General features: G+C 44.8%; 129 protein-coding genes, 1 tRNA gene and 1 pseudogene (2 of these 131 only partly in view). 96 read left to right on the top strand and 35 right to left on the bottom strand.

What is annotated here, in order from left to right:
• The 5 genes from J4N23_RS04805 to J4N23_RS04825 form a co-directional block, all read left to right on the top strand.
• Positions 1–453, top strand: the end of a protein-coding gene (locus tag J4N23_RS04805) for a hypothetical protein (protein WP_207425890.1). The gene continues 519 nt to the left of window position 1, outside the view; the window shows 453 of its 972 coding nt (coding positions 520–972); its start codon lies off the left edge, out of view; its stop codon occupies positions 451–453.
• Entirely contained in the window at positions 453–971 is a 519-nt protein-coding gene (locus J4N23_RS04810) for a GNAT family N-acetyltransferase (RefSeq protein WP_207425891.1), read from the top strand. The genes J4N23_RS04805 and J4N23_RS04810 overlap by 1 nt, the downstream gene beginning before the upstream one ends.
• A gap of 51 nt (positions 972–1022) precedes the next feature.
• Positions 1023–2060, top strand: a complete 1038-nt coding sequence (locus J4N23_RS04815) for a GNAT family N-acetyltransferase (protein ID WP_207425892.1) — start codon at positions 1023–1025, stop codon at positions 2058–2060.
• Between the two features lie 98 nt (positions 2061–2158).
• Entirely contained in the window at positions 2159–4126 is a 1968-nt protein-coding gene (locus tag J4N23_RS04820) for a nucleoside-diphosphate sugar epimerase/dehydratase (protein ID WP_242689123.1), read from the top strand.
• Positions 4127–4200: 74 nt separating this feature from the next.
• The gene (locus tag J4N23_RS04825) at positions 4201–4602 is read left to right on the top strand and encodes a helix-turn-helix domain-containing protein (protein ID WP_207425893.1); all 402 of its coding nucleotides are present in this window, start codon (positions 4201–4203) and stop codon (positions 4600–4602) included.
• Positions 4603–4691: 89 nt separating this feature from the next.
• Here the strand turns inward: J4N23_RS04825 and J4N23_RS04830 are convergent, their stop codons facing one another.
• Positions 4692–5105 (bottom strand): response regulator transcription factor, encoded by a 414-nt coding sequence (locus J4N23_RS04830; RefSeq protein ID WP_207425894.1) that lies wholly within the window; start codon positions 5103–5105, stop codon positions 4692–4694.
• Positions 5106–5789: 684 nt separating this feature from the next.
• On the opposite strand from J4N23_RS04830, the gene J4N23_RS04835 reads away from it, so the two are divergent.
• Together J4N23_RS04835 and J4N23_RS04840 are read left to right on the top strand one after the other, a co-directional pair.
• Positions 5790–6245 carry a DUF1801 domain-containing protein gene (locus tag J4N23_RS04835; RefSeq protein ID WP_207425895.1) on the top strand — a complete coding sequence of 152 codons (456 nt, stop codon included), beginning with the start codon at positions 5790–5792 and terminating at the stop codon, positions 6243–6245.
• A gap of 92 nt (positions 6246–6337) precedes the next feature.
• Entirely contained in the window at positions 6338–6844 is a 507-nt protein-coding gene (locus J4N23_RS04840; protein ID WP_207425896.1) for a DinB family protein, read from the top strand.
• 42 nt (positions 6845–6886) lie between these two features.
• Here J4N23_RS04840 and J4N23_RS04845 read toward each other — a convergent pair whose 3' ends face one another.
• Positions 6887–7882 (bottom strand): Gfo/Idh/MocA family protein, encoded by a 996-nt coding sequence (locus J4N23_RS04845; protein WP_207425897.1) that lies wholly within the window; start codon positions 7880–7882, stop codon positions 6887–6889.
• A 132-nt stretch (positions 7883–8014) separates the two neighbouring features.
• Positions 8015–8440 (bottom strand): nuclear transport factor 2 family protein, encoded by a 426-nt coding sequence (locus tag J4N23_RS04850; protein ID WP_242689125.1) that lies wholly within the window; start codon positions 8438–8440, stop codon positions 8015–8017.
• A 348-nt stretch (positions 8441–8788) separates the two neighbouring features.
• On the opposite strand from J4N23_RS04850, the pseudogene msrB reads away from it, so the two are divergent.
• Positions 8789–9161 (top strand): annotated as a pseudogene (msrB, locus tag J4N23_RS20930) (peptide-methionine (R)-S-oxide reductase MsrB); the annotation flags it as partial.
• Between the two features lie 63 nt (positions 9162–9224).
• Positions 9225–9749: a peptide-methionine (S)-S-oxide reductase MsrA gene (gene msrA, locus J4N23_RS20935; RefSeq protein WP_242689152.1), complete on the top strand. Its 525-nt coding sequence runs from the start codon at positions 9225–9227 to the stop codon at positions 9747–9749.
• On the opposite strand, the gene J4N23_RS21205 is transcribed toward msrA, so the two are convergent.
• Positions 9746–10123, bottom strand: coding sequence for a peptide-methionine (R)-S-oxide reductase (locus J4N23_RS21205; RefSeq protein WP_370527234.1), 378 nt, complete (start codon positions 10121–10123; stop codon positions 9746–9748). The genes msrA and J4N23_RS21205 overlap by 4 nt on opposite strands.
• Before the next feature lie 32 nt (positions 10124–10155).
• On the opposite strand from J4N23_RS21205, the gene J4N23_RS04865 reads away from it, so the two are divergent.
• The 8 genes from J4N23_RS04865 to J4N23_RS04900 all read left to right on the top strand — a co-directional run bounded on the left by J4N23_RS04865 (position 10156) and on the right by J4N23_RS04900 (position 15100).
• A complete protein-coding gene (locus J4N23_RS04865) occupies positions 10156–10572 on the top strand; it encodes an OsmC family protein (protein ID WP_207425899.1) in 417 nt (138 codons plus the stop codon).
• Positions 10573–10818: 246 nt separating this feature from the next.
• On the top strand, positions 10819–11154 hold the full coding sequence (locus tag J4N23_RS04870) for a hypothetical protein (RefSeq protein WP_207425900.1): 336 nt from the start codon (positions 10819–10821) through the stop codon (positions 11152–11154).
• 114 nt (positions 11155–11268) lie between these two features.
• Positions 11269–11430, top strand: coding sequence for a hypothetical protein (locus J4N23_RS04875; protein WP_207425901.1), 162 nt, complete (start codon positions 11269–11271; stop codon positions 11428–11430).
• 543 nt (positions 11431–11973) lie between these two features.
• Positions 11974–12504 carry a GNAT family N-acetyltransferase gene (locus J4N23_RS04880; RefSeq protein ID WP_207425902.1) on the top strand — a complete coding sequence of 177 codons (531 nt, stop codon included), beginning with the start codon at positions 11974–11976 and terminating at the stop codon, positions 12502–12504.
• A gap of 220 nt (positions 12505–12724) precedes the next feature.
• Positions 12725–13246: a DUF4943 family protein gene (locus J4N23_RS04885; RefSeq protein ID WP_207425903.1), complete on the top strand. Its 522-nt coding sequence runs from the start codon at positions 12725–12727 to the stop codon at positions 13244–13246.
• A 63-nt stretch (positions 13247–13309) separates the two neighbouring features.
• The gene (locus J4N23_RS04890; RefSeq protein WP_207425904.1) at positions 13310–13744 is read left to right on the top strand and encodes a YdeI/OmpD-associated family protein; all 435 of its coding nucleotides are present in this window, start codon (positions 13310–13312) and stop codon (positions 13742–13744) included.
• Positions 13745–13748: 4 nt separating this feature from the next.
• On the top strand, positions 13749–14219 hold the full coding sequence (locus J4N23_RS04895) for a GNAT family N-acetyltransferase (protein WP_207425905.1): 471 nt from the start codon (positions 13749–13751) through the stop codon (positions 14217–14219).
• A gap of 59 nt (positions 14220–14278) precedes the next feature.
• The gene (locus J4N23_RS04900; RefSeq protein WP_207425906.1) at positions 14279–15100 is read left to right on the top strand and encodes a metallophosphoesterase; all 822 of its coding nucleotides are present in this window, start codon (positions 14279–14281) and stop codon (positions 15098–15100) included.
• A 94-nt stretch (positions 15101–15194) separates the two neighbouring features.
• Here J4N23_RS04900 and J4N23_RS04905 read toward each other — a convergent pair whose 3' ends face one another.
• From J4N23_RS04905 to J4N23_RS04920, 4 genes are all read right to left on the bottom strand, one after another.
• Entirely contained in the window at positions 15195–15590 is a 396-nt protein-coding gene (locus J4N23_RS04905; RefSeq protein WP_207425907.1) for a group III truncated hemoglobin, read from the bottom strand.
• Positions 15591–15871: 281 nt separating this feature from the next.
• On the bottom strand, positions 15872–17731 hold the full coding sequence (locus J4N23_RS04910) for a glycosyltransferase family 2 protein (protein ID WP_207425908.1): 1860 nt from the start codon (positions 17729–17731) through the stop codon (positions 15872–15874).
• Positions 17732–17846: 115 nt separating this feature from the next.
• The gene (locus J4N23_RS04915; protein WP_207425909.1) at positions 17847–18545 is read right to left on the bottom strand and encodes an MCP four helix bundle domain-containing protein; all 699 of its coding nucleotides are present in this window, start codon (positions 18543–18545) and stop codon (positions 17847–17849) included.
• A 175-nt stretch (positions 18546–18720) separates the two neighbouring features.
• The gene (locus J4N23_RS04920; RefSeq protein WP_207425910.1) at positions 18721–18930 is read right to left on the bottom strand and encodes a hypothetical protein; all 210 of its coding nucleotides are present in this window, start codon (positions 18928–18930) and stop codon (positions 18721–18723) included.
• Positions 18931–19025: 95 nt separating this feature from the next.
• Here J4N23_RS04920 and J4N23_RS04925 point away from each other — a divergent pair, with 95 nt between their 5' ends.
• Positions 19026–19460 carry a nucleoside deaminase gene (locus tag J4N23_RS04925; protein WP_207425911.1) on the top strand — a complete coding sequence of 145 codons (435 nt, stop codon included), beginning with the start codon at positions 19026–19028 and terminating at the stop codon, positions 19458–19460.
• Here the strand turns inward: J4N23_RS04925 and J4N23_RS04930 are convergent.
• From J4N23_RS04930 to J4N23_RS04945, 4 genes are all read right to left on the bottom strand, one after another.
• On the bottom strand, positions 19457–19789 hold the full coding sequence (locus J4N23_RS04930) for a phage holin family protein (RefSeq protein WP_207425912.1): 333 nt from the start codon (positions 19787–19789) through the stop codon (positions 19457–19459). The genes J4N23_RS04925 and J4N23_RS04930 overlap by 4 nt on opposite strands.
• A 16-nt stretch (positions 19790–19805) precedes the next feature.
• Positions 19806–20033 (bottom strand): hypothetical protein, encoded by a 228-nt coding sequence (locus J4N23_RS04935; protein WP_207425913.1) that lies wholly within the window; start codon positions 20031–20033, stop codon positions 19806–19808.
• Between the two features lie 59 nt (positions 20034–20092).
• The gene (locus tag J4N23_RS04940; protein ID WP_207425914.1) at positions 20093–20470 is read right to left on the bottom strand and encodes a hypothetical protein; all 378 of its coding nucleotides are present in this window, start codon (positions 20468–20470) and stop codon (positions 20093–20095) included.
• 189 nt (positions 20471–20659) lie between these two features.
• Complete coding sequence (locus J4N23_RS04945) at positions 20660–22369, bottom strand: glycosyltransferase family 39 protein (protein ID WP_207425915.1); 1710 nt, start codon at positions 22367–22369, stop codon at positions 20660–20662.
• Positions 22370–22645: 276 nt separating this feature from the next.
• Between J4N23_RS04945 and J4N23_RS04950 the strand changes: the two genes are divergently transcribed.
• The 3 genes from J4N23_RS04950 to J4N23_RS04960 all read left to right on the top strand — a co-directional run bounded on the left by J4N23_RS04950 (position 22646) and on the right by J4N23_RS04960 (position 25215).
• The gene (locus tag J4N23_RS04950) at positions 22646–23359 is read left to right on the top strand and encodes an HAD family hydrolase (RefSeq protein ID WP_207425916.1); all 714 of its coding nucleotides are present in this window, start codon (positions 22646–22648) and stop codon (positions 23357–23359) included.
• A gap of 342 nt (positions 23360–23701) precedes the next feature.
• On the top strand, positions 23702–24736 hold the full coding sequence (locus J4N23_RS04955; protein WP_207425917.1) for a UbiA prenyltransferase family protein: 1035 nt from the start codon (positions 23702–23704) through the stop codon (positions 24734–24736).
• 74 nt (positions 24737–24810) lie between these two features.
• Positions 24811–25215, top strand: coding sequence for a GtrA family protein (locus tag J4N23_RS04960; RefSeq protein ID WP_207425918.1), 405 nt, complete (start codon positions 24811–24813; stop codon positions 25213–25215).
• A gap of 33 nt (positions 25216–25248) precedes the next feature.
• On the opposite strand, the gene J4N23_RS04965 is transcribed toward J4N23_RS04960, so the two are convergent.
• Entirely contained in the window at positions 25249–25587 is a 339-nt protein-coding gene (locus J4N23_RS04965; RefSeq protein WP_207425919.1) for a hypothetical protein, read from the bottom strand.
• Between the two features lie 367 nt (positions 25588–25954).
• On the opposite strand from J4N23_RS04965, the gene J4N23_RS04970 reads away from it, so the two are divergent.
• A complete protein-coding gene (locus J4N23_RS04970) occupies positions 25955–26581 on the top strand; it encodes a hypothetical protein (RefSeq protein ID WP_207425920.1) in 627 nt (208 codons plus the stop codon).
• 424 nt (positions 26582–27005) lie between these two features.
• Here J4N23_RS04970 and J4N23_RS04975 read toward each other — a convergent pair whose 3' ends face one another.
• The 5 genes from J4N23_RS04975 to J4N23_RS04995 all read right to left on the bottom strand — a co-directional run bounded on the left by J4N23_RS04975 (position 27006) and on the right by J4N23_RS04995 (position 30396).
• Positions 27006–27803, bottom strand: coding sequence for a glycosyltransferase family 2 protein (locus J4N23_RS04975; protein WP_207425921.1), 798 nt, complete (start codon positions 27801–27803; stop codon positions 27006–27008).
• A gap of 11 nt (positions 27804–27814) precedes the next feature.
• Complete coding sequence (locus J4N23_RS04980; RefSeq protein WP_207425922.1) at positions 27815–28918, bottom strand: glycosyltransferase family 9 protein; 1104 nt, start codon at positions 28916–28918, stop codon at positions 27815–27817.
• A 15-nt stretch (positions 28919–28933) separates the two neighbouring features.
• Positions 28934–29389: a YbhB/YbcL family Raf kinase inhibitor-like protein gene (locus J4N23_RS04985; RefSeq protein ID WP_207425923.1), complete on the bottom strand. Its 456-nt coding sequence runs from the start codon at positions 29387–29389 to the stop codon at positions 28934–28936.
• A gap of 72 nt (positions 29390–29461) precedes the next feature.
• Positions 29462–29899 carry a GNAT family N-acetyltransferase gene (locus J4N23_RS04990; RefSeq protein WP_207425924.1) on the bottom strand — a complete coding sequence of 146 codons (438 nt, stop codon included), beginning with the start codon at positions 29897–29899 and terminating at the stop codon, positions 29462–29464.
• Positions 29900–29904: 5 nt separating this feature from the next.
• Complete coding sequence (locus J4N23_RS04995) at positions 29905–30396, bottom strand: YajQ family cyclic di-GMP-binding protein (RefSeq protein WP_207425925.1); 492 nt, start codon at positions 30394–30396, stop codon at positions 29905–29907.
• Between the two features lie 88 nt (positions 30397–30484).
• On the opposite strand from J4N23_RS04995, the gene J4N23_RS05000 reads away from it, so the two are divergent.
• The 9 genes from J4N23_RS05000 to J4N23_RS05040 all read left to right on the top strand — a co-directional run bounded on the left by J4N23_RS05000 (position 30485) and on the right by J4N23_RS05040 (position 40741).
• Positions 30485–31099 carry a hypothetical protein gene (locus J4N23_RS05000; protein WP_207425926.1) on the top strand — a complete coding sequence of 205 codons (615 nt, stop codon included), beginning with the start codon at positions 30485–30487 and terminating at the stop codon, positions 31097–31099.
• A gap of 118 nt (positions 31100–31217) precedes the next feature.
• The gene (gene ppk1 / locus J4N23_RS05005) at positions 31218–33275 is read left to right on the top strand and encodes a polyphosphate kinase 1 (protein ID WP_207425927.1); all 2058 of its coding nucleotides are present in this window, start codon (positions 31218–31220) and stop codon (positions 33273–33275) included.
• Between the two features lie 2 nt (positions 33276–33277).
• Positions 33278–34159 (top strand): exopolyphosphatase, encoded by an 882-nt coding sequence (locus J4N23_RS05010; protein ID WP_207425928.1) that lies wholly within the window; start codon positions 33278–33280, stop codon positions 34157–34159.
• Between the two features lie 156 nt (positions 34160–34315).
• Entirely contained in the window at positions 34316–35329 is a 1014-nt protein-coding gene (locus tag J4N23_RS05015) for a glycosyltransferase family 4 protein (protein WP_207425929.1), read from the top strand.
• A 33-nt stretch (positions 35330–35362) separates the two neighbouring features.
• Positions 35363–36658 (top strand): glycosyltransferase family 1 protein, encoded by a 1296-nt coding sequence (locus tag J4N23_RS05020; protein WP_207425930.1) that lies wholly within the window; start codon positions 35363–35365, stop codon positions 36656–36658.
• 161 nt (positions 36659–36819) lie between these two features.
• Positions 36820–37545, top strand: a complete 726-nt coding sequence (locus J4N23_RS05025; protein WP_242689127.1) for an SDR family oxidoreductase — start codon at positions 36820–36822, stop codon at positions 37543–37545.
• A 6-nt stretch (positions 37546–37551) separates the two neighbouring features.
• Positions 37552–38130 carry an HAD-IIIA family hydrolase gene (locus tag J4N23_RS05030; protein ID WP_207425931.1) on the top strand — a complete coding sequence of 193 codons (579 nt, stop codon included), beginning with the start codon at positions 37552–37554 and terminating at the stop codon, positions 38128–38130.
• On the top strand, positions 38123–39610 hold the full coding sequence (gene rfaE2 / locus J4N23_RS05035; protein ID WP_207425932.1) for a D-glycero-beta-D-manno-heptose 1-phosphate adenylyltransferase: 1488 nt from the start codon (positions 38123–38125) through the stop codon (positions 39608–39610). The genes J4N23_RS05030 and rfaE2 overlap by 8 nt, the downstream gene beginning before the upstream one ends.
• Before the next feature lie 3 nt (positions 39611–39613).
• Complete coding sequence (locus tag J4N23_RS05040) at positions 39614–40741, top strand: glycosyltransferase family 9 protein (RefSeq protein WP_207425933.1); 1128 nt, start codon at positions 39614–39616, stop codon at positions 40739–40741.
• Between the two features lie 8 nt (positions 40742–40749).
• Here J4N23_RS05040 and rsmD read toward each other — a convergent pair whose 3' ends face one another.
• The gene (gene rsmD / locus J4N23_RS05045; protein WP_207425934.1) at positions 40750–41301 is read right to left on the bottom strand and encodes a 16S rRNA (guanine(966)-N(2))-methyltransferase RsmD; all 552 of its coding nucleotides are present in this window, start codon (positions 41299–41301) and stop codon (positions 40750–40752) included.
• Complete coding sequence (locus J4N23_RS05050) at positions 41292–42122, bottom strand: DUF3822 family protein (RefSeq protein ID WP_207425935.1); 831 nt, start codon at positions 42120–42122, stop codon at positions 41292–41294. Before J4N23_RS05050 ends, rsmD begins: the two co-directional genes overlap by 10 nt.
• 48 nt (positions 42123–42170) lie before the next feature.
• Here J4N23_RS05050 and J4N23_RS05055 point away from each other — a divergent pair, with 48 nt between their 5' ends.
• The gene (locus J4N23_RS05055; protein ID WP_207425936.1) at positions 42171–43577 is read left to right on the top strand and encodes an ATP-dependent RecD-like DNA helicase; all 1407 of its coding nucleotides are present in this window, start codon (positions 42171–42173) and stop codon (positions 43575–43577) included.
• Here the strand turns inward: J4N23_RS05055 and J4N23_RS05060 are convergent.
• Complete coding sequence (locus J4N23_RS05060; RefSeq protein ID WP_207425937.1) at positions 43570–44952, bottom strand: CHASE3 domain-containing protein; 1383 nt, start codon at positions 44950–44952, stop codon at positions 43570–43572. The genes J4N23_RS05055 and J4N23_RS05060 overlap by 8 nt on opposite strands.
• Before the next feature lie 527 nt (positions 44953–45479).
• Here J4N23_RS05060 and J4N23_RS05065 point away from each other — a divergent pair.
• The gene (locus J4N23_RS05065; RefSeq protein WP_207425938.1) at positions 45480–47408 is read left to right on the top strand and encodes a PAS domain-containing sensor histidine kinase; all 1929 of its coding nucleotides are present in this window, start codon (positions 45480–45482) and stop codon (positions 47406–47408) included.
• A 1-nt stretch (position 47409) separates the two neighbouring features.
• Here the strand turns inward: J4N23_RS05065 and J4N23_RS05070 are convergent, their stop codons facing one another.
• Positions 47410–48867 (bottom strand): ATP-binding protein, encoded by a 1458-nt coding sequence (locus J4N23_RS05070; protein ID WP_207425939.1) that lies wholly within the window; start codon positions 48865–48867, stop codon positions 47410–47412.
• A 266-nt stretch (positions 48868–49133) separates the two neighbouring features.
• Between J4N23_RS05070 and J4N23_RS05075 the strand changes: the two genes are divergently transcribed.
• On the top strand, positions 49134–49652 hold the full coding sequence (locus J4N23_RS05075) for a DinB family protein (RefSeq protein WP_207425940.1): 519 nt from the start codon (positions 49134–49136) through the stop codon (positions 49650–49652).
• A 53-nt stretch (positions 49653–49705) separates the two neighbouring features.
• On the opposite strand, the gene J4N23_RS05080 is transcribed toward J4N23_RS05075, so the two are convergent.
• From J4N23_RS05080 to J4N23_RS05090, 3 genes are all read right to left on the bottom strand, one after another.
• Positions 49706–50473, bottom strand: coding sequence for an SGNH/GDSL hydrolase family protein (locus tag J4N23_RS05080; RefSeq protein WP_207425941.1), 768 nt, complete (start codon positions 50471–50473; stop codon positions 49706–49708).
• Between the two features lie 548 nt (positions 50474–51021).
• On the bottom strand, positions 51022–51666 hold the full coding sequence (locus J4N23_RS05085; RefSeq protein WP_207425942.1) for a response regulator transcription factor: 645 nt from the start codon (positions 51664–51666) through the stop codon (positions 51022–51024).
• 17 nt (positions 51667–51683) lie between these two features.
• Positions 51684–51980, bottom strand: coding sequence for a hypothetical protein (locus J4N23_RS05090; RefSeq protein WP_207425943.1), 297 nt, complete (start codon positions 51978–51980; stop codon positions 51684–51686).
• Between the two features lie 244 nt (positions 51981–52224).
• On the opposite strand from J4N23_RS05090, the gene J4N23_RS05095 reads away from it, so the two are divergent.
• From J4N23_RS05095 to J4N23_RS05105, 3 genes are all read left to right on the top strand, one after another.
• Complete coding sequence (locus tag J4N23_RS05095; RefSeq protein WP_207425944.1) at positions 52225–52371, top strand: hypothetical protein; 147 nt, start codon at positions 52225–52227, stop codon at positions 52369–52371.
• Positions 52372–52452: 81 nt separating this feature from the next.
• Positions 52453–54057, top strand: a complete 1605-nt coding sequence (locus J4N23_RS05100) for a PAS domain S-box protein (RefSeq protein ID WP_207425945.1) — start codon at positions 52453–52455, stop codon at positions 54055–54057.
• A complete protein-coding gene (locus tag J4N23_RS05105; RefSeq protein ID WP_207425946.1) occupies positions 54044–54349 on the top strand; it encodes a chemotaxis protein CheB in 306 nt (101 codons plus the stop codon). Before J4N23_RS05100 ends, J4N23_RS05105 begins: the two co-directional genes overlap by 14 nt.
• 91 nt (positions 54350–54440) lie before the next feature.
• Here the strand turns inward: J4N23_RS05105 and J4N23_RS05110 are convergent, their stop codons facing one another.
• A complete protein-coding gene (locus J4N23_RS05110; protein WP_207425947.1) occupies positions 54441–54857 on the bottom strand; it encodes a DoxX family protein in 417 nt (138 codons plus the stop codon).
• 291 nt (positions 54858–55148) lie between these two features.
• Here J4N23_RS05110 and J4N23_RS05115 point away from each other — a divergent pair, with 291 nt between their 5' ends.
• Entirely contained in the window at positions 55149–61766 is a 6618-nt protein-coding gene (locus tag J4N23_RS05115; RefSeq protein ID WP_207425948.1) for an alpha-2-macroglobulin family protein, read from the top strand.
• A gap of 63 nt (positions 61767–61829) precedes the next feature.
• Here the strand turns inward: J4N23_RS05115 and J4N23_RS05120 are convergent, their stop codons facing one another.
• The gene (locus J4N23_RS05120; protein ID WP_207425949.1) at positions 61830–63041 is read right to left on the bottom strand and encodes an MFS transporter; all 1212 of its coding nucleotides are present in this window, start codon (positions 63039–63041) and stop codon (positions 61830–61832) included.
• Between the two features lie 42 nt (positions 63042–63083).
• Between J4N23_RS05120 and J4N23_RS05125 the strand changes: the two genes are divergently transcribed.
• The 4 genes from J4N23_RS05125 (at position 63084) to J4N23_RS05140 (ending at position 66015) form a co-directional block, all read left to right on the top strand.
• Complete coding sequence (locus tag J4N23_RS05125) at positions 63084–63620, top strand: hypothetical protein (RefSeq protein ID WP_207425950.1); 537 nt, start codon at positions 63084–63086, stop codon at positions 63618–63620.
• Positions 63621–63697: 77 nt separating this feature from the next.
• Positions 63698–64510 (top strand): HAEPLYID family protein, encoded by an 813-nt coding sequence (locus J4N23_RS05130; RefSeq protein WP_207425951.1) that lies wholly within the window; start codon positions 63698–63700, stop codon positions 64508–64510.
• A 166-nt stretch (positions 64511–64676) separates the two neighbouring features.
• Positions 64677–65549 carry an AraC family transcriptional regulator gene (locus J4N23_RS05135; protein WP_207425952.1) on the top strand — a complete coding sequence of 291 codons (873 nt, stop codon included), beginning with the start codon at positions 64677–64679 and terminating at the stop codon, positions 65547–65549.
• 4 nt (positions 65550–65553) lie between these two features.
• Positions 65554–66015: a DUF983 domain-containing protein gene (locus tag J4N23_RS05140; RefSeq protein WP_207425953.1), complete on the top strand. Its 462-nt coding sequence runs from the start codon at positions 65554–65556 to the stop codon at positions 66013–66015.
• Between the two features lie 17 nt (positions 66016–66032).
• Here J4N23_RS05140 and J4N23_RS05145 read toward each other — a convergent pair whose 3' ends face one another.
• The gene (locus J4N23_RS05145; protein WP_207425954.1) at positions 66033–66899 is read right to left on the bottom strand and encodes a DUF808 domain-containing protein; all 867 of its coding nucleotides are present in this window, start codon (positions 66897–66899) and stop codon (positions 66033–66035) included.
• Between the two features lie 372 nt (positions 66900–67271).
• A complete protein-coding gene (locus J4N23_RS05150; RefSeq protein ID WP_207425955.1) occupies positions 67272–67748 on the bottom strand; it encodes a PRC-barrel domain-containing protein in 477 nt (158 codons plus the stop codon).
• Positions 67749–68349: 601 nt separating this feature from the next.
• Between J4N23_RS05150 and J4N23_RS05155 the strand changes: the two genes are divergently transcribed.
• From J4N23_RS05155 to kbl, 4 genes are all read left to right on the top strand, one after another.
• Positions 68350–68718 (top strand): response regulator, encoded by a 369-nt coding sequence (locus J4N23_RS05155; RefSeq protein ID WP_207425956.1) that lies wholly within the window; start codon positions 68350–68352, stop codon positions 68716–68718.
• Between the two features lie 381 nt (positions 68719–69099).
• The gene (locus J4N23_RS05160; RefSeq protein ID WP_207425957.1) at positions 69100–69777 is read left to right on the top strand and encodes a TonB family protein; all 678 of its coding nucleotides are present in this window, start codon (positions 69100–69102) and stop codon (positions 69775–69777) included.
• Positions 69774–70325 carry a lysozyme inhibitor LprI family protein gene (locus J4N23_RS05165; RefSeq protein WP_207425958.1) on the top strand — a complete coding sequence of 184 codons (552 nt, stop codon included), beginning with the start codon at positions 69774–69776 and terminating at the stop codon, positions 70323–70325. Before J4N23_RS05160 ends, J4N23_RS05165 begins: the two co-directional genes overlap by 4 nt.
• A 269-nt stretch (positions 70326–70594) precedes the next feature.
• Positions 70595–71785: a glycine C-acetyltransferase gene (gene kbl, locus J4N23_RS05170; RefSeq protein ID WP_207425959.1), complete on the top strand. Its 1191-nt coding sequence runs from the start codon at positions 70595–70597 to the stop codon at positions 71783–71785.
• 459 nt (positions 71786–72244) lie between these two features.
• Here kbl and J4N23_RS05175 read toward each other — a convergent pair whose 3' ends face one another.
• Entirely contained in the window at positions 72245–72592 is a 348-nt protein-coding gene (locus J4N23_RS05175) for a helix-turn-helix domain-containing protein (RefSeq protein ID WP_207425960.1), read from the bottom strand.
• A 10-nt stretch (positions 72593–72602) separates the two neighbouring features.
• On the bottom strand, positions 72603–73370 hold the full coding sequence (locus tag J4N23_RS05180) for a helix-turn-helix transcriptional regulator (protein ID WP_207425961.1): 768 nt from the start codon (positions 73368–73370) through the stop codon (positions 72603–72605).
• A gap of 148 nt (positions 73371–73518) precedes the next feature.
• On the opposite strand from J4N23_RS05180, the gene J4N23_RS05185 reads away from it, so the two are divergent.
• The 50 genes from J4N23_RS05185 to J4N23_RS05430 all read left to right on the top strand — a co-directional run bounded on the left by J4N23_RS05185 (position 73519) and on the right by J4N23_RS05430 (position 109259).
• Complete coding sequence (locus tag J4N23_RS05185; protein WP_207425962.1) at positions 73519–74085, top strand: response regulator transcription factor; 567 nt, start codon at positions 73519–73521, stop codon at positions 74083–74085.
• A complete protein-coding gene (locus tag J4N23_RS05190) occupies positions 74086–74319 on the top strand; it encodes a hypothetical protein (RefSeq protein ID WP_207425963.1) in 234 nt (77 codons plus the stop codon).
• Between the two features lies 1 nt (position 74320).
• Positions 74321–74527 carry a hypothetical protein gene (locus J4N23_RS05195; protein ID WP_207425964.1) on the top strand — a complete coding sequence of 69 codons (207 nt, stop codon included), beginning with the start codon at positions 74321–74323 and terminating at the stop codon, positions 74525–74527.
• A 21-nt stretch (positions 74528–74548) separates the two neighbouring features.
• Complete coding sequence (locus J4N23_RS05200) at positions 74549–74902, top strand: hypothetical protein (protein ID WP_207425965.1); 354 nt, start codon at positions 74549–74551, stop codon at positions 74900–74902.
• 421 nt (positions 74903–75323) lie between these two features.
• Positions 75324–75656: a hypothetical protein gene (locus J4N23_RS05205; protein WP_207425966.1), complete on the top strand. Its 333-nt coding sequence runs from the start codon at positions 75324–75326 to the stop codon at positions 75654–75656.
• Positions 75644–75826: a hypothetical protein gene (locus tag J4N23_RS05210; protein ID WP_207425967.1), complete on the top strand. Its 183-nt coding sequence runs from the start codon at positions 75644–75646 to the stop codon at positions 75824–75826. The genes J4N23_RS05205 and J4N23_RS05210 overlap by 13 nt, the downstream gene beginning before the upstream one ends.
• Position 75827: 1 nt before the next feature.
• Positions 75828–76034, top strand: a complete 207-nt coding sequence (locus J4N23_RS05215) for a hypothetical protein (protein ID WP_207425968.1) — start codon at positions 75828–75830, stop codon at positions 76032–76034.
• A complete protein-coding gene (locus J4N23_RS05220; protein WP_207425969.1) occupies positions 75991–76905 on the top strand; it encodes a recombinase RecT in 915 nt (304 codons plus the stop codon). The genes J4N23_RS05215 and J4N23_RS05220 overlap by 44 nt, the downstream gene beginning before the upstream one ends.
• A 50-nt stretch (positions 76906–76955) precedes the next feature.
• A complete protein-coding gene (locus J4N23_RS05225; RefSeq protein WP_207425970.1) occupies positions 76956–77672 on the top strand; it encodes a hypothetical protein in 717 nt (238 codons plus the stop codon).
• Positions 77673–77679: 7 nt separating this feature from the next.
• Positions 77680–77772: transfer RNA gene (locus tag J4N23_RS05230), tRNA-OTHER, on the top strand.
• Between the two features lie 26 nt (positions 77773–77798).
• A complete protein-coding gene (locus J4N23_RS05235) occupies positions 77799–78038 on the top strand; it encodes a hypothetical protein (RefSeq protein ID WP_207425971.1) in 240 nt (79 codons plus the stop codon).
• Entirely contained in the window at positions 78031–78297 is a 267-nt protein-coding gene (locus tag J4N23_RS05240) for a helix-turn-helix domain-containing protein (protein ID WP_207425972.1), read from the top strand. The genes J4N23_RS05235 and J4N23_RS05240 overlap by 8 nt, the downstream gene beginning before the upstream one ends.
• A 1-nt stretch (position 78298) precedes the next feature.
• Complete coding sequence (locus J4N23_RS05245) at positions 78299–78520, top strand: hypothetical protein (protein ID WP_207425973.1); 222 nt, start codon at positions 78299–78301, stop codon at positions 78518–78520.
• A complete protein-coding gene (locus J4N23_RS05250) occupies positions 78517–79716 on the top strand; it encodes a phosphoadenosine phosphosulfate reductase family protein (protein ID WP_207425974.1) in 1200 nt (399 codons plus the stop codon). The genes J4N23_RS05245 and J4N23_RS05250 overlap by 4 nt, the downstream gene beginning before the upstream one ends.
• 3 nt (positions 79717–79719) lie before the next feature.
• The gene (locus tag J4N23_RS05255; protein WP_207425975.1) at positions 79720–79968 is read left to right on the top strand and encodes a hypothetical protein; all 249 of its coding nucleotides are present in this window, start codon (positions 79720–79722) and stop codon (positions 79966–79968) included.
• On the top strand, positions 79941–80948 hold the full coding sequence (locus J4N23_RS05260) for a DUF4373 domain-containing protein (protein ID WP_207425976.1): 1008 nt from the start codon (positions 79941–79943) through the stop codon (positions 80946–80948). The genes J4N23_RS05255 and J4N23_RS05260 overlap by 28 nt, the downstream gene beginning before the upstream one ends.
• Complete coding sequence (locus J4N23_RS05265) at positions 80938–81606, top strand: hypothetical protein (RefSeq protein ID WP_207425977.1); 669 nt, start codon at positions 80938–80940, stop codon at positions 81604–81606. The genes J4N23_RS05260 and J4N23_RS05265 overlap by 11 nt, the downstream gene beginning before the upstream one ends.
• Positions 81607–81615: 9 nt before the next feature.
• Positions 81616–82197 (top strand): hypothetical protein, encoded by a 582-nt coding sequence (locus J4N23_RS05270; RefSeq protein ID WP_207425978.1) that lies wholly within the window; start codon positions 81616–81618, stop codon positions 82195–82197.
• Positions 82198–82364: 167 nt separating this feature from the next.
• Positions 82365–82541, top strand: coding sequence for a hypothetical protein (locus tag J4N23_RS05275; protein WP_207425979.1), 177 nt, complete (start codon positions 82365–82367; stop codon positions 82539–82541).
• Positions 82542–82553: 12 nt separating this feature from the next.
• Positions 82554–82718 carry a hypothetical protein gene (locus tag J4N23_RS05280; RefSeq protein ID WP_207425980.1) on the top strand — a complete coding sequence of 55 codons (165 nt, stop codon included), beginning with the start codon at positions 82554–82556 and terminating at the stop codon, positions 82716–82718.
• Between the two features lie 21 nt (positions 82719–82739).
• Entirely contained in the window at positions 82740–83009 is a 270-nt protein-coding gene (locus tag J4N23_RS05285) for a hypothetical protein (protein WP_207425981.1), read from the top strand.
• A 6-nt stretch (positions 83010–83015) separates the two neighbouring features.
• Positions 83016–83792 carry a hypothetical protein gene (locus tag J4N23_RS05290; protein ID WP_207425982.1) on the top strand — a complete coding sequence of 259 codons (777 nt, stop codon included), beginning with the start codon at positions 83016–83018 and terminating at the stop codon, positions 83790–83792.
• A gap of 2 nt (positions 83793–83794) precedes the next feature.
• Positions 83795–84166 carry a hypothetical protein gene (locus J4N23_RS05295; RefSeq protein WP_207425983.1) on the top strand — a complete coding sequence of 124 codons (372 nt, stop codon included), beginning with the start codon at positions 83795–83797 and terminating at the stop codon, positions 84164–84166.
• Entirely contained in the window at positions 84156–84503 is a 348-nt protein-coding gene (locus J4N23_RS05300; protein WP_207425984.1) for a DUF551 domain-containing protein, read from the top strand. Before J4N23_RS05295 ends, J4N23_RS05300 begins: the two co-directional genes overlap by 11 nt.
• 55 nt (positions 84504–84558) lie before the next feature.
• The gene (locus J4N23_RS05305) at positions 84559–84726 is read left to right on the top strand and encodes a hypothetical protein (RefSeq protein ID WP_207425985.1); all 168 of its coding nucleotides are present in this window, start codon (positions 84559–84561) and stop codon (positions 84724–84726) included.
• Entirely contained in the window at positions 84723–85187 is a 465-nt protein-coding gene (locus J4N23_RS05310) for a hypothetical protein (RefSeq protein WP_207425986.1), read from the top strand. The genes J4N23_RS05305 and J4N23_RS05310 overlap by 4 nt, the downstream gene beginning before the upstream one ends.
• Positions 85188–85431: 244 nt before the next feature.
• Positions 85432–86622 carry a terminase large subunit gene (locus tag J4N23_RS05315; protein WP_207425987.1) on the top strand — a complete coding sequence of 397 codons (1191 nt, stop codon included), beginning with the start codon at positions 85432–85434 and terminating at the stop codon, positions 86620–86622.
• Positions 86623–86640: 18 nt separating this feature from the next.
• Entirely contained in the window at positions 86641–87303 is a 663-nt protein-coding gene (locus tag J4N23_RS05320) for a hypothetical protein (RefSeq protein WP_207425988.1), read from the top strand.
• A gap of 150 nt (positions 87304–87453) precedes the next feature.
• Positions 87454–87894, top strand: a complete 441-nt coding sequence (locus J4N23_RS05325; protein WP_207425989.1) for a hypothetical protein — start codon at positions 87454–87456, stop codon at positions 87892–87894.
• A gap of 35 nt (positions 87895–87929) precedes the next feature.
• Complete coding sequence (locus J4N23_RS05330) at positions 87930–88391, top strand: hypothetical protein (RefSeq protein ID WP_207425990.1); 462 nt, start codon at positions 87930–87932, stop codon at positions 88389–88391.
• A gap of 2 nt (positions 88392–88393) precedes the next feature.
• Positions 88394–89683: a hypothetical protein gene (locus J4N23_RS05335; RefSeq protein WP_207425991.1), complete on the top strand. Its 1290-nt coding sequence runs from the start codon at positions 88394–88396 to the stop codon at positions 89681–89683.
• 190 nt (positions 89684–89873) lie between these two features.
• Positions 89874–91808, top strand: a complete 1935-nt coding sequence (locus J4N23_RS05340; RefSeq protein WP_207425992.1) for a hypothetical protein — start codon at positions 89874–89876, stop codon at positions 91806–91808.
• 2 nt (positions 91809–91810) lie between these two features.
• Positions 91811–94573 carry a hypothetical protein gene (locus J4N23_RS05345; protein ID WP_207425993.1) on the top strand — a complete coding sequence of 921 codons (2763 nt, stop codon included), beginning with the start codon at positions 91811–91813 and terminating at the stop codon, positions 94571–94573.
• The gene (locus tag J4N23_RS05350; RefSeq protein WP_207425994.1) at positions 94573–94842 is read left to right on the top strand and encodes a hypothetical protein; all 270 of its coding nucleotides are present in this window, start codon (positions 94573–94575) and stop codon (positions 94840–94842) included. Before J4N23_RS05345 ends, J4N23_RS05350 begins: the two co-directional genes overlap by 1 nt.
• A gap of 146 nt (positions 94843–94988) precedes the next feature.
• Positions 94989–96215, top strand: a complete 1227-nt coding sequence (locus J4N23_RS05355; RefSeq protein ID WP_207425995.1) for a head maturation protease, ClpP-related — start codon at positions 94989–94991, stop codon at positions 96213–96215.
• Between the two features lie 48 nt (positions 96216–96263).
• Positions 96264–97343: a hypothetical protein gene (locus J4N23_RS05360; protein WP_207425996.1), complete on the top strand. Its 1080-nt coding sequence runs from the start codon at positions 96264–96266 to the stop codon at positions 97341–97343.
• Between the two features lie 46 nt (positions 97344–97389).
• Complete coding sequence (locus J4N23_RS05365) at positions 97390–97992, top strand: hypothetical protein (protein ID WP_207425997.1); 603 nt, start codon at positions 97390–97392, stop codon at positions 97990–97992.
• Positions 97993–98199: 207 nt separating this feature from the next.
• Positions 98200–98550 carry a hypothetical protein gene (locus tag J4N23_RS05370; RefSeq protein WP_207425998.1) on the top strand — a complete coding sequence of 117 codons (351 nt, stop codon included), beginning with the start codon at positions 98200–98202 and terminating at the stop codon, positions 98548–98550.
• A gap of 6 nt (positions 98551–98556) precedes the next feature.
• Entirely contained in the window at positions 98557–99900 is a 1344-nt protein-coding gene (locus J4N23_RS05375; RefSeq protein ID WP_207425999.1) for a hypothetical protein, read from the top strand.
• A gap of 2 nt (positions 99901–99902) precedes the next feature.
• On the top strand, positions 99903–100451 hold the full coding sequence (locus tag J4N23_RS05380) for a hypothetical protein (RefSeq protein ID WP_207426000.1): 549 nt from the start codon (positions 99903–99905) through the stop codon (positions 100449–100451).
• On the top strand, positions 100438–101310 hold the full coding sequence (locus tag J4N23_RS05385; RefSeq protein ID WP_207426001.1) for a hypothetical protein: 873 nt from the start codon (positions 100438–100440) through the stop codon (positions 101308–101310). The genes J4N23_RS05380 and J4N23_RS05385 overlap by 14 nt, the downstream gene beginning before the upstream one ends.
• Positions 101311–101317: 7 nt before the next feature.
• Complete coding sequence (locus tag J4N23_RS05390; protein WP_207426002.1) at positions 101318–102280, top strand: hypothetical protein; 963 nt, start codon at positions 101318–101320, stop codon at positions 102278–102280.
• A gap of 1 nt (position 102281) precedes the next feature.
• On the top strand, positions 102282–103514 hold the full coding sequence (locus J4N23_RS05395; RefSeq protein WP_207426003.1) for a hypothetical protein: 1233 nt from the start codon (positions 102282–102284) through the stop codon (positions 103512–103514).
• Positions 103515–103527: 13 nt separating this feature from the next.
• On the top strand, positions 103528–105627 hold the full coding sequence (locus J4N23_RS05400; protein WP_207426004.1) for an SGNH/GDSL hydrolase family protein: 2100 nt from the start codon (positions 103528–103530) through the stop codon (positions 105625–105627).
• A gap of 4 nt (positions 105628–105631) precedes the next feature.
• Positions 105632–105856 carry a hypothetical protein gene (locus tag J4N23_RS05405; protein WP_207426005.1) on the top strand — a complete coding sequence of 75 codons (225 nt, stop codon included), beginning with the start codon at positions 105632–105634 and terminating at the stop codon, positions 105854–105856.
• Positions 105857–105908: 52 nt separating this feature from the next.
• Positions 105909–106595, top strand: coding sequence for a peptidoglycan-binding domain-containing protein (locus J4N23_RS05410; protein ID WP_207426006.1), 687 nt, complete (start codon positions 105909–105911; stop codon positions 106593–106595).
• 2 nt (positions 106596–106597) lie between these two features.
• Entirely contained in the window at positions 106598–106909 is a 312-nt protein-coding gene (locus J4N23_RS05415; RefSeq protein WP_207426007.1) for a hypothetical protein, read from the top strand.
• Positions 106906–107715, top strand: coding sequence for a hypothetical protein (locus tag J4N23_RS05420; protein ID WP_207426008.1), 810 nt, complete (start codon positions 106906–106908; stop codon positions 107713–107715). Before J4N23_RS05415 ends, J4N23_RS05420 begins: the two co-directional genes overlap by 4 nt.
• A gap of 34 nt (positions 107716–107749) precedes the next feature.
• Positions 107750–108715, top strand: a complete 966-nt coding sequence (locus tag J4N23_RS05425) for an acyltransferase (RefSeq protein WP_207426009.1) — start codon at positions 107750–107752, stop codon at positions 108713–108715.
• A 343-nt stretch (positions 108716–109058) separates the two neighbouring features.
• Positions 109059–109259: a hypothetical protein gene (locus tag J4N23_RS05430; RefSeq protein WP_207426010.1), complete on the top strand. Its 201-nt coding sequence runs from the start codon at positions 109059–109061 to the stop codon at positions 109257–109259.
• Positions 109260–109390: 131 nt separating this feature from the next.
• On the opposite strand, the gene J4N23_RS05435 is transcribed toward J4N23_RS05430, so the two are convergent.
• The 4 genes from J4N23_RS05435 to J4N23_RS21210 all read right to left on the bottom strand — a co-directional run.
• Complete coding sequence (locus J4N23_RS05435; protein ID WP_207426011.1) at positions 109391–110056, bottom strand: SOS response-associated peptidase; 666 nt, start codon at positions 110054–110056, stop codon at positions 109391–109393.
• Between the two features lie 3 nt (positions 110057–110059).
• Complete coding sequence (locus J4N23_RS05440) at positions 110060–110311, bottom strand: hypothetical protein (RefSeq protein ID WP_207426012.1); 252 nt, start codon at positions 110309–110311, stop codon at positions 110060–110062.
• A gap of 10 nt (positions 110312–110321) precedes the next feature.
• Complete coding sequence (locus J4N23_RS05445) at positions 110322–110588, bottom strand: hypothetical protein (protein WP_207426013.1); 267 nt, start codon at positions 110586–110588, stop codon at positions 110322–110324.
• Positions 110589–110665: 77 nt separating this feature from the next.
• Positions 110666–111558, bottom strand: partial view of a HEPN domain-containing protein gene (locus J4N23_RS21210; RefSeq protein WP_207426014.1) — the 3' portion only. 196 nt of this gene lie beyond the right edge of the window; 893 of the gene's 1089 nt are visible here — the last part of the coding sequence; the start codon falls outside the window, past its right edge; its stop codon occupies positions 110666–110668.

A 111558-nucleotide genomic window follows, 5' to 3' on the forward strand; every position in this document is an offset into this window, starting at 1 on the left:
CTGATTAAAAGTATTGACGTAGGAATTGAAGAAGGATATACCGATTTCGTGAATAACAATCGTGTCCTTTTCAATAACAATATCCGGGAGATGTCTTCACTGACAAAACGAATCCTCTCTGGGATTGACTACCAGTATTGTAGGAAAAGAAGAGAAGATAATTTCAGATATCTGCACGAGTTTCTGAAGGATCGGAATCAGCTACGCATAGAAGCCGACGAAATCAACGGACCTATGGCCTATCCTTTTCTGTATTATAAGTCCGATTTGAAACAGCAGTTAATCAGCAGGAAAGTTTTCGTTCCAACGTACTGGCCTAATGTATTCGAGTGGACGACGAAGGATATGTTCGAATACGGGCTGGCCGACAACCTTGTCGCACTGCCAATTGACCATCGCTACACAGAAGCAGATATGAAAAGGATTTTAACCTGTATAAACCAACTATTGTGATGAATGCTATTTATTTAAGACCGCTTTCAGTCGAAGACGCCAAAACTTCCTACCGCTGGCGAAATAATCCGGAGGTATGGTCGTATACCAAATTCAAAGCGGAGGAGCAGATAAGTGTCGAGGTGGAAACGGAGTGGTTGCAGAACGTGCTCAAGCGGAAAAATGAAAAGCGCTTTGCTATTTGCCTGAAGAATACCAATCAGTATGTGGGGAATATTCAGCTTTTGAACATTGCAGACAGAAGCGCAGAGTTTCATATCTTCATCGGTGAGCCTTCTTTATGGGGAAAGGGGATAGGCAAGGCGGCAACCAGCTTGCTAATGAATTATGCCTTTAATAAGATTAAACTTTCCAGAATCAGCCTTGAAGTAAAACCCGACAATTTACCAGGAGTAGCCGTCTACACCCGGATGGGTTTTGAACCTACCGGAGAGCATGATGGTTTCATTGTTATGGAACTTACCCGGGTTAGATTTAGGGACGCCTATAAGCGCTACAAACTGGTAGAGCAATATTGATTAGTCCGGATTTCCTTTCCTCCAATTCCTTGCAACAGCAACTTTAAATTTATGATACAGATCGTTACGATTCTCGAGCCGGAGAAATGGCAGAAGTATGTGACAAGTTGCAGCCAGTATGATTTTTATCATACCTGGACTTACCACTCGCTAAATAAGTGCGGAGAACCCTTTCTCTTTGTTTTTGAAGAGAAAGAACTCCTCGTCGTGTTTCCGCTTATTAAAAGGAAAATTTATAATACCGGACTATTTGATCTTACCTCCGTTTACGGCTATTCTGGGCCCATTTCTGATCGAGCACTGGAAAAATTGAGCGCCGCCGAACTCAAAAGGTTCCGCGATGCTTTTCTGGACTTCCTACATGAGGGCAACTATGTCTCGGTGTTCTCCAGGTTGAACCCTTTCTTCAACCAAATCCCGTTACTCGAAAGGCTGGGTGGAATTCACAGCAACGGCGAAATAGTCGCAATCGACCTGAGCAGCAGCTATAAAGACCAGGCAGGCAAATACAGGAAAAATGTTTCTGTTGCTGTCAAGCAACTGCGGCAAAAAGGATATCAGGTGAAAGAGGCCTCCTCCATTGGAGAGGTCGCTACTTTTATCAGGATTTACACCGAAAATATGGAAAGGCTGCAGGCTGCAGACCAATACTATTTTGATGAAAATTATTTTTTAAGATTCCTGAGTGCCGAGGATTATAAAAGCAAACTGTACCTCGTGTACGCCGGGCAGGAGGCAATATCCGGCACACTTGTAACCTTCACCAACGGGATTATTCAGGGGCATCTCATCGGCACCAAAGCGGCTTATCTCAGCGAGTCTCCGGCTAAGCTTCTTGTAGATGAGGTGTCGATCATCGGGAGGGAACTGAAAATGGATTTCTACCATTTAGGCGGTGGACTGGGTTTTAAAAAAGACTCATTGTTCCACTGGAAGATAGGTTTCTCTGATTACTGTCTGCCCTATTACAGCTGGAGGTATATTGCCGACCGTACTGCTTACAAGAATTTAGTGAGCGCCCACAGTCTTCTTGACGAGAGCACTGTGGATTACTTCCCTTTATATCGCTACGAGAAAGTGACAAAATAACTATCGGATACCCCCTGTGGTTCCGGTTTCCTGAAATGGGAGTTCCCTACATCTAACCTTAGAATTTTTATTATTTCCGCATCTATAATCTCTTACCTATGATACCTTCCATACTATTCAAAAGAGCACAAAGCCGCTGGCTTATCTTGTTGGTTGACCTTGCTATTATAGCTTGGGCCTTTTCAACGGCTTTTTTAGTGACCAGGCAGTTTGATTTTCCTCAATTGCTTAGCTACAGTTTTCAACTCCATCTAGCGGGGTACTGTACCACGGCTATGCTGGTTTTTGTATTGATGAGGATCCATACCGGTATCATCAGGTTTTCCAATACTGAAGATATCATCCGTATTTTTTCATCTACGCTGCTTGCTAATATCTCGTATTCACTTATTCTCCAGTGGAGTTTGAGAGATATCAGATCAGAGACGCCTTCTTTCAAGGAAGTAATTATCTTGAACTTCTTTATTTCCTCAACCTTGCTGATAATGCTTCGTCTGTTTGTGAAAAGTGCCTACAATTTCTATAAAGGCTATAAAAAGGTGGATGTAAAACCTATATTGATCTATGGATCCGGAAAGCCAGCAGTGTTAATTAAACAAGCTTTTGAGTCTCACCCCGAAATTAAGTACGAGGTGCTGGGATTTTTAGATCACGACGCTGACAAGTTGGGCAAATACATCGAACGGAAGCGGGTTTACAACGATTCTGCCGTTCGTTACCTGAAAGAGAAATATGGGTTGGCTGAATTAATAATAAGCAGTAACAGTCTCAATACTGAGGAAAAGAAGCGGACGGTGGAAACTTGCATCAACTTATCCATAAAGGTGCTCACAGTTCCGCCAGCTAACGAATGGCTTCACGGTCATCTTAACCTAAACCAAGTGTCAAACTTAAAAATTGAAGATCTGTTGGAGCGGGAGCCCATTCTCCTTGATAAGAAGAAAATAATGGGAAAGCTGGCAGGGAAGCGGATTTTGATAACTGGTGCAGCCGGCTCTATCGGATCGGAGATTGTGCGGCAGGTGATGGGCTATAACCCCGAAAAGGTGATTTTGGTGGACCAGGCGGAATCGCCCATGCATGAACTGCAGCTCGAGTTGGAAGATAAGAATATGGGAGCGAAAGTGAAACTTTGTATCGCCAATATTCAAAATTATAGGTCCATGCATGCTATTTTTCATACCTATCGACCCCAGGTGGTATTTCATGCAGCGGCTTACAAACATGTGCCGATGATGGAAAATAATCCTCGAGAAGCTATTCTTGACAATGTTTTGGGTACAAAAAACCTAGCCGAAATAGCAGTAGAATTTTACGTGGAAAGATTTATCATGATTTCTACTGATAAAGCAGTCAACCCAACAAACGTTATGGGTGCCTCAAAACGACTCGCGGAGATGTATATTCAATCTTTAAACTGCCATTTAGATGCAATGAACAGCAGTTTGATGTTAGGCGGACAATCGCTTTTTGTTAAAGGCGGCATTCGTCGGGGGCATACCAAATTTATCACCACCCGTTTTGGTAATGTACTGGGCTCTAACGGTTCCGTGCTGCATCGGTTTAAAGCACAAATTGAGCGGGGCGGTCCTGTCACTGTTACGCACCCGGAGATAACCAGATATTTCATGACCATCCCCGAATCGGTTCAACTAGTGCTGGAGGCAAGTGCGATGGGTAGAGGTGGAGAAATTCTTATTTTTGATATGGGAAAACCAGTCAAGATTGTCGACCTGGCGGCGAATATGATCAGGCTATCGGGATACGTTCCATACAAAGATATCCAGATTGCTTTTTCTGGCTTACGACCGGGGGAGAAATTATATGAGGAGCTCTTGAATAAAGAAGAGCTGAGCGTACCTACCCATCATCATAAAATTAAGATATCCAAGGTGATCGTATACCCTTACGACTATGTTCAGGGAAAAGTAAACGAGCTGCTGAAGTTGAATGAGAGCGGGGATGAATTCAAAATCGTTGCGAAAATCAAAGAGATTATCCCAGAGTACAAAAGCAATAATTCAAGATTTAAAGAGCTCGATCAGCAACTACAGGCAGTTTCTTAAAGCGAAAATTGCATGAATCTTAGCTTGAGTCAAACCCGGCTACTGCCACAATTACCAAAAAATATGGGATGGAAATGGATCAGATTCCAAAAACAATGAATATGGATATTCATGTTGGTGAAATGATTGAAGAATTAGTTCGTGTCAATCAAGTAAGCATTACAGAGATAGCCAGAAAAACCCACGTTAACCGGCGATCGGTGTACAACTGGTTTAAACAGAAAACACTGCGACCTTACACACTGCACCGGATTTGCGAAGTGCTAGCGTCCGATTTTTCTATTGAGTTGCCGGGGATTTTCCAGGAGAAGCAGCAGAGTTTTAAAAAACAGGCAGAGCAAGAGCACGAGTCCGCAGGAAAGGAATCTGGAGACGTTTTTTATTGGATGAATAAGTATATTTTCTTGTTGGAAAAATACAATGAGCTGCTGGACCGGATCAGCCGGAAAGAAGAGGAGCCTGTTGGCAGGCACTAGCATAACCGGCCACTGGGCAAAGGGATCTGTTTGGACGACTAATTAATTTACTATGATACTGCCCTGCCCGTTTTTTCGAAGCCTGAAAGCTAGTAATTTACTGAGACCTTATGCGGTTTATCTGTTACAGCACTAAGAAAACCAGTCATAGAAAGATGCCTGTCCAATGTTGCAAGTAGTTTCGATACCTGGAGGGGCTTTCGAACGCACTCTCTTACTGACAGTCCAACGTGCCGTAAGTCCACGTCCTCGTCACTAAGTAGAATTATCGGAACATCTGCTCCTGCCGCATTCGCCGGATAGAAAATAATTTCTGATTTTTCGCCAAGCTGCAGGGTCGGCTGATCCAGAATGAGTAAATCTGGACTGAAATTGTGTACAAAATTTGGAACATCGGCCATTTTTGAACACAGGTACGTCTCATAGCCTTCAAAAGTCAAAAGTTCATCCAAGCTTTCAGAAAGCTGCGTATCATGTCCTACAATCAGTATCTTTTCCCTCATCAATCAAAACTTTCCAGATATGCTGCAAAAGTTGTGCCTGTAAAGGAGGACTAGAAGTTGGGGGTAGGGAGGTTTGTGCAGGAGAATACCTGTCTTTTTCTTCAATAAAAGCGGAAGCTATTTCCGTTTCCAACGTTTTAAATTAGCCTCTTTTTTAAGTGCAGATACAAGACGGATTATGTCCCTTATTATTCTACTATTCAAACTAATTTGCGAGAACATCTAGGTGCCATTTAATCGTATTTGTTTAGATACTCCATACCATATTCTACTTGCTTCGCTTCGTCATGATAAACGAGGATTAGAAAGAGGCTGTCTAAAGATTGAAAAAAAAATTCGTAACTATCTCTTTTCTAGTTCGTAAAACCTTTAACATTACCAAGTTGAAAGACCATGAATTCAGAAAGAGCATTCATCCTTTTCGAAGGATTTTTACACCAAATCTTCAGACGCAATAAAGAAGTCGTTGTAATATTAAACAATGGAAGTCAAATAACAATCCCGGCAGACAGGGTTCGGTTTTGTTCACTTTCAGATTTCCTACCAAAGTAGTTTTCATAGTTAGTTTGAGTATAGGTTGATTGAGAAAAAGGAGCTTTTAGCTCCTTTTTTGCTGTTATATAGCTATTCCCATTTTGCAAAACCGACGCTTCTCTGGTATCTTAGCTCCAAAATCGTCGGACTATGCGATCTTCCGCTCTTACCCCCCAGCAATATCTTGCAGAACTACCAGAAGAGAGACTTTCATCCATAACCGAACTGCGAAAGGTCTTGCTTGAAAATCTTCCCCAAGGCTTTGAAGAAGTTATCAGTTACGGCATGCTCGCCTATGTTGTTCCTCATTCCATCTATCCTAATGGCTATCATTGCGACCCTAGTCAGCCCCTTCCCTTTATCAGTATTGCTGCTCAGAAAAACTTTGTTGCCCTTTATCATATGGGCTTGTACGCCAATCCGGATCTATTGAAGTGGTTTGAGGAGGAATATCCTAAGCACAGCAAAACTAAGCTGGATATGGGGAAAAGCTGTATCCGGTTCAAAAAACGGGAAGATATTCCCTATGACTTGATTGCTCACCTGGCCGCAAAGATTAGTCCGGCGCAGTGGATCGAGACCTATGAGAAGGTCCTGAAAAAATAATTAGATATTTTGCTCGTCCTGTAAAAGCTGTTGACATACTGCTGTCATTGGCCCATGCTTTCTTTGTATAGAAAATCAACAACTAACAAGTTATGGAAAGCAATCCAATCACAGAAACCGCAGTAGTAATCAGCGAAGCACAGTTATTAGAGCACTGGCAGGGGCACCGGGCACTTACCCGCAAAATGATAGAAGCATTTCCTGAAGACAAGTTTTACAACTATTCGGTAGGAGGCATGCGACCTTTTGTTGAATTGATCATGGAGATGATTGACATGGCAGACGGGGGCATTGACGGAATTGCAAGCCGCGAGTGGAAGTCAATCGACGATTCGTCGCACATCACCCGGAACTACCCCGGCTCTAAGCAGGAGGTGTTGGCTATCTGGGATCGGGTGACCGCTAAGATCAATGCAACATGGCCCTCCATCCCCGAGGGACGCTTTCAGGAAGTAGACAAGGCTTTCGGCGTTTACGAAAATCCTGTCTATGCCACTCTTTTTTATTTTATTGATAACGAAATTCATCACCGGGGACAAGCGTATGTCTACCTTCGTTCGCTGGGTATCACGCCACCTCCATTTTGGGAAAGAGCTTAGTGCTAAAAAGGCTGTCCGGATTATTCGGACAGCCTTTTTTCTTTAGATGATGTTCACCCATTTACTGTCCCTGTTACTTTCGAGAACTGCTTCAATAACTTTCATGTTGTTAATAGCATCCAGAAATGGTGTAGGAACTTCAGTGTTCTCGATAATTGCTTTTGAAAATAGATCTCCCTGCAGGGTATACTGATTGACCGGTTCAAAACTGATTTCTTTTGTAGGATTCCCGGCTTTATGAAGCAAAATCCGGGCGGCCTGATCAGGAGCGGCATTTACAGGAATTTCAATTTCCAGGCTGCCTTCTGTGCCGAAAATATGGAAACGTTGAAAAGGATTTAGCTGGGTAGAGCAGGTGAAAGTAGCCGTTCCGTTGCCAAAATCAAGTGTTCCGGAAGTTAGACGATCTGTTTGTGTGGACGGGTCATAATCCACAATTCCATGAACCCGGAAGGGCTCCACGCCGAAAATAAATCTTGACTGCGAGATGCAGTAACAGCCGATATCCATTAACGCTCCGCCGCCTGCAGCCTTGATGTTGCGGATATTCTCCTTGTTAACATTGTAGTAGGAAAAGAAAGCCTGAATAGTTCTCAGCGTGCCGATCGCTCCGCTGTCTACCAGTTGTTTTGCTTCCTGCCATTGGGGATGAAAACGATACATGAATGCTTCCATCAGTTTAAGCTGAGGGTTACGCAGAGAAGTTTCCTGAAGTCGCTCCGCTTCAGCTACGTTCATGGCAACTGGCTTTTCACAAAGTACATGCTTGCCGCTTTCCAATGCTTTTTCAGCCCATTCAACGTGTAAATGGTTGGGCAGCGGAATATAAACTGCTTCGATCTCCGGGTTCTGAAGTAACTCTTCATAAGAGCCGTAAGCGTTCCTTATTCCTGTTTTCGATGCGGCTTCCTGGGCTTTTGCCAAATTTCTTGACGCAATCGCCGTAATTTCACAAAATGCTCCTGCCTGCATCGCCGGAATTACTTTCTGAACTGCAATGTTAGCGGCCCCAAGCACACCCCATCTTATTTTTTTCATACAAGCGAATATAAAACTTGCCGGGCAGGATTCCGATTATGTTTTGGAAAAGGACTTGCCGCTGGCCATGTGGCTAAAAGCAAAAAGGCGTTGATGTAACACCAACGCCGGATAAAAGCCTGTTTTTTGTTGTTACTCGAAAGAGCTTGTTACGTTTGTTATCTTCCAACCTTTAGTGGTATTTGCCATACTTACTATACTTACTTTGTTGAAAGAATCGTATTGCTGGCTGATTTTAACTACTGCCTGCGTTGCATTTACATCTACCAGCTGGTAATTAGTTTTGCAGTTTTGCTGGATATTTTTCAGACCTTTAATAAAGTTCAGCATTTCTTGCCGATCATAATTCAGGATTTTTTGCCCCTGCACAAGGGTGAATTTTACTTCTGTATCCAGGACCTCTGCCACACCTTGAACTTTTCCATGAGAAATAGCATCAATGTAAGTAGTAAGGGCGTAGTCCATTTTGAACTTCCTGTTGTTGGTGTCGTCATTAGCGAAAGCAGTGATCGATAGAACGATTAGAAATGTTGCGGTGAGGGTTTTTAGAGTTTTCATATCTTTTATTTTTAAGCCGTTGTTCTTGTTTGTTGATTCAAAAGTAGGGCGCGTTACCGCGCGGGGAAAGGCTTAATAGGCTGGCGATAGGAACTTCTCGGTGAATGGCCGCATTTTTCAGGCGAAAATTTTTGAAGGATGATTTACCGATATTAAAATGCCGAGTTGAAATACTGCCGGCGTTATTTAAACCCGGCAAAAGCGGATACCGGCCAGTGGCTAAAGCCGTGGCAAGGGATGGTGGTTGGAGAAGGAGTATGAGCGGATGACGGGACTGCAGGTGAGTAAAGAGTGCCTGCTCGTTTCAAAAAAATAATAATTGGCATATTCTTGGGTTTTTGTACTAGCATGTTAAGGTGGATCGACATCATTAAATTTTCCCGCGATGGGAATCCCGAGCCTGAGCGTCGGGTGGACAAGAGCGAAGAAGAGTGGCGGCAGGAACTGAGCGAAGAGGAGTTCCGTGTGACGCGGCTCAAAGGGACAGAAAAGCCCTATTCGGGATCGTATTGCCGTTCGTATGAAGCTGGGCAGTATGTTTGCGTGTGCTGTGGAAGTCTGCTGTTTGACTGGACTGAGAAGTATAACTCTTTGTCCGGGTGGCCTAGCTTCACACAGCCATTCAATAAAGCGGCGATCAAGTATGTGGTGGATAATAGTTTCGGCATGAAGCGGGTTGAAACGTTTATGCAATGTCTGCGATGCCCATTTGGGACACGTGTTTCCGGACGGGCCAGAACCGTCGGGCCTCAGATACTGCATTAATTCCGTAAGTATCCGACGATTGGATGACCCCAATGAGTTGGCTGTTTTTGGAGGCGGTTGCTTCTGGTGCGTAGAGGCGCTGATTCAACAGCTGGACGGCGTTTTAACGGTAGAATCGGGCTATAGTGGAGGCAAAGGTTTTAACCCAACTTACAGGGAAGTGGCCAGTGGCTTAACGGGACACGCGGAAATGGTGCGAGTGAAGTTTAATCCTCGGTCGATCAGTTACGAGCAGCTTTTGAAGCTTTTCTTTTCCATTCATGATGGCAGTTCTATCGATCCCGAAGGAGGAAATTATACGCAGTACCGGTCTATCATACTGTACTATAATGAAGGACAAAAGGAGGTTGCAGAAGCCGTGAAGGCAAAGATGGAAGCAGCGCAGGGAAAGGTGTTGCACACCGAAATTGCGCCTTTCAAGGCTTTCTACAAGGCTGAAGAAAAGCATCAGAACTACTTTCAAAAGAATCCGGAGGCGCCCTACTGTACACAGGTAATTGTCCCAAAACTGGAAAAGCTAAAAGCGAGACTGAAAGGAGTCTAGCCCTTAACGTACTTCAATGCCTCTTGGTTGATGCAATATCTAAGCTGAGTAGGTGTGTCAGGATGTTCAAAAAGGTGTCCGAGGTGTTTACTGCAACCGCTGCAAACGACTTGCGTGCGAATCCTTCCGTAACTTGTTAAGGGTTTTAATTCTACACCTTCAGCAACATGCAACCAGAAGCTTGGGAACCCGCAATGAGCTTCGAAACGCTTATCCCCTTCAAATAAAGGCTGCGCGCAGGATGAGCAGAGGTATGTCCCCTCGTCTGAAGCGAATTTCTGCATGTCCGTTTTGTGGCCGAATGGCATCTTGTACAAACGATTTCGAGCTTTTTTTATTCTGCTATTCTTCAAACAAACTATCCGAGTGGACATTGAATAGGGAAGTAGGTTTTAAGGAAAAAGTAATGTCGGGAACAAAAGTTATTGCAATTGCCGAAGCCGAAAACAAGGGCGGCGTGTACCAAACAGATATTCGGGTTCATCAGCACGAGTTTTTAGTGGATGAGCCAGTGGATTTGGGCGGACAAGATAGAGCCCCATCACCCGGAGACTATGTTTGTGCAGCTCTAGCTTCCTGTAAAGCGATTACCCTGCGGATGTACGCGCAGCGTAAAGGCTGGCAGGTGGATTTGATCAGGGTAAACGTAAAACTGGTGAAGGCAGACGATATTAACACCAACACTTTTTTTTGCACCCTCGAGTTGGAGGGTGACCTGACCGAAGAGCAGAAGGAGCGAATGCTTGCTATCTCAAAAGCTTGTCCGATACAAAAGCTCCTGGAAAGGCCGGCAGAGGTGGTTACGGTAGAAAATTTGAAATAGCCAGACCTGGTTGTCAACGAGCTTCCCTTCATTGAAAAAGCGGGCTCAGATCGACATCTTGGCGTACGGGCTTTTAAATAAAACTTATCTCCCCGTAGGCAGTTGTTTAACTGATGCAACTGATCAGATCCCATCGCACTCTTCCTACCAGCAACCCCATGACACCACCTTGATGGCTCCCTTTCTCTGTTTAAAATTATCTGACTATTATTATGCTGCCTTTACAGGAATATTTCACTCCCTATCATGGAATTTGGTATCTGGACTCTAAATAACGACACAATCATTACGAATATAAATCCTTTTGAACGGATAGTTTTTGCTAAGGACAAGCTAGGTGCCGTTAGTGAGGGGGGCGAGCAGGTTTACAAAGTCTTACTGGACGTGACGAAGTATGCTGCCCTTTCTGCTGATGATATAGAACACTTCAACTTCCTGTTCATCTACACACTCGGTAAATTGGAATTGCCACTTGATAAAATGGTTCTTGCGCTATCTTTGAAAAAGCAGGGGGAATTGCTGGCTTTCAAGCGAGTAGAAGAGTTATACAAGAAAAAGCTCAAAGGTCCGCGTTTTTTTTAAATGCCTTGCAGAAGAATCTTAATACTTCAGGTCTTCGATGTTTTTTGGTCCGATTTTCGTGCACCGTAGTATTAAAATTTCGTACACGTTTTGGTTGAACTGATTCAAATTATTATGCTAACGAAAGAAGAAACAAAGGCAATTCAGGAAAATGTTAGAGAGCAGATCATCAGGATCAATGAGAATATTGTGAATTCAGAAGCTGAGGTACGGGAAAAAAGCATCCACGCCCACGATAATTTAAATAACGACGAGCCGAAAGCTGAGAAGGATTGAGGCCAGAAAATTAGTGCTATGTCGCTACTTCTAGGACTACTTTGGGTAACCGGGGATTTTGGCAAAACTATTCCTGCTGCAACTCCCTGCAGCACCATTGACGACTCAGCGAGGCCTTTAAAATAACGTTGCTGATGCGCAAGGTTGAGGTAAATTTCATATCGGGAAGTAAGAAATCCCGGCGTAACCCCCGCCCAAATTCAATCTCTCTTAATAGGAACGGTCCTGCGGAAAGCTGAACCGCTCCTGGAATTCACTCAATCCAGGGCTGTATAAAGGGATTCCCGTATAACAATGAATTCCTACTATCATCTTACCGATACTATACCTCTACTGTACTTATACTGTACACTAACTGTAGCTTAATCGAAGCTAGAAATTTTAAAAGCGGGCAAATGGGAAGTCGAGCGGCCGGCGAGTGTTAGGCAGGCCTGAGTTCGAATTAACAGTTTCAGCCTTTTAATTTTTAGTTTTGGACAGCGCTTTGGCCCTCTATTTAAGCGCCGAAAGCTACCAACCATGCGGAACATAATCGCGGTATAGATGAATATAGAAATAAAACAGGTCACGCTGGATAATCTCCTTCAGCTGCAAGAAATCAGCCGGCAGACTTTTTCAGAAGCATTTGCAGCCACAAACTCTGAGGAAAATATGGTTAAGTACTTGCAGGAAAGTTTTTCTGCCGAGAAACTAATGACTGAACTTACAAACGAAAACTCAGCGTTTTATTTTGGGATAATCGGGGAAAAGGTGGTTGGCTACTTAAAGCTGAATTCGGGGGCGGCACAAACTGATCTAAAAGACAAGGACGCACTAGAGATAGAGCGGATTTATGTGTTACAGGAATTTCACGGTAAAAAGGTAGCACAATCATTATACAAAAAGGCAATCGAAGTTGCGACTAGACGGAATGCCCGCTTTATTTGGTTAGGTGTTTGGGAAAAGAATCCGCGGGCGATACGCTTTTATAGAAAGAACGGTTTTGTCGAGTTCGATCAGCATATTTTTAAATTGGGAGAAGACGAGCAGACAGATATTCTGATGAAGTTGGAATTAACGCCGCCTGCTGGCTGAAGCTATCTTGCAGTTAAAACCAAATAATATGTCTGGGGAATAAGAACGGGAAAGCAACAGTAAGCCTCTGTTTATTTGTATAAAATACGAGGGCAGACCTACGTGATTTATACTATATTAGTGTTAGCGAAAACTAAGAAAGTTACTGGAAAATGACCTGAAACCCAAAATCAATTGCCTTTATTGAATAATAAGATCCTGAACTTAAAATAAGATAACCATGAAAACCCTAAAGTACCCCCTTTTACTAGTCGCTTTAATAGCTTTATTCAGTTGTGATAAAAAGGATAATGACGACACTAAAAATGTTGACGTCCAAACATTTGTCGAGTTATTGAAATCCGGTAAATACGATTCATCTAATCTTCCATCTTTTACCTACCAGGACATTCCTGCACTGCTACAGTATAGGAACGAAACCCAACTTATTACAAACTTCCCTCGTAATCCGATATCCTCCTTATATGGACCCGAGTGCAAGTTAGGGATGTATGTGTTGTGGACAGTCGAATCAATCAGAGCGGTATCAGCAAATAGTAAGTCGGTTATTATGGGATTTCCTTCTCAAAACCCTACGCTCGCCCTTAAAAATGAAACTGAACTTCGCTTAGTCTCCGACGACCTTTCTCATTCTACAGCGGCTGAAGCCTACTACAATTGGTGGACGAGCAATAAGAATAGAAGCTTTGACCAATTTAAAGACCTCGATCCTTTGAAGGATACGCCGTATAGATGGCATTAAAAAAGCACCTGAAAAATTGGAAATTCTTAGCGTGTAGACTGGTGCCATAAAATCCAAATCGCAATGATAAAATTCACTTCAACCATCTTACAATTTGGTAATAATACAGGTATTGAAGTGCCTGAGCAGATGCTGGAAGAGCTTGGCGGTGGCAAGAAGCCTCTGGTTGTTGTCACCCTAAATAACTATACTTATTGCAGTGCTGTGGCAAAAATGAACGACAAGTTTCTGATAAGCTTGAGCTCCGAAAATCGCAGGAATGCAAACGTTAAGGGCGGCGACCAGTTGGAGATAATACTGGAATTAGACACCGCACCTCGAACAGTTGAATTGCCAGCGGATTTGCAAGAGGCATTAGAAAAAAACGAAACGGCTAAAGTTAATTTTGAAAAACTGGCTCCTAGTAAAAAGAAAGCGCTTATTGTTTCGGTGACAGAAGCAAAGACCGAGGAAACCAGATTGAGGAGAATTGAGAAGGCGGTTCAATCGCTTAGCTAATAAAATGATCAGAGCCTTTAATAAAATAGATACAGCAGCAGTAGTAGCACTTCTGCAGCTTAACACGCCTACTTTCTTTCATCCCTCGGAGGAAGAAGAGTATATCAGGTATCTCGATGAGGATAGCCGCCATTACTTCGTTGTGGAAAGGTCTAACCAAATAATAGCATGTGGCGGCATTAACTATGGCTTTGACGAAGGTAAAACGGCCAGGATCTCCTGGGATATCGTTCATCCAGATTGGCAGCGCAGTGGTCTGGGGAAAGAGCTGATGGTGTACAGACTAAAGGAAATCAGCAGAAGAGGGGGAGTGAGCAGTGTAGTGGTGAGGACAACCCAATTGGTATATGCATTTTATGAAAAATTGGGATTTGCTTTGCAGAAAACCGAAAGGGACTTTTGGGCGAAGGGCTTTGACCTTTACGAAATGCGACTGGAGTTGAGTGAGAGAAATCTTGAGCCGCTTCAAATTTAATTCTAAATTCATCTCAAACTGATCTCTTCTTTTCATTCTTGCAGTCTGATATTAATAACATGAGCTGGACAAGGCGGAAATTTATAAAAGCCAGCCTCTTTTTTGGCGCAGGCCTTACACTAGCTGATGCTTTTTGGTTCGAAAAGTATTTTATTCAAATTAAAGAGTTCTTTGTTGGAGAGAAAAACTCTGAAGAACCGAAATTTAGGGTCGTGCAAGTTTCGGATCTCCACCTCCGCTCCATCACTTCTCAATTGAAGACTTTGGCCAGCAGGGTCAATAGATTGAAGGCCGACTTAATTGTGTTTACGGGAGACTCGATTGACCAGGCAGAAGGTCTCATCCTACTGGATGAATATCTGGAAATGTTTGATAAGCAGGTTAAAAAGGTCGCGATACTAGGAAACTGGGAGTACTGGGGAGGAGTAGATATCAAGCGGCTGAAAAAGGTGTATCATAAGCACAACTGTGATCTGCTGGTGAATGAAACCCGGCGGTACTCATTTCGGGCAAGCTCTATTGCTGTTACGGGCCTGGATGATTTCGTTGGTGGCAACGCCGACATAGAGCTTGCTTTGCACCATTTTGAACCGGCAGATTTTCATATGGTACTGAACCATTGTCCCGCCTATAGCGACAGTATTGCCATTAAAACACCGCCAGATATTAATTTGGATTTGATTTTGAGCGGACACACCCATGGCGGCCAGGTCAACCTGTTTGGGCTGATTCCCTTTCTGCCCGAGGGTAGCGGGTCGTACGTGAGCGGCTGGTATACCGGGAAGCGGAAAAAGTTGTATGTTTCTAAAGGAATTGGTACAAGTATTTTACCGATCAGGTTTGGAGCGAGATCGGAGATCGCAGTTTTTAATCTTGGATAAGAAGGAATTACACTAGGCTGCAATTTTGCAGGGCTTACTCCCCATCGCACGAGCGGCCTATGACTGGGCAAGTAGAAAGTAATTGTACCTAAACTTACTGAATTGGCTTAAATCCGCTCTTTCTCGAATATTCAATTTTGGAGTTGAACAATTCGGCCATCAGCTCTGCCCTCCATTTAGCTGTATTTGCTGTCGGCCCTGCAAATAATTGATCTACCGTTGCAATAAAAAGGGATTTCCAAATAGCAAAATGTGAAGCATCAATCTGCATAGACGCGTGGGGGAGAAAAGGGCTTCCGCCATAGCTATGCTCGTTTAGTAAAACTGTTTCCCAAAAACGATACATTTTATCGAGATGCTCCGGCCAGCGGTCGCCAATTCGGCTGTTAAAGATTGGTCCTAGCAACTCATTGTTCCTTACTCGACCATAAAAATTATTTAACATCAGCTCAATATCTGCCCGTTCTGTTATGTCTCTTTTTTCTGTCATGGCTTCTGTAAAAGTAGGATTATCAAACCTAGAAGGCTAGCTTAGGTTCAAAAAAGTTTTTGGGTTTGGAAAGCTTGATAGCGCCGTTACACTCTAGTTATCCAGGTACGTTGAGACCCGGATGATTTTAAATGTTTTTCGGATTAATAGTTTCTTCGAGTTTCGGTTGATTTTCTTTTGATAATGGTTGAATTTAAAAGCTTAGGTAAGCCGAAAAGCCAAGGCTTAGGGGAGGAGATGACAGGAGAAACGGGTAAACGCACTTTACCCGTTCCGAATTTTTAGGCGCTGGCTTTCTCGCTTAGTAGAGCCTGCTTCCTGTCGATGATTTTTCTAAAGAAACTGGTGAGACTATTTACGTGATAATCAAATGAAAAGGCAAGTCGCTTATCCCACACGTTCTTTCTTATTTGTTCTAGTTTCTGCTTATCCCTTAATTGCTCTCCTAACTCCTCGATCGAGTTAAAAAAGAGCCCTAGTTGATGGTCTTTGACCAGTGTCTGAGTTGCTACGATATGACCTGTGTTGTCGCGCTGTAACATTGGTAAACCAGCCACAGCCAGTGTGGCCATTCGCGCGGGATAATTTAAATCGTCCCAATTAGCACGCATCAGCTCGCCATAATTTTCGCTTTTGAAGAAGTGTAGCCAGCCTGCATCGTATTGAGAAAACTCCTTCACCCAACTCTCCTGAGTAACATTGGAATGAATATGAAGATAGCCCGGAGCCATGCTTTGTGTCTTATCAATCCATTGCTTCCACTGTCCGTGTGTAAAGTCACCATAGAAATGGAGGTGAATTTTCTCTTTCGCTAATTCGGCTACCGTATGTGGGTGCAAACCTATCGGTCTCCCTGGCACCACCGTATGGATCTGACCATCCAGCTCAGAGAGTCGGCCGGATGTCTTCGTTTTAAACCATTCCTTTTTGGGGAGATCGCCATCAAGTACCAATGTGCTGTCCTCACTGCCAGGAACGAACTGAAGGAACCAGTCGCGCATTTCCGGACTGCTATAAATCTGACCATCAGATTTGGTATACAGATCTATCAGCTGATTCCAGGTTCCTTTCTCGAGGCATATGAAGGGCCCTTCTTTGAAATGCCAAACGAAGGGTATTCCCGGATTATTCATCAGCACTTCGTGCGCAAAAGGTACCGCCTGCCAGTTTAGCAAGCCGTAAATTACATCGGGCTGTATCTCCTCCAGGCGTTTCCTCCAATTGTCCGAAGGAATATCTTCGACATGACCAAAAGGGAGAGGACCTACAGAATTATACCAGTAGGGATCTTTCATCCATAAGCCATAAAGCTTGTGTCCCTGTTCTTCCAGGGCTAGCACCCGTTCAGAATTATAGGCGAGCTCTCCCAAGAGTACTATTTTCAGTCCCTTGGACGAGAGAGGTGTGTCAGGGCGTTCTCTGAAGGGTTTGAAATAGTTAACCTCGTCTATATAATTTCCAACGGTGGTGTGATACCTCAACGGTTGGCTTACCTTGTAATACAGCTTATAGGGGTTTATTCCTCCCACCGGTTCCTGCAAAATTTTATGGCGCTGGTGCGGATGATCCACCCACTCACACGTAATCTTTCCAGTTGCTGCAAAAGTTCCGCGTTTGGCAAGCTTGTTCCAAAACATTCGACCAAGGTCGTCCGTAACCAGCTCTTCACGCTCCATCCAGCGGTCGCTGCTTTTTTTGTGCATCACCTGCACCAGTTGAAGCGGATAACCATCGATGACACCAGCGGCGCTGCGGTTATAATGGTGACGTACACCAGAGTAGGCGAGTATTGCCGAAGGATCCTGCTCTAGCTCTGCGGCTAACTCCTGCAGGTGCTCTTTGTAATACACATCGTCCGCCGGAAGATAGGCTATTAAAGGGCTGTTGGCATAAGATAGGGCTCTGTTGAGGCAAAAGCCAAGACCGCAGTTTGTATTGTTCTCAAAATATCGGATTCTGCTATCCCCTAAATAGTCAGAAATAACATCTTGCAAATTATCATTGGAGCCATCATTGACGATTAACAGCTCCCAATGTTTAAGTGATTGTTGTTTTAAACTCTCAATTGCTCTTACTATAAAATTTGCCTGATTATAGACAGGCATGATTACAGAAACCGTTTGCGTGGTAACGTTTTTCATGAATGGCGCGATAGATTATACAAACATGTAAACCAGTTATCCCCGCCAATGTTTGCAATTGCACTACCAAGTCAGCTTCGACAGTATTTTGCGAGTGTATGGAGCTGAGATATAGTTAGTTCATATGGAAGAACTTTTCCCGAAGACTTACATTTCTGGAGGCCGCAACAAGAGAAAGAATAATCACTCCAATCGCTATTGCCAACACCATTTGAAGACTCGACAGGAGGTCGGAGGTAGCGAGCAGTCCCCGTGATTCATGAAGAATTTCTCCCCCAACTGCGGTTTGTATCTTGGTCAGCTCGGCAAGTTGTCCTACCGTTTGCATTAGTTGAAGCTGCCCTTCTTTTGCATAAAGCAATTTGGCTTGTTCGATGCCTCTGTTGTCCGCATGGCTTAGCACTCTTCGCTCCAGCACTTGATAGGCAGCTACTTTCTGCTTGAATTCGTTCAGAAAAGCAGATTCTTTGTCCACCAGATAGGTTTTTTCAAACTGCTTTATCAGGCTTGCTATTTGATGGTCGTGCCTGGTAAGTTCCGATCTCAGCAGCCCCGGGTCCTTGCGCCCATCTGCCAAAAACTTCTCCATTAAAAAACGCTTGCTGTAAAGATTTTCCGTCAGGTAGAATATATCTGTAGCTGGAAGAAGGCGATCGTTATAAATTGAGGTGACAGACTTATTCATCTCCGCTATATTTCTTCGTTCTACGATATTGAATAGAATGATTAAGCCCATCACTCCCATCAGCAAAGAAGCCACCTTGAGCTTTTGCTGAACTGCATAAGTCCATTTCATGTCCTTTATCTTCCTCAAAAAAATTTAAACTAAACCGAAGAGCTATTAATTGGAAAGGCTGGAATATTGAAACTCTGTTCTTCTATTATAACAGCTTTAAAATACGATTGTTATCTTATAGTAAAGATAAAGTTTTCTTTTTAAGAAAAAGGGATAGAGGGTATGAAACTTTCTGATTCAGAGTGTTTTTCTTCTATAAAGAACTCAACTCGTTGATCTCGGATGCTTTCCAGGGTTCAGTCTCACCGGACCGGATGAAAGTAACGACATAAGTATGTGCGGTGCCTGTTTCGTCTTCGATATCAACAGGGACATCCACGCGGTTGTCCTTGATTTGCTCTTGGTTCTTATCAATTGCTGCAGCTTTCGCTAAAATTTCTTCATCTGTATGAGCTCTGTTCATAGGTATTTCTTTTAACTTATGTAAACTTTAGAACGGATTGAAAGTTTTAATTCACGTGATTCTCGGCGGCAACGGGGAACAATAACAGAAAGACTATGGATAAATTTATGCAAATAGCGATAGAGCAAGCTAAGCTGGGTCTTGCTGAAGGAGGAATTCCGATCGGGTCGGTATTAGTCAAAAACGGAGAAGTGGTTGCGACAGGACACAACAAAAGAGTACAGGAAAATAACCCAATTTTGCATGGGGAGATGGACTGCCTCAATAATGCAGGGCGAATTGGTTCTTATCGGGATACTGTGATTTATTCAACGTTAATGCCTTGTTTTATGTGTGCGGGTACTATCGTGCAGTTTAAGATCCCAAAAGTAATTGTAGGCGAGTCAAAAACATTTAGCGGTGCGAGGGAATTTATGGAAGCCCACGGAGTCGAAGTAATAGATCTTGATTTGAGCGAATGCGTGGAGATGATGGAAAATTTCATCCGCCAGAAACCTCAACTTTGGAACGAAGATATTATGGAACTTTAAGCGGTCGAAAGCAGATTCCCAACAATAGCCATCCCCAAAGCAATAATGATAGCCGGCGTAAATCCCCTCACTTCAAACCCTGAGAAGAGTTTGTCGGCTATTTTGATCACAACCGCGGTGACCAGTAGGCGTACCACAAAAGAAATTAATCCCAGGGTGATGATGTTTAGCGGCAGGCGAAGCAAGAAACCAACAGTGGCATTTAGTATTCCTATCACAAGGGCCACCAAAACTGTAGTACCGTAGTTCCTGATTTTTATGGCCGGCAGTAAGAAAGCCAGGGCAAAGAGGATGGCTCCATTAATTAGCAGTTCGACTATAAATCCCATAGCAGCCTACCTGTATTTATAAAGGACTTTGCTGGTAGTACTTTTCGATTGCGTCGCCTATCAGATTCACCTGTTCCTGAGATAGATTACCGCTCACCAGTTGCCAGGTATTATCACCATTATTCAAGATACTTACCTGCTGCCCATCGGGAAGCATTAATTCGAAAGTTTCATCGCGGTGATCTACCTGCACAGACGTTTCTGAGTTGTTGAACAAGATTTTAACTTCAAACGACTTTTCCATAGGTGCTTTTTTTTAATCAAAAGCAAAAATGGCAGGATGGGTTTTAAAAAAATGAATTCTTAGAATTCATCCGGTTCCCTTTCGGGGATATATTCGCCCGTCAGTAACAGCGTCTTTGTGTCAAGGTTGAGCACAAAAGAGATAAGCATTTTCGCTATATCGACTGCATCTATATCTGCACACGCATTAAAGATGCCCAATCTGTAGCCGGCAGTAAATTCGCCCGAATTGAAGTTTTTGAATTTTACTGAACCAGGCTCTACCCGGATATCAAAAACTCTTCCTCTGGTTCTAAAATGATAACTTACCAGCAGTTCTTCAATTTTTTTTAATTTTTTTTTCAGTAGTTCCTCCAAAACAAAATGCTTGGCGGGTTCTTCTGATTTGAATTCTTCCAGCTCATTATCAATAAGTTCGATTGTTACCGATTCTACCATGTTGCCCGAATTTAAGTTGATGTAAACTTACCAGAACAAATTATTTAAGCAAAGGACATACTTTTCTGTAACATCGGGAAGTTAATACACGTAATAATCAGTGTCCTTCTCATAAGGACATGTTTTTCATAGGTAGATGTAGAGCCGGGTCTTAGATCTGGCTCTTTTTTTTAGCGCTCACGCAGATTTCTACAGTTTTTCTCCTAAATGGTCTAGTTTATCGTCCTCAATGTCGAAGAGTATTGCATCCATATCTTCCTTGGTACGGAACGAGTCGATTGGTTTACCAAATTGGGAGAATTTTGCAGGTAACTGCTCGACGTCCATTTTAGTTCGGTAGTACCATTCGGGTTGAAACTCAAACTCGCCGATATGCGAGCCAAGGTAATCGGCATAAATCAGCCAAACCCGGTCATATTTTTTTAGTGCCTGGATGTCGGCATCAACCTTTCGCTGGTACTCCTCCATGCTTCGGGCCTTAAACCGGTAGTCATTTCCTTCAATTGCTTTGAATCTAAGAGGGTAAGCCTTGCCGTAAAACTGATATGGATACTTGGCATTCCAGTAGATGTACACGGCGTCGCCAGGCTTATAATGTTTGTTAATATACATAAAGAGCTCCCGCTGGTGCCAGTTTTTAGAGCCCCCGAAGGTATCCTGGTCCACAATGTTAAGAACAGAATTATAAACGGGGCCCACTAACAGAAAAATGGGCAAGGCATACTTGACAGAAGTGGAATTACGCCACTTATCGGCGATGAATTTCACTGCGACTATACAAGCATTGGCGATGAGGATAATTAGAATGGGAGCGAGATAAACGGTAAGTCTTTCGAAAAAAGGATAAGCTTCTACTCCAGCCGCGAGCAGATGCAGCATAATAGGCGAAAGAAATACCCAGAAAATCTTTTTGCTGCTTCTAAACTGTATGATCACTCCCAATACCAGTAACGCAAAAGGTATCAGTGACATCCGGTAGAGTACTTGCAATAAAGGATTTTCGCCTTTAAACTGGAACCAGCTAAGCCCAAGTGGATAGTCAAGAAGCGAAAAAGGGCGATTCACGAACCACATTAGCTCCTGCAAAGAAGTGGGTGGTAAAGGCATGAACCCGTTCCGGTTTCTGAACCACGCCACCAGCCAACTAGAGTCCTGATAATCTTGCAGAAAAAGAAAGTAGTTAAGTACCACGGTGACCAGCCAGATGGAAAATGGAATCAGCAGATAGGCAATGCGCTTCCAGTCTTTATGATACATGTAATAAAGAGACAGAGCGATGGCCATTCCCCCTAAAACAAACATCATTGAAAAAGAAAACCAAAGTAGAAGTGAGCCATATAGTCCCCAGGTTAGAAGTGATTTAATACTTACGTTTTGATGGAATTTGACGAAGCAAAGCAATGCCAGAACAGAACAAAGTAATCCTGTGCTGTACTGTTTTGCCTCTACTGAATGATAGATGATTGGTGGCGAGAGCGCAATAACTCCTACTGCGAGCACTACGCCAAGTCGTGACATAATAAAGTGCCTCGCGACGGGAACAAATGCAAAAAGGGTGAGGATACCCGATAGGAGGGACAAAAGCCGCAGCGCCATTTCATTCGGCCCAAATAACATCACAAATATTTTGGTAAGGATAATGTAGCCTACAGGAGCTTTCTGCTCATTTTCCAGCGGCATAGTGAGCATTTCCCAAAAGCTCATGTTCACAAAACTGGTAGCTAGAAAAATTTCATCAATCCAGAACGATCGATTGTCTAAGTAATGATACAAGCGAAAAAAAACGCCGATAGCGATTAGACCGTATATAACGCTTGTTAGGTTAATTTGGGTTGATTTGGAGCGAGTTGCAGCCGGCGACTGCTCCAAAGCCGGGGCTCCTTTAAGGTAGATGTGCATATGTAGATGACGTTATAAACTTTGATCAGATGGAGTTGTGCTGTAATATTCAGTCATTCCCACCATTCAACCTGAAGCTTAAATTGCACAACCTCACAATCGCAAGGACTACAAATCAACTTTATAAAATGTTTAAAACAGGTTGGTCTTTTTCATGTGAAAATTTTTCTCTTCAGATTCCGCCGGCAGCGTCTTATCAATTTTTTGCTTTTTTTTGAAACAGGAGAATACGGTTTTCTGTTACACTTCAGCATCACCATGAAATCATCTGTCTGAATGAGCAAGTATGCAATTAACTGGGAGAAAATTAAGGTTGTAATTTTCGACGTAGACGGCACCCTATATATGCAATCCAGATTGCGTAAAAAGATGCTGTTCTCTTTGTTAAGCTACTATAGTTTACGTCCCTGGCAAATCAACGATTTACGAATTCTGCAGCACTTTCGGTCTGAACGCGAGAAGAAGGCAGGATTTTCTGGGACGGATCTTGAAAATGCACAGTACCAATGGTGTGCAGAGCGGGGCAGGTATCCGGTAGATCGTATTAAAAAAGTAGTGGATCATTGGATGTTCAATTATCCAAATAAGTACCTGTCAGATTGTATATATCCCGGGACAAAAAGCTTCTTTGATACTTTAAGAAAACTCGATCTCAGAATAGCGATCTATTCAGACTATAAAGCATACGACAAACTGAAGGCCATGGATCTTCAGGCAGATTTGGTGGTAGCTTCTACTGACTCCCATATCGATCGGCTTAAACCTGACCCAAAAGCTTTGCTTTTTATTGCCGGAGAGTTTGGAGTAAGTCCAGAGGAATGCCTCTTCATCGGCGACCGGGAGGAGCTGGATGGCCGCTGTGCAGAAAACGCAGGGATGCCTTATCTGATTTTAGATAAAAAGCCTTTTGAACTTTTTGATTTTTATAGCCAGCTTGAAGCTCAATTGCTATCGTACCCGAAACCAACAATTTCGCAAATTGCATCATAAAATATACCTATGAAAAACTTTTACCCTCAACCCTTGCCACCCTGAACCCACATTCTACTATCTATTTATATCTATCTACTGCTACTATTAAACGCTCCTATGGAAACTGTTGACGCTGCTCAAACTTCTGTGAAACCGAGAATTATGCCTTCTCATGTTTCAGTGGCCTGCCTGTACTATTCTATCTCGCAGGTGAATCATCAATATTAGAGGATTATCAGATTCCGTTCTGAATAAATGAACAAAGCTAGCCTTGTGCCTGAAAGCAAGGAGGTCAGCACATCAATCTTCGATAGGAACACTATGAAAAACTGCATTGATTAATTTATAACAACTATTCCTATGAATCATTCATCTACCATTCCGAATTCGGAAAACACTCTTGAGAACGTCGTTTTAAGGCCTGCTGGATTAAAAGAGTATGTAACGATTGCCCGCCCCGACCACTGGTTTAAAAACATCTTTATGTTGCCGGGAATGCTGTTCGCCTTTTTGGTTTATAATACACCGCTCTCCTTTTCTTTTTTCTTCAACCTGGTTGCCGGAGTGGTAGCAACTTGTTTAATAGCCTCTGCAAACTATGTAATTAACGAATACCTGGACGCTGAATTTGATCGCTTCCATCCGCTCAAGAAGAACAGAAGTGCAGTACAAACCGTGTTAAATCCTGTCTATGTAGGTATTCAGTGGTTTGTTCTGGCAGGAGTTGGCCTAACGATATCGTACTTTATAAATATGCCTTTTTTGGCGCTGGAAGCCTTCCTGCTATTCATGGGTATCATGTATAATGTAAGACCTTTTCGTACAAAGGAAAGAGTGTATCTGGACGTTTTATCCGAGTCGGTAAACAATCCTATTCGTTTGGCACTGGGTTGGTTCATCTTTGTTCCGGCGGCACTGTTGCCTCAAAGCTTTTCTGATCCTTCATGGATGATCATTCCTCCTTCAAGTATCATCCTTGCCTACTGGATGGGTGGAGCATTTTTGATGGCTACCAAGCGTTTCGCCGAATACCGGTTCATCAACAATCCTGAACAAGCTGGATTATACCGTAGGTCGTTTAAATATTACACGGAAAACAGTCTCCTGATATCCATGTTCTTTTATGCGCTCACTTCAGCATTTTTCCTCGGGATTTTCCTGATTAAACACCGCATAGAGCTTATCATCAGCTTCCCATTCTTCGCCTTATTATTTGCCTGGTACCTGCAAATTGGATTGCGTAAGGATTCAGTAGTTCAAGGTCCGGAGAAACTACACCGCGAGAAAAAGTTTATGGCTTATGTGATCGCGTTCGTAGTACTGCTTATGGCGCTTATCTATATCGATATCCCCGCGTTAACCTGGTTTTTAAAACAGTCTTTTCAATACAATTAATAGTAAATAGTTCAATTGAGCCGGGGTGTCTCTGTCCCAACCCCGGCTTTTAACAGTTTTCTTCAAGCATCTCAATGAGCCGATCATCCGTTGTATTTGTAAAAGAATTGTCCAGATCTCAAGTAAGCCGATTTGTACTTGTTGGAGGCCTTTCCTTTTTAATTGAGTACGTCCTTTTTATTATTTTAGTTGATGTTGCCGGAATTAAGTACACTCAGGCAAATCTGCCTGCCATGACAGTGGCCATCATCTGCAATTATTTCCTCACCAAATGGTTCGTCTTTCAACCCAAACGGCACAATGGTAAAATAACTTTTGTCCTCTTTACGCTGTTTACCCTAATGGGGGTAGTACTAAATCAGTTTATGCTTTGGTTTATGGTTGAACAGATTGCGGTGGACGTAAAAGTGAGTAAAGTACTAGCCGTAAGCACAGTAGCGATCTTCAACTATTTTACAAAAAAGCACTTCGTTTTCTAAGTTTTAATTGCGTTTGCTTGATATAAATTCTTTTCAGGACCACCAGCTTGTGGCGCTGCTCTGCTCTGAAAGATAATGGATACGTTTTGCAGCCATCAATCGTTGTTGTTCCGAGAGAGAAGCCTGATACAAAGACTCGTCGAAATCTTGGTTGAGTTTGCCGATTGCATAGAGAAAAACGAGACGAAAGTTCTCAAGTTCCGTATCTCTTACCCAGTTATACTTCAGAATATCCAAAAAACATTGGTAGGCCTTTTTTCCGTTGCTGATACAAATCTTATTCAGCATTCCTTTCGAGATGAAAATACTTTGATTGGCACTATTGCTGCTGGTAATGCCCTTGTCATCCACTATCCAATTCTTGAGTTTCATAGGTTTGGTCTAAGTGCTACAATAGCGGGACTATGCCGGCCCCGCAGTTCTATCATCTGTGTGTGTTATTAATCGAACACTATTCCTATGCTCCTAAAATCAACTTCCTTGCCAATTTGTGAAAAACATTCTCATCCCGTGAAGACTGCTTCCGATCTGCTTGATTATCAATAAAAAGCAAAACTGTGTTGAATTTATAGCTTTTTGAAAGCGTTTAATTGTTCTACATAGTGAGGCTGCTATTTGTGACTAAGAAAGAAAGCAGCGCTCAGAACTACAAGCAGTTGGAAGAAGAATTGGAGAACTGAAACATTTGGGAAGCAGCGGAGTTGAAATCATGGTGCCTTCAGCACCAATCGTTTTAGAAATGGAAGAAAAAAACTATACGGGTATTATCCCGAATCACGAAACAGGTAAGATAATTGACAGCGTTCGTTCAGTTGAATTAAACACCGAGGAAGAAGCGAAAGCCTTTTTTTCTCTCGCCAAAGAACGGCTACAGAACGTCAATCAATGGCATGAGATTGCAGGTGTAGGAAGCGCCCACTTCCAGTTGATAAATGCTGAGGGGAAGCAGGCAAACCGACTAGTTCACCAAGGCGATTTCTTTAAAATCGATGTTCCCGGCCCGGGCTCTGTGGCTGGCGACGGGTTCGATTGGGTAAGGGTGGAAGAAGTAAAGGAAGTATCAGAGGGAGAAATAGAAAGTCTGGGAATCCGGGTTCGTCCGGCTTCCAATCCTATGAGTCAGGACGACTCTATTGCGCACTTTTATTCAGAAGGCTCAACGAGTAACTTTACCGTCAGTCGTGAAAGGAATAAGATTACCGTTGGAATTTATGATAGAAATACCAAGCCGAATGAAGATACCAGTTCGGTTATTGACAAAGCCCGCGACTTTACTGTTGGCTTAGGTGCTGTAACTGCCTTTTCTGCCTTTCAGTGGGATAAATTGGCCGAAGGAATTCTGCGATCTACCGAAATTGGAGGTTAAGCTCGGGAAAGGGTTAAATGACCATCGTCACTTTTCAAAGAAAGCAGTGTCATTTTTTTGGGTCGTTTAGCTCCTGTAGTTTTACAGCGAAATTAAATGAAGGTTAATGGGCGATGCGTTTCGTATCCCTGTTCTTGGGTCAGGATATTCCGCTGATATCCCTAGAAAGGTAGCAAAGTTAGGAGCAGCTCCCTGAGATCTATGGTAAATGATATCCTGATCAAGCGAATGCGCAAGCTCTACATGGAACAGATCGGGGATTTCATTGGGATAAGTAGCAGAGAAGGACTACCAAGCACTGCTCAATTCCTTATCGAAGTGCTACCTCAGAGATGATGCAAGGTGCGAATTGCCATTTAGAAGGGCGGCTTGCTTCTTGAATTGAGAAAATGCTCTCATCTTAGACACAAGAGCATTTTCAAGTTTATCCCAGAAGGAACTCCGGCGCGTTTACTTCGCGGTTCTCGATGGTGGTAGGCAACTCCAGGTGATAAGCGCCTGACGGGATGATGCCAAAGCCTCCATATCTTTCCATGAGTTTTACTTGCGCCAGCACATCTTCTCCACAATGATCTACGGGCAACTGCTCCCAGAAATCAAAGCCCCCCGTTTCCTTCAGCTTTGCTGTGTCATATAGAATACAACCGCCCACCCAGGCCACTTTATATTTTCGTTGATTCTCGGGAGTTATGCCTAGATTTACTGCCACATGGTGGATATTAGCAGCATTGTGAAGGGGATAGCGCTGCCATTTTTCAGTGCCCGGCCTAACTATTTCAGGTTCCACCGCATCTTCCCAGAATTCTATGTTTTGCTGGTGTGGCCGCCGATCTTCCAGGTAACTCAGGCCAATGAGAGCCATACCTGCGAAACCTGTCCGCTCTTCTTCAATGGCCTTCACCATCCGTTCAATCACATCCGGCTCCAGCACCACATCATCGTCCAAAAACAAGGAATAAGTTCCTGAAGAATTCTCGAGGAGAAATTGTCTCTGCTGAGCAATGCCCCTTTTGGGGAAGTTTGGCAAGATTTTCACCGGATTTTGATGAAATTCTAAAAGTCGTTTGATGGTCTGAATAGTTTTATCATCGCCAACAAATGTATCGCTTTGATCAGCCACTACTACTTCAAAATCTTTAAATGTCTGCGCACAAAGCGCCGTAAGGGTGGCAGTCAGGGCGTGCCTCCGGTTGTATGTAGGAATCAATACAGATACTTTCATTTCCAAGAAAATTAAGCTGCCAATACCTCTTTGTTTACTCCACTGCTTAGTAATTCATCGATCGCTTCCACGACAGATTCTACAGTTACATCTGCAACAAACGAGGTCTCGTGCTTACAGCTGCCATCGTCGTCCTTCCCGAATTTAGTAGCCGAAAGGCCGCACAGCGGGCAGTTGATGGAGAAAGAAGGAAGAGACCGGTTTTGACTTGTGCTCATGGGTAAGCCGGTAACTAAATTTCCGCACCAATAGATCCCTACGGTTGGAGTTTTTAGGGCGCGGGCCAGATGCAGTGGGCCGGTATCGTTCGAAACGAGAACATCGGCTAGAGAAAGCAGTCCCGTCATCCCCGATAGGGATAGCTGGCTGCAAAGATTCTTGATTTCTGTTTTGTACTTCACCTTGTCCATCACTTCATTCACCACCTCACTTTCAAATGGGACGCCGCTTATGTACACATCATAGCCTTTCTCGAAAAGGTAGTCGGCAACGGCGGCAAAGTTTTCTCTGGGCCACCTCCGCCGCATGTCCGATGCCCCCGGATGGATCACTGCGATCGGTTTATCACCTGGGCGGATAACTTTTCGTGCTTCAGCAAAATCTTTTTCCATCACTGCCGCTACCGGTTCTATCGCCGCCGTAGTGGCTCCCACTTTTGCAACCACTTCAAGGTACCTCAATACCTCGCTAAAGTAATAGACGTAAGGGACAGATATATCCAGCGGGGCTGCATTTGGCGTCTTAAGGCCAACGGTCAGCTTTGCTCCCAGCCGTAATAAAAAGGGATTCGAATTACCTCCGCCTCCATGAAGCTGGAAGGCAATGTCAAACTCCTCTTTATGCATTTCCGAAAAGAATTCGCTAAGTACGGCCTCGTCCGGTACAAACCCTTCTACTTCGCTGATGCCCCCATAAGGAGGAACTACCACCACTCGGTCTACCGGTCCCGGCCGGTCTTGCAGGTACTCTTTATGCCATTGCCGCCCCAGGTAGACTATTTCGGCCTGGGGGTAACGATCGCGCAAGGCCTGTAGAGCAGGCAATACAAAAATGTAGTCACCCAATGCGTTGGCCCGCAGAACGGCAATTTTTTTTACGTCAGAAGTGTTTATCATAGTAGAGGTAAATTCTTATTCTAAATCGTCAGGGCGGGTACACAGGCCGAGCAGTTCTGCCTGGGCTACAATATGTCCTTCCATCGCCTTTTCTACATCTTCACGCTCTGATGCTGCGGGCAGATCAAGCATGGTATCTAATGCATAAAGGCGGAACCAGTAATGATGCGTACCCTGAAAATAACGTGGACAAGGACCCTCGTAGCCAAATGTATGGTTGTTGCATAATCCTTCAACGCCGCCCAGAGGTACTTTTCCTTCTTCGACACTTTGTGTAACGGCAGGGATGTTAAACACCATCCAATGAGTCCAGGGTTTCGGCGTAGCATCTACGTCTTCAATAATCAATACGAAACTCTCCGCTTCCTGCGGAATGTCTTCAAATTGTAGGGGAGGACTGATATTCGGTCCGAGGCAAGTGTAGGGCTTGGAAATTTCCTGATTATGCTCAAAAGCAGATTTAATTTTCATGAATATTCTTTGGTTTGAGCTTCAGAAACAAAGAATATTCACGAAAAGTTTAGCGGGAAGGGTAAAAAAGAACTAAGAAGCAAAAGGAGGCTTGCTATAAAGGTCAGTAGTGGATATTTCCATCATCCGTTCAGGATTCGAAAGTTCGGTGAATGCAAATTGCTTGTATAAATTATGAGCATCCGCCGTTGCAAGCATCCATCGTCTTAAGTTTTGCAGGCCGGGGTGCTCCCTGATGAATTCCATCAGCTTTTTCGAGATGCCTTTCCCGCGATAGCGTGGCAGGATGAAAACATCGCCGAGGTACGCGAAGGTTGCGCAATCGGTAATTACGCGCGCAAATCCTATTTGCTGGTCGTCAAGGTAAACGCCAAAACACATCGAGTGCTCTACCGAGCGCTTTACCACTTCAAAAGGTATGTTCTTAGCCCAATAAGATTCCTGACTCAAAAACTGGTGTACAAGCTCCAGGTCCAGCTTGGATTTGTCTGTTGAAATAAGCAGTTCCACCGCAGTTAGTTCCTCATGTTAATATACTGTAGGGGCTGCCCGAAATCTTCATTACGGCATAGTGCGATCACTGCCTGGAGGTCGTCAATCTTTTTGGCCTGTACCCGAACCTGATCATCCATAATAGAAGCCTGAACTTTCAGTCCGCTGTCTTTTATTTTCTTCACGATCTTTTTTGCAGCTTCCTTATCGATACCCTCTTTGATCTTGATTTCTTTTCTGATCATATTACCGGATGCATACTGTTCCTTTCCCATATCCAGGGCTTTGGGGTCAAGTTGTTGCTTTACCATCCGTGAAATGATGGAATCCTGGATGGCTTTCAGACGCATATCATCTTCGGTCACAATAGTGATCTCGTTGGTTTTCTTGTCCAGTTCCACAGTGCTTTTCGAGCCCTGAAAATCGTAGCGGTTTAAGATTTCTTTTTTCGCATTATTGATGGCGTTGTCAAGTGTCTGACCGTCAATTTTGCTTACAATATCAAAGGATGGCATAGCTTTTAATTTGAAGTTTTAAAAATAGTGGATAGATTTAAGAATAAAACAAATTGCATAATAATTGTATTTATTTAGTTAAAAAAACATGAAGAAAAGGAAGTCGGATACCAGTAAGCCCACGAAGAAGAAAGTGAAGAAGGCCGAAAAAAAAGAGCTGCAGAGCGGAATTGCGGAGCGCCTTTTAACGGCTATCAATCTCCTTGGTCATGATGCAGAGCGACTAGCTAAAGATATAAAGAAGATGAGCAAGCAGATTGCTGAAAAGTTATCTGACCGGATAGAGAAAGTTAAAGAAACAGAGAAGAAGGAAGAAAAGAAGAAGGTTAAAAAGGTGAAGGAGCCGGAGAAGAAAGGCTTAAAAAAATCGATTAACAAGGCTGAGAAGGTAGTAGCAAAGGTGGCAGCAGTAAAAGAACCTGCCCAAGCTACCACAACTGATAAGGTATCCAATTTGCCTGATTCTGAGGGAACTTCATTACCAGCGAAACGTGGCAGACGCAAAGTTGTGCCGGAAGAAGCGCAGGCACCTGCAGTTCAGCCGGCAAGGAGGAGAAGGGGTAGAGCTGCAGCATCAGCTGTAGAAGCTGAGCCAGCTAAAGCACCCGCGGCATCAAGAACTCCAAGAAGGAGGAAAGCAGCGCCGGCTGAAGATGTGAAACCTCCAGCTGCTGAAGGCAACCAGGGAGATGAGACGACGTAGATCACCGATACTAACAGTTGGGCATTTTAGGCTGACTTTCAATTAATATTAAGTTAACAATTAATTACACACATTTGCAGTCCCCGCCAAACAGTTGGGACTGTTTTAGTTTAGATACATGCCGAAACAAAAGATACTGCTGACCAACCGGGAAATCAGTTGGTTGTACTTCAATGATCGAGTACTTCAGGAGGCTGCTGATAAAACAGTACCGCTGATAGAGCGTATCCGTTTCCTCGCGATTTTTTCCTCTAACTTAGACGAATTTTACCGCGTGCGTGTCCCTACGCTTAATCGATTGGCTAACGTAAATACCAAGGCCAAGGAGCTCTTTGGTTACAATCCTAAAAAAATTATCAAAGAGGTCAAAAATATTGTGGTAAAGCAGGAACGGCGTTTTAACCATTTATATGAGGATGAAATTATTAAAGAACTGGCAGAGGAACGGATTTTCATCATCAACGAGCGCCAACTCAATGTATCCCGCGGAGATTTCGTAAGGAAATATTTTCGCGATAAATTGCTCTCTACGCTGGTTCCTGTACTACTGGAAGATGGGAAGCCTTTTCCGGAATTGAAGGACCGCGGAATTTATTTCCTGGTGCGACTGTCGAAAAACAACAGCAGCAAGGTAAAGTACAGTTTGATTGAAATACCGACTGATAATTTAGAGCGGTTTGTGGTGCTGCCTGAAACTAACAATCTGAAATTTATCATTCTGCTTGACGATATTATTCGCTACTGCCTGGACGACATCTACTTTATTTTTGACTACGACGAGGTAGAAGCTTATTCCATCCAGTTAACGCGTGATGCCGAATTGGAACTCGACCGCCATGTGAGTGAGAAGTTTATCGAAGCCTTGTCGAAAGGCCTGCAGAAACGCAAAAAGGGTAAGCCTATGCGTTTGTTGTACGATAACAATATGCCATTGGATATGCTCACCTACTTGGTTGCGAAGCTTGATCTCGGTGTAGATGGCCTCATCCCGGGAAACCGCTATCATAACTTCAAAGATTTTATCAGCTTCCCCAATGTTGGAAGGAGAGAATTGGAGTATCCTAAAGTTCCCCCTCTTGAGGTTAAAGGATTGGAACTAAACAAAAGTATCTTTAGTCAGATCGCAAAGAGGGATTACCTGATCAATTTGCCCTATCAGTCGTTTGATTATATTATCCATTTCCTGCGGGAGGCCGCCATTGATCCAAAGGTTACTGAAATTGATATCACCCTTTACAGGTTGGCTCAGAACTCGCGAATCATCAACGCGCTGATTAATGCAGCGAGAAATGGGAAGACGGTAAACTGCCTGGTAGAGCTGAAAGCCCGGTTCGACGAGGAAAACAATATCAAGTGGACCAAACGCCTGGAAGAGGAAGGGGTAAATGTGAACTATGGCTTGTTAGATTATAAAGTGCACTCTAAAATATGTCTGATCACCCGTAAGGAAAAGGGGAAAGTGGTGCACTATGCCAATCTCGCCACAGGAAATTTCAATGAAAAAACAGCCTCGCTCTATTGCGACCACAGCTTGTTCACTACGCACGAGGAGATTACTTCAGAACTTAAGAAGTTGTTCCGGGGGCTGGAGAAGAAGGTGTTCTATAAAGATTATAACTGCCTGATAGTTTCTCCGCTGCAGACCCGTGAGAAAATCTATTCCTTGATCGATCACGAAATCAAAAATGCCAAAGCGGGGAAACCTGCCTACATGGTCCTTAAAATGAATAGCCTGGCCGATGAGGAGATGATAGCAAAGCTGTACGAGGCGGGGCAGGCTGGCGTCCAGATCAAGATGATCATTCGCGGAATGTGTTGCCTGGTGCCGGGCGTACCTGGGGTAAGCGACAATATTGAGGTGGTAAGTATCATCGATAAATACCTGGAACATGCCCGGGTGTGGATCTTTGCCAACGGAGGCGAGGAGAAAATATACCTTTCTTCTGCTGACTTCATGACCCGCAATCTTGATCATCGTGTGGAGGTAGGATTTCCAATATTGGATCCGCGAATCCAAAAAGAGTTGCGGGATATCATCAACATTCAGTTAAAGGATAATACCAAAGCCAGGGAGATTAACAGTCTGAACAATAACAAGTATCGGAAAACCAACAGCAAGGTAGACTACCGGGCACAAATAGATATATACACTTATCTTAAATACAAAAACTACTAACATTGAGATACGCCGCCATTGATATCGGCTCAAATGCCGTTCGACTGCTGATCGCAGATATTATTGAAAACGAAAAGGAGTATACGTTCAAGAAAAATACACTCATAAGGGTTCCCCTACGTCTCGGCGACGATGCTTTTCTCGATAAAAACATCTCCCCTAAAAAGGCCAATGACCTGGTGAAAACCATGACTGCCTTTAAACACTTGATGGATGTTTATAAAGTGGAAGATTATATGGCTTGTGCAACTTCTGCCATGCGTGAAGCGGAAAATGGGGAGGAGCTGGTGAAGCGCATCAAAGAAGAGGCTGACCTGGAACTGGAGATTGTGGAGGGGCAGAAGGAAGCTAACATTATCTATTCTACCCACATAGAGGAGACTTTGGATAAAAAGAAGAACTACCTGTACATTGATGTGGGCGGAGGAAGCACGGAGCTTTCCATTTTTACAGAAGGGAAAGTGGTTGCTTCCCGATCGTTCCGGTTAGGGACTGTCCGCATTCTTGATAACGCGGATACCGAGGAGACTTGGGATGAAATGAAAGAATGGATTAAGCTTCATACCAAGAAATATCGCAACCTGATCGGCATTGGTACCGGTGGCAACATCAATAAGCTTTTCAAGCTTTCAGAAGAAAAGGATAATCAGCCCTTAAGCATCGCCAAACTGAAGTCTGTTTATCAGTACCTCTCTTCTTTCTCTTTGAAAGAGCGCATCAATATACTCGGGTTGAATCAGGATAGGGCGGACGTAATAATCCCTGCTTCAGAGATCTATCTTACAGTGATGAAATGTGCGGGGGTAAAGGAAATTCATGTTCCGAGGGTAGGGATGGCAGATGGAATTATCAACCTTTTAATAGAAAAAAACTTGACAAAATAAGGACGTTTACTGGCCCAGATTTTGGCATTAATATTTATAAATCAGGAAGAAGCACTTCTATTCTGAGACTATAATTTTTGAAAAACGAGGAAAATTTTATGTAGAGAGCTAAACCGTTCTGTTAAATCGGTGTTATTGCTGTATAACTATCTATGTATGCAGCAAATTTCAAAAATTAACTCTACATATAAACGACCAAAAGTTTTTACCTGGCATATACACGGAACATATCTCTACTACCTGTCGCAGGGAAACTACGACTTATACATACCTACTAGAGACGACAAGGCTGAAGGCTACTACGGAAAGGGTGAAACTTTTCCTTTCGGACCAAATGTACACGAGGTTCCAGCCGAAGAGGTGAAAAACCTCGACCTCGACTGCATTATTTTTCAGTCGAAAAACAACTACCTGAAAGACCAATACGATATTTTGAGCGCTGAGCAGCGCGAACTTCCGCGGATCTACCTGGAGCACGATCCTCCTCGGGAAGTGCCCACGGATACGAAGCATGTGGTGGATGATCCGGACGTGTTATTGGTTCATGTTACCCATTTTAACTGTCTGATGTGGGATAATAACAGTACCCCTACTCATGTAATTGATCATGGTGTAGTGGATCCGGGAGTTAGCTATACTGGCGAAATCGAGCGGGGCATTGTGGTGATTAACAACATTCAAAAGAGAGGTCGCCGTCTCGGACTCGATGTGTTCCTGGAACTAAAGAAGCATGTGCCTCTGGATTTGGTAGGCATGGGTGCGGAGGAGCTCGGCCTTGGAGAAGTAAAATATCAGCAATTACCTGAATTCATCAGCAAATACCGCTTCTTCTTCAATCCCATCCGGTATACAAGCCTTGGCCTGTCTATATGTGAAGCAATGACGATTGGCGTACCTGTAGTTGGTCTCGCTACTACAGAACTTGTAACAGTTATTCAAAACGGTGTTTCCGGCTACGTCCATACCGATATCTACTACCTGGCCGAAAGGATGAAGGAACTTTTGCAAAACAAGGAATTAGCGGTTCAGCTGGGTCGGGAGGGCCAAAAGATAGCCAAACAACGGTTCAATATCCAAAGGTTTGCCACCGATTGGGATGAAACCATTCAGAAAGTCATTGCTGCACGAGCAGCACAAAAAAGCCCGGTTATTATTAAATCAGTGGCATAGGAACAAAATCGGCAAAATCTAACTTCAAGATACATGAAAAAGAAAATCGCTTTTATTAGTGAGCATGCATCTCCGTTAGCGACTTTGGGGGGCGTTGATAGCGGCGGTCAGAATGTCTACGTAGCTGAGTTGGCTAAATTTCTGGCCAAAACAGAATTCACTATAGATATTTTTACAAGATGGGACGATGCAGCATTGCCCCAGGTGGTTAACTGGTTGCCCGGCATTCGGGTGATCCATGTAAAAGCTGGCCCCGTTTGCTTTGTGGCGAAAGAGGAGCTGTTGCAATACATGCCAGAATTTACCCAAAGTATGCTTGCTTTTATCGAAGAAGATGCAGTTCAATACGATCTGATTCATGCGAACTTTTTCATGTCCGCTAAAGTTGCTGCAGAGATAAAGCAAATCTTGGATATTCCCTTCGTAGTCACCTTCCACGCCCTGGGACATGTGCGCCGGATCCATCAAAAAGATCAGGACAAATTCCCTGCAGAGCGACTGAAAATCGAAGAGGAAACGATCAGAAAAGCAGATAAAATTATCGCGGAATGTCCGCAGGATAGAGAGGATCTCATCAACTTGTATGGTGCGTCTGCACGCAAGATTACCGTAATCCCCTGCGGCTTTAGCCCTGAAGAATTCCATCCGATCAACAAGCTGGCGGCACGCCGACTGTTGAAACTTAACCCCGACGAGTTTATTCTGTTACAACTGGGCCGTATGGTTCCCCGTAAGGGAGTGGATAATGTCATCAGGTCGTTGGAGTATTTGAAAGAAACTAACCGGAAAGTACGCCTGGTAATTGTGGGCGGCGAAACGGATGATCCTGATCCGGCAACCTGTCCTGAAATAGGGCGACTGCAAACACTGGCGAAGGAAAAAGGAGTCGAAACCCTCGTCACTTTTGTTGGCCGGAAGAACAGAAATGTGCTTAAATATTACTACGCTGCGGCGGATATATTTATCACAACTCCCTGGTACGAACCCTTCGGTATCACCCCGCTGGAGTCGATGGCAGTAGGTACACCGGTAATCGGGTCGAACGTAGGAGGAATAAAATACAGCGTTATCGATGGGAAAACTGGCTTCCTCGTTCCTCCAAATGCACCCGCTGCGCTGGCAGAAAGGGTACAGCGATTGATCAACAATGAAGCCCTGTTAAAGTCAATGAAGCTGAACTCATTAAAACGGGTGAATACAATGTTCACCTGGGAAAATGTGGCTAAGATGACCGGAAATTTGTACGAGCGCATTCTGCTTGTTACCTACCAAACTTCCCTTGACCTGCAGCCGCAAATCAAAATTAACAAGAAGAGTCAGGCCGCTTAACGCGATGTTGTTGAAGCTGCCTCTGGTTCTGTATGGATAGCTTGCGCACAGTCTATTCCCGATTCCTTTCCGGCAATTGGACGCGGCGCTCAGAGTTCAATGCTATCCTCTATTGTGAATGCACCATTTTTTCTAATCAACAAAAATACATATAACAAATAATGAGAAACTTAGACGGTAAAGTAATACTTGTAACAGGAGGCGCCCAGGGTTTGGGAAAGGCCATTACTACCACTTTAGCAGAAGCCGGAGCCACCGTAGTGATTGGTGATATCCAGGCTGAAAAAGCGGAACAGCTGAGTGCTGAACTATCTCAGAACGGGCAGAATGTGACCTTTAAAAAGTTAGATCTGGCCGATGAGAAGAGTGTGGAAGAGGTGATCAATTCCATCAAATCTGAGTACGGAAGCCTTGACGTCCTGATCAACAATGCCGGTATTGATTTTACGAAGCCTATTATGGAGCTTTCTGTATCTGAGTGGGACGCAGCAATGAAAGTGAATCTTCGCGGACCATTCCTAACCGCAAAGTTCGGACTAGCGGTGATGTCAGAGCAAAGAAGCGGCTACATCATTAACATCATTTCTACTGCAGCACTAAGAGCATGGACCGAAGCATCTGTTTATCATGCGAGCAAATGGGGATTAAGAGGATTTACGCAAGCGCTTTTTACAGAGGCCCGCAAGGTGAATGTAAAAGTTACCGGTTTAATTGCCGGAGGTATGCGTACGCCATTCTTGTTAGATCGCTTCCCGGATATCAATCCGGAAGTATTGCAAGATCCTCAGAATGTAGCAATACAAATCAAGCAGTTACTATCGAACGATACAGACACGGTAGTTCCGGAACTGATGGTAATTCCATTTATGGAAACTTCCTGGCCATAAAACAAAATGAATAAGGCAGTATTTATAGATAAGGACGGAACCTTGATTCCCGATATTCCTTACAATGTGGATCCCGAGAAGATCACGTTGCAAGCGAATACTGCAGAAGGCCTCCGGCAACTTCAAAACCTGGGTTTCTTATTGATTATCATATCGAATCAGGCCGGGGTTGCCAGGGGTTATTTTAAAGAGGACGCGATCGGGGACGTGCAGAAAAAGATTGAGGAATTGCTTCACAACGAAGGGCTGAAGCTGGACGGCTTCTACTACTGTCCTCATCACCCTGAAGGTACGGTAGCTCCCTACGCTGTTGATTGCACCTGCCGTAAGCCGAAAGCCGGAATGTTCATCAAGGCAGCTCTCGATTTTGATGTGGAACTATCAGAATCCTGGATGATCGGCGATATCCTGCACGATGTAGAAGCAGGTAATAGTGCTGGTTGCAGAAGTATCCTGATTGATAACGGCAACGAAACTGAGTGGGAGATAAACGCGTTCAGAAAGCCGGACTACCTGGCAAGAAATATTAACGAGGCCGCCAATTATATCATTCAAAATACACCTTCTATTATAAACTATGAATAACGCAGCGTATCACAAGATCATCAGTCAGTTTGAAAAGTCGCGGGTGTTGGTGATAGGGGATATCATTCTTGATGCCTATTTAAAAGGAGACAGCACTCGATTGTCGCCGGAAGCGCCAGTGCCTGTGGTAAATGTCTCCAGGAAGGAAGAAGCTGTTGGAGGAGCGGCCAATATCGCTCTTAACTTGAGGGCTTTAGGTGCTGAAGTAACCTTCTTTTCTGCAGTAGGTTGCGATGAAGACGCAGAAAAGGCGATCGCTTTATTAAGTAAGACAGGTGTAAATGCAGGGTACATCATCAAGGAGCCGGGTCGGAAGACGATGGTAAAAACCCGGGTGATGGCTAAAACGCAGATTTTGGCCCGCTTCGACTATGGAACACAAATTCCAATAGGCACCGAAACGGAGCACCTGATTGCGGCTTACCTTAAAGAAAAGTACGAAAGCTTTGATGTGGTTATGATCGGCGACTACTATGGTGGAATCTTAACCCCTTATATCATTCAGACTATCCAGCACCTTCAGGAACAGACGCCGAAATTACTGGCGGTAGATTCGAAGGAGCTAACCAGCTTTAAAAGCCTCCGCCCTACGCTGGTAAAACCTAATTATTTTGAAGCAATCAAGCTAGCTGGACAAGGTTACCAGGCTACAGAACGGGTTGAACAGGCGAGGGAAACAGGCGAACTTTTGTTCGAGAAAACAGGGGCCAAGATTGTTGCGCTTACCATGGACGCCGAAGGGGCGCTAATATTTGATAACGGGCAGCTCAGCTATCGCTCTTACGCCTATGAAGTTCCTACACCAAATGTGGTGGGAGCGGGTGACACTTTTATCAGTGCCTATGCGCTTTCTCTTTATGCGGGAGCAGATATACCAATGGCTACCGAAGTTGCTACGGCTGCAGCGGCAATCGCCGTTCAGAAAGATGATACAGCACCATGTTATAGTGCCGAATTAAGTTCGTTCTTTACAATCAATAATAAGATTATCAGCCATGCCGGCGAGCTGAAGAAGCTAGCGGAAATCTACGAGGCCCAGGGTAAAAAAATCGTTTTCACGAACGGCTGTTTCGATATCCTGCACAGCGGACATGTGAGTTATCTGAACCGCGCAAAAGAACTGGGCGATGTATTGATCGTGGGATTGAATTGTGACGAAAGTGTGGCTCGTCTGAAAGGACCAGACCGACCTATTAACCCGCTGGAAGACAGGATGGAGGTATTGTCGGGACTAAGTGCCATTGATCATATCATCTCCTTCGGACATGAAAATGAAGATACGCCAGTGGAGCTGATTCGTGCTGCAAAGCCACACGTGTTTGCCAAAGGCGGAGATTACACAAAAGAAACCCTGCCCGAGGCTAGTGTGGTAGAAGAAATAGGAGGTGAGATCGTGTTCGTACCATACGTGCCTGATCATTCTACCACACGCATCATCCATCGGATCAATAAAGCTAATCCGCTTAAACTTCCTGCTTAACTTATGGAGCTAAGCGATTGGAAAAACTGTCGAAACATCCTGGTCATCCGTCCTGATAATATGGGTGACCTGCTGATGTCTACCCCTGCTATCCGCGCCCTTAAGGAAACAACGGGAGCAAGGATCGCGGTGCTTAGCTCGTCTATGTCTGCCGGTATTGCTAAAATGATCCCGGAGATTGACGAGGCCATTATTTTTGATCTACCCTGGGTGAAGACCAGTAGAAGTGTTTCACCTGAGAGTTTTCAAGAGGTGGTGGAGTTGTTGAAGCAAAGGAAGTTTGACGCAGCCGTAGTATTCACAGTTTACAGTCAGAATCCGCTGCCCACCGTTATGCTTCCGTACCTGGCGGGCATTCCCTTACGGCTGGCCTACTGCCGGGAGAACCCTTACGAACTATTGACGCATTGGGTGCCGGATCAGGAACCTTATTCGTTGATCAAACACCAGGTAAGGAGAGACCTTGACCTTGTCGCTGCTGTCGGTGCTCATACAGCAGACGAGAGGCTGTCACTGCGCGTCAATGAAGGTTTAGCTAAGGCATTAGATGCTAAACTGGCCGGCCTGTCGATCGACCTTAACCAGCCCTGGATCATGCTACACCCGGGCGTAAGTGAAAAAAAACGGGAATACCCGGCAGCGCATTGGATTGAGCTGGGGAAAATACTTTCAGCGGACTACCAACTGCTGCTTACGGGCGGGCCTTCAGAAAAATCGTTGACCCAGGAACTGGCTGCCGGAATTGGGGAAAGAGCTTTTTCCCTGGCTGGGATGCTAAGTTTGGAAGAATTTACGCTGCTGATAAAGCGTGCTCCGCTCGTCATTTCGGTCAATACCGGAACCATTCATATTGCCGCCGCCTGCGGAACACCTGTAGTAGTTTTGTACGCTTTTACCAATCCACAACATTCCCCCTGGAAAGTTCCCGGAAAAGTGTTGCCGTTCAGCGTGCAGGAAGAGCTGAAGAGCCGCAACGAGGTGATCCGCTACGTAAGCGACGGCCTGCTTTTCGATATACCCCTTATGGTATCTCCCGAGGAAGTGGCAGAGGCAGCCAGACAAGTCCTGTCAGGCAACTGTGATGTGATTCCTGAAATGATTCCGTACCAGGAGAAGGAGATGATCGGTTAAGCCTGGCTTCAATCCTGACTATTAGCGCCTTGATCGAAAAAGCTAAATGAGGAGTAGCCGTATTTTCGTTGCTCCCTGAAATTAGGATGATCGTCTAGTTTTTTCGTAGTGGGATGTTCGACGATCAAAAGCCCTTCGGCGCTTAGCAGCTTGCGTTTAAATACCAGCTCGGGAATCAAGGGGATTTGAGGTAAATCATAGGGAGGATCCGCAAATATCAGATCGAAAACATCTGTTTCACTTTCCAGAAACTTAAAAACGTCCGCTTTTTTTGCCTTAATGGCTTCCAGCTTTAGTTCTTTCGCCGTATTTTTCAGGTAATTGTAACAGCCGAAGGTTCTGTCTACCGCAATTACCTCCGGTACACCCCGGGATGCAAACTCGAAAGATAAGTTGCCGGTCCCGCTAAAGAGATCCAGCACCTTCAAATTTTCGAAATCGTACTGATTTCCTAATATGTTGAACAGTGCCTCTTTTGCCAGGTCCGTTGTGGGCCGAACTGGTAAATTCGACGGAGGATTCAATCGGAGTCCCTTTAGCTTACCGCCAATTATTCGCATAGACTTAAGCTAAAAAGCGAGAAAAACCGGTGTGAAGGAAGACTCTTAAAAGTTTCCGGAATACCTGTTACCTGCCTGCAATCTCCAAAGTGAATGGTACTGAAATATTTTTTAATTCTGCGATGGTTTTCACTACCTCTTTCTATTTCACCCATCAACACAATAGGCGTCAGCTCAGCTTGCAATTGCAGTTGTTCCATCAAAAAGAGTAAATAATAGTTGAAATCATCAGGTGTTTCAATCTGAAAAGTGTTGTAGAACACCAACCCTTTCTCTGATAGTAGCAGGGCTTCAAAGCTTGTTGCATTAAAATTCAGGATGAGATGGTGACCCGGGTAAGTTTTCAAAGAGCCCGTAATCAGCGGATCAGCCTGAGAGTAAAATTGGGCAGCCGGTAAGTGTTTTTTTACCGTTGCCTGCAGATCCGCCGGCAACGCAAAGATATTTCTCATCTGTGCCTCTTTCACCAGCCTGCTTTCTGCCTGTATTTCTCCTGCTCCAAGTAAAGTAGCGTAATTGTTCAACTCTGACTCCTGAAACAGCATCTCCGGTATAAAGGTGAACTGACTTGTCTCCAGGGTCACCTTGACGTTAGCGTAGTTCGAGTTGATATAGGGGTAGGCGGCCTCAACTTCATCCAGCACCACTTCAGCTGACTTTGCTGAATTGGAGCTGAACAGCACTACCGCACGTTTGGTGGCGTTGTCAATAACAGCAAAAGAAACCTGGTAAGTGCTGATTCTAACTAACAAATCACAGTTGAGCGAGTTGCTCCAACTGTAGTTTTGATCCTTTAGATGAAGTATACCGTTATCGTTCATTAAAGCAAAACTAATTATTTTGATGGTAAATGCGCATTTTTACACTTTATGAATGTGGTAGATTTATTGCGGAGCCATTTTCCTGTTAGCCCTACGGCACAACAGCAGCAAGTGTTCAGACAACTGCAGGAGTTTCTGCTTTCGCAGGATAAACAGGAGTGCTTTGTGTTAAAAGGTTATGCCGGAACAGGTAAAACGACCATTATTGCCACCCTGGTTAAGATATTACCGCGCCTCAAAATGAAGTCCGCTTTGCTTGCCCCGACAGGTCGTGCAGCAAAAGTGATTTCCAGCTACTCGGGTAAGAAAGCTTACACCATCCACAAATACATCTACAGGAAGAAATCTGCAGTGGATCTGGATATGAGCTTTGTGCTAGCGGAGAATATTGCGGAAAACACCCTTTTCATTGTAGATGAAGCATCTATGGTAGCCAGTCAGGCTGGCGACTTTGGCCGCAATGGTTTGCTGCAGGATCTGATGGAATACGTGTACAACGGTAAAAACTGCAAACTGATGTTTGTGGGCGATACAGCGCAGCTACCGCCGGTAGGCTCAGAGGAAAGCCCTGCATTGGACCCTAAGTTCCTCCAAAGTTATTTCTCGCTGAAAGTCCATCACACCGAAATGACCGACGTGGTTCGCCAGGAAAAGCAGTCGGGTATCCTCTTAAATGCTACCTACATTCGTGACCTCATCCGGGGAGAAAGAGAGGAGTTTCCGAAGCTGAAAGTAGCTGGTTTCCCTGATATTTACCGAATGACGGGTGAGCGACTATCGGAGGGATTGCAGTACGCCTACGACAAGTTCGGTATGGAGAACACGCTGGTGATCTGCCGGTCTAACAAAAACGCAAACAACTATAACCTGCAAATACGAAACCGGATCCTGTACAGGGAGGAAGAGTTAACAGGTGGAGATTTCCTGATGGTGGTGAAGAATAACTATTTCTGGATGCAGAAGGAGGAGAGCTCCAACGCCTTCATTGCAAATGGCGATATCGCTAAAGTGCGGAAGATGCGCAACATTCAGGAGATCTACGGATTCCGCTTTGCGGATGTTGTCCTCGAATTTCTTGATTACCCGGACGATGAGCCGCTTTCCTGCAAGGTGATGCTCGATACGATCTATTCGGAGGGGCCGGGACTTCCTCAGGAAGATCAGCGCCGTTTTTTCGATGCAGTGATGCAAGACTATCTCGATATCCCCGACAGAAAAAAGCGAATGGAAGAACTGAAGCTGAACCCCTACTATAATGCCTTACAAGTGAAGTTTGCGTATGCGGTTACTTGTCACAAGGCCCAGGGCGGACAATGGGATGCTGTTTTTGTGGATCAGGGATACCTTACCGAAGAGATGCTGAATGTAGATTTCCTGAGATGGATGTATACAGCCGTAACACGATCGGTGAAGCAGCTGTTCCTGGTAAATTTCAGCAAAGAGTTTTTTAGTTAAAACTGATGGTAAACGTGGTACCGACGTCGGGAGTACTTTCTATTTCGATGTTTCCACCCATTGCTACAATTTGCGCTTTGGTGATATAGAGACCTACTCCTTTACTATCATTGTTGCCATGGAAAGTCTGGTAGATGCCAAAAAGGTTCTCGCTGTGTTTGCTCAGGTCGATACCCAGCCCGTTATCCTTCACTTCCATAAAGACCTTCTCGTTACGCCGATAGGTACGTACGGAAATCTCCGGTCTTCTTCCGGGACTTCTGTATTTGATGGCGTTAGAAAGTAGATTTTGCATGATGCTTTCCAGATAACTTTTCGGGTAGCGGATATGTGGCGCCTCTGAAAAGTCGTAGTCCAGCTTTGCGTGCGATTTTTTAATATCCGCTGAAAGGTTCTTTACTGCACTATTGTAAATCTGCTTAAAGTTCAGTTCCTCATGTACCGCATACGATTCATGCTTACTCCGCAGCATCTCAATAAGATCATCAAGTTTGACGATCAGGTTATCAGACACCTCCCGGATGATCTCCATAAGTCCCGCTTTCTCCTCTTCGTCTTTCGCTTCTTCATACAGCTGCAGCAAGGCAATCATGTTCACGCCGGGCGAGCGAAGATCGTGAGAGGCTACGTAGGCAAAGCGTTCCAGCTCGTTATTCTGCTTGATCAAATCCTGACTTAAACTTTGGAGCTCGTTTTTTTGACTTTCCAGCCGTTTGTTTTTGTCTTCCACTTCCCTGAATAGTTCAGAAATCTTCTCCTGGTTTTGTACGATACTCACCAGCGCTGATATCACGATAAGCAGTAACAGCCAGTTGCTCACCACCGAGAATATTTGGATGCGCTTGGTTTGTTTTTCTATCGACTCATGGTTCCTCAGCAATCGGGTATTTTCAATTTGTGTTATCCTGCTGAGCACTTTTTCAATATTCTCCATCATCATCCGCCCCTCATTGCTTTCGATGATCGCCCGGGCCTGGGATGGTTGACCGTTTTTTTGCAGATCGATAGTTTGTGCTATAAGCGCTCTTTTAAGCTTTATTAGTCGGCTTAAGCTATCCAGGTTTGCCTGTTCTTCCTCGCGTTCACCAAGGCTTGTGAAAAGAGACAGATACAGGTCATCTATTCTCAGAGATGCACCTTCGTAGGGCTTAAGATAGCTGGTATCGGAGGTTAAAAGGTAGGCTCGCTGGCTGCTTTCAGCGGTTCTCAGTGCAGCAAGCAGGCTCTGTGCAGTTTCTACAATTTCATATGTTTCCCTGCCTGCGGCGTAGCTGCGGGCATTTCTGGATGATTGCAGCAGGAAAAAGACAGTGTTTACCACAATGATTAAAATTGTAGCCCCAATCAGGTAATATATGTGTTGGGAATTTTTCATCCTACTTTTAGCAGTCCTGAATTTTTTGCTTTAGCTTCTTTATCCAAAAAAACACACTTTACTAACTACAAATATTAATAAAAAAAATACAGGATCAGCGCCCATTATGTCCGAAATTCGCAAAAGCGACCTAAACTCTTGTTTCCGAGCTCATTTAATTGGCTGTTTCCTGACGCTGTGTCCTTCAGCTTCGACAACAATTAAATACTTACTTTTGCGATTTCAAATATCAGTCTAGTGCAGCTTCAAGGACCGTTCCCTGTTGCTATAGCCTGAGTACAAAAAACAAACCGAATGGACTCCGATCTTAAAAAGTTGCTTCGCGTAAGCTTATACATGGCTGTTGGCATTCTCATTATCTATTTTCTTTTTTCATACTTACTGCAGTAAGTGCAAAGGGAGCCCACATGCGCCCAGAATCCGCCAACTTTTTGATGTTTAAAATCGTAGACGGTAGGAAAACCGCCTGCTTGATTAAATGTTATTATCTCTCTTTCTATACGAATTATTAACCTCTCTTCCAAGGTATGATCGCTAACGACGCTAAGATGAGAAACGGTACTGCAACAGACTTTAAGCTTATTTTTCAATCGCTTCCCGGGAAGTTTCTGGTAGTCGGTTCTCAAGCTCCTTTTTTGGTGCTGGCCGCTAGCGATGAACTGTTGCAGTTCGTTGGGAGATATTCAGACGAGGTGGTAGGCAAGAGTATCCTGGATTTTTACCGGAACGCTACGGTAGAAGCCAACCTCGTGCAGTTGGAAGACAGCTGCCGGCGGGTAATGGAATACAAGAACGGGGAGAATAGAGTTTTTGCCAGGTACAAAATCGGTCGGTCTGGCGAAACGGTTGAACAGTTCTGCCAGGCAGAAAATAAACCAGTAGTTGACGAAAATGGCAAATTGTCGTTCATCATACATAGTATAACAGACCTCAATCGCCAGACGAATGTGAGCAGCAATAGCGAAAATGAGGATGAAGCGTTCAAGCAGCGGGCAAGGGAAGTTGGAGAAAAGAGAAGTACTGAGGCGATATGGGAAAGTGAGCGGAATCTTCGCAATTTAATCCTGCAGGCGCCAGTTGCCATTTGTATTTTCCGCGGCCCCGACTATAAAGTGGAAATAGCGAATGACCTGATGCTGGAATCCTGGGATAAAAAGGCGGAGGAGGTGCTGAACAAGCCAGTTTATGAGGCATTGCCGGAAGCAAGAGGACAGGGCTTCGAGGATCTTTTGCACCGCGTGTATACCACAGGCGAAACCATCACCGCCTACGGAGTGGCAGGAACCCTAACGCGGAAAGGGGTAAAAGAGACTTATTACGTAAACCTGGTTTACCAGGCATTGAGGGAAGCGGACGGTACAATTTCGGGTATCATGATTGTGAACATCGACGTGACCGAACAAATTTTAACCCGCCGGAAGATAGAAGAGGCAGAAGAAAGGGCCAGGTTAGCTGTAGAAGCTGCCGAACTGGGAACTTACGAAGTTAATTTGCTTACCAATGAGCTGTTTGTATCCCCCCGGCTGGCTGCAATTTTTGATGTTGAAGAGAATGCCGACCGGGAACGGTTTGTGTCGGCAATCCACCCTGACGACCTTCCTATCCGTGCTAAGGCACACGAAAAGGCGACAGGGTCGGGTGTTTTGGAGTACGAAGCCCGCGTAATCAGAAAGGACAGGAGCACACGTTGGATCAGGGTAAAAGGAAGAGTGTATTACGATCAGGAGAACAGGGCATCGCGACTGATCGGTATGGTCCAGGATATCAACGCGGAAAAGGAGACGAATCGTCAACGGGACGATTTTATCAGCCTCGTCAGTCACGAGTTAAAGACGCCGATTACCAGTTTAAAGGGCTATACCCAGCTGCTAAACAGGAAGTTTCGGGCACTCCAGGATGAGAAGTCCACCGCTATGCTTGAAAAAATGGACGAACAGGTGAAAAGACTGCACTATATAGTACAGGACCTGTTGGATGTGAGTCGCATTGAAAGCAATAAGATTAAATTCCGGATGGAGGAATTTGCCTTCCACAGGCTAGTTGTGGAAACTATCGAAGAAGTTCAGCGAACCTCAGAAACCCACCGGATTGTGTTGCTACAGAATGAAGAAGCGACCATAAACGCCGATAAAGAACGGACTAGCCAGGTCCTGATCAATCTTCTTACTAATGCGCTTACTTATTCTCCGATGGGGAATGAAGTGGAAGTGTCCTCTTATCTGCAAAACGGCGAAGTCATTTGTGCGGTAAAAGACTATGGAGCAGGGATAGAGCCGTCAAAGCAGCGGAGGATTTTTGAACGATATTACCAGGCCGGCGACACCAATAAGTACAACTCCGGACTGGGCCTTGGTCTGTTTATCTCCGCTGAAATTATTAAACGGCAGAACGGACGCATATGGGTAGAAAGCGAATCGGGGAGTGGAGCTACTTTCTACTTTAGTCTGCCGGTGTAATTCAGCCCTCTATGGGGAGGGTAAACCAAAATTTTGACCCCTTGCCCAAACTGCTTTCTACTCCTATTTTTCCGCCATGTTTGGCGACAATCTCCTTGGAGATATAGAGGCCTAATCCGAGTCCTGAGATCTGGTGCCCGGAAGAATCTACGCGGTAGTACCGCTGGAAAAGGTGTGGAAGTTTTTCTTCCGGAATGCCCTGTCCAAAATCTTCAACTGTGACCTTGGCAAATCCCTCTGATTTTTCGATGTGGATGATGATTTTTCCGGACTGGGGACCGTATTTGACTGCATTGTTCACCAAATTTACGATCACCTGATCGATACGGTGGAAATCCGCATACACCTGCAGATGGAGATCGCCCTCCACAACAATCTGATGAGTACCCTCCATGCGCACGTGCTGGCAGCAGTCGTTGATCACTTTTGACAAGGCGAAAAACTCTTTATTCAGCGTTAACTGTCCTTCATTCAGCTTCGTTACATTCAACAAATCTTCTATCAAATAAGTCAATTTGCTGATACTTGAAGAAGACTGCTTAACCAATCTTTCCAGCTTGTTGTTCGGGTCATTGGCGGTAAACCTTTCTATCAGTTGAATGGATGCCTTCAGGGAGGTTAGTGGTGTTTTTAGTTCATGGCTCGCAATGCCGATGAAGTCATCTTTCCTTTTTTGAGCCAGAGCCTGTTCCGTGACATCTGTGGCAACTGCCATCACTGCATTAATTACTCCGTCAGCGTCCCGTAACGGAGCGTATACAAAGTTCAGATAGGTAGTTTCAAGTTTGCCATTCCTGGGAAGATTTGCCGGACGCTCAAATGCACTGAACGATTCCCCACTATGATAGACACTGTGCAGAAGCTCCTCAAAGCCCTGTCCCCTTGCCTCTGGTAATCCTTCAAATATAGGTTTTCCTACAATCTCGTCTGTTGTTCCCCAAATTTCCAGCATCATAGCATTGGCAATTTCGACTATGAATCCGGGGCCTTTAAGGATACAAATAGCTACGGGGGCCTGCATGATCATTCCCCTCAAGTTAGCTTGGCTGATTTCGACCTGGCGTCTTGCCTCCACTAGTTCGGTCACATCTGTGGCTGTACATAACACGCCCCATATCGTTCCATCTGCTTCCTTTAGCGGCTGATAGGCGAACTTGAAATAATAGGTTTGTAAGATGCCGTGAGTTTGCAGATCTGCACGGTCTTGTTCTGTGTGATAGGATATCCCCGTTTCATATACCTTCCGCAACAGTTCTGGAAAAGGCTGCTGAACTATTTCCGGAAGCGCTTCAATGAACGGCTTTCCGATAATTGAAGCGTCTTTTCCCCACACTTTAAGCGTTGCTTCATTAGCGTATACAACTTTCAGATCGCTACCTGCACAAACGTAAATTGGGCTGGGAGACGAGTTGAATATAGTGAGGAGGTGTTTCTCGACAAGTGGTCTGTGATTTTCCAAGATTATCCTTTGTAATAACTGAAAAAAGAACCAATGTCGGCGGTGAAAGTTTGGGACAATATCGGACCGTTAGTTTCCAACTAGTTCAAAGATTTCAAGCCACTTAGCGCAAAAGGCACCATCAAGCTGGTCAGGAATTTGAGTGCCCCTGGTCAGATTTTTATTTTTGAGCAAGTGTTGAGATGACACTCGCCTGTTCCGCGCATTATCCTACAGGCCATGGAAAACCGAACATCGTTTGAATCGTTTAACTTATCAAAAAAGTTATGCTACTCCAATCGTTAATAGCTGAATTTGAGCATGAAGTAAGTAGTACGCGCAAACTATTGCAGGCGGTACCTGAAAAAGACCTTGCCTACAGACCTTCTCAAATTTCATGGACGATGGGTGAACTGGCGCAGCACATCGCTACCATCTATTATTGGTATGTCGGTACCTTAACTATGGACGTTTACGATATGGCTGCCGATTCCCTTGAACGCGGAGCTCCGGAAGACATCCAGGCAACTCTTGATCTTTTTGAGCGGAACGTGGAAAAAGCCAGGGCTGCATTAAAATCAATAACTGAAGAAAGATTACAGGACCAATGGACCATGAAGGTGGGAGAGCAGGTAGTGCTTGGCCCTATGCCACGTGGTACAGTAGCCCGCGGTTTTCTCTTCAATCATCTGTACCACCACCGCGGTGAGCTGATTGTTTACCTCCGGGCTACGGGAAATAAAGCTCCCGGTTTATATGGCCCTACTTACGAAGAATCTCAGGGAAAAATTGGGGAACAACCATAGGATCTATTGACCCTATCCGTCAGGGATAACTCTGATGGATAGAGCACTTTGATTTATCCTTTTACGGTCTCTAACCAGGCCTGCGCCATCAGGCGGTTTCCAGCGATGGTAGGATGAACCCCGTCATACGTCCAGTACTCCCCGGGCGCCAACTGTTGCGCTTTATCGAAAACGCTTTGGTAGGGGATAAAGGCCGCACCGTATTGCTCCGCAACTTCCCGTGCCGCTTTGCGATAGTCGTTGAAAGCAGGAAACCAGGTCTCGTCTACGGCTTTAATGCCTGCCACAGCAAATGGTTCTCCGATGATCAATTTCAAGTCGGGAATTTGTTGCCGGCTGCGGTCGAGGAGAGCACGGTAGTCGTTCCGGTATTTCTCCAGCGTGCCGGCGTAATTGCCCCTTTTCATATGCCAAAAGTCGTTCACTCCAATAAGAATGCTGAGTACCGTAGGCTTCAACGCTAAGGCATCCGCTTCCCAGCGGTCTGCCAGCTGATATACTTTGTTTCCGCTGATACCCTTGTTGAAAATAGATAAAGTTTTGTCCGGATACTGCTGAAGCAGATCGGCGGCAGCCATAAAAGCATAGCCACTGCCCAGAGCGCTGGCGCTGTTCGCTTTCATATCATCCTTTTTCCGTCCGGCGTCGGTGATCGAATCCCCCTGAAACAGGATGATATCATTTTTCTTCAGCTGTACCCTCTTTGCTTTCTCGACGGCAAGGGCACTGCTGACAAGGCCAGGAATACTTAACGTTGCTAGACCTCCTATGGAGGCCTTCTTAATAAAGTCTCTTCGGCTGTTGTGCTCTTCGTGCTTCATGGTGTTACGTAGTTAATCTTATGCTTTTAAAGCCAATTAGCGATTCTAACAGAATTAATCAGCTTTTCAAAATCGACGTACGTATTCCCGTAAAAAATATTTGATTGGAGCCTGTTCAGAGAGGGAAAGAGATTAAAAAGAAGTTCAAATAAAAAGCCCACGAGAACCTTTCCCGCGGGCAAATGCTAAACAGATTCTTATTTAATAAGCTAAATTAGTAACGCGTATTAATACCTGCTTGTTTCAGGCAATTCTACTTAATCTGATTTTTCTACGACTACCCTTTTGCAGGGGCCTTGAGGTAGTCTAGTTATAATTTAGCAGTGGCTGTTTATTCTTCACCTGCCGCTGTGTCTCCCGTCCAAGGCATAAAGGGAAAAGTGGATGAGTACGTTCAAATCCCGGACAAGCCTACAGAATTGCTTTATTACGATTTATTAAAGTATTCATAAAACGCTTATCTCCCACGGAACAGCTATAAGATCTTAAGGTATCCATCCGCGAAAGCGTAATTCTGACTTTTTATTCAGGTGCCCCAACGAGGCAGCCTATGTCAGCACGCGCTGAGTAAATGCGTACCGGATGAGTTGGGCCGTGTTCCTTGCTCCAAGCTTCTCCAATAAGTTGCTGCGGTGTCCTTCTACAGTTCGTTTGCTGGTAAATGTTTTCTCTGCGATTTCCTTATTCGTATAACCTTCGGCAATCATGAGCAGTACTTCACGCTCGCGGGCTGTCAAATTCGTGAGGATCGGGGAGGGTGTCTCAACCGGTGCTTGGGATGCTTTTTTGACTAAAGCGACAGCGAGGGAGGAACAAAGTACTTCCTTTCCCGCCATTACATGCTGGGCGGCAAATAACAATTCGCTCCTGCTTACATCTTTCATCAGATATCCGTGGATGCCTGCCGAGAAAGCTTTCTGAATGGCAGCATCGTTACAGGTATCGCCAAAGCAGAGAACCTTAACGTTCCGAAATTTGGAAGTGATAGCCTTGAGCAATGCAAGTTCCAATTCTATTTGAGAGGCAAGGAATACGATAGCCAGCTCTGGTCTTAGGCCGCTTTCGAGCATGTATACCAGGTCTTTCAGGTCTTCGCCTTCCTGCAACAGATCAAGGTTCGGATCCGATCCCAGAATTTCCCTGATTTCTTTTCTTCTTTGATGGTCGGGTAGTGCTAATACGTAGTTTTTCATAGGATTTTATTTACAGGTTATGGTTTTTGTCCGGGCAGGAAGACTTTCATCCGGTCGGCGTTACTGTATTTTTTATACCATTGGATAGCCGGCATTAATTCGGCAGCCGAGCAGATAGAGCTTCCAATATCTTCAAAAAGGTAAACACAGTTATCTGCCAGGGCGTAAATCTGAGAGGTGCTGAGGTGGGCTGCCACCTGCTCCCTGAGCTTGGATACCTTTACCCTTATTGCTCCCTCATAATCGCAGAGATATTCGGTATTTGGTAGGTGACTATAAGTTACAACTACAAAATTGTTTTTCTTTGAATCCATAGGTCAACGTTAAATTGGTTGTTAATTGTCATCGGCAGCGGTATACGATCTATTGGCTCTGTTGCCTGCTATTCCTCATTCCCGACAATCAACACTTCCCTCCTGTTTGTTTGGTAGTGTACTGACAAAACTGGCTAAAGAGATTAAACCCGAATACCGTTGAAATACCCCTTTTTTCCCGGGATAAATACGGGTAAAAATACTTGCTGCCAGCGGATGGATTTTGGGGAAAGAGGACAGGAGTATGGGAACAACAACAACGGTCGACGAGCATCAGCAATGCAACCCTCACAATTTGGGAGGTAAAGCCTTCAGGGATCTCGGCAATAAGGAACTGGTTTTTCCGCTGGATCATGACTTCCCGACCATCAGCACTAAACAGATAAGGTGAAGTTAAATCCCTGCAGCGATGCGGAATCAGGTGAACTTATCATGGTGCTGCTTGTTATGGAAGAAAGAGACAGTTAAATTGATGAAGAGCAAGGTACTAGGAGTATTGCGGGCGAAAGCGGAGAAGTTGCTAAATGATAGATACGATATTAACGACCCCAACCGTGCTGTAGAATTCGATCGCATTTTCCATGAGTTGCAGGTGCATCAGGTGGAACTGGAAATGCAGAATGATGAGCTCATGGCTGCGAATCTTGAAATTCAGAAACAGAAGGATCGCTTTTCTCATCTTTTCGAGTCTGCCCCTGTAGGCTATATTGTAGTTAGCCGCGAGGGCCTTGTAACGGACATTAATCAGACAGCCTTGCGCTTATTCAATAACGATAAAAGCATGATGCGGGGTAAACCACTTGCTGCTTTTGTTTCCCCCGGAGATATATCCTGCTACTACCAGTTTTTAAATAGCATTACAAAAAGGGGGACCGAACAGAGTTGCGAATTGCAGTTGCTGAGACGGGAAACGGGAAGTTTCTGGGGGCTTTTTCATGCAGTTCCTGTGGGTGCGGATGAGCCCGATCGGCAGATCTATGTAACATTAACTGACATTACAGAAAAGCAGGCGGCAGAAAAAGAGTTGCGGCAAGCCAAGCAGCGGCTTGATCTGGCCCTTGAAGCCTCCGCCACTGGTATATGTGAACTAAATCTCGATACTAGGTGTTTTTACCTGGATGAGTATTCCTGTCGATTGTTCGGATTGGAAGGGCAATTTTTTGCGGGTCCTCTCGACCGGTTGATGCATAGAATACATCCCGACGATCGGAGACAATTGGAAAACAGCCTTCGTGTGGCAGTAGTACGGCAGCGGTCATTAGCGGCAGAGTTTCGTATCATCAATGAGGATGAAGATATTAAACATATTCAGGCACGCGGGCGCCTGGTCGATGGTGAAGAACAACGGAGCTTTTTAGCAACCTTCACAGACGTCACCGAAAGGAAATTATGGGAACAGGAAACGCAACGGCTGAAGGATGAACAGGATAAGGCCCTGCTCAACGCAGCGCTGGAAGCAGAGGAGAATGAGAAAAAAAGAATGAGCGATGCCTTGCATGATGGCGTAGCTCAAATGCTATATGCCGCTAAACTCAACCTGGATCACCTTCGTTCGCAGGCAAAAGGTCTTTCTTTTCAGCAAGTGGCAGATTTAATTGAGCAGACGATCAAGGATGTAAGGGATCTCTCGTTTGAGCTTACGCCCGCAGTGTTGCTGGATTATGGACTGCGTCCAACAGTCGAAGAAATGACCCGAAGGCTAGCTAGTGAATATCTGTCCTTCAGCACCGATATTAATCTGGGAAAATCGATCCCCGCGAGTCTCCAGCTAAACATCTACCGTATCACTCAGGAACTGGTGAACAACGCGATCAAACACGCGCGCTGCGACAAAATATCGATCGAAGTGTATCGAAGAGGTGATACTATTTTTATAGAGGTGAGCGACAATGGGGTAGGGGTAAAGAAAAATACCGGCAAAAGCAAGCCCAATGGCACTGGTTTAAGCAGTATCCGAAACCGCATAAAACTTTACGATGGCAAAATTGCTATCAAGGCCAATGTCCCTTCTGGCACGCAGGTCTCTGTTAAGCTAAAATATATAGAACCTGCAAGCACACAAGATGAGTCAAATTAATTCAATTATCGTTGTAGGAGCCTCCGCCGGGGGGCTTAAAGCTATTGGAGAACTTTTGTCTGTATTGCCGGGCAACCTGGAGGCTCCCGTATTTGTTGTGTGTGCTGCAATTGGAGAACGAAAACACTTGTTGCTGACCACCGCCGATCATCAGGAACAGCTGGGTAATACCAGCATGCAGCAGGAAAAAAACAGGCAGGCAAAGGAACTGCAGCTGCATATTGACCGGATAAAAAACCTGATTGGATCATTAACCTCAAAGGCCTCCGCCAATAATGGCGGATATGAATAATGCTTAAAGAGTTTAGTTGATCAGGAAAAAGCATTCTGGCAGGACCCACTTGAGAAGACCTGCCAGAATGAGACCTATGCCTGTAAAAATTCTACTCCTTGCCGCTAAACAGACTTCTTAGTTTATTATTTCTCAACCAAAGCGCTCCCCAGGCAAGTATTCCAAGGTAAACAGAAAACAGAACATGGGAGAATAGCGGGTTATCCAGCCGCACATGGGTGGCTACTGCCCCTCCAAAATAGCCGGTTAGCAGAATCGCACCGATTAATTCAGTTCTTCTGTAAGCGTAAAGCAGTATTGATACAAGTCCCAGCGTCCCAAGGATAGGAAGGTGATGACTTTGATAGCCGAGGTCCATTGTACCTCTTACAATTTCTTCGTTCGGGAAAAACTTGAAAATGCTGTCGAAAAGCATGAATAAGATAACAATACCGCCCATAATCCGGGATGTCCAAAGCCGGCCTTTTGTTATGCCGGCAGCTTGTGAACTTAAACTTAGAGTTGCCATGATGTTTAGTTGATGATTTTATGATTATTCAATTAATTGTTTCGCTTCTTTCTGAAAACCTCTGACTTTTTTAGCCTTGCTTCATTTTACATTTCAAAGTTACGCAGCGCTACCCGGGTCGGTGAGGGTTGAATACGACTACTATAGGGTGTATTACGAAATAAAAATGACATTGCCGGAAGCTTCTTCACGAGCAATCTTGAATCGCCAAAAAAAAATCTTTATTTAGATGTGAAATTGAGTCGGCAACTGCATCCCCCGGTAATATTAGCAACGACATGCCTTACAAATATGAATAAGATCCTTATCACCTTGCTCTTCAGCCTCTGTTTTTCCCTGTCGGGTTTCGGTCAGTCTCCCGACAAATACGAGCAGATTACCGCTAAAATAGATTCGCTGGCTCTGGCCGGACTGCCGAAGTCGGCGCTCGCTCAGATTGAGGCTTTCGACAAGCTGGCACGAGCGGAGAAGAACGTGCCCCAGCAAATTAAGGCGACGATCTATAAAATGCACTTTTTATCCTACCTGGAAGAGCAGGCTTTAGAAACGATCATTCGGCAGTTACGCGCTGATATCGCCACAAGTAGTTATCCTGTAAGGCCGGTTTTGCAATCGCTTTTAGCAGAAGTATTCTGGCGGTATTATCAACAAAACCGCTATCAGTTCAATAGCCGTTCCGTCCTCGAAAAGCCGGATCCTGATTTTACCCGCTGGGATCTGAAGACGATTATTAAGGAGGTGTCTAGCTTGTATAAAGCCTCGCTAATTAATGCGGATCAGTTACGAGTTACTCCGCTGAGTGTCCTCCAAGGTGTCTTGGCAGGTGACTCCCGCACCCGCTACCTGCGCCCCACCTTGTATGATTTACTCGCCCATCGGGCACTCGATTTCTTTCTCGAAGAAGAACCGGATTTGCTGAGGCCGAGGCAGCCCTTTAGTCTCTCAAGTGCTGATTTTTTTGCTCCTGCAGAGGTATTCGTAAACCTAAAGGTGCAGACTGCTGATACTAGTTCTACCAGCTACCAGGGGATTCAGCTATTGCAGGATCTTACCCGGTTTCAGCTGCGGGAGAACAAGCCCGACGCCCTGGTGGATGTTGATCTGAAGCGCCTGAATTTCCTGTTTCAGAAGTCCGTCAATCCCTTGAAAGATTCCCTCTATCTGCAGAGCCTCGAGAACATCGGGGGGAGTTTTCCCGAAAGTAAGATTGCAGCTGAAGCATTGATCCACATCGGTCAGTACTATCAACAGAAGGATAGTTTAAAACTAGCCAGGCAATATTTTGAAAAAGCACGTAGCTATAAAGGCAGCGATGCGGCACACAACGCGGGCCAACGGATAAAAGAAATTCAGCAGAAAGAGATGTCCTTCTCGGTTGAAAATATAAATATACCGAATCGCCCGATGCTGGTGCTGCTGCGCGCCAGAAACTTGAGCAGGATGCAGTATCAATTGTACAAGCTATCCGACAAGCAGGTTAACGAAATAAGCAAGCTGAATGCCGATGCAGGCCGGTGGGGAAACGAGAGTATTGTCCCCTCTAAGGCGCTCCTGCGTTATCTGCGGCAGCAAAAAGTGTTCAGAACGGCAGAGGCGCAGCTTCCCCTGTGGGATGATTACAGACGGTATAGCACTGAGCTGGCCCTGGATCCCCTGGTCCCCGGGCGTTACCTGTTTTTAGGCAGGGAGGCGGGAGCCCTTGATGACTCCCTCTCTCATATGCTGGAGTTCAAGGTGAGCAATCTGGCCTACAGTTCCAGGGTAAATCCCTCCGGTACTATCGAGCTGCGGACATTGAACCGGGAAACCGGCGAGCCACTGCCAAAAGTGAACGTCATCATGAAATACGTACAGTACCATTCGGGCAAGAGGGCAGATGTGACTCTCGGCGAGGGGCGAAGTGATGAAAATGGGCTGATCCACTTTTCCTCAGTAAACAAAAATAATAATCAGGTTACCGTGCATCTAAAGACCGCTGATGATGAACTTTATGACGACTCGGAATATCTCTATGGCGTAAGAAGCAGAGCGGATAAGGAAGTCGAAAGGGAGCATACCTTCTTTTTTACGGACCGGCAGCTCTACCGGCCGGGGCAGACCGTTTATTTCAAAGGGCTGCAGGTGGTTCAGTCTGAGGCGGGGTCTCGGATTGTGAGCGAAGAAGCAATGGAGGTGATGCTTAAAGACGCCAATGACAAAGAACTAGCTAAACTACAGGTGAAGACAAACGATTTTGGAACTTTCCAGGGGAGTTTTATCATCCCGCAGAATATTTTAAATGGCAGAATGAGCCTTCGGACTGAGGATGGAATACTTTGGTTTAGGGTCGAAGAATACAAGCGGCCTACTTTCGCCGTAGAGTTGGAGCCTGTAAAGGAAAGCTACCGCCTCAACGACTCGATCACGGTAAAAGGCAGGGTAAAGGCCTATTCGGGTTATGGACTTTCGCAGGCAAGAGTCGCCTACCGTATTGTTCGGAAAAGCTCGGCCTTTCAGGATTTTAGAAACGGTTTCTTTAACAGAACTACCGAGATTCTTTCGGATACCATGATCGCGAACCTGGCGGGCGAATTCAACATCAGATTTAAGGCTGTTCCTGACGAGAGAAGCAATCAGAAAGACCTGGTCTATACGTATGAGCTAAAGACCGACGCGACGGATCTCAGTGGTGAAACCCGCTCGAATCTGCAGCAGATTACGATAGGTGAAAAAGTACATATCATCAATGTGCTGCTACCGACCCTGTTGGTCGCCGGCGACGGTTCAATTGCAGGAGGGACAGCGGCAGGGACGGGAACACGCGGTGCTCCGCTTTATGTGGTCGATGGAACTCCGGTAGAGGACATAAACGACCTTTCTCCCGATGATATTAGTAACCTGAAGGTACTTAAAGGTGTGGAAGCTGCAGCGCTTTATGGTTCCAGGGCGGCCAATGGTGTCGTTATCATCACCACCAAAGGAAAAAGCACGCCGAGTCTGGAGACGAGGAAAACCAACGTCTTTATTGTCCCGGTTAAGCTGGAGAATCTAAACAGACAGGATTTAGAGGGCGTATTGCATATGAAGGTGTATGCATTGAAATCTCCTGATCGGCCATTGATAGACCGGCTCTGGCCCTTTCCTGACCGCCCACTGCTTAGCAAAAAAGAGTATCAGCAACAGTTTCCGTTCCTGCCGTATAAAGACGAGCAGGATGAAAAGAAATGGCCCGTCGACCGCCTGATCGCCGAAAGGGAAATCAAGCTAAGCCCGGGTAAAAGCAGTTTCCTTGATCTGTCCTTCCTGAAGAAACAAAAGACCGGAAGCTACCGGCTAGAGATTGCCGCACGGGATGCAAAGGGGGATACGAGCTCTATAGTACTTCATACGAGTTTAGTAGCTGAACCGGCAGCACCTGTAAAACTACAAAACTGGGTAACACCTGTAAAAACCAGCGTAGTGACGGGAAGGGCGGCCGAGTTTATGGTAGGACTAGGGGCACCGGCGAGAATTTTAATGGAAACCTACGATGGAGACAAGCGATTATCCTCTAGATGGATTAGCATCGGACGAAAGCAGCAGCTCATCCAGATTCCGGTAGAACTGACGACAAAGCAGCCTGCCGTACAGTTCTTAACCGTGTTCCAAAACCGGATGTTTAGCAGCTATCATCGCATCAGCATTTTGGAGCCGGAGAAGAATCTGAACATTCGCTTCCAGACCTTCCGCAATAAGCTGGAGCCAGGACAAAAAGAGCAGTGGTCCCTGCAGCTAAGCGGACAAGATCGGCAGGTAGCAGAGATGGTGGCCACGCTTTACGATGCTTCACTAGACAATATTGTCAGTCCTCATCCCTGGCAAGTGAAGCCTTCGGGTATAGACAGCTTCGCTCCCCTTTATTTTCAGTGGCCTAGTTGGAACTTTGTCCAGGCCGTCAATAGTGCCCCATTTAATTATTATTATAACAACATCCAAATCCGGACGCGAGCCTATGAAGCGCTCGACTTGCTGGGCTACAGTTATTTTGGTGGCTATAATCCGGGCTATCATGACTACCTCCGGCGACTGGAAGAAAAGTCCCGGATCCTGGCTGCCGATCAAAGGCTGAAAGAGGAATACAGGAAAAATGCAGCCCTTGTAAAAGATGGATTTGATGCCGTCGGACGTGTAACTGACAAACAGGGCAGACCGCTGGTGGGTGTGTCCGTCAGACTAAAGGGAAAATCAATTGGAACAAGCACCGATTCCAAAGGCGCCTTCCGGATCAAAGTACCTAAACATGCCGTCTTGATTTTTGCATATATAGGATTCAAGAGCCTCGAAATGCCGGCAACTTCGCAACCGATGACGGTTCAGTTAAAGGAAGATGGAGCGGCATTAGAGGAAGTGGTGATAACAGGCTATGGTACGCAAAAGCGGAAGGAAGTGCTTGGTTCGGTAAGTGTTGCAACTGTACCCGAAGCCCTGCAGAGCGTCGTTCCGGGAGCAGCCAGGGAGCTAAGGATCCGCGGTACCAGTACTGTTGTCGCCGAGGATAACGCTGTTTACGACTTTGCCGGACCGGTACCTCTGGTTAAACCAAAGGAAATCAGCCTACGACGTAACTTCCAGGAAACTGCTTTCTTTTATCCGCAGTTGCGGACGAATGAAAAAGGGGAAATCCGGATTGAATTTACTATACCTGAAACGCTGACCCGGTGGCACTTCAAAGGCTTCGCTCATACCAAAGGCCTGCAAACCGGAATTATTGAAAGCGAAGTGATCACTCAAAAGAGCCTGATGATCTCGGCCAACACTCCCCGTTTTTTACGGGAGGGAGATACGATCCTGCTGTCGGCCCGAATTGCTAATTTGACTGAGGCTCCCCTGAGTGGCCAGGTCCGGCTTCAGCTTTTTAATGCCCTGAATATGCAGCAGGTCATGTTGCTAGCCGATCCTGCACAGGCGGAACAGGCTTTCCAGTTGGAAAGCGGGCAGAACAAGGCGGTATCATTCAGACTCATTGTTCCATCCAGTCTTGATGCGATCACGTACCGGCTTACTGCCGATGGGGGAGATTTTACCGACGGAGAGGAAAACACCATCCCTGTATTGCCCAATTCCATGCTGGTAATGGAGTCGATGCCCATGCTGGTAAGGGCCGGACAAAACAAGAACTTTAGCTTTGAAAAGCTTTTAAATAACAGGAGCACAACGCTGCGACATAAAACCCTGACGCTGGAGTATACGCAAAATCCGGTCTGGTATGCAGTACAAGCCTTGCCCTACCTGATGGAGTTTCCATACGAGTGTTCGGAGCAAACCTTCAGCCGTTACTTTGCTAATAGCCTGGCCAGTTCGATCGTAACCCGTTTGCCTAAGATCAAGACGGTGTTTGAACAATGGAAAGGCCTGAACAGCTACTCTTTATGGTCTAACTTAGAGAAAAATCAGGAACTGAAGGCGCTGTTGATTGAGGAAACGCCCTGGTTGCGGGAAGCGATGGATGAGAGTGAACAGAAAAAGCGGCTCGCCTTGCTGTTTGATTTGAATAAGATGCGGGATGAAATGCAGCTAAACCTGGAAAAATTGCAGAAGATGCAGCGGCCGGACGGCGGTTTCCCCTGGTTTGCTGGCGGCAACTACTCCGACCGGTATATTACGCAACATATCCTTGGCGGAATGGGACAGTTACAACGGGTAAAGGCGGTTAATTTGGAAGGACGCCTTTTGGATGTGACGGAGAATGCATTGAAATTTGTAGAGCAGGAGCTGATTGAAGATTACAGGGAAGCCCTTAAGTACGAACAGAAACACCGTACCCAGCTGAAAGAGGTATCCACCTTAACCCTTCACGCGATGTATGTCCGTAGTTATTTCCCCGGCCGGCAGCAGTCGGCAGCCTTGAAATCAGCCCTGAACTATTTTCTTCCAAAGCTTACAAGCAGCTGGAAGCTCAGTAGCGTGTATGAGCAGGGCCTTGCGGCCTTCGTCCTCCATCGCCATAACTTTCCTTTGCCAGCTAAATCAATTATTGCCTCTCTGAAGGAGACTGCTCAGCAGTCAGAGGAACTGGGCATGTACTGGGCAAAAAACCGGCTGGGGTACTATTGGTACCAGTCGCCAATTGAAACCCAGGCACTACTGATCGAACTATTTTCTGAAGTCGCAACCGATGCGAAAGCTCTGGAGGAGATGAAAATCTGGCTGCTCCGAAATAAGCAAACCAGCAATTGGAGGACAACAAAGGCTACTGCGATGGCTTGTTTTGCGCTATTGCTTCGCGGCGGCAATTGGGTGGAATCTGAAGCAACTGCACGAATACAGTTGGGTGGAAAGTCATTGAACGCTATCAAGCCCGAGCTGAAATCAGAGCCTGGCACGGGTTATTTAAAAACGGTTTGGACAGAGGGGCAGATCAGCAAGGGCATGGGCGATGTTCAGATTCAAAATACAGGAAAAGTGCTAAACTGGGGAGCCTTGCATTGGCAGTATCTGGAGCAGCTGGATAAGATCAGCTCTGCTGAAACGGAGCTGAAGCTCGAGCGGAAATACTTCATCCGCAGACAAACGGATGCAGGACCTGAGCTGATAGCGGTTGATGGTACCAATATTCCTAAGAACGGGGATGTCCTCAAAGTAGTAGTGTATCTGAATGCCGATCGCGATTATGAGTATGTGCACCTGAAAGATATGCGTCCCTCGGGAACGGAGCCGGTGGACGTGCTGTCAGGCTATAAATATCAGGAGCGTTTCTACTATTATCAGGTGACGAAAGACGTGGCGACCAACTTCTTTATTAATTATCTCCCCAAGGGAAGTTATGTGTTTGAATACGAGCTGCGGGTAGTCCAGCCAGGTAACTATTCTACCGGCATAAGCTCGATCCAGTGTCTGTATGCACCTGAATTTAACGCACACTCCGCAGGGAGGAGGATGGAGATCAGATAGGGTACACATAAGAATGGGCTGCAGCCCTTGCGGGGAATTCAAAAGCCTTGCCGGAGCGTCTTTTTAGCCCCTTTCTTTCATCCTTCTGATTATCCACCAGAAGCCCAGGGCTGTGACAAAACTGGCTACTCCGGTAGACCACCAAAGTGTGCCGAAGCCGAAATTGTCAGCTATCCTTGTCCCAAGGAAAGGGGAGACAACATGGGCTGCGGAAAAGGCAAGGGAGTTCATTCCCATGTAGGCGCCCTGTGTTTCTTTTGCGGCTCTTTGCAAGGTCACCGTAGCCATAAAGGGCATGGCAAGGATTTCGGAGACACAGAGTACGAAAATAGAGGTATAAAGTACCAGGTATTTCCCGGGTAAGAGGAGCATCAGGAAAGATAGTCCGCAAAGCAGGGTGCCCAGAACGATTACGGAAGTGGTGCTTAACCTTCTCTCCGCCAAATGTACCAGCACCATTTCAAGCGAAAAAACGACCAGGCCGCTAAAGGCCAGAATAAGCCCGATACTTTGCTCACTTAGGGCGTGGGCCTCCCGATAGAACAGGGGCAGTGTGCTAAGTAGCTGAAAAAAGCAGATACTGTACAGGCAGCATAAGAAGCTGAAGAAAATGAACTGACCATCACGCCAGGGAGAGCGGGCCTTCGAGCTGCCTGAACTCCCGGAAGCGTTTTTCGCCCGTCTGCTGGCTTTTCGATCGCGGAAGTAAAGATAGAATACCAAACCTGCCAGGCCTGAGCTCAGCGCATTACCATAGAACAATAGATGGTACGAATACGCTGCCAGGAATCCACCCAGTGCTGGTCCGATAGAAAAGCCAAGGTTCATCGCCATCCTGTTGAGAGAAAACGCTTTGGTGATATTTTCCGGCGAGGTATAGGAAGCAATGGATACCGAGTTGGCCGGGCGGAAGGTTTCTGTAATCAAACTCAGGATAAACACGCCGACGGCAAGGCTTACCGGATTGGTTAGTCCCGGAAGCACACAGAAAACAGGAATACATAGCAGAAGACAGGATAACTGAATAGGGAAGTGTCCCATACGGTCGCTCAGCCAGCCTCCCAGCCAGGAGCCCGTTACCGCTCCAATTCCAAAGCAGCTTAAAACAGTTCCGGTGGCTTTGATGCTGAAGCCCAGGTCCTGCGTCATGTAGACTCCAAGAAATGGAATCACCATCGCCCCGCTTCGGTTGATGAGCATGATAGTAGCCAGCATCCAGGCGGATTTTGACAGTCCTTTATAGGAGTTGAGATAGAGTTGCAGCAATGTCTTCATTAGTTACCGGAAGAAGAGTAGTACGAGATGGATGTAAAGATTATGACGGTAAAACTAAAAAAAACTGGCAAAGCTGAAGCGGCTGGTTGCCGGAAAGTTTCCTCTGCAACAAAAAGCCGCTGCCGTACGGGTACTGCCCTCACTCAAAAGTCCTATATTTGGCCCATGCAGGGAAAAGGAAAATTATCTGGACTAAAGCAGTGGTTGAGCTCCTTTCTCAGCATCTTCCTTGCTCTTTTGATTTTCAACTCCAGTACTGATTCTCCCGACACTCGATACACGATGGTGTTGCAAGATGGATCATACAAAGAAGATTTATCTAAAAATGATATCGAGACGCTTTATGAGTTCGTAGCAGAACTCCTGCTTGACCATACCGACGCGGTGGGGGAGAACGACGATCAGGAAAACAATTCACTGCTTAAGAAACTTGATAGTGCCTTGCTGCAGAATTATTCCCTTGTGCTATGCAGCTACGAAACGGAATTGGAAGGTCTGACCCTACCTAGTGGTAATATACGTATCCCCAAAATTTCCTTAGATATCCCTTATCCACCACCCGAAAAGCTTTTATTCTAACTAAAACTCCCGAATAATTATTGATATCGCTAATGCCATCTCTTCATGGGACTGGCACTACTATACTTTTTTAAAAAATGAAAAAAATTAGGATTATTGTCTATTTACTTTCCCTGTTTCCCCTGATTGTTGCGGGACAGGAGACTGAGAAAAAAATAAAAATTGAACATGCAGAGCCCTTGTATATCGACCTGATACGCGACCTTGGCGCCACAAAGGGCGAGAAGGAGTGGAATTTCGGTTTCGGTCTTACGGACAACAAAACGTACGACAGTTATGAAGCACTGGTGGAGTACGAGTTTGCTCCCGCCGACCGCCTAGGGCTCGAGATTGAACTGCCCTTTACTGTTTTTTCTATCAATGGCAGGGAGAACATGGGCAGCAGGCCGGCAACAAGGCTTGAAAGTTTAAAAACTGCCATTCAATGGACCTTTTTGGTTTCAGAAAAACATCGTTCCAGTTTCGCGCTAGGATATATTAATGAGCTCACCTTAGCTGATCTTAATCGCTGGAGCCATTCGGCCCTGGTCACTGGAAACGTTTTCAACCCCTTTCTGGTAGCAGCAAAAAGGCTAGGGGGCAATTTCCATAGCTTGTTGTACACCGGACCAAAAATGGAACGCTCTTTCGCTAAAAATAGCTGGCACCTGGAGTACGAAGCCAACACTAGTTTTCATTACATGGTACCTGAAAGTAGGAATTTCGTGGGACTTGAGTTGAACAAGAGCTTGGGTCAGAAAGAGTTCGGATTCGTGGCCCGCCCTCAACTGCGCGTTAGCATTGCTGATAATCTTCTTATAGGAATCGTTACCGGCATCCCGATAAAATCGAATCATGAACGTTTAAGTAGTTTTATGAGACTTATCTGGGAACCTGGGCACAAACATTGAAGGAACCTGTAATACGATGTACCAGATTGCCTTTTTCGGAAGGCAATCTGTTTTGCATACCAAATTGGAGGATAATTCCGGTAGAAAAAAGGCGAATCGTTGATTAGTACCATATCTGGAGTAACCACTACCATTGCCGATGCCCAGGAATCAATAACTTTGAACCATGAAACAGGAGATCCCGATCTATGACATCAGCAGTCTTTCTTCACTTCGCAAGGAAGAGCTCATCGTCGGCAGGTTCGGATCTTATTCCCGATCGCATCAGCACCTGCACTATCCGCACCGTCACAGCTTCTATCATATTGTACTGTTCACGGAAGGGAGTGGTAGTCATTCCATCGACTTTGAACAGTTTGAAGTAAAGCCCGGACAAATCTATTTTATGGTTCCTGGACAAGTGCATAGCTGGAGTTTTAAAGGGCCAGTGGACGGATTTGTAGTCAACTTCTCTGCTACCTATTTCCAATCTTTTTTATTGCACACCGATTACCTTCAGAAATTCAGCTTCTTTAATAGCGTAGTGAAGGATTCTGTACTGGACCTGCCTGCCGGGGCATGTAAGGCCGTCGCAGATCTATTTGAGGAACTGTTAAATATAACGACGCAGTCGACAAAGTTCAGTGACGATCACGGTCGGGTTCTGCTCCTGAGAATGTTTATGGTGATATCCGACTTGCTGGTAGAGAAGTCGGAGAAGTATCTTTCTTCCTACAACTATACCTTGCTGCGCAATTTCCAGCAACTGATTGAGCGCAACTATGAAAATTTGCGTCTGCCAAAGGATTACGCTGAACTGCTGTATATCACTCCCAATCATTTGAATGCCCTCTGCAATGATTTACTGGGACTATCTGCGGGCGAAGTGATTCGTAACCGGATAGTGCTCGAGGCCAAGCGGCTGTTGGTGAATCTTGATTTATCGGTAACAGAGATCTCCTACCAGTTGAATTTTAACGATAACTCCTATTTTACCAAATTCTTTAAGAAATACGTGGGCGTGACACCCGAAGAGTTTAGAAAAACGTTTAAGAAGTAATAGTATGGACACATTAAAAATTGATAAAGAAGCCTTGAAAAATAGCAATAAAGACAATCCGGTGCCCTCTCAGTTTGCGGCCGCCCTACAGGCAAAATGCCCGCGTTGCAGAAGAGGGGATATGTTTGAGGGTTCCATGTACGGTTTCAAACTTCAAAAGATGCATGTGCATTGCCCTCACTGCCATTTGAAGTTCGAAAGAGAACCTGGCTACTTCTATGTAGCGATGTTTGTCAGCTATGCGATGAACGTAGCGCAAATGATCATCCTGGCAGTTGCCATCTATCTTATTACCAATAACCTGGAGGACCCGGTTTTATATCTGGCCGTTATTTTTCCGGCAGTTTTTATTCTTTCCCCCTTCAACTATCGCTTTTCAAGGGTGATACTGCTCTATTGGCTGACACCAGGTTTGCATTATGATCGGGAAATGAGCAAAGACAACCCTAATCGTCTAAGTAACTGATCAGAGGTATAGCCTTGCTATTTTTTTACCAACGACCACGCTTTCTTGATGCCCGTAAGCAACAGGACGGCTAGCAGGCCAGCTACGATTCCAATGCCAAGCTCTTTGAGGGTAGCAGGAACCTCCGGAAGGAAGTGGTGGAAGTAGTCAATATTGTGGGCAAAAATACCGCCGGCAACCAGGAGTAAAGCAATCGTTCCCACTACCGCCAGAATTCGGATAATAACAGGTAACGACTTAACGAGCAATGTGCCAAGTGCTGAAAGGAAGCCTTTATTGTTCGAATGTTTGATGAGCTTATACCCTGTATCATCCATTCTGACGATCAGCGCTACGATACCATAAACCCCTATAGTGGCTAATAACGCTACCGCCGAAACAGTGGCAATTTGAGTAGTCAGTGTTTTATCAGCAACGCTTCCTAAAGCGATGATCACGATTTCAATAGACAGAATAAAATCAGTAGTGATAGCGGATTTGATCTTGGTCGCTTCTGCTGCGCTATCGTCTTGTTGCACTTCCTCAATCACCTCATGACCTTCCTTCGGACGATGGAAAAAGTACTCAATGATTTTTTCAACTCCTTCATAAGCCAGGTAAAGGCCTCCTAAAATCAGTATGATTTTAATTGCTGCCGGAAAAAAAGCGTTCAGCAAAAGTGCAATCGGGACAATGATGAGCTTATTGACAAAAGATCCTTTGGTGATAGCCCAGAGTACGGGGAGTTCCCTCGACGCCAAAAATCCCGTAGCCTTTTCTGCATTAACGGCTAAGTCATCGCCTAAAATTCCTGCCGTTTTGCGGGTTGCTATTTTGGTTGACACTGCAACGTCATCCATCAGAGCAGTTATATCATCTAAAATCGCGAAAAATCCTGATGCCATGTAGTAGTATAAAATGATTTAGTTAAAGTTCTTAAAGTATCTTTTTCGGATTCGTTTGCACCACTGCCGTTCAGGTGCTTGGTGTAACTAAATCCGTTTCAATTATAATCAAAGGAATTGAAATCTGAATCATCTGCGCGATAATCCTGAAACCAGGGGAAAGCGTTAGCTCAAGCAAATCAAGTACTATTCAAATATGGGCGTATCGGAAATGCCATGCAAATCTCATGATTTTTTCTGCCGACAACATATGAAAGTAATGGTCGTATATGTAGTGTATCCGACGCGAATGCTAAGGGTTTTTCATGAGTTAGGTTTTAGGTTGATTTTAGAAAGGGGGTGCGCAAGCACTCCCTTTTTAATTATCATCATTTACTGAAAGCGGCTGTTTTCTACCCGCCTTTTATAGAACTTACTTTCGCTAAAATGCTCGTGCTCGTAAAAAGCGCTGCGGGGAGTATGTGAAGCAAGAGGTTCTTCAGGCGAAAATACCTGCCGAATCCTGTCTTCAGTCGCCGGAGAGAAATAATTATCATCATATTCAGGCAAAGCCTCCAATTGTTCCCCCGATACATTGGGCAAGATGATTTCATTATTCAATTCATGGAGTTCTGCAAGGCCAATGGGAACTAACACTTCTTTCTCGCTCAGCTCGAGTACATTGTTTGTCAGGTCAACTACCAGGTAGTGTACCTTTCGCTGGTGCGGATCGAAGAGGATCTCTTTTACTTCACCCACCACACGATCTTCTCCGTTCTTCACTATCCAGCCTCTGATATTAGGCTGAGCTTCCAGTATGTTCAGATTGCTTTTTTTCACCTCTTCGAGGTTTGTATTTTCTATTGACATGATTGCTGTGTTAATTTTAAAATTTGGATCGCTAGGTTCTCTACTCACAAGTGCCTATCCGCGGTTTGTGAACAGTTGGCGAGGTCGATTGTTTTAGTATTACCGTATCAGATTCGTGGGCACAACTTTCAGAGAATCCTTTTGTACAAGTCTTAAATTTGGGGTTCTGAATTAGCAGGAGTCGAGTTTTTTAGTCTCATTTTAGTGCTGACCGTATAAAGGGATGCAAGCAAAATTGTAGGACGAAATGCCCGCTTGTTTTATCTCACGTAAGACAGGCACGATCAGCTACCTGAAAGATATTAGCACAGGCCATCAAGGGAGGAAGGGCAAAACACAGTGCCGGACGTTGAGAAAAGACGGCTCTAGCTTTTGGGGAAGTATGCTGATTACTGCATCGCACGATGTTAATGGACGTTATAGGCTTTACGAAGCTAACAAAAGAACTTCCAAATAACGAGTGCGGCTAGGCTCCTGTAGATTAAAGGAGCAACGGTTAAAAGACTGTACTAATATATCAGGTTAAAACACTATATTGAGGCGAAGCCCAGAAACAGCACATCTTGTTCTTTCTCTTTTTGGACTCGAATTCAAAAAGGAAATGAAAAAAATACTTCTGCACGATACCGAAAAGGATATTTTAGACGTGATGACCATTGCCCTCGAACTGGAAGGTTTCTCGGTTTATCCTTTGTCAGACTGCACCTCCGATTATCTCTATCATATTGAACAGTTTCGGCCACACCTCGTCGTACTTGATTACAAGCTGGACGGGGAAATCTGTCTGGCTGCCCTGAAAAAAATCAAGAAGCACTATCCTCATCTTCCTGTTATTGCTTTAAGCTGCAATGTTAATATTCAGGACTCGTATAGCCAGCATGGCTTCGTCGACTACATCAGAAAACCCTTCGATATTGATCTGCTATACTCCATCATTCGGAGACATATCAACCATGAAACTTTGAGCTGATCCGTCATATTATAAAGACCTGGGCAGATTTGGTTCGTGGTAATCCCCGCTTCTGATCGGAACCTGCCCCAAACACTACTGGAGTTCGTATGAATCCGGAATGTTTCCTGATTGACTCCGTATTGAGTCCACCTTTTGCAAGGGAAACGTGGACTGAATGTGCGGTCCAGGCTTTAACAGTGCAGGGACGATGGAGATCGGGGAGGAACAGTTGTGCCCTCGGGGAGAGTCAAGCCAGGAGGGTAGTAATTGAGGCTGAAAAGTTTTAAAGGGGAATGAAAACTCCTTGGGAAGCATTCGACGTGTCCTGATGATCTTTAGCAGCAACGACACCATTGTGAAGTGTATTCTTATATTTGATCATTATTTAAGCGCTATACAATGCCAGTACTTAAACCTTCCTTATTATTAACACTTATTATTTTTGTTGCCTCCACCCTGAAAAGCCAAGTAAGCACCTTGGGTAGGGTAGTGACGGAGTCTCAGGAACCACTTAGCGACGTTCAAATCCTGAGCTTAAAGAGCGATAGTATGGTGCTTACAAATAAATATGGATTTTTTGAAGTGCTTGTTCAGCATAAGGAAGAGTTCCGTGCGAAGAAGAAGGGATATATCCCGGTCAACTTCCAGATAACGGAGGGAGAGAATGTGAAACTCCAGCTCTACAAAGATGTGAACCTGAGCTACCAGGGAGGCTTGGAAGAATTCTACAAGTTTATGGGAAAGTCGATTGCGTATCCTGAGTCGGCTAAAAGAGCCGGCAAATCGGGCCTTGTTTATGTAACTTTCCAAGTGGACACCTCCGGACACCTTATTAACATCAGAGCCCCGGAAGGATCAGATAAACATTTTTCGAAGGAAGTAGTTCGGGTACTAGGGAAGCTACCAAAAACATTTAGTCCTGTACGAAGTAACCTGACGTTTATCCTCCCAGTTCAATTCCGGTTGAATGGGCTGAAAGTACCACAGGTGCCGGCTGTTAGCTTACCAGCAGGAAAAATGCTTCACGAACTCGTTATTTCCTTACATACCCGTACTGAATTCTATAAAATACCATGAAAGCCACGATTTTTTTCTTTTTTCTGTTCTTGCCTTTGTTAATCTTCGGTCAGTCACCTGAAATGCCGGTAGAGGTCACTCCCCAAATAGAGCTGAAAATAAGAGCAGAGATAGAGCAAGCGGGAGCCCGACTTAAACAAGAGCTACAAAGGAAAAGCGCCTCAGCTCTAGAGATCGAATTCTCTACAGATACACTTCGCATAGAACTTTTTTCGGACAAATTTATGGAGTACGATTATTCAACAGCAGGTATGGGGACAGCTGTTCTTAAAGCTTCCCAGGAATATGATAGACTAATGAATAAGTACTACCGGCGTCTGCTGACCGCACTTAAGGAAGCGGATAGAAAAAATCTAATCGAGGCTCAGCGAGCCTGGTTGGTTTTTCGGGACAAGGAGAGCGTATTAATTGGAACATTAGCTAAAGACGTTTACACTGGTGGGGGGACGATGCAGCCCTTGGTAAGCGCCGCCGAATATCTAGATGTTATCCGGAACAGAACCGTCAATTTCTATCAGTACCTGATAAAGGTAAGTGACACCTTTTAGGTACTTTTAATAAAGTAGTCAAATTGGAAGTGGGATGGGAGAGTGCCTTTGAAACGCTGGGAAGTCAGATAGTGGTAGTTATGACTTCTTTGCTCAGTTTGACGGTTCTGGTATAAGTAATTATTCGGCAATGAGCCGTGTTATCTACGAAATAGGTAGTCAAAGCGCGGTGTGGACCTAAAGTTGTGCTGATTGTACACCAACAGTTGCATTTTTACTTACGCAACTGGAACCATCTTTGGTAAAATAGTTACTATAAGTTTAAAATTATGTATAAGACACTTCTTCCCGTATTGCAAAAAGAGCTTTCAGAAATTGAGCAGGCCGGTCTATATAAGAAAGAAAGAATCATCACTTCCCCTCAGGGAGTTGACATGGAGGTACAGGGCGGTAAAAAGGTTATTAATTTTTGTGCGAACAACTATTTGGGCCTATCCTCAAACCCGTATGTGATTGAAGCTGCGAAGAAAGTGATGGATAGTCATGGTTACGGTCTTTCTTCGGTTCGCTTTATCTGTGGCACTCAGGATATCCACAAGGAGCTGGAGAGGAAGATATCCGACTTTCTTGGGACTGAGGACACCATCTTATATGCAGCTGCTTTTGACGCCAATGGGGGAGTATTTGAACCTTTGTTTAATGAACAGGATGCCATCATCTCCGATGAGCTCAACCATGCGTCTATTATCGATGGTATTCGGTTGTGTAAGGCCCAGCGTTTACGGTATAGACACGATGATATGGTCGATCTGGAAGAGAAATTGAAGGCCAGCGTTGGTCTTCGGCATCGCATTATTGTTACCGACGGCGCTTTTTCGATGGACGGGACCATCGCACAGCTTGATAGAATTTGCGATCTGGCCGATAAGTATGAAGCGCTCGTGATGATAGACGAAAGCCATACCTCTGGCTTCATTGGAAAAACCGGCCGTGGTACACACGAACATCATAATGTGATGGGAAGAGTGGATATTATTACGGGTACGTTGGGGAAGGCTTTGGGCGGTGCATCAGGCGGTTTTACCTCCGGGCGGAAAGAGATCATTGAAATGTTGAGGCAGCGTTCCAGGCCCTATTTGTTTTCCAATACGCTTGCTCCGGCAATAGTCGGCGGTTCTATTGCTGTGCTGGAGATGCTAAGTACAACAACAGCACTGCGGGATAAGCTGGAAGATAACACCAGATATTTCAGAGAAAAAATGACCGAAGCCGGCTTTGATATCAGACCCGGGGTTCATCCTATTGTTCCCGTTATGTTGTACGATGCCAAGCTGGCGCAGGATTTTGCTGCAAGAATGCTCGATGAAGGAATCTATGTTATTGGCTTTTATTATCCGGTGGTACCACAGGGTAAAGCAAGGATACGGGTGCAGCTTTCAGCGGCTCACGAAAGGGAGCATCTTGATAAAGCAATTGCCGCATTTGTGAAAGTCGGCAGAGAGCTTAGTGTGTTGAAGTAAAATTTACAGGTTTTAGAATAAGATTTTTTTGAAGTACTATCCCTGTTTCTAATCTCAGCCTCGCTCGCTCAGGACTTTGTATTACTCACAACATATCTTGGCCTAAAGGTAGGCTGACTGAATAGGTTTCCAAGAGTTCTCGTTCTTTCCACCTTTCCAAAAATAATTCGAAAAAAAAAACGCTATAAATCTTTCAATTTATAGCGTTTTTTAACCTGTTGGTGGAGCCGGAGGGATTCGAACCACCCTCATGCTGATTTTTTGAATTAAAACCGCGTTTTTGACTATCTGGGAGTACTTTAAGTTTTTCTTTTTTGTCCCTCCAGTCAGCCAGTTGGTCAGTTGGCGCTTTTTCAGGAGTGCTCATTTTATAGGCTTCCGAAGTGTTTTAGATAAGTTTTTGTTACATGAAATACCATCTTCGTTTGCTTCCTTCCAAGAATCCGTGAAGGATAAATGTTAGTTATGAGTACCTTTTGTTTCATTTTCGATGTGTTTTAAGCGAGCATTTAGGATCAGGTTTTCCACCTGAAGATTCTTAATATTTGTAATGAGAGTTGACTTGTCTTCCTGGTACTTTGTCGGACCAGTACCGTTAACGATCCAGTCCGGGTGATACTTTAGTTTTACGGAAATATTTTGAATGACTTCGAGCGTGATTGGCTGAGTTGCTTTCATCATCCTGCTAATAGAAGGCTGCGAAGTTCCGCAGAGTTCCGCGAATTCCTTCTGGGCTCCCTTACCTGCGCTTTTAAAATCGCGGTAGATCAGTTCTAGTCGCTTAGCTGCTTTAAGATCAATCTTCATCCCATATTTATTAATAAGGCCTCATCTTTCCAAAAGGATCCACTACGTTGAACAGCTGCTCCACATCATCGATGTGAATGGTGAAGTCCGGATATTCTTTTTTATCAGGATTCCAGGAGTGAAGCTTTAGCAATCCAGTTTCCAAGTCGTGATCAATAATCTCTTTCACCATGATGCCATCAGTTCGGTGAACGATGATCCAGGCTTCATTGCTGTGGATGTGTAGTTTGTATTGCCACTGCTCCCGCTTCAAATCTCGTCCGATGATCTTCTGTCCTGGCCATAGGCTTTTGCGGGCCATCTCTTCTGTCTCAATGTTCACCATGCTTCTGCCCTTCATTTCAAAAGCCAGGTAGGTTCCGCGGTGAAGCCGGTGAACTGGTACCGTGATCGTTTCAAATCCATCATAGAATTCAGGATCTGCGTGGCCCATGGGGTAGCTACCCCATGCCTTTTGAGGAACTACAGTAATCTGCATCACTTCTGACCCGTCTGGAAGAGTATAGAATTTTTGCCCAGTAGCATCGTACCCCATTGGATCTGCAAGGCGGAGAGGAACGGCTTCAAGCTTTGGAGTAGTCTTATTAGTGTCTTGTTTGTAAGACAAAAAATCGACACCAAGCACCTTGCTATACTTTTCTTTTAGAGTGGATTTAAGTCTTTCTTGCTTGAAGTGGACATAAATAGACGTTCGATTTAGGCCCAATTTGTTCGCCAAGTCGGTAACGTCAATGTTTTTATCCTGTATGTAGCTTTTCAGAGCTTCCCCTTCGTGCATTTGTAGTCTGTTGAAAAAACGTAGAAAATAATTTCAATAAATTTTCGACAACTATTGCAAGTGTCGAAAAAGTGTCTGATATTTGTATTGTACAACGACAACAAAGGTAAATATTAAAAAAGCAACTCATATCCCCAAAAACTACTAAATGTTAAATAGCAGCGGACATAACAAGATTTTACCAGGCCTAGTAGATAGCGCAGTTGAGTTCTTCGTAGATCAACACGAGGTTAAATGTGTGCATGACGGTAGAACTTATTCATTCGAAAATTTTCCTGAATGGATCATTGAGCTGGTTAAAGAAGATATGCTTCAACACCCTGAAGCAATTAAGGCACTAGCATCTTGGGAGAATCTTCATGAATCAGAGCATGTTAGGCAATACATCTATTGCCGCTTCGGTGGACTTGATAACGACGCTGATATCGATGTTGATCGTGGTATTCATTACGCTGAGTATTTCGATTGTGGTCTTCGCGGAAGTTGCAAGTATGAAGGGAAGCTCTGCTGCAGTGTTCAGGTTTCAAACGGATACCTCACCAAAACCGAAATCGAAATTCTTAAGCGCATAAGCAAAGCGAATAAACTCATTGCTGACGAGTTATGCATCAGCTGTGAAACCGTCAACTCACACATCCAAAATATTATGAAGAAAACAGGCTTAGCCGGAAAGGTTGAACTGGCAATTTTCGCCACTAAGAAAGGAATGATTTAGATGAATACTGAACTAGCAACACCAGTAAAGGGCACCTCTTGGACCGACTTGATAGTGGCCATAGAGGTTGGAGGTGAAGGTTATTTCCCTTACGAAAAAGCAGCAACTATTCGCCCTCTTATTTCAGGCCGAGTAAAGGACAAATACCCAGAGAGAGCCTTCGAAGCTACCAAGGGAGAAAAGGAAATAGACGGATTGAATCAGGAAGTTCTGGTTGTAAAACGGATTAAATAAAGTGGACTTAAAGGTTATCCATATCGACGAAGAGCAGGAGACTCCTGAAGTGGTGGAAGGCGCTAAACTTCCCCTGCATCAAGATCCTGAGTACTTGGCTAACCTAAAGCTTTCATTCATCGCTCATCACAACGAGAAGATTAGGAACCAAAAAAAGAAAGCCCTTGCTAGTAACAAGAGCCTTCCCATAATATCAGCTGCTCGCTAAAACAACTAAATATTAAGAACCATGTCAAAGGTAAGCATTCAAAACGAAAAAACGGTACTATGGATCAGCTCCCGTTTCATCAAGAACTACAGAGAGGTAGTATTGATCATCACTTCCAACGGTGTGAACTATACCATCGCCGTGAATCAGCAACACATTAAAGACTTCATCCAGGATAACCTTGAGAAATATAGGGGCTGGCTTGATGCGAACTATTGCTCTTGGGAGCAGGATAATAACAATGAGCTGGCTTCTGAAATGGCTGCTAGAGTGTGGAAGTCGGACTGGATGCTTACCGATTACGTGAACGCTTTAACTGATGCTGAGCTTGCTGAACTGGAAACGGCACCAGTGGCAGAAAGGAGGGCTGCATAATGTCTATGATAACAGGAAACGAACCAGCAATGCCTAGAGACCACAGATATCAAGGTCACAATGGCCTAACTATTCGCCAACAGTTTGCAGCTATGGCTATGCAGGGTCTAGTATCAAGCACAAAATGGGAGCATAGCCCAATGGGGAATATCTATCTGTCTTCAACTGCAAAACATGCAGTCGAACTTGCTGATGCCCTAATAGCAGAGCTTAACAAAGAAAGCGAGGTATCCAATGGGTAAGCACATGGAAAACTTCAATACGTTCTCCGTGGAGAAAAAGATATGGGCTTTACAACTAGAGATATCCCAAGAGGAAGGGTATCAAGAAAATACATCAAATCCGATGAAGTTCCGCAGACGGAAGAAATACATCAAAGATTTAAAGCAACAATTAAGGGATTTAGAAAGTGAGGTATCCAATGGATAAGTGCGCGAACCTCATCAAGAAGATCAAGGAGATCTATGACTATTCGGGTGATGCTGCTGCCAACAAGTTCGATATCCGCGAGCAAATCGCTCAGGTGATTGAGGACTACGAGGCCGAGGAACTTCCAAAAGCTTTCACTGCAACGATCACGGTGAATGAGTACGAAGCCGAGTATTTTCTGGCAAACGTGGATGTGATTGTCAATAACTGTAAGATCATAGGCAATACACATGTACCGATAGAGACTGTGAAGGATTTGCGGGAAAGGGGAAGGAAACTGCTTTTCCCGATTAGCCAGGGAGAGGAGGTGGTATGCTCAAAGTAAACAGAACCGTTCATCCTGATGGAGTGGTGGTGTTTTACCTCAAAGGCATGGAACCTCCAAAGGTCAAAGACATGACGGATATCATGAAAGCGGCCGTGATCAAAAACATTCAGGATCGCAGGAGTAGCGAAGTCCTGATTACTAAATACGCAATAATCAAATTCAAATAGCATGTATTTCTACGAGGACGAGTTAGAATATTCCGAGGCTCAAGAGCTTACGACGAAACAGAAAATGGTAGTGTGGTCGCTGGTATTAGCCGGTTTGGTACTACTCGTCTCTCTGGTCTATACATGCAATGAAGCAACATCAAAACAACTAAATATCGAGAACCATGTCAAATCAACTTCAAACGGATTCCCCAACTGGGGTGGCTAAAACGCAACAGCAGTTAACAAAGCAGTTTTTCTCTCAGGATAATGTTAGAAAGAAGTTTGAGGAGCTGTTAGGAAAGAAAGCACAAGGATTTGTTACGTCAGTCCTTCAATGTGTGTCTTCAAATGCTCACCTCGTAAATGCTGAAACTAATAGTATTTACCAGGCGGCGATGATGGCGGCTACCCTTGATCTTCCAATTAACAACAATCTTGGATTTGCTTATATCATCCCTTACACCCAGTCCTACAAAGACGATAAAGGGATCTGGCAAAAAAAGCAGGTAGCTCAGTTTCAATTAGGCTATAAAGGATTCATTCAACTTGCTCAAAGAAGCGGACAGTTCAAGACTATTTCGGCAACTCCAATCTATGCAGGACAAATAGTTAGGAATAACCCACTCACTGGAATTGAGTTTGATTTTTCGGTAACCGCGGAAGGGGAGCCGGTCGGCTATGCTGCTTATTTCTCTTTGCTAAACGGGTTTGAAAAGACACTTTATATGACCACGGAAGAGGTTAAAAAGCATGGAGTAAAATACAGCAAATCGTTTTCGACAGGAGTATGGACCTCTGACTTTCCATCCATGGCCATTAAAACTGTTACGAAGCTCCTTTTGTCAAAATTTGCACCACTGTCGATCGAAATGCAGAAGGCTGTCACCGTAGATCAGTCCGTGATAAATAACGCTGAGACAGAAGATATCACATACATCGACACGACGGAGCCTCAGGATCAAACCGATAAAGAGGTAGAGAGGATGTATCTATTGATTTCCGATGCGACCAGCAAAAAGGAGCTGGAATCTCTGAGGCCCGATGTTCCCGAGCAGCTTCTTGATTTATTCAATCAAAAAATCACGGAGGTAAAGTAATGTACGATTTTTCAACTCACAAGTTCAGGTGCTCCAGTTTGGGGCACCTAATGACCGAGCCTAAATTGAAGGCGGATAAAGACGCGGGCAACCTATCAGAGTCTGCCAAAACCCATTGCATGGACATATTCATCAGCCATCAATATGGGAGACAGGAGGATGTCAACAATAAGTTTATCGAAAAGGGACTCGCTGTTGAGGAGGATGCTATTACCCTTTATAGTAGGGTGACAAAGAAATTTTATAAGAAAAACGATCAGCGTCTTTTCAATGACTACATCCAGGGAGAGCCGGATATTTTTCAGGGCGAGTCGATCGAAAAAGCGGACGTGGTAAAAGATATCAAGTCAAGCTGGTCAATATTCACGTTCCTGAGGACCTATGGGAAAAAGATAAATCCTCTTTATGAATGGCAGGGTGTAGGATACTCATGGCTGACGGGTGCAAAGGAAGCCTCCGTTGCTTATTGCCTGGTAAATACCCCACTTCCATTGATCGAAGCTGAGAAGCGAAAACTATGGTATCAGTTGGGGCAGCCGAGCGAGACTGACAAAAACTATCAGGAGGCGTGCGAGGCTCTGGAAAAGTCGCTGACGTACGATGATATTCCCCTTCAGCAAAGGGTTCTCGAATATACCATTGAGATAAAAGAGGAAAGCATCGGGCAAATAATTCCGAAGGTAACCAAGGCGCGGGAGTATTTGGTGTCGCTTCAAGAGGAACTTTTAAAGACCGGACGATTCCAAGACTTGAAGTTAACCGCTTAACCTGGCGGCGGAAGTAGCTCAGCTGGCTAGAGCGGGTGGTAGTAAGGTCGGCAACCGACAACTAAAACATCAGTCAGGGGTTCGAGTCCCTTCTTCCGCACAAACTAAATATTAAGAACCAATAAAATGTCAATCGCTAAAAACAAACAACACCAGACCGACCTGCAGAAGTTCATGAGCCTCTTTGGGATGGACAAGCATAAGGTGTCCGACACGAAAGTCGAGTATAGGGTGACGGATCTTGACGGGATGCTCCATGCAGCGCGGGAGATCATCCGAAAGAACCAGCTAAACCTGATTGCTGAAACATCAGGTTCCATGGCTCAGATCAGGGCTTTCGAAGTGAAGGAGGTATCCAATGGATAAGCCAACGAAGGAGGATGTGTATCTGATCTTCAGCAGCAATATCTCTTATCTAAGGGAGAAGCACGGGATTACGCAGGAGGCGTTTGCTCACCAGCTCGGGATTTCCAGGGAGAACCTAGCATCCTACGAAGAGGGTAGAGCTACACCACATCTTCCCGTGCTCGTCAGCATCTCTAACAAACTTGACTACGGCATTGACTGCCTTTTGACTATCAATATCCGTGACATCGAAGAAGTAACACTTTTTACCCAGAAGTAAGATGAAAGATAAGTTCTTAATCAAGAAAGGTCTGAAGGTTTGGGAAGCCGGAAGCGTTGTTATTGACTCCGTAAGACATATCGTAAAAGATGGTTTCATCAAGTGTAACGCTTCTCTGAATCACTCTGCCTGGAATACTACTATCGAGAAGAAAAAATGCAGGTTCTGCTTTGCTCGTATGTATTACGAACAAGCGTCATTATTTGAAGGAGGTGTTGCATGAGAACGGTTCAGACAAACATGTTCGAAGGGACCAAGCGCCTGCAGATGAATGACAGCATTGATCTCACTATTCAATCACTTCAGGCCTACGGTCCTAAATACAACTATTGGTGCGTGGCTTGGAGCGGAGGCAAGGACAGCACTACACTCGTGACCTTAGTGGTTTACCTGATCATCTCAAAGAAGATCCAACCGCCCAAGAAGATTTTCATAATGTATGCAGACACTAGACTCGAACTTACTCCTCTATTTGTCGCGGCTCAAACCATAATGGATGAACTCGCCGAGCATGGCTACCAGGTTGAAGTTGTAATGGCATCACTAGAGAATCGGTTCTTAACCTACATACTAGGCCGGGGAGTTCCACCACCTAACAACGCTACCTTTCGCTGGTGTACATCCCGGATCAAGATCGAGCCGATGCAGTCAGCGCTTGAAGATCTGGTAGGAACCCTGGGAGAAAAGGTGTTGATGTTGACAGGCGTTCGTCAGGGAGAGTCAGCAATCCGTGATTCCCGTATTGTTCTCTCTTGCTCCAAGAACGGAGCCGAGTGCGGGCAGGGCTGGTACCAGGAAACTCTTCCAGAAAGCTTATGCGATACGCTTGCTCCGATCTTGCACTGGCGGGTATGCCACGTATGGGAGTGGTTGAAGCATTGGGCTCCTCTTCCTGAATATGGCGACTTCTCTACTGAGCTGATCGCTGATGCTTATGGAGGTGACGAAGCCGAGGAGATCAATGCGCGGACTGGTTGTATGGGCTGTCCTCTGACCGACAAAGACACTGCATTGGATAATCTATTGAAGAAAGTAAAGTGGCAATACCTCGAGCCGTTGAAAAGGCTTCGACCCATATTTCGAGAAATGAGGAAGCCTCAATATCGTTTGCGCAAGACAGGCCTCGAGGAGTCGAACGAGAAGAACAAACAACGCATGGGCCCATTGACTATGGCCGCTCGAAAAAGATTCTTCAAAGAAATACTATCCATCCAGGAAGATATAAATGCTGGGGCAAAAAGATCTGGGATGCCGTATGTAATTCTCCTGAACGCAGAGGAGCAGAAGTTCATAAAGGAATGCTGGGCGAATAACCTGTGGCCGAACAAGTGGACCGGCGAAGAGCCTACTGCTGACACTCCCATGGATACTGTTTATCCTGATGGATCGATTCAGCCGCTTATACAGTTTGGAGATTAGGATATGCAGTTACCGTGGTTCAGCGAGTTGGAAGAGGGATTAAGCATGCAGCAGGTTGCTGAGCTCATAGAAGATTATGTAAACGAGGTGCCCATGTTCTTGATACGCGGTAAATACAAAGTCGGTTCAGCAATGATCCAGTATTATGTCGCGCAGTTCTACATCGGCGCCTCTCATTTAAAGCAACCGCAAATAACTATTACAATTAAATCAAATGAAGAAGTATGGCAAGAAAAGATAAAGCAGGGATAAGCTACTACGCCATGGATGTTGATCATGTCCATAACAAGAAGATCAAGCTTCTAGTGACGGAATATGACTCTCACGGCTACTGGATTTATCAGTGTCTACTTGCGGCGATTTATCAGCAAAAGGGATACTATTTCGATTTATCGGATGAGGACACTCTCGTATTATTCGCCGCTGATGTCTGTAAAAAACCTGTAAGTCTGGTTCGGGAAGTAATCGAATGCTGTGTGCGAAGAGATCTTTTTTCCCGGGAAATTTACGAAAATTCCCGGGTACTAACTTCGGACCGCATACAGTCTCACTACCTGGTTGCGACCAATGAAAGCAGGAAAAAGGGTAGGGTTATCCGTATAAATACGCGGTACTGGTTGCTTGAAAATACAGAGGAAGAAAGGGGTGTAGAGCTGTTTGATGGAAACTCCCGGGAAATTCAAACTTTTTCCCGGGAAAAACCCGAAGAATCCCGGGAAAATGGTACACAAATAAAAGAAAAGGAAATAAAAGAAAATCAAATAAAAGGAAATGAAACAGATGCTCCCTTTCCTTTTCAAGAACTGATTGAAAAAATCCTGAAGAATTTCGGCTTCAATCAAATTGCAAATTTTGACAAAGCCCGGGAAGCTTCAGCTTTTTTAAACTGCCTTGCTCTTTCAAGTCGAGTGGAGCTTTTCGAGTCACAGATGCAAGCCTATTTCGAATATAAAAAAATTTCCGGCGGGCAAAATTTCATTCACAGCTTCAAGAACTTCCTAGGCTCGCACGAAAAGCTTTTCGAGGACGGAGCCTGGAACGCGGAGAACTGGATCAAAAAACTGGAAACTGAAAAATTAAAATCAAATGAAAGACCTCATTCAAATACCACAAATGGATTCCAAACTCGCGAGGAGAGAAGACAGTCAGTTAATGAGTTGGGTAGCTCAGCCAGACAAGTACTTAGAAGCATTGCGAGTAAGTACAACGGAGGACATACTGATGAGCACTAGTCCTTCCCTGGCCAAGGTTAGAAGGGAATTAGGAGATGACGGAAATCTAGCGATTAAAGCGATCCTCACGATTTTACTGGAGGAGGTTATCAATTTTCTAAACGTTGGCAAGACGATGAACGATCGTCAGATTGCAACAACAATAAATTTGATCATTGATGATTATTCTCAGTTGAAACCAGATGACTTTAAGCTTTGCTTCAAAAACGGAATGAAGGGCAAGTATGGCAAATCTTATGACCGTTTGGATGGGAATGTGATCTTCGAGTGGCTGGAGCAATATCTCTATGAAAAGGAAAGTGAGATTGAGATGATTCGGCGGAACGAAAACAGCAGGCTAAAAAGGAACTCTGACTTTGCTATCGGCCAGGAAGGGACAACCATGCCGGACTGGTTCAAGATGCCCGACAAAAAGCAAAGCGAAATAAAGTCCTCAGAGCCTCGCAAGATGTCGGATGAGCAAAGACTATTCAACGAGTTAATAAATCGATTTGACGGGGAGTTTAAGCGACGCGGCGTGGAATCTGGAGGGGGAAGGTTTGTTAAGTTCTACGGACGGATGATGAACGTCGAAGAATACGTGAATTTCAAAGCTGCTCAGATAGATCGAATCATCAAGCTTGATCGCTTTTTAACAGCTCGATCTAAGAGGAAATAATAACAGGCGATGAAGCGCCAGCAAGCAAACGAGTTTATAAAGTCTCTCCTGGAGAAAGGCTACGTCTGGAATGAGAGCAAGACAAAGCTTCACACTCCTGCAGAAGCCTTTGCTCTTGGGTTAAAGTCTGCAAAGGGATCTTCAAAGAAAGAGCGCAAAGGGACAAAAACCGGATGGGTTGATGACTATCGAAACATCCGGAACAAAGCGAGGTACGTCGACGAGTTCATGAGCCTGGCCTCTCTTCACCTTCAAGTCGATATCTGGCCCGAGTTCTTCTTCAGCACCGATCGCGACTTCAGGATCGACTACGCCATTCCCATCTTCGACGATATACCCGTGAAGGTCGCTCTTGAACAGGAGGGAGGAATTTGGATGGAGAAGTCCGGACACAACACGGGAACCGGCATTACTCGTGACATGGAGAAGAATAATCTTCTTGTTCTGAATGGTTGGACCCTGATCCGAAGAACGCCGGCTCAACTGCAGGTAGTTGACTGTGGAGAGACGTTGGCGCTTCTCGAAAATATATTAAGAAGATTATCGGTAAAAGAGCCGATAAATGATAAATATCGGACAATTGCCCGATAGTATTACGCGGCTAAGGAACATTAAAATCCCGAGGGAAAATAGTAAATTTATCCAAATATGAATAGATTGAATAGTTTTTTTCGCGGGTATAGAAAAGTAGTTCCAGAAATAGCCAGGTACTACGGTATCACACTTGACGAATTACTAACCCTTAAATAAAAAGAACAATGAAAACAGCAGAAGAAATTCTCTATTCCTTCGGTGGGTCAGTTAACCCATCAAGGGAGGACGCAATAAAAGCTATGAAAGCCTATGCAGAGCAAGCACTAGATAGGGCAGCAGAGGCGGCAGAATACGCGAGCGCAAAGCGGCAAATCCTCTCCATCAAGCAAGAACTAAGATAACGGAGTAAGACAATGAAAGAAGCAGTAGAAAACTTAATAAAAACGTACACTACAGAAATTGAAGAGATTCGGGATGTGTTAAATAGGATGCCGCATGGTGACTCTAGGATGTCTCAGCGTATTCAAGATTTTGAAAGGTTTATAAAAGACCTTAATCATTTAGCTAAACAACAATGAAAAAGTTAACTGAGTAAGACAATGAAAAAGAAAACTCTTAAAGGATGGGAAAAATCCGGCTTAAATAGACGTGATTACCTAACTGAACCATGTGAGATTGACGAAGCTCTATATCTCGACATTGCAGAAACAGTTCCTGTTGCTTATTCAAATGACGGGCTAATCCAAAATGGAGAAGCGAGTAGGTCTGAACGAAACGATGAGTGGGAAGAAGTATACTTCCACGAAACAGCAGTATATATTGGAGGCAAATACTTCTTCTTGGGAGTACTGCCTGAATTTAAAAGCTAACCAACAATGAAAACACCCATACCCGCAACAGTAACAAAACAAGAGGACGGACTCTTTTTGATAGAGGCCCAAAATCCATATACGAAGTTCATAAATAAAGACAATGTAACGAAACATTGGAGTCAGTTTAAAGCTACTCATCCCCCTAAGATCACAGACGAAGATTTAACCGGAGTAGAGCAGGTTAATTGGAATAGCTTTAATATAGAGGTGCATCAAGCTTTCTCAGAGGATTTTGGAAAATGGTATGAAGATCCATACATCCCCCAAATAAAAGAGCTTGCGTTTAAAACCCGCACTATATGGCGCAGGGAAGCAGCAGAGCTAACCGAAAAGGAGGAAGGGGAAAAGCTGCACGATTGCCTTAAATGTGACTCTTTCCCTGTAGATACACCTAATAGCATCTGTAAGTACTGTAATTGGCCAGACGGACAAAAGCAGGAGCCAATAAAGGAGAGGGAACAAGAGCCGGAGAAGAAAACACTCCTTCAATGCAAAGACGAAATAGCCAGCCGATATGGATATGAGTCTTATGGTCAGTTTTGCTTCGGTACTCCAAGAGAGCCTGAGCATGATGATTGGGATTTTCATTTAAGACTTGTCGATGATGCTGTTGAACTGTACGTAAGTCAATTTGTATCCTCTCAGGAGGAAAAGCAGACGCGAGAGCTGAGGGAGGAAGATGATTTAGAGCAACTGTATTTTAATTGGAAAGATACTGACACTGATCTATCATTCACAGCTTACGCTAACCAAAAAGGATACAGAATAACAAAAGAATAGTCATGGAAGTCAGAGAATTAAGAATATGCAACCTTGTTAAATACAAAACAACTCCTGAAGAATATCTTGAAGGTGAAATTACCCTTATAGACCATAGAGGTGTCGTGGTTAATGGGTTCTATATGCTTGTCGGTTTTATAGAACCGATCCCTCTCACAGAAGAATGGCTCTTGAAGTTCGGGTTAAAAGAGCATAGTTTAGGCTACTACTACCTCACAGATGATGTAATAATCAGTGTAGAAGGACAGGTTTATTTTGAAACCGGAACTAATGTAACCCATTGGATGTGCGAGTGCTATACAGTTCACCAACTTCAAAACTTATACTTCGCCCTAACAAGTGAAGAGCTAACCCTTAACAGCAATGAAAGATAACAACATAAGAGAAGCAGCGGAGAAGCTAACCAAAGCTCTTGAAATACTAAACTCCCGACATAAGGACACAACCGGATTAGGAGCCGTAATAACTCTTTTAAAGGAAGTAAAAGGGGAGCTAACCAAAGCAGAGGGAGAGAAGGAAGAGGAAGGATGGATAAGCTGCGAGGATAGATTGCCGGACGATAAGCAGTATATTATCATTTATTGTCAAGATGATATTGCTTTCAATCCATCTGGAAGAATTGCTATCTCTTATTTCTCGAAAAAGTACGGATTTAATAGTGGTGTAAAAGTAACCCACTGGATGCCTTTACCCACCCCACCCAAAGGATAAGCAATGAGCGGTATTAAGCCATACAAGGAAGGACAACAATAACAAAATAGTCATTATGAAAGACAAGGACAAAGTTTCAAACCAGTATCACGAACTGAAAGCCCTGGCAACAAAGTTCAATGTGTCAGTGTGGCAAGTGATGAAAGCAAAAGAAGATCTGCAAACAAACGATAGAAAGCCAATCGAGGAGTATCTATCAGCTATTAGAAAACCGGAGGAATGATTGTGGAATCAGAAATGTCGTTCGACAAATTCGACAGTAATAAAAAGCGGCTCCTAGAGGGCCTTAGAAGGTATAGGGGAATAGTAACATCTGCCTGTAAGTTTGCCAATCTGGATAGGCAAACATTTTACAATTACAAGAAAGATGACCCAGCCTTCGCTCAAGCAGTAGAAGATGTTGAAGAAGAGGCGATTGACTTCGTTGAGGGGAAGCTTTACGAGAAGATAAACGGCGTTGAGTGTGTGTCGTATAACGGCAAGGGGGAGGCGACTGTTTACGACCAACCGCCTTCGGATACAGCCATCATCTTCTACCTTAAAACTAAAGGCAAGAAGAGGGGATATGTTGAACGTCAGGAGATTACTGGGAAGGATGGAGATCCGATCGAAAGTGAGATCACGGTGAAGGTTATTCATGCCGGCCCAAGACCGGTGTCCCACGAGAAGGATGTGGACGCGTAAAAAGGAAAGGGAGACTAATCCCCCTTCCGTTTGAACCAGCGAACTTTTAATTCAAAACTATCGCTAGTGATCTTCACCTCAAGACTACTCAAAATGAAGAACAGATATATGTACTCCATCTCTTCTGTTAGGGGTGTTACCCCCTACGCTTTCTTTAACTTTTTCTCGTAAGAGATTAGTTATATGATGAGGTAGGAATACGTAATCCGTTTCAAAGATATAAAAACTTGTAGTTGTACAACAAATGTTTGAAGTTTCTCCAGTTTACGAAGAGAATTTTAACTCGAAGGCCAAGATCAAGATCAATCAGGGTGGAACTTGGTCTGGCAAGACATACTCAATTCTGCAGCTGCTCTGCACGCACGCGATTTCTGATCCTAATAGCATTACTACGGTTGCTGGCCAAGACGTTCCAAACTTAAAGGCTGGACCGATTCGCGATTTCCAGACTATACTTAAAACCACTCCAGGGCTTCCCAGATTCATCGAAAGCTATAATAAGTCAGACAGAGTGGTCCAGTTTCACAACGGATCTATCATTGAGTTCAAATCGTACGAGGATGCACAAGACGCTCACTCCGGAAAGAGAACGAGGCTGTTCATCAACGAGTGCAATGGTGTCTCTTACGAGATTTTCAAGCAGCTGTACATCAGAACCTCCAAGGATGTATTTCTTGACTACAACCCTTCCTCTGAGTTTTGGGTGCATGAGTTGGTGCTGGGTAATAGATCGTTGTACCCGAGCGTTCAACGGATCATATCAGATCACCGCCACAATCCATTCCTTACCCAGGAGCAGCACGATAGCATAGAGCGATTGAAGTATGAGGATGAGGAGACTTTCAAGGTTTATGCTCGAGGCCTGACGGGAAAGATTGAGGGAGCCGTTCTGACACGATGCTTCATGATCGAAGATGATCAGTACCCTAACGACGCGAAACTTCTTGGAGGCGGGCTCGACTTTGGGTTCACGAATGATCCTACTGGGTTCCTGGAAGTGCGAATGCAGGAAGGAGAACTATGGGTTCGCGAACATATTTACGAAACAGGTCTAACCAACCCCATGATCTCAGAGAGGTTGAAGGAATTAAACTGGAATAGCAGAGACGAGATTATTGCTGACTCAGCCGAGCCGAAGTCCATCAAAGAGCTACAGGATCTAAGGTGGAAAGTTGAGCCTGCAATGAAAGGTCCAGACAGTATTCGTTCTTCAATCGAAATATTGAACCGGTACAAGATCAACTACACCAGAAGCTCGGTAAACTTCCATAAAGAGCAGAAAGCCTATATTTACAAAAAGGACCGGAAGACAGGCAAATCAACAAATGAACCTATTGACGCGTTTAACCACCTAATAGATCCTTTGCGATATGTCGCCCTTAATAAGTTATCAGCTTACAACAAGCCAGTTAAGGCTCCGAAATATTCATTTTAAATTATTATTTTTATCTCAATGTTTGAGTTCAAAATTTCCAACAAAAAGTTTCTGATGCCTTCAGAAGTTTCTGAGCTTACCCTTGGCCAGTTTGTTAAACTTCGTGGCGAAAGGCTTGACTTACTTGAGCGACTTGCTATCCTATGCAACTTGAGTTCAGCAGGACTTAGCTCACTACGATATTCAAGCAAAACAGAAAAAGAATTGCGAGATGCTATTGTTCTTACAGACATTTTAAACCGTGACATTAAAAAGTTTTTTGAATCTGATTTGCGGTTTAAAACACCAAAGGAAGTCACAATCATGGGCAAGACTATCAAGGTTCCGCAGGACTTGGAGAAAGAACCATTGTGGCCATCTAGAAAGGTAAAAGAGATTATCCAGGAACAGGTGATCGCTACCGGCAAGGGAGAGGACTTTGATCCTACAGACAAGATGGCTGACGTGATCGCCCATTACCTGTATGTTCCTTTTACCGGAATGAAGTACAACGAGTTCCGCGCTGACGAGTTCAAGGAAGCCATTTATGATCTTCCAATCACCGTGGCCGTTCCGCTGTCTAACTTTTTTTTTCTTCAGTGGAAGAGCTTATACTTAACGAGAACAAGCAGCTGGCTTACCAGCCTAGTGATCTGGAAAAAGAGGCTGGTATTGAGATTTTCGAGGACTACGGGGACGTAAACATTCTGGAGACTCTGAGCAACGGAAACGTCCTTTTGTGGGATGATATAATGAACCTGCCTTACGAGCGGGTTTTTGTGCAACTAATGCTTAACAAAGATAAACGCCTGTTTGCTGATCGCTACCGGGCACTAATACAACCGAAGACAAATGAACCTCGTTAACGCAATTCAATCGATCGTGGCCACGCTAACTGGCGAGCCTCACTTCACGTATCAGGGTAAGTTCGAGCATAACGTGAAAGGCGATGATAAGGACTACTCAACGGCGAATGTGAACCTTCTGGAGCTTGAACAGATCGGCTTCAAGAAGAACTCTTCAGCTGGTGGCCTTCGCGATCGCTTTCCCATATTCATCGAGTTCGTGAAGCAAGTTGATCAGAATCTTACTGCTGAAGAAAGGAGGCCAGTGATTGAAGAAATGAGGCTGCTCGCCGCCGAGTTTATCCTGGCTGTTGATGAGTCTGACCTATTCGAAGAGCTTCCCGAGACGATCAGCGGAGTAGTGGTGATCGATCGTTATGACGTGAATGTTGCAGGTGTAGAGATTAACTTGGTACTGATTGCAAACGAGCCCATGAGCTTTTGTTAGTTACCAATTTATACATATTTGAATAGTTTGAATAAATGAGATTCGCGACGGTAGTTGAAGCATCACAAGAGATCTTAGCTGAGTGGCTGGAAGTAGCCAAGCAGATCCTCATTGATGATTTGGATGTGCATGGCCGTAATGCTACCGGCAGGACGAAGGCAGCGATCAAAGTCGTAAACACAACCCCTTCAGCCGGACAGGTAGTCGGTCCTGAGCACGTGCTTTACACGTTCCAAGGTAGAGCGCCTGGTAAGATGCCACCGCTTTCGAAGATTATCGACTGGTGCGTTGCCAGGAACATTCCTAGGAATAGGGCGTGGATCATCGCCAAAAGAATCTCGGAGGCAGGTACCAGACTTTTCAGAGAAGGAGCAGCGTCCAACAACGCCCTGCTTAAGGCAACATCAAAAGAACGAATAGATCAGCTGCAGGCTGAACTTGGCAAAACATACTCCCTGGCTCTTCAAACAGATCTTAGGGATGTCATCAATAGATAGAAATGGTAATACTAACTTCAGAACCAGTTACCACGATCGCGGGAAAACCTTCCCGGTGGAATGCTGCTTTTAATCCGCTTAAATTTACTTTTCAGCAGGAAGCCGGCGACACCCGGACGAATCTTCGAATCGAAGTAGTGATCACTTCAGGTACCAGATCAATACCTGGTTATTTCTCCGCTGGCCCTAACGGAACGATCAATGTCAATGTTTTCAGCTTGATCAAGTCTCTCATCCGTCCAGTCGATAAATTTAATCACGTTTCCACTAATTATATCGATCGTAATTTATTCGCTCCATTTACCGTGAAGTATCGCGAGGAGTGGGAGGATGCAGAAAGAGTGACACAAAACTCAGAGTGGGTGACACTCAAGAATACCTATTACGTGACCTATAGCGCGATGCAGTTAGGAGAGAAGTTTGGCGGGAACATGGCCGAGTATGTTACCTTCAATGGCGGCAGCTCTGCAAAGTTCCTGACGGAGTTTAAGGAGCCTAAAGCTTGGCAAGGTCTTCCTTACGATATTGCTTTCATCCTTTACGAAAATCTGATCTTCAAGAAAGTGTACTTCAAATATACTCCGGTCGACATCAACGGTAACCCGGTCGAAGGTGGTATTAAGATTTATTATCTGCTCACTGAAGAAGGAGGGAAGTTCTTGAACGAAGAAGGTGAGGGCGGCATGCTGCTGGAAGAAAGTGAAATTCCCGCGTTGCTTGAGTCGACTGTTACTGACCAGAACTCTCTTCCTCAGGACGTGGGAGTCGTTCGTCTCAGGATCCCGGAAGTACTGGCCACTGCCTACAAGGTGAAGCTGGAAGTCTTTTATATCGAGAATAACGAGTCTGTGAAGGTGACTGAAGACAAGTTCATCCAGATCAGCACACCTTGCTCTGATCCTTATGTCTACTTGAAGTGGATGAATCACCTGGGCGCCTGGGATTACTTCCGCTTTGGGTACAATCAGATAATAGTTTCGGACGTGAGAAACGAGCAGATGGTCTCGAGAGTGGTTTCCGATTGGGAGAACTCGGACACGATCGCTGATGTGGTGAAGAAGGCTGCAGTCGACAAGATTACGGTTGGTGCTCATGGACTGACTCCGGATCAGATGCAAGGTCTTACCTGGTTGCGGAGAGGGATCAAGGCGCAGATGCTTGTTTCAGTTAATCCTGTGAAGTGGCAGACCGTGATTGTGCAGTCCGGATCGGACTCGCGAGATAGTAGGGCGAGATCAGGCAACGTGAAACTTACGATCGAACTGCCAGAAGCTAATATTCAGAATCAATGATGATAGCAGATCCCTTCGTGTATGTTTATCTCGGGTTGGTTCTCGTGATAGTGATATTCTTCAGCTTCCTTCCTTCCTCAGGGAGAATATCCGGAAGGCCGGGACGAACAAGAATGTTTTATGACAAGTTTGGAAAGCCGTTCTGGTGCCATCCAGACGACTACTTGAATGAATACCACAAGAAGCATTAATGAAAGAGCTTTACATAAATCATAAGTTAGTTGATCTCGACAAGGAAACGCTTATCGCTATGACCTTTGCGGTTAACGATATAGCGGATCTAAAGGATCGACAAGCCAACTTCTCCAATATCTTCAAGTGTCCGCCGACCGCGAACAACCGAGAGATCTTTGGCTATGCTGATTCTGTAAACTTTACTCAGGATCAACCTTATCAAGTACTTCATGCAAAGCTTATTCAAAACGGAATCGAGATCGTGCCGAATGGAATTGCGGTGATCAAGAGTGCGAGCCGGTTCTTCGAGGTTCAGGTCTTATCCGGACTAATGGGATTCGTTTCTCTTATCGAGGGGAAGTACCTGAATGACCTTGTTCTTCCAAAACACACGTTCAACTTTGCAACGGTTACCGGTTCTCAGACCAGCTCGACCGACTTCGTATATCCACTTATAGACTACGGGGTTTTCCCAGAGGATCAGCGAGTGGTCAACGTAAAGCAGATGCGACCCTCTACCTTCAATAAGACGATCATCGACAGTATTATCACTGGTGCTGGTTATTCTTACGAGGGAGAAGTGTTTGATGATCCAAGATTCAAGGCGGAGCTGATTGCATTCAGCAACGATAAGTTCGAACATGGCAAGTCTCATATAGAAGAGTTCAAGAAAAAAGACTTAAAGGCAGGTACCAGCACCGTAAAGACGTACACTGCTCAGTGGAATGGATCGCTCAATGAATATAACTCGACCGACACACTCTCACTTGACTCGTTCAGAATTGATCAGATGGATATGGTCTCTGCGGGACAAGCTTCAGGTGGATTCTATAAAGCTGACAAACTCACCTATGTCAATATCAAGGTTCATTTTCCATCGTTCACCATCGAGAAAGTCGGCAATACAGCGCCACATCAGGTCTACGTCGGTATCTTTCGGAATAACCAGGTGATATCCCTAGGAGAGCAAAGTAGTAACGCCTTCTTCTTTCTTCCGGAGGGGTTGCATGAGAAACAAGAAATTTCATGGACAGGAATCCTGAATCCGGGCGATGTATTAAAGCTTCACATCCTTCTTTCCCGGGGAAAGATAACCTTTCAATCAGGCATCAAGTTCGAGTTGACCAACGAAACTGATATCGTTTACGGTCAGCAGGTAGAGCTCGAAGCCACGCTTCCCAAGATCAGCCAAAAGGATCACTTGAAGGACTTTATGCAAAGCTATGGATTGACACCAGTTGTTGACAACTACAAGAAGAAGATATACTTCAGAAGCTTCGCCGAGCTTTACCAGAATAAGCCAATCGCCAGGGATTGGACCGATAAGTTCATCACTGCAGAGGAGGACGCAACGTTCACAATTGGGAACTATGGTCAGCTTAACTTCGGTCGATATAAGGCTGACGAGAATGTCTCGGATGATCTCGGACTTGGAAGTTTTACCATTGGCAATCAGAACTTGAAGACCGAGCTCGACGCGATTAACAGTCAATACTCGGCCACCGGTACCATAACCAAGCTTCAAGGCCTAGTAGTTTCTTATATCAATAAAGTTGATGAAAATGATGACGAGGAGCCAAAAGAGTTCAAAATCAAGACTCAGCCGCGAAAGCTGATCAATAGAACGGCTCCTAATCTCGCTGTGTCTTTTACTGATGGCACAGCTTCAGCTACTCCCGGAACAGTTTCACTCCCGTACTTCACGGAGGATGATCTGCCCGGCCTTCACTTTAACGAGCTGTTTGAGGAATACTACTTCGAGCTGATTACCTACATGCTAAAGAAAGCGAGGCGGGTGGTGCGCTATGTGATGATAGACGAGGCCGACATTGCCGAACTTGATCACTTTATTCCCATTTACGACGCAAACGAAGCAACATACTATTATCTCAATCGCATCGAGGACTACATCGAAGGAGAGCCTACAAAATGCGAGTTAATTAAAATGTAATTATGGCAGACAAGATAATTATCGAAGTAGGCCTGGATCCGGGCGACTACGGAAAGAGAGCCAGCGAAATCATCAAGCAGACCGTTGAGTTAAAAGATCAACAGGTTATCCTTGCGGCACAAGGGAAGAAGAACAGCTTGGAGTATGAGCAGAATAAACTGAGACTTCAGGAACTGGCCAAGGAACTGAAAGCGAACGTTGCACTTTCACAGAACTATGATGGAAGCATCACCGGACTTCGCTCAAGACTTGCTTTGCTAAATAACGAATGGATAAAGCTGAGCGAAGCCCAGAGGGAAAACAGCGTCGAAGGTCAGGCGCTTTCTGCTCAAATGCTGGATATCACCAACAAGTTGAAGGAGCAGGAGGGAGCCACCGGCAACAACACGCGAAACGTCGGGAATTACAAGGAAGCTGTCGCAGAAGCGACCGCGCAACTAGTACCTTTCGGAGACCAGATACTTCAAGCCATCACTGGCGCTCATAACCTTGCAGGAGGAATTACAACAGGAACAACAGCAATGAAGGGACTGCGAATCGCTATGGCATCGCTGGGTATTGGTTTACTGATAACCCTTGCAGCATCTCTGGTCAACTATCTGTCTAAGTTTAAGCCGTTGACTGATGCAATTGAGAGAGGTATGGCGGCAGTAGGAGCGGTCTTCGAAGCGGTCGGGAACGCTATCTTCAATTTGATTGATCCTATCAAGTCTTTCTTCATTGATCCTCTTCGACCGATCAAAGAACTTGGGAACTCTATCCAGACCAACTTGATCAACAGGTTTAAAGCGTTTGGAGTGATCATCGATGCGATAAAGCGAGGGAGCTTGAGGGATATCACTGACGGGGTTATTCAGTTAGGTACCGGAATTACCAACACCTCCAAGAGGCTTGAGAAGTTCGCTAATGGCGTCAAGACTTCAGCCCAGTCAATATCAGCCGCTGCCCGGGAAGCTGCAAACCTCGTTCAGAAGACGCAAGACCTTGAGGATGCTGAGAGAACCAGCGTGGCCACGTTATCAGAACTTCGGCTCGCCCGGGATAAGTATGCTGTACAGGCGAAGAATGTAAGCTTATCAGAAGCAGAAAGGATTCGTCTTCTTAACCTGGCTACTCAAAAGGAAAAACAGGCAGCTGATCTGGAAGTCGGCCTTGCTCGTCAGCGTCTCAAGCTCATCCAGGAAGAGATCGCTCTTGACTTGAAACGTAATGGAGGCAGGGAGATATCGGACGAGCTTCAGGAGAAGCTGGCGAATCAGCAGGCAAAGGTGAACGATCTTCAGGCAGCATCGTTAAAGTTCACCGAGAAGCGATATAACGATGAGGCGAAGCTTCGCGAAAAGGCCCAGGCTGACCGTGAAAAGGAATTGGAGAAGATTAGGGAAGCTGACCAGGAGCGAATTGATTCCCTACTTAGGACAAATGAGCTTATCCTATCTGAGCGAGAGCGTGAACTTCAGTCGATCGATAGCGAGATCGATGAGAAGGTTAAGAAGTATAAGAAGTATGGCAGGACTACGGAGCAGCTTGAGGCTGAAAGGGTGGCTCGTATCAAGCAACTTCGCGATAACTTCCTGAAAGAGGACCTGGCTCAGATCGACACTAATAACCGGCAAGTTCAAGACCTGACCGTCGCCTTGATCAAAGACGCTGATCAGCGGGCAGTAGCTCAACAGCGCTTGGCTAATGACAGGCGTCTGGCTGAACAGGACAAACTTATAGAGGGTCTGATTGCTCGCAGCATCCTTGGAGAAGAAAATGCCGGTGTACTTCTTCAGTCAGCGCTGCAGGTGCGGAATGCTCTCGTTGAGGATAACGCAAACCAGTTGAACGAGCGATTGAAGGCAATCGACGATAAGCGATTGAAAGATTACCAGGACAACCAGCTTGCTCTTGCTCAGGCTGCTGTCGACAATGCTAATTCTCCTGCTGAGCGCCTTGCTGCTCTTCAGACTCAGATGGATTTGGAGTATGAGATTCAGGTGGCGCAGGCGATGAAGTTGGGGCAGGACACCTTTGCTATTCATGAGCAATATGCCGCCAAGCAGAAAGCTCTTGATCAGGAAGTGTACGGAGCTGCTGCCGAGAGTGTCAATCAGTTCGGTACTGCCTTTCAGGACGTGGTCGGTAAAAACTCTATGGCGGCAAAGCTTGCAGCCAATGCTCAATTGAGAATGGAGTCTGCCTTGTTCTTGCAGCAGAATGCAAGGCTTGCTGTTGAGCAGCTGCTTGGTGTGACTACTCAATTGAAACAACCTTTCCCTGCTAACGTGGTAGCGGTAATGAGTACGCTAGCTTTGGTTGCAAAAATCGCATCAGCCGCTAAAAACATGGTAACAGTACCCAAGTTTGCAGATGGAGGATTGTTCGAGTCAGATGGTAGGGGTGCCGTTCTTCCTGGTTACAGCAGAGTTGACAATACTAACGCGAAGCTGAGGAGTGGTGAAGCTGTGATAGTCGCTGAAGCTGCAAAGGATCCGGGAGCTCTACGCATATTGTCTGCCATCAACGAGTCGTTTGGTGGTCGCCCTCTTGTTGGTCCCGGATCAGCCGGCTATCAATCAACTGCTTTTCCTGCCTTCGCTGCTGGTGGGATCTATGCAGGCAACGCCGGTACTACTGTTGCTCAAAACATTCTCAACCCCCAGGATATTGCTGCTGCAGTTGGTCAGGAAATTCGTAACTTAACGGTCGTAACGGACGTTAGAGATGTAGTATCAGCACTTGACAAACGTAATTCATCAATCAATAGCGGAGTCGTATAATGCCAATATCCCAGGTTAAAAGTAATATCGAGATCATCAACGATCTGAACAAGTCAGGCGCTTTAAAGTCGCTCGTATCATCCGGACTTTTTCCCGCGAAAGTTCTTTTGCACATGGAAATATACTTCTATGTAACGGCCAAGGTGGACGCAGGAGAGAGAAAAACGGAGGCTGTGAGGAAAGCCGCTATTGACTTTGATCTTGATGAGAGTAGTATCTACCGGATCTTAAAATCTTTTTCGTCTAAGTTTTTATTCATATATGGATAATATGAATAATTCGTATATTTGGGTCACTGCACATTATTAATATTTGGTTTGAAGCCTCGGGAGTCCTTCTCGGGGCTTTTTTTACTGCAAAACTCTGCCAGTAATTTTTTTTCCTCTAGCCTGAAATTTGTTTCAACACTTCACAAATGGCAGAAATCCTATTACACGATTACGAGGAAGAGTCTTGGTTCGGTAAAATATCTTATGGTATCGGGCAAGGCAATCTGTCCTCAAATGTTATTGTCCCTCTTATTCATGAAGCAAAAGGAGAGGAGCTGACCGTGAGACTGAGTTCTGGTGGAGGTTCCGTCTTTCACGGATTTCGGATTTATAATGCGCTCGTAGAGCATGGAAACGTTCATATCATCATTGAAGGAATTGCTGCTTCAATTGCCTCGGTAATTGCAATGGCGGGTTCTAAAATCACAGCAAAGGCAGGATCTATGCTGATGGTGCATAAGCCTACAACCCAAGTTTGGATGTATGACTCAATGAATGCCGATGAACTACAAAGCGAAGCCGATGCTCTTAATAAGGTCCAAGAAGTTTTAAACAGTCTTTACACGAAGAGGACTGGGCTAGAGCCGGAAGTAATAGATGCTCTAATCAACAAAACTACCTGGCTCACTCCAGCTGATGCACTGGCTCTAAACTTTGTCACTGACATAGAAGAAGGCAAAACCGCTTCAGCCTCAATCCCGGATAAGGTGATGAATTACATCTTCCACTCTGCTCCTCAAAGAGTTAAAGACTACGCAAATCAGTATTACCCCAAAACAACAGATATGAATAAAGAAACAAAAGAAGCTTTGAAGCAAAATAAAGGACTGCTTTCAGGGCTAAAAAACGCTTTCAACAACTTCTTCAATTCGATTGAAGAGATCGAGAATTCCGAGGCCACTACCAAGGATGGCACCACCTTCTTTTATGAAGGAGAGCTTGCTGAAGGAACCCCCGTATTCGCCGATGCTGAAATGACTACAGCTCTTGCTGACGGCGACTACGAGTTAGAAGACGGTCGTTCGATGACTGTAGCTTCTGGTGCAGTTTCGACTATTGCAGAAGCAGCATCTGAGAATTCAGAAGACAAGGAAGATTCGGAAGAAATCACCGAGCTCCAGAATCGAATTGCCGAATTGGAGGCAGAAAACCAAGAGCTGAAAGCCGAAAATCAGGAAGTTACTACTGCACTAAATGACACGAACAAGGTTCTTAATGTCATCAAGCAGAAAAAGAGCACTCACGAACCCAAGGACCGGAAGCAAAACTTCAAGAAGGACGCGAAGACCAAAGAGGACGAAGAAGACTTCAGGAATAAACTTGAGGAGACTCGAAATCGAATAAAAAACAAGGGTAAGGATAAGAAGGACTAATTCTTTCCCAGGTCAATCAATTGAGTATTAAATTTAAAAAGATAGCTAATGGCATCACATCTTGACCAGTCAGACTTGACGTTCAGCGGAAAACAAATAGAATCTTTGAAGGAAGCGTTCTTCACCGCTGTTTTCTCTAAACCACAGTTGAATGAAATATTCAACGTGATCACCGGCATCAAAGCCAAACAACAAATCGTAATCTTCGGATTACTCGGACTCGTTGGTAAAAAGTCGGGTCCTAATTGCGCACCAGAACCTAGTGCGGAAACGATTCCTGCAACTGAGAAATGGTGGGATCCAGAATGGATCGAAGACCGTTTCGAGGAGTGCTTTAAGGACCTGTTGAAAAAGTTCACTGCTTGGGGGCTTAAAAACGGTCTTGATAAAGCTGACCTTACCGGTACTGAGTTCGCTCTTTTCTTAGAAGATCGCATCTCTGACGCCTTAGCAGAAGCAATCCTTCGTATCAGTATGTTTGCTAAAAAGTCAGCAGCAAACGTTTCAGGTGGTGGAGTTATTAAAAACGGTGTTTCCGTTGATTTCTTCAACCAGATTGACGGATTTTGGGTTCAGGCTTTTGCCATCGTTGCGGCTAATAGCTCTCAACGTATCGCGATCGACAGGAACGGTGGAGCAAGTTATGCTGCTCAGGCCTTCACCCAGGCAGATATCGATAACCAGGTTATTACAGGCGTTTTGCGAGCAATGATCGCAGCAGCTGACGAGCGTTTAACTTCTGACCCTGGCGCTCAGTTCTGGGTTACTAAATCGGTTGCAGATCAGTATAAAGCCGAGCGCTTAAAAGCTGGTGCAAACCTTGAAATTGGCTACACTCGTACTGAGTCAGGAATGCAGCAGTTCGAATTTGACGGTTACCAGATTAACGTTCTGTCCTTCCAAGACAGAATCATCCGGGCATACATGGATAACGGCACTAAATGGGATTTACCTCACCGTATTTTCTTCGGTGTTCGGGACAATCACCAGCTTGGAGTTGAGGAAGAAGGCAACTTGTCAGAACTGGATCCATTCTACGATAAGAAATCGAAAACTTACGTGGTTGACCTCGGATTCAGCCTTGACATGAAGATTGTTGAGGATTACAAACTGATAGTGGCTTACTAAGCTGCTATCAGTTACCCTCATATTATTAATCTGTAATAAAAAAAACATGTCAGCTTGTTCAAAAATCACTAAAAATAGACTCTACAACGCCTGCAAAAGAATTTTCGGAGGTGTTGAGGCGACTCTTTATCTGTTCAACCGATCAGATATTGAGTCATATATAAGGGACGCCCAGAACCCAAACGTCATCCGGGGTATTACCATGAAATCCACTGCGAAAGGTTTCCGCTATGAAGGATACAAAAAGTCCATCAAGCCAACGGTAACCGGAGTTTCGAAAGAATTTGGGTATTCATACCGTCATGCTATCGCGTTCCTGGTCCTTGAAAATGGCTCAGAGGCAAAAGCAGAGATCGAGGCGCTCGGTGCAGGTGAGTTTGTTGCTGTTATCATCAACAAGCAGAAGACTCACGATGCAGCAATCGAAGTATTAGGTACTGACGTAGGACTTGTGCTTACTGATATGACCCGCGACCTTCAGGATACTGCTACAGAAGGAGCTTATGCCCTTACTCTTCAGAACGAAGAAGGTAACGAGGAGCCTCATTTGCCGGCTTCATTCGCCGTGTTGACAGAAGGTGCTACTCCTGTTTACTCTTATGATCTTTCAATCGCTGCTCTGGAAGCTTTAATTACTCCGGTAGTCTAGTAAATGACTCCTGAGGAATTAATTGAAAGAATCAAAGGGCTTAACAACATAATTATCCAACTAGGTAAGAGAGAACCAGAGGCTCTTGCAGAGTTGGATACTATTTATCGAGCAGCATTCGGACAAGGCTTCGTCCCAGGCTGCAAGAGTTGTGTAACAAAAGCTTTCCATAAACTCCAAGCTCTTACGCTTGACAAATTGAAAACCATGGCAGAACAAAAGTTTAAACTTAAAAAAGGCATCGTGATCCAGTATCCTGCCTTTTCTCCCAACATGTACACCTCGGACAACATGACTGATGAGGTGGCGGCGAAGTACTTGAAAGATAATCCGGATAAGGCTAAGTACTTCGAATCTATTCCTGAAGTCGTTAATGCTCCGATCGACGAGGACGAGGAAGAAGATGATGAGCTAACAGCGAAAGAGCTGATTGCTAAAATCAAAGCGACTCAGACCCTCGAAGAACTGAACGAACTTGTTCCTGAGGGCGAAGACAGAAAGACTGTATTGGAGGCCGCTCAAAAGAAATCAGCTGAATTAGAAAAGACTGAAGAATAAAGGTAGATGAGCAAAGTAACAAACCTTCCCGGCACTGAGCCGCGCATAAAAAAGGTAGATGTAAAGAAGTACAGCATCGCTGGCTATGACGTTGACAATGCCTATCCTCAAAGGATTATGGAGTTGATCAATGCGTCTTCAACGGCTAAGCAGGCTGTAGGTATCTATGCGGACTTTATCGCTGGGGAGGGCTTTGCTGATTTGAACCTGTACAAGCTGAAGGTGAACTCGCGAGGCTTGACAGCTGATGACCTGCTGAACCGTGTTGCTTCGGACTTTGCACCTTTTAAAGGCTTCGCTATCCACGTAAACTGGAACGCTGCTTTCGAAATCGACTCTCTATACTATACTCCATTTGAGAATGTTCGGAAGGGAATTGAAGACTATGCTGGCCGTTATGCTGTTCACTCCGACTGGAGGGGAAAGGTTAAGAAGGAAGAGATCGAATACGTTTACCCGTTCAATCCTGATCCGGCAGTTATTCAGGCACAAGTCGATGCAGAAGGTGGATGGGACAAGTACAATGGCCAGCTGTACTATTTCTCTGCTGATTACGAAGCGTATCCTCTTGCTAGTTGCGACGCTGTGATTGAGCCAATGAAGGCCGAAATTGCTTCCGATAAAACAACCACTTCCAATCTTGAGAACAACTTCGCTCTTAAAAATATATATGTGAATAAGGGCGAATTTCAAACAGAGGAGGAGCGGAGAGAATTTATTGAAGGTTTAAAGGCATTCATGGGACCAGAGGGAGAGCAGGTGATGGTTGCTGAGTGTGAAACAACAGAGAATACGCCGGAGGTCTTGAAGATTGAATCAGCTCTTAACGACAAGCTCTTCGCTTACACGGACGACAAGGTTCTGAAGAAGATCATTCGCCACTACAAGCAACCAGGTATTCTTCACTCTATCACCGATGGCGGCTACTTCAACCAGCAGCAGCTTCAGGACGCAATGAACTACTATAACGGGATCACTCGGAAAGATCGGATCCTGATGGAGCGAGTTTTTGAGGAGTTATTCCTCTTGTTCAAGGAGCAAGTGACTGATGACTTCCAGATCAAGCCGCTTACCTACAACAAGTACATGAGTGACTTCGGGCCAGAATACTTCCAGTATTTAACCAGGAACGAGATAAGGGCGAGTATTAATCAGCCAGAAATTGAAGATACTGACGCAGACAAGAAGCTTCTTGTTGAGATTCTCGGTGTCGGTGGAACTCAGGCGCTTCAGTCAATACTCGTTGATCCAAGTCTTTCAAGTGATCAGAAAATTAACACGCTCAAAATCATCTTTGGAATTTCCGATGATGACGCGAGGTCTATGGTCTTGGGAAACGAAACTAATTAGCAATGACACCAATCCTCCTGATAACTAAGGCCGACTTCATTCCTTATGTTGATCTTCCGGCTAACGTGGACGCTGTGAAGAAAATCAACATGCACATTGAACATGCTCAGCAGTTTGATCTGAAGCCATTGCTCGGTGATGTCCTGTATTACGATTTGCTAAAGAATAGTACAGAAGAAAAGTATGTGACCCTTTTGGACGGACAAGAGTATGAGGTGAATGGCGTACCTGTCCTGTTCAAGGGGCTTAAACCGGCGATCGTTCACTTTGCTACAGCTAGGGTTCTTCCAAATATATCCAGCCAGATAACTCCTTCCGGAATGTTCCAGAAGCGTAACGAGTTCAGTGACCCTGTTGACTTCAGAGATATCTCAAGGCAGGTAAAATATTTTGAAAGTTTGGCCCATGGCTACTGGGCGGAAGCGAGAGCGTTTCTTGATCAGAACTCCGACACCTACACACACTGGAGAAGTAACAAATGTGAATCACCACGCGCTTCAAGAAATAGCGGCGCAAGAATTTACGGAGTGAATAGCTATGGCAGGAGATAAGAAAATATCGCAAATAGCCAAGCAGCTCCCGCTCCTGTCGGATGTAGTTGTAGCGGCCCGTGACAATAACGGCAATCCGATCAATATCACCTTCACCCTGGCTGATATTCTCGCAGCTGTTACTGGTTCCCCGTTTAAGATTTTTCCTGACTCCGATTCCTACGAGTTCGTGAGTCCAAACGCAGTGATCACTGATAGTCGCTTGGCTGGAAAAACAGGGTATCCAATTTACTCGACTCAGGTGAACTCGGAGTTCCGGTCTGAAGATCTTACATACGATGCTGTAAATGGCCGGGTAACAATCAAAGACTTTGAGCTTCAGGAAGGTCAACATATTTCGATTTATCCTACTGTTGCGCTGAATGAATCGACCGGAAACTTCCAGGCAATCAATAACAAGATTGCCGCGCTCGAGGAGGATATTGAAGGCCTTCAGTCAGCTCTGCAAAGTGCGAATGAAGAAATCGATCAGCTGCAAATTGTGGCTGCTCCCTTCTCTATATCGAACGGGCCAAGTGCCGGTTGGGTGCTGTGGGGGAAGCCCGCAAACCAGATTCCAGCAGGATGGGAGCCAGTACCAGAAATGGAAGGACGCATGGCCATTGGAGCAATTGCCGGCCATTCTCAATTTGATTTCGGAAAAACTGGAGGTTCAACATCCTATCAGCTTATGCTGCAAAATCTTCCTCCAATTGATCTGGCACTTAAACAAGCGAATAGTGATTCCGGATCCGGAGCATACGATGAGGGAAATTGGGGGGGAAGTAATCGGATAATCAAGCTTGGTGGAACATCGGCCCCATTCTCCCTGATGAACCCCTACAGGACTGTACATTTTATCAGAAGAAAGGCTTCTTAATATGCCGTTGAAAGATTTTATAAGGACACCAAAAAGCGAAAAACTTATTCAAGACTTTGCTCTGAAAGTAGGCGGCATTCTTTATATACCGGTAGATAGTGAGGAAGTTCCTGAACAGCCAGGTGCGCTGAGGCGTTACAATGGAAATTGGGAAGGATGGGACGGAACTGAGTGGGAGAGCTTAGGAGGAATTTCCCCTGAGGACTTGGGACCGGGTTTAACTGTAGTAGACGACAAGGTCACCCTCGATACTGAGACTCTTGCTCTTGTATCGCCAACTATCTATCCGGAATGGACCATCTACAGGAATGACGGCCTGACTCCATACGCGACTCCTTACACTACTGCAAAGCATATCACAGTAGACAAAGGCTGTAAAGTTGATCTATCAGCCATATTTAATTATCCGGTCCCCGGAGCTGGCCAAGGTGCTCCAACTGGAATGAGCGGTAACTTCCCGGGAAGCTTGCCTTCACCTGGTAATAACTCCAGTGTACTAGCAGTAGCTGGCATTGTTGCAAATGCCAGCTACAGCGTGACTCTGAGCAAGCCGAAGTCTGGATTGATGGTAGTGGGAAGTTCAGTAAAACCCGCGACGGGAAACGACACCACGAGCGACAGTATTTCTGTAAACTTCCAAGGACGGGGAGTGCTAGCTTACTTTCCGGATGCTGCTTTGTCAGCTGCTCAGATTGAATCAGTTTTAAACGGTGCCAGTTTCCAGACGAGCAGATCAAGGACCTTCTCAGGTGTTACGGCCAGCGGAGGAAATTACACCTATTACATATATGACGCTTCGCTGGGGAATATAACCAACGCTATTCAGAACGGCGCGCTTCCTGTCCTAGGGGCTTTTCAATTCCTATCCCAAGTTACGATCACGAATGCGGCGGGCTTTCAAATGCCTGTGATAGTGGTTCGAAGCAATGCGACGGATGCTTTTAATAATGTAACACTAGCTTTTTCATAATATGCCTTTAGAAAATCCAGACATACTCGAACACGCCAATAAAAACAACGCGGCTCTCGATACGGATTTCGTCAGAGGTGCTCCTCGCGTAGTTGCTAATCTTACTGAGCTATATGCCCTTGCTTCCAAAGCTGATCAGCTGAAGAATCACGCTACCATTGTGACTGTACTTGATGACGGGAACGGTAAGAAGCAGCGCTACGAGCTGGTCAATAAGGCTGATATTACTAATGGCGTATTCAATCCAACTGCGTGGTTGCTTTACACTGTAGGAGCTGATGAAAATAAATTCCTCGTTAAAACGGGCACTACTCAGCAAAACGTAGCTCCAATAACGAACTTCCAGAATAGCGTTTTTGGTCGGAGATTCTATGTAAATAATCCTCACACCAACAGCACACAGAATTCAGTACTGGTTGAACTCGGCTACACTGATACATTCCCGGAAGTGTGGGGGACGCTTACCCTTTACAGGCACAATAGAAATACAAATACTTTCTATTCTGTAAAGATTTTACCGCCCTCCAACCCGACTAAAAATTATCAGTACCAGTATCCCGCTGATGACGGAACATTTGCACTGACTAAGCAGATCCCTGACGTAACGGTCAAGGAAGACAAGACCAACAAGAATCAGCCGAACGGATATGCTGGTCTCGACAGCGCCGGAAAAGTTGCCGCCGAACAGCTCCCTTCTTATGTAGATGATATTGTTGAGGTAGCTACTCAATCCGCGCTACCACAACCAGGAGAGACAGGCAAGATCTATATCGCGCTGGATACCGGAGCCGAATACCGTTGGGGTGGCAGCACCTACGCTGAGATCATTGCAAGTCCGGGCAGTACTGATGAGATCACCGAGGGAAACAATAATAAGTTCTTCACTGTCGCACGTACCATCGGGTCGGTCCTTACTGGCTATGTAAAGGCCCTCACTAAGGAAACGATCACGGCTGGGAAAAGCATCCTTGAAGCTTTCGGGATTCTTGAAAAACGACTCGAAGATGTCGAGAACGGGCTTTCAGAACTTCAAGATACTGTGTCGGCTCAAGCTTTTACTCCGATCCCTGCTAATACTAATGGCGGTCATCCTAAAGTGGACATTAACACGGAGCATGAATACAGGATGTACGTGCTGCAATACTTAGGAACGGGAGGAACTACTGAGCCTGATCCTAGCGATCCGGTTACCTACATGCAGGCGGGCTATGTCGATCAAGGATATGTACAATAAAATATTTTAATATATGACTTTAGTAAAGAGAACATTAAAAGGTAGCCCGCTGACTCATCAAGAGCTTGATGGAAACTTCGATCACGCATTAGATAGAAGCAATCATTCAGGTCAACAGACCGCTTCCTCAATCGCTGATTTCACGGAAGCAGTTCAAGATGCTGTAGCAGCGCTGTTAGGTGCAGGATCTAATATTACTCTCAACTACGATGATACTAATAATACTCTCACCATTGGAGCTCTAGGAGACGGCACAGGCGCTGATCCTGAAGCGATACGTGATGCTATCGGAGTTGCTTTAGTTGGTGTTGGCAATATTTCGATCACAGTTAACGACGCCGCCGATACGATCACGATTTCGACTACCGCCACCCAGAATAGCTCTGACGCCTTTCTGTTAAATCGGGCTAATCATACGGGCAATGTGCCTGCTGCGAACGTTACGGAAACTGCTGAAAAACAATTCTTGTCAGCCGCAGAAAAGATCTCGTTTCAAACATCGTCCGCGATGCAGGCTGAAACAAAAGCATACTATGCCGACATCTTGGAAGCAGGGGGCGACATTGATAACTCGACTCTTTCTGCGGTAGATAGGTGGGTGATCACCGGAAAAAAGCGGGGCTGGTTCTCGAAAGTAGTCGATTGTGGACCGTGGCAAGGGGGTGGCATTACTCCTTCGCTTGTTAAACTTGTAAGCGCTGGAACTTCCATGAATAACGGGTTTACTGATGCTGATTGGAGCGTAAACGGAGGATTGTACCCTGGTAGTGGCGCTCACACAAAGTGGATCGACCTTGGATTCGATGCAGCTACAGCGGGATTAAGTCAGACAGATATCACAGTCTTAGTTGGAATTCCCGACTATCCCAATGACAAAGGTGGATTTGGTGGGAATGGGATGGCCCTAGGGAACAACCCCGCCACTGGTTTAGGGATAAACCTCCAGCGTGCTGGACAAACTTTTGGGGGAGGAAAGGGCCTAGAAATAAAAATAAAGGCAGGGGTTATTGGTATGACAGGCTCTACCGATTTCTGGGCATTGGGTCGAGATGGGGTGATGTTAGCGAAGGCAACAACTCCAATGAGTGGCGCTGCAATGGATGGTAACTTCAACCTTTTCAGATGGCACTATAACGGCACCACTTACTACTGGACAAATAAGATCGGCTTTCACGTGGTAGCTAAGGGACTTACAGAAGCAGAGTTTAAGTCGATGATGGACGCAACCCGTCAATATATGATTGACGTTAAACGGTATGCGGACAGAGGGGATTGTTTTACCTGTGGAGATAGTATAACCGAAGGTGTGAGCAATCAGATTAATGACAAGTCAGAGTGGGGTTACCAACTTTCAAAGAGATTAGGTTTGAATCATCGAAATACAGCGAGAGGGGGTGCGCCTTTTGTGTCAACGGGCACAGGAACCAATGTGGCCGATTATGTCGATGCTGTGGTCAAGTATATTCCAAAGTATATTGTGATTTCTGGTGGCACCAATGACATGAACCAGGACGGTACCACAAATGGAAATCCCACAAATTATAGTAACGCTTTAATCGCTAAAATTGACGAGTGTTTGGCCATCGGTGTAAAACCTTTAGTTGCTGGACCTCCATATCGCTTAGACATGAGTGGTGGCAATCCTGCTCATTCAGAAACCAAACAACTGGCCTACAGGAATGCGGTAGCAGCCGTCTGTAAATCGAAGAAGGTAAACTTCGTGAATCTATATGACGGAATAAAAGACGCTGTCGATGCCGCAACGGCCTCAACCTACTTCCAGGCCGACATGATTCATTTTAATACAGCAGGCAACAACCTGTTAACAGAGCTTTATTGGGAGGCTCACCTTGGCCGATTAGTTAGAAGGCCAACTCTTGATTTTGGATCAATCAGCGCAGGATCATCTGTTGAGTTAACGGTTGCCGTTCCGAATGCAGAAGTTGGGATGGAGGTTCTACTGAGTTTGCCAGCGTCTCTGGAATCCGGACTGATCGCAAATGCTTGGGTAAGTGCAAATGATACTGTCACGGTGAGGTTAACTAACGTGACCGGCTCTGCAATTGATCCAGCTTCTGGCCGGTATAAAATTACCGTATTGTTAGCGTACTAGTAGCATGGAATTATTCTACTGGTTCCCAGCCAAACTGCTTTCCCATCCCAGAGGGTTCGTGGACGCAAATCTGTTTAGCACCGCAGGCTTTGCAAGTTCTTTGATCGCCGTCATCCGGAAAGTATCTGGACCATTTACGGTAATACCTCCAACTATGTATGTGGTTGTAGCACAGGAATTCTTGGATATAAGTCCGGAGCTCTTGGAGATTCATCAGATGAAATTTTGAAAAGAATATAAAGATAGCAGAATACCATCTAACCGCAAATAACAATTATAATATGAGAACAATAAAATACATCGTCCTACACTGCACAGCAGGACCGCAAAACCAGAAGATAGAGGACATTCTCTCATACTGGAAAAACTCGCTGGGTTGGAAGAATCCGGGCTATCATTATATCCTTCGTCCAGATGGGATCGCTGTCAACCTGTTCCCGATCGACAAGGTTGCAAATGGAGTGGCTGGGTTCAATAAAGAGGCTATTCATATCAGCTACATCGGCGGGATAGACAAAAAGGGACAGCCGATCGATAATCGTACTCCGGAGCAGAAAGCGACCCAAATCGAACTGATCACAAAATTCAAGAAGATCTTTCCTAACGCTGTAGTCCTCGGCCACAGGGATTTCTCAACAGATCAGAACGGAAATGGTATCATCGAGAAATGGGAGTGGATTAAGTCTTGTCCTTCGTTTGATGTTCGCTCCTGGATGGAGGCAATCAACTACGAGAAATTTGCTAGGCCTTCCGGGATTGTCTACAAGCTCAACTACCCGCTTATCAAGGATAGCAAGGTGCTGGAGATTCAGAAGGCTCTGAACCGTAACGGCGCTAAAGTTACCGAGGATAAGATCTTCGGAAAGGAAACACACGAAGCGCTGCTGGCTTTCCAGAAAGCGAAAGGACTGGTACCGGACGGAGTAGCTGGTCCCAAAACAGCGAAGGCGTTAAATATCACTTTATAAAGATGGCAAACAACCTACCAAAGGCATCATTTTCTCAAATTGTAAATCATCCCACAACGTACATGCTGATGGTTGCTGTTGGTTTGCTATCTGTTTTTGTGACTCAGTTTTTAGGTAGTTCAAAGCAGGTGAGTGAGAACTGCGAGATTGAAAAACGAGAACTGCGAGCAGATCTTGCTAAAGAGAGACAGGAGAAAAATGAACTGGTTCAGGCTCTATTGGTGAAGAATGGGATTATAAATGAGATAAAGAGAAACACAGATAGCCTGGTCCGAGAGAAAGTCGGAAACGAAGCTAAAAAAATAATCAAATGATAACTTATAAGAACATTCTATTTTTCATGACTGCGGCGCTCTGCGTTCTGCTGGCCATTTACAGCTTTACCCTTCATAAGAAGCTGTCGCAAAAGGAAAAGGTTGAACAGACGGTATCATCGAAGATCCAGGAGGAAGCTAAAATAATCTCCCGGAAGGTTGATGCTGCAGGGCTTGAACATGTGACGATTGAAGCCGCCGGCAACATCATACCGAAAGCTCAGGCAAATGCAGCCGTAAGTGAGGGTATCTTGGACACGACAGCAATGGCGATCGGAATTTTAAAGAAGCAGATTGAGAACTTGCTGGTAGTGAATTCGACTTTGAAAGCCGATAACCTGCGAGCTATTCAACGGCTCGACGAACGGCAAAACCCCGTCTACTCATACCAGGATAAATACCTCAATCTCAATTATACCCCGGGAGACCCGACTGACACTGCTGATAAAGGCTCGTTCGACTTCCAATATAATGCTGATCTCACCATTACTCAGTATTGGAAGCGAAACAAGGTCCTCGGGCTTCCCTTGGGATCAAAGAATAGCTATATCGATATCTACTCAAATGATCCGAGAACTATCGTAAACGGCGTTAAGAAGCTGACAGTACAGCAAGAGCAGCCTTTACTAGGTTTAAGGGTGCAAGGTGTCACGAGCTACGATTTTACTTCTGGCACTCTTCGACCGGGTGCTGAAATCCAGTTTGATGCAGGAAGAGCAAGTTTCACAGGAGCATATCTGTACGATCCAATCACAGATAAGTGGAGGCCTACCGTTACCGGAAGGTATGACTTGATCAGGTTTTAATTGATGTGACGAGATTATTTCTACTTTTGTGCCCATGCCAAACCGGTTAGATAGTCTCATTTTTTTGCGCGCAATTGCGGTTATTATGGTTTGCTTGTGTCACTTCGGAGATCCGCTATCTGAAGGACACGCACTTTCTACAGCTTTCAATCTCTTTGATAAATATGGTAAATATGGTGTCGAGGCTTTCTTTGTGATATCAGGATTCGTTATTCCCTTAAGCCTAGATAGAGGACATTACAATTTAAACAACTATCCAAGATTTCTCGCCAAAAGGATAATCCGATTGCATCCTCCTTACTTATTGGCTCTATCTTTTACAGTGGCAATATCGTATTTGTCGTATAAGCATCGAGGTCTACCTTATCCCGAGAACATATCCACAGTCATCCGGAGTGCCTTTTATATGCATGCCCCGGCTGATAATCCGGTCTTCTGGACACTTTTCGTTGAGGCCCAGTATTACATATTTATTGGATTAGCATTTCTTGTTTTCAGGAACTACAAGCTTTTAACATCCTTTCTCGTTGTCCCGTTGCTGTTGTTATTGACTCGTGTTGATACTGGTCCAGCTACAATATTCTATTACATGGTGTTCTTTCTGATCGGGTGTTTCGGGCTTTTTTTATACAATGGTACTTATCAGAAGAAGTGGAGTATCGCTTTACTATCAGGTATAATCGCCTTCACATTCTACTTTTATGACCTGCCATCTTCAATTACTGCTGTGCTAACCCTGGTGGTTATCATGTTATATAACAAGCCCGTCCCGAAACCTTTAGCTTTTATTGGAGCGATCTCCTATTCCATCTATTTGATTCACTTCCCGCTAGGAGTAAAGCTTATAAACGTCATGAAAAGATATTTTTCTAGTGATTATTACCCGCTTCTAATGTTTGTGTCATTAGTTGTGGTAACGGCTGTTTCCTGGGCATTCTATAAAGTAATAGAAGAAAGATCAGAAGATTGGTCTCGGAGAGTGAAATATAAAACATTCTAGGCTTTCTTCTCCTTGTCTGGAGGATTTGTTTCGCCCCAGAACGTATAAGACTCTCGCATCGCATCTGATCGATTTCTTTTAAAAATCTTTTTCAACCTCAGTATAATTCGACCGACCAGCTTTTTCATGATAGTTACAAAGGTCGGCTTTTTCCTGAATAAAAATGGAACTCGTTTAATAGAAGAAGTTTCACCTACTGTCAATATCAATGCCTTCTCCTATACCTAGGCTTACCTAGGCTCTCCCATTTGGCAGGATGAGTAAGAGCGTATGCTAAGACGTTTTTTAATAGTTTTAAGGTTAGGCGTAGGGCTTTCATGCTTAAAGATAGTAATTTTGCTAAATGACTATTCAGGAACTAGAAGACTTCTTTAAATCAACAGAACTGCCGAAAACGATTTACATAAATAACGCGGAAAAGGTGATCGATATTCAGCTATTCCTGAACACGTCTTTCGATCAGGTGAAGTTTAAGGGGGAGACAGCACCCGCTTACTACCGTCTCTTAAAAGCTCGCGATTATATCCGAGCTAGTAGCAGCTAAAAACAAAGCCCCGCACATATCGTACGGGGCTTAACCTTTTATTAAATTATGGTACACCACCGTATGGTGTAACGCCTGCACTTGTAAAGGTATTTCCTCAAAGTTAAATTTACAAATCTTTCGACTCCTAATCAGCAAAACGCCAGCTGTTTAAACTCTTCAGGGTCGCCTACTTTTTGTATAGGCACTGCTTCCAGCAAATTATCCGGATAGGTTTTAATGAGTTCCAGTTTTTCGCTTAATGGTATTTCGGCATCAAGCCATAACTTATACTTATCTTTTGGAAGTATGGCCGGCATCCGTTCTCCGTTGTTATGGATCTTTGCCATCATCTGGTTTGCAGGAAGTGTGATAACAGAACAGCTCTTGATTATTTCTCCTGTAGATGGGTCTGCTGTTTCATCCCATAGCCCCGCCATCAGCGTAAGTCTTTCCCCGGCTGTTTTTATGAAGTAAGGCTGTTTCTTTTTCCCTTTAGGGTCCAGCCATTGCCACTCGTAAAAACCGCGAACCGGCACTATGCAGTGTTTTTGCCCTATCAGCTTCTTCCAGGTCCGGCCGGATTCCAGGTTTTCATATCTTGCGTTCCATGTCGCCATTTTCAGCAGCGTACCATTCGAGAAAATAGCTATACCCCATCTGAAATACTCCGCTTCCTTCGGGTTTTTGTCGGTGATTGTTAGAACCTGATTAGTCGGCCGGATATTGATGTTAGGCGAGTCTATCGGACCGTTTACAATAACATCAAGCTCTTCTCTGATATCTGACGAGGTAACACCTGCTTTTGCATTGCACATATCCTAGTGATTGTAGTGGTTGTCAATTTGTTCTCCAAATACCATAGCTTCTAGTCTGGTCAGGCTTCCTTCCAGCCATTCCCATTCTTCAATATCTATGCACTTCAGTACTCCCAGCTGAACGCCATCCAGAAGAATAGTAAATTCTGATTCTTCCTGTTCTTCGTCCCAATCAGGGATGACTAGAAACTCCTGATCGCCTTCCCCGATATCGGCCGTAATGGAGAAAGGCATTTCAATTTCTAATTCGTCCATAGATGTAAAGTTAAAAGTACTCCGGTAAATTCTTCTCTATTATTTCTCCTAATACCTGGTAGTCTTCATACTCGGGAACAAAAACTAGATTTTTAGAATTTAAAGGCTCACTTTGTAAGTTCTTCCAGTATCCTTCTTTTGTTTTTATTATATCCCCTAAGAAGTAGTTATTCATTATTATTCTAAAGCAGTATCCTTCCTGATAGGGGAAATGGGGAGTAATGCTTAGAGGGTATTCCTTCCCTTCGTAGGTGAATGTTGTGATGATGCCGGGCATGAAAGTGTAACAAGCCGCCTGCTTTTTAGGTTTGGGATCTCTAATGTATCATCAGATCCTACTGTACTTCTGATTCTCTAACGTTGATCGCTTGGGTTTGATTTTTTTATGCGGTATCTCCGATGTGTGAAAAGATGACCCCGTGCTTCCTCTTTTATCCTCTGCATCGGGTACAGCCTGTCTATCCATACTTTTGAGATTGCATTATCGCTGGTTAGCTCCTTTTTGTGTGTGTTTAAGGCATCTATTAATAATTCCCGAGCAAGATTGTCGATTTTTTTACTAATGTCTATCAGTTCATTCCTATCGATTGCCCGTTTCCTATTACCTAAAGTTGTTTTTACATTGTCTCCATGGATGAAGTTTGATCTTACTTTGTAAGCGTCCTTTATAATTCTTGCCATTTCTCCAACGGTGAAACGACTTTTCGTTAGAAAAAAGGGTATCCTTGCAACCAACTGCGAAATCAAATACTCGGAACTATTACTAAGTATTGACTCTAATAGTCCGATGTAAAAGGTGATTTTTATCGGCAAGAACTGATTTCCTCGAGCCATGTCTAGAAATAAAAGTGCTCGGTTTAGTCTGTTGAAGGAATAGGGAATATAATTTAACAAATAGGGTTGGACCCCCATTTTTTTTTCTTGCTTTAGTTCGTACATAACTTGCTGCATATCCGGCAGCATCGGTACATCCAGCATTTTTTCCAAAAATTCTAGAGATTGATTTAGTTCAGTCACATCGTAGAAGGTGGATTCTTGCGATTCGCCGTCCGCTTTAGAATTGAACACATAGTTCTCTTTTAGGCGGGTGTTATAGTCAGGGCTAAAGCGACAAACAGGATTAGTAACCGATTGTATATAACTTTTATAGACACTTACGCTGCTGTCTTTCGTGAACCATAACGCTCGGGCAAACAGTAGATGGAGATGGAATACATCATCGTGGGTTTGCAATGGATCATCGGAAG

This window comes from Pedobacter sp. SYSU D00535 (genome assembly GCF_017355855.1).
In the GTDB taxonomy this organism is placed as follows: domain Bacteria; phylum Bacteroidota; class Bacteroidia; order Sphingobacteriales; family Sphingobacteriaceae; genus Desertivirga.

Bases quoted from the DNA above. Each gene is read 5' to 3' on its own strand.
- J4N23_RS05290 (WP_207425982.1), top strand. From the start codon at position 83,016: ATGAAAACACCCATACCCGCAACAGTAACAAAACAAGAGGACGGACTC.
- J4N23_RS05015 (WP_207425929.1), top strand. From the start codon at position 34,316: ATGCAGCAAATTTCAAAAATTAACTCTACATATAAACGACCAAAAGTT.
- J4N23_RS05415 (WP_207426007.1), top strand. From the start codon at position 106,598: ATGGCAAACAACCTACCAAAGGCATCATTTTCTCAAATTGTAAATCAT.
- J4N23_RS05085 (WP_207425942.1), bottom strand. From the start codon at position 51,666: ATGAAAAACTACGTATTAGCACTACCCGACCATCAAAGAAGAAAAGAA.
- J4N23_RS05270 (WP_207425978.1), top strand. From the start codon at position 81,616: ATGAAGCGCCAGCAAGCAAACGAGTTTATAAAGTCTCTCCTGGAGAAA.
- J4N23_RS04895 (WP_207425905.1), top strand. From the start codon at position 13,749: ATGATCAGAGCCTTTAATAAAATAGATACAGCAGCAGTAGTAGCACTT.
- J4N23_RS05090 (WP_207425943.1), bottom strand. From the start codon at position 51,980: ATGGATTCAAAGAAAAACAATTTTGTAGTTGTAACTTATAGTCACCTA.
- J4N23_RS04880 (WP_207425902.1), top strand. From the start codon at position 11,974: ATGAATATAGAAATAAAACAGGTCACGCTGGATAATCTCCTTCAGCTG.
- J4N23_RS05205 (WP_207425966.1), top strand. From the start codon at position 75,324: ATGGATAAGTGCGCGAACCTCATCAAGAAGATCAAGGAGATCTATGAC.
- J4N23_RS05080 (WP_207425941.1), bottom strand. From the start codon at position 50,473: ATGAAGCACGAAGAGCACAACAGCCGAAGAGACTTTATTAAGAAGGCC.
- J4N23_RS05200 (WP_207425965.1), top strand. From the start codon at position 74,549: ATGTCAAAGGTAAGCATTCAAAACGAAAAAACGGTACTATGGATCAGC.
- kbl (WP_207425959.1), top strand. From the start codon at position 70,595: ATGTATAAGACACTTCTTCCCGTATTGCAAAAAGAGCTTTCAGAAATT.
- J4N23_RS05305 (WP_207425985.1), top strand. From the start codon at position 84,559: ATGAAAGACAAGGACAAAGTTTCAAACCAGTATCACGAACTGAAAGCC.
- J4N23_RS04845 (WP_207425897.1), bottom strand. From the start codon at position 7,882: ATGAAAAAAATAAGATGGGGTGTGCTTGGGGCCGCTAACATTGCAGTT.
- J4N23_RS04885 (WP_207425903.1), top strand. From the start codon at position 12,725: ATGAAAACCCTAAAGTACCCCCTTTTACTAGTCGCTTTAATAGCTTTA.
- J4N23_RS04965 (WP_207425919.1), bottom strand. From the start codon at position 25,587: ATGAAACTCAAGAATTGGATAGTGGATGACAAGGGCATTACCAGCAGC.
- J4N23_RS05425 (WP_207426009.1), top strand. From the start codon at position 107,750: ATGCCAAACCGGTTAGATAGTCTCATTTTTTTGCGCGCAATTGCGGTT.
- J4N23_RS05095 (WP_207425944.1), top strand. From the start codon at position 52,225: ATGGGAACAACAACAACGGTCGACGAGCATCAGCAATGCAACCCTCAC.
- J4N23_RS05400 (WP_207426004.1), top strand. From the start codon at position 103,528: ATGACTTTAGTAAAGAGAACATTAAAAGGTAGCCCGCTGACTCATCAA.
- J4N23_RS04980 (WP_207425922.1), bottom strand. From the start codon at position 28,918: ATGATAAACACTTCTGACGTAAAAAAAATTGCCGTTCTGCGGGCCAAC.
- J4N23_RS05175 (WP_207425960.1), bottom strand. From the start codon at position 72,592: ATGAAGATTGATCTTAAAGCAGCTAAGCGACTAGAACTGATCTACCGC.
- J4N23_RS05115 (WP_207425948.1), top strand. From the start codon at position 55,149: ATGAATAAGATCCTTATCACCTTGCTCTTCAGCCTCTGTTTTTCCCTG.
- J4N23_RS05355 (WP_207425995.1), top strand. From the start codon at position 94,989: ATGGCAGAAATCCTATTACACGATTACGAGGAAGAGTCTTGGTTCGGT.
- J4N23_RS04870 (WP_207425900.1), top strand. From the start codon at position 10,819: ATGGAATTTGGTATCTGGACTCTAAATAACGACACAATCATTACGAAT.
- J4N23_RS04960 (WP_207425918.1), top strand. From the start codon at position 24,811: ATGAGCCGATCATCCGTTGTATTTGTAAAAGAATTGTCCAGATCTCAA.
- J4N23_RS05345 (WP_207425993.1), top strand. From the start codon at position 91,811: ATGGCAGACAAGATAATTATCGAAGTAGGCCTGGATCCGGGCGACTAC.
- J4N23_RS05275 (WP_207425979.1), top strand. From the start codon at position 82,365: ATGAAAACAGCAGAAGAAATTCTCTATTCCTTCGGTGGGTCAGTTAAC.
- J4N23_RS05000 (WP_207425926.1), top strand. From the start codon at position 30,485: ATGAAGAAAAGGAAGTCGGATACCAGTAAGCCCACGAAGAAGAAAGTG.
- J4N23_RS05360 (WP_207425996.1), top strand. From the start codon at position 96,264: ATGGCATCACATCTTGACCAGTCAGACTTGACGTTCAGCGGAAAACAA.
- J4N23_RS05405 (WP_207426005.1), top strand. From the start codon at position 105,632: ATGGAATTATTCTACTGGTTCCCAGCCAAACTGCTTTCCCATCCCAGA.
- J4N23_RS05050 (WP_207425935.1), bottom strand. From the start codon at position 42,122: ATGAACGATAACGGTATACTTCATCTAAAGGATCAAAACTACAGTTGG.
- J4N23_RS05145 (WP_207425954.1), bottom strand. From the start codon at position 66,899: ATGGCATCAGGATTTTTCGCGATTTTAGATGATATAACTGCTCTGATG.
- J4N23_RS04890 (WP_207425904.1), top strand. From the start codon at position 13,310: ATGATAAAATTCACTTCAACCATCTTACAATTTGGTAATAATACAGGT.
- J4N23_RS05120 (WP_207425949.1), bottom strand. From the start codon at position 63,041: ATGAAGACATTGCTGCAACTCTATCTCAACTCCTATAAAGGACTGTCA.
- J4N23_RS05235 (WP_207425971.1), top strand. From the start codon at position 77,799: ATGTCAATCGCTAAAAACAAACAACACCAGACCGACCTGCAGAAGTTC.
- J4N23_RS05285 (WP_207425981.1), top strand. From the start codon at position 82,740: ATGAAAAAGAAAACTCTTAAAGGATGGGAAAAATCCGGCTTAAATAGA.
- J4N23_RS05060 (WP_207425937.1), bottom strand. From the start codon at position 44,952: ATGAAAAATTCCCAACACATATATTACCTGATTGGGGCTACAATTTTA.
- J4N23_RS04840 (WP_207425896.1), top strand. From the start codon at position 6,338: ATGGAAAGCAATCCAATCACAGAAACCGCAGTAGTAATCAGCGAAGCA.
- J4N23_RS04850 (WP_242689125.1), bottom strand. From the start codon at position 8,440: ATGAAAACTCTAAAAACCCTCACCGCAACATTTCTAATCGTTCTATCG.
- J4N23_RS05040 (WP_207425933.1), top strand. From the start codon at position 39,614: ATGGAGCTAAGCGATTGGAAAAACTGTCGAAACATCCTGGTCATCCGT.
- J4N23_RS05265 (WP_207425977.1), top strand. From the start codon at position 80,938: ATGAGCACTAGTCCTTCCCTGGCCAAGGTTAGAAGGGAATTAGGAGAT.
- J4N23_RS05335 (WP_207425991.1), top strand. From the start codon at position 88,394: ATGGTAATACTAACTTCAGAACCAGTTACCACGATCGCGGGAAAACCT.
- J4N23_RS05250 (WP_207425974.1), top strand. From the start codon at position 78,517: ATGAGAACGGTTCAGACAAACATGTTCGAAGGGACCAAGCGCCTGCAG.
- J4N23_RS05240 (WP_207425972.1), top strand. From the start codon at position 78,031: ATGGATAAGCCAACGAAGGAGGATGTGTATCTGATCTTCAGCAGCAAT.
- J4N23_RS04985 (WP_207425923.1), bottom strand. From the start codon at position 29,389: ATGAAAATTAAATCTGCTTTTGAGCATAATCAGGAAATTTCCAAGCCC.
- J4N23_RS05315 (WP_207425987.1), top strand. From the start codon at position 85,432: ATGTTTGAAGTTTCTCCAGTTTACGAAGAGAATTTTAACTCGAAGGCC.
- J4N23_RS04910 (WP_207425908.1), bottom strand. From the start codon at position 17,731: ATGAAAAACGTTACCACGCAAACGGTTTCTGTAATCATGCCTGTCTAT.
- J4N23_RS05370 (WP_207425998.1), top strand. From the start codon at position 98,200: ATGGCAGAACAAAAGTTTAAACTTAAAAAAGGCATCGTGATCCAGTAT.
- J4N23_RS05160 (WP_207425957.1), top strand. From the start codon at position 69,100: ATGCCAGTACTTAAACCTTCCTTATTATTAACACTTATTATTTTTGTT.
- J4N23_RS04940 (WP_207425914.1), bottom strand. From the start codon at position 20,470: ATGGTAGAATCGGTAACAATCGAACTTATTGATAATGAGCTGGAAGAA.
- J4N23_RS05150 (WP_207425955.1), bottom strand. From the start codon at position 67,748: ATGTCAATAGAAAATACAAACCTCGAAGAGGTGAAAAAAAGCAATCTG.
- J4N23_RS05220 (WP_207425969.1), top strand. From the start codon at position 75,991: ATGTCAAATCAACTTCAAACGGATTCCCCAACTGGGGTGGCTAAAACG.
- J4N23_RS05310 (WP_207425986.1), top strand. From the start codon at position 84,723: ATGATTGTGGAATCAGAAATGTCGTTCGACAAATTCGACAGTAATAAA.
- J4N23_RS05135 (WP_207425952.1), top strand. From the start codon at position 64,677: ATGAAACAGGAGATCCCGATCTATGACATCAGCAGTCTTTCTTCACTT.
- J4N23_RS04925 (WP_207425911.1), top strand. From the start codon at position 19,026: ATGGATAAATTTATGCAAATAGCGATAGAGCAAGCTAAGCTGGGTCTT.
- J4N23_RS05055 (WP_207425936.1), top strand. From the start codon at position 42,171: ATGAATGTGGTAGATTTATTGCGGAGCCATTTTCCTGTTAGCCCTACG.
- J4N23_RS05225 (WP_207425970.1), top strand. From the start codon at position 76,956: ATGACCGAGCCTAAATTGAAGGCGGATAAAGACGCGGGCAACCTATCA.
- J4N23_RS05295 (WP_207425983.1), top strand. From the start codon at position 83,795: ATGGAAGTCAGAGAATTAAGAATATGCAACCTTGTTAAATACAAAACA.
- J4N23_RS05100 (WP_207425945.1), top strand. From the start codon at position 52,453: ATGAAGAGCAAGGTACTAGGAGTATTGCGGGCGAAAGCGGAGAAGTTG.
- J4N23_RS05445 (WP_207426013.1), bottom strand. From the start codon at position 110,588: ATGCCCGGCATCATCACAACATTCACCTACGAAGGGAAGGAATACCCT.
- J4N23_RS04830 (WP_207425894.1), bottom strand. From the start codon at position 5,105: ATGAGGGAAAAGATACTGATTGTAGGACATGATACGCAGCTTTCTGAA.
- J4N23_RS05365 (WP_207425997.1), top strand. From the start codon at position 97,390: ATGTCAGCTTGTTCAAAAATCACTAAAAATAGACTCTACAACGCCTGC.
- J4N23_RS05180 (WP_207425961.1), bottom strand. From the start codon at position 73,370: ATGCACGAAGGGGAAGCTCTGAAAAGCTACATACAGGATAAAAACATT.
- J4N23_RS05255 (WP_207425975.1), top strand. From the start codon at position 79,720: ATGCAGTTACCGTGGTTCAGCGAGTTGGAAGAGGGATTAAGCATGCAG.
- J4N23_RS05165 (WP_207425958.1), top strand. From the start codon at position 69,774: ATGAAAGCCACGATTTTTTTCTTTTTTCTGTTCTTGCCTTTGTTAATC.
- J4N23_RS04820 (WP_242689123.1), top strand. From the start codon at position 2,159: ATGATACCTTCCATACTATTCAAAAGAGCACAAAGCCGCTGGCTTATC.
- J4N23_RS05280 (WP_207425980.1), top strand. From the start codon at position 82,554: ATGAAAGAAGCAGTAGAAAACTTAATAAAAACGTACACTACAGAAATT.
- J4N23_RS05025 (WP_242689127.1), top strand. From the start codon at position 36,820: ATGAGAAACTTAGACGGTAAAGTAATACTTGTAACAGGAGGCGCCCAG.
- J4N23_RS05320 (WP_207425988.1), top strand. From the start codon at position 86,641: ATGTTTGAGTTCAAAATTTCCAACAAAAAGTTTCTGATGCCTTCAGAA.
- J4N23_RS05330 (WP_207425990.1), top strand. From the start codon at position 87,930: ATGAGATTCGCGACGGTAGTTGAAGCATCACAAGAGATCTTAGCTGAG.
- J4N23_RS21205 (WP_370527234.1), bottom strand. From the start codon at position 10,123: ATGTCCACTCGGATAGTTTGTTTGAAGAATAGCAGAATAAAAAAAGCT.
- J4N23_RS05300 (WP_207425984.1), top strand. From the start codon at position 84,156: ATGAAAGATAACAACATAAGAGAAGCAGCGGAGAAGCTAACCAAAGCT.
- J4N23_RS04930 (WP_207425912.1), bottom strand. From the start codon at position 19,789: ATGGGATTTATAGTCGAACTGCTAATTAATGGAGCCATCCTCTTTGCC.
- J4N23_RS05140 (WP_207425953.1), top strand. From the start codon at position 65,554: ATGGACACATTAAAAATTGATAAAGAAGCCTTGAAAAATAGCAATAAA.
- J4N23_RS05350 (WP_207425994.1), top strand. From the start codon at position 94,573: ATGCCAATATCCCAGGTTAAAAGTAATATCGAGATCATCAACGATCTG.
- J4N23_RS05395 (WP_207426003.1), top strand. From the start codon at position 102,282: ATGCCTTTAGAAAATCCAGACATACTCGAACACGCCAATAAAAACAAC.
- J4N23_RS05125 (WP_207425950.1), top strand. From the start codon at position 63,084: ATGACGGTAAAACTAAAAAAAACTGGCAAAGCTGAAGCGGCTGGTTGC.
- J4N23_RS05245 (WP_207425973.1), top strand. From the start codon at position 78,299: ATGAAAGATAAGTTCTTAATCAAGAAAGGTCTGAAGGTTTGGGAAGCC.
- J4N23_RS05215 (WP_207425968.1), top strand. From the start codon at position 75,828: ATGTATTTCTACGAGGACGAGTTAGAATATTCCGAGGCTCAAGAGCTT.
- J4N23_RS04900 (WP_207425906.1), top strand. From the start codon at position 14,279: ATGAGCTGGACAAGGCGGAAATTTATAAAAGCCAGCCTCTTTTTTGGC.
- J4N23_RS05440 (WP_207426012.1), bottom strand. From the start codon at position 110,311: ATGGACGAATTAGAAATTGAAATGCCTTTCTCCATTACGGCCGATATC.
- J4N23_RS05325 (WP_207425989.1), top strand. From the start codon at position 87,454: ATGAACCTCGTTAACGCAATTCAATCGATCGTGGCCACGCTAACTGGC.
- J4N23_RS04920 (WP_207425910.1), bottom strand. From the start codon at position 18,930: ATGAACAGAGCTCATACAGATGAAGAAATTTTAGCGAAAGCTGCAGCA.
- J4N23_RS05420 (WP_207426008.1), top strand. From the start codon at position 106,906: ATGATAACTTATAAGAACATTCTATTTTTCATGACTGCGGCGCTCTGC.
- J4N23_RS04905 (WP_207425907.1), bottom strand. From the start codon at position 15,590: ATGACAGAAAAAAGAGACATAACAGAACGGGCAGATATTGAGCTGATG.
- J4N23_RS05030 (WP_207425931.1), top strand. From the start codon at position 37,552: ATGAATAAGGCAGTATTTATAGATAAGGACGGAACCTTGATTCCCGAT.
- J4N23_RS05430 (WP_207426010.1), top strand. From the start codon at position 109,059: ATGACTATTCAGGAACTAGAAGACTTCTTTAAATCAACAGAACTGCCG.
- J4N23_RS05375 (WP_207425999.1), top strand. From the start codon at position 98,557: ATGAGCAAAGTAACAAACCTTCCCGGCACTGAGCCGCGCATAAAAAAG.
- J4N23_RS05435 (WP_207426011.1), bottom strand. From the start codon at position 110,056: ATGTGCAATGCAAAAGCAGGTGTTACCTCGTCAGATATCAGAGAAGAG.
- J4N23_RS05410 (WP_207426006.1), top strand. From the start codon at position 105,909: ATGAGAACAATAAAATACATCGTCCTACACTGCACAGCAGGACCGCAA.
- J4N23_RS05105 (WP_207425946.1), top strand. From the start codon at position 54,044: ATGAGTCAAATTAATTCAATTATCGTTGTAGGAGCCTCCGCCGGGGGG.
- J4N23_RS04825 (WP_207425893.1), top strand. From the start codon at position 4,201: ATGGATCAGATTCCAAAAACAATGAATATGGATATTCATGTTGGTGAA.
- J4N23_RS04815 (WP_207425892.1), top strand. From the start codon at position 1,023: ATGATACAGATCGTTACGATTCTCGAGCCGGAGAAATGGCAGAAGTAT.
- J4N23_RS04875 (WP_207425901.1), top strand. From the start codon at position 11,269: ATGCTAACGAAAGAAGAAACAAAGGCAATTCAGGAAAATGTTAGAGAG.
- J4N23_RS05385 (WP_207426001.1), top strand. From the start codon at position 100,438: ATGGCAGGAGATAAGAAAATATCGCAAATAGCCAAGCAGCTCCCGCTC.
- J4N23_RS05020 (WP_207425930.1), top strand. From the start codon at position 35,363: ATGAAAAAGAAAATCGCTTTTATTAGTGAGCATGCATCTCCGTTAGCG.
- J4N23_RS04975 (WP_207425921.1), bottom strand. From the start codon at position 27,803: ATGAAAGTATCTGTATTGATTCCTACATACAACCGGAGGCACGCCCTG.
- J4N23_RS05155 (WP_207425956.1), top strand. From the start codon at position 68,350: ATGAAAAAAATACTTCTGCACGATACCGAAAAGGATATTTTAGACGTG.
- J4N23_RS05075 (WP_207425940.1), top strand. From the start codon at position 49,134: ATGCTACTCCAATCGTTAATAGCTGAATTTGAGCATGAAGTAAGTAGT.
- J4N23_RS04810 (WP_207425891.1), top strand. From the start codon at position 453: ATGAATGCTATTTATTTAAGACCGCTTTCAGTCGAAGACGCCAAAACT.
- J4N23_RS05260 (WP_207425976.1), top strand. From the start codon at position 79,941: ATGGCAAGAAAAGATAAAGCAGGGATAAGCTACTACGCCATGGATGTT.
- J4N23_RS04995 (WP_207425925.1), bottom strand. From the start codon at position 30,396: ATGCCATCCTTTGATATTGTAAGCAAAATTGACGGTCAGACACTTGAC.
- ppk1 (WP_207425927.1), top strand. From the start codon at position 31,218: ATGCCGAAACAAAAGATACTGCTGACCAACCGGGAAATCAGTTGGTTG.
- rfaE2 (WP_207425932.1), top strand. From the start codon at position 38,123: ATGAATAACGCAGCGTATCACAAGATCATCAGTCAGTTTGAAAAGTCG.
- J4N23_RS05065 (WP_207425938.1), top strand. From the start codon at position 45,480: ATGATCGCTAACGACGCTAAGATGAGAAACGGTACTGCAACAGACTTT.
- J4N23_RS04835 (WP_207425895.1), top strand. From the start codon at position 5,790: ATGCGATCTTCCGCTCTTACCCCCCAGCAATATCTTGCAGAACTACCA.
- J4N23_RS04935 (WP_207425913.1), bottom strand. From the start codon at position 20,033: ATGGAAAAGTCGTTTGAAGTTAAAATCTTGTTCAACAACTCAGAAACG.
- J4N23_RS04950 (WP_207425916.1), top strand. From the start codon at position 22,646: ATGAGCAAGTATGCAATTAACTGGGAGAAAATTAAGGTTGTAATTTTC.
- J4N23_RS05110 (WP_207425947.1), bottom strand. From the start codon at position 54,857: ATGGCAACTCTAAGTTTAAGTTCACAAGCTGCCGGCATAACAAAAGGC.
- J4N23_RS04945 (WP_207425915.1), bottom strand. From the start codon at position 22,369: ATGCACATCTACCTTAAAGGAGCCCCGGCTTTGGAGCAGTCGCCGGCT.
- J4N23_RS04970 (WP_207425920.1), top strand. From the start codon at position 25,955: ATGGAAGAAAAAAACTATACGGGTATTATCCCGAATCACGAAACAGGT.
- J4N23_RS05130 (WP_207425951.1), top strand. From the start codon at position 63,698: ATGAAAAAAATTAGGATTATTGTCTATTTACTTTCCCTGTTTCCCCTG.
- J4N23_RS05190 (WP_207425963.1), top strand. From the start codon at position 74,086: ATGAATACTGAACTAGCAACACCAGTAAAGGGCACCTCTTGGACCGAC.
- J4N23_RS05210 (WP_207425967.1), top strand. From the start codon at position 75,644: ATGCTCAAAGTAAACAGAACCGTTCATCCTGATGGAGTGGTGGTGTTT.
- rsmD (WP_207425934.1), bottom strand. From the start codon at position 41,301: ATGCGAATAATTGGCGGTAAGCTAAAGGGACTCCGATTGAATCCTCCG.
- J4N23_RS04955 (WP_207425917.1), top strand. From the start codon at position 23,702: ATGAATCATTCATCTACCATTCCGAATTCGGAAAACACTCTTGAGAAC.
- J4N23_RS05380 (WP_207426000.1), top strand. From the start codon at position 99,903: ATGACACCAATCCTCCTGATAACTAAGGCCGACTTCATTCCTTATGTT.
- J4N23_RS04865 (WP_207425899.1), top strand. From the start codon at position 10,156: ATGTCGGGAACAAAAGTTATTGCAATTGCCGAAGCCGAAAACAAGGGC.
- J4N23_RS05340 (WP_207425992.1), top strand. From the start codon at position 89,874: ATGAAAGAGCTTTACATAAATCATAAGTTAGTTGATCTCGACAAGGAA.
- J4N23_RS05185 (WP_207425962.1), top strand. From the start codon at position 73,519: ATGTTAAATAGCAGCGGACATAACAAGATTTTACCAGGCCTAGTAGAT.